The following is a 115,343-nucleotide window of genomic DNA, read 5'->3' on the forward strand; positions in this document are numbered from 1 at the left end:
CTCTAAACCTTTTGTTGCTGTCATTAAAATCGCTCCTTTAATCTGATTCAAGTTCCCAGTCCTGCCGCAAAACCGATTTATTGTAATAGTCAGTAAAGCGTTTACATTTTCAGAATTTTTGTAAGTCTTTAGCAGGTCAAGACCGTAACTCGGGGTATCTGTGACTATTCTGTGTTATTTATTTACTTTAACTTATTTGAATAAAAAAACTGTTTAAAATGTCTGTGATTGCAGAAATCATGCTTAAAGCAGAATATTCAATAGTTAAAGAAGAGAATATTCTAAAAAAGTAATATTGACCAACATATCACGTGTATAAAAACAACAAAAATATAGTTTTCTAGATTATTTCAAATTTTTTAAAAAATATTATTAGACATTTCTTCTTACAGCCGCAAGGATTCACGACATTTCAGCTGCAAATGGAAATAAATATTTTCAAAAATACCCTTGTATTATTTTGCAATAGCATATATTCTCTTTAGAATCGCTTCTAAAACGTTGAAGCAGATAAAAATGGTTTAAAGGAGGATTTTTAATGGGCAAAACAAAAAACAGATGGCTGATTGCTTTAGCAGCCATAGCGATTCAATTATCCATTGGAGCGGCTTATGCCTATAGCGTCTACACAACACCGATCAGCGCTGAAATGGGCTGGGCACCTAAAGAAATTACGTATGCTTTCACCATTATGATGGCACTTGGAGGAATCTCCGCTGCATTCTTCGGAGGATTTGTTGAGAAGAACGGTCCACGGAGATCAGCAATTTTAGCAGCTTTCCTATTCGGTATCGGACAAGCTGGAGCAGGCTTTGCTGTTCAAATTGATTCACTGGTTTTATTCCTTCTTACATACGGTTTGTTAAGTGGACTTGGATTAGGGGTAGGCTATATTGCACCTATTTCCACTCTTGTTAAATGGTTTCCGGACCGCAGAGGATTGGCTACAGGAATGGCTGTTATGGGCTTCGGCGCAGGAGCTTTGATTACAGCACCTGTTGCAGCCAACCTGATGGAGTCATTTGGCGTCAGCACTACCTTCTACATGTTAGGCATCAGCTATTTTATCTTGATCATCTTGGGTGCTTCATACATCGCACCGCCGCCTGTAAACTGGATGCCAGCTGGTATGCAGCAAGCAATTGATTCGGGCAAAAAAGTAATGAAAAAGGATTTGGCGCAATTGACTGCTAAAGAAGCAGTCAAGACTCGCCGCTTCTGGATGGTCTGGTCGATGATGCTGATCAATGTCAGTGCGGGCATCATGATCATCTCGGTGGCATCACCGATGTCACAGGAATTAATCGGACTTTCTGCAGCAGGCGCTGCTACGTTAGTCGGTATCATGGGAATCTTTAATGGCGGCGGCCGACTCGGGTGGGCGGCAATTTCCGATTACATCGGACGGCCAACAGTCTTCACCATTTTCTTCGCTCTTCAAATAGTGGCATTCACGATGCTTCCAAACATCACACATGTATTGGTATTCCAAGCGTTGATTTTGGTAGTTGTCAGCTGTTACGGCGGAGGATTCTCCAACTTGCCAGCATTTGTCGGAGATCTTTTTGGAACCAAACAATTGGGTGCAATCCACGGTTATTTATTGACAACTTGGTCGATGGGCGGCATTATCGGACCTGCTATCGTTTCGCAAGTCAGAGAACGTACAGGCAGCTATGAACCGGTTTTCTACATTTTCATCGTTTTGGTTTCCATTGCTTTCTTGATTTCGTTATTGATCCGTTGGGATATCAAACGAATTGAAGGACATCCGAAAGCGGAGAAAACACAAAAATCTGCTTCAAAAGGACTTAATCTTCAAGAGGGAAATAACTAAAAGAATTAGTTCTATTGTTGTTATTTCGATAGAAGAAAAATGATATAAAAGTCATGATTTAAAAATGCTGCAGTTTCGCTTATAAAGCACCAATAAGCAAAAGATCCGTTTTCGAAAACCTTTAAGGTCTTCTGAAAACGGATTTTTTGTCTATATCATAGTTTGTAAATCACCGATATGAAGAGGATTTGCACCCTGGCAACATAAAATGACATATATATATATATAAAGGGTTCAGGTTCTTATTTGATTGTTTGTCCAGAAATTTCTTGTGCGTAGCCTAATGTCATTTTTTCATTGCAAATATCAAATGTCTGCCGCTATTCCTATTTTCACGGTATGAGAAGCCATCAGGGCTTGAAAAGGTACATGTTCTATCGATATCAATCTGTTCGGAAGGTATACCGGCAAGCTCGCATTGTCTTTTTACAACGGCTTGATTGTCGATATGGTATTTGCTTGATGCATTATTATAAAACATGAATTCAGAAGCATAGCCGAGGGCATCGAATTTGAAATAGACGTCTTGATCCACTTCAAATTTTTGTTGGCTGATGGCGGACCCAATTTGAATTTCAAGGTCATCCGGGTCGGATTTCTCGACCTCGATCAGTTGCTGAAGCAACTTCAATGTGATCTCTTTGATGGTACCTTGCCAGCCGGAATGGATGACGCCGACCAAGCCGGTTTTCCGGTCGCGGATAATGACAGGTACACAATCAGCTGCAAAACTGCATAATACAAGGCCGGAATCATAGGTATATAGCGCATCGGTGTCCGCAAAGGCGTCTTTTGCATAAATTGCTCCGCGACCGCTGTCTGCTTTAGAGACGCGCCGAAAATTGGCGCTATGCGTTTGATTGGCGCATATGAAATGGGCGAGCGGAGTGTTCAGGTGGTGTGCCAGTTTTTCACGATTGGCCAAAACCATTTGTGGATTTTCACAGGCATGCAGCGCCATGTTATTGTTTTCAGGCTCGGCAGCGTCTTTTTGTGTCATGCCGGCTATAAAGCTTTCTTCATTTGCATAGAATTTCAGTTTCATTTTCATCACCTTTCTTACATATAGAGTAACAGAAAGTAAATGCAGAGGAAGACAGATGCAGCTCTTTAGTTTATTGCACAAAAAAGCCCTCCCTGAAAAATTACAGGGGAGGGCTGTTTGTGGTGTATGTCTTATACCAATGAAGCAGGTTTCGCTAAGGCTTCATCAACTGAAACAAAATCAAAGCCAAGGTCTTTAGCTACTGCTTCATAAGTGACGCTGCCGTTTGCTGTGTTGACGCCAAGCTTCAATGCCGGGTTTTCTGCGATCGCTTTCTGTACGCCTTTATTGGCCATTTGCAGTGCATAACCAACTGTGACATTCGTCAAAGCGATTGTCGACGTGCGTGGAACTGCGCCAGGCATATTAGCTACCGCGTAATGGACTACATCGTGTTTTACATACGTCGGATCATCATGTGTGCTGATGCGGTCTGTTGTTTCGAAGATTCCGCCTTGATCGATGGCGATATCTACGACAACAGAGCCAGGGTTCATGGATTGAACCATTTCTTCTGTCACCAATTTCGGTGCTTTCGATCCCGGAATGAGGACTGCTCCGATAACCAGATCAGATTCTTTCACCGCTTCTGCGATATTGAATGGATTGGAAATCAATGTCGTCACATCAGTTCCAAAAATATCATCCAATTGGCGAAGGCGTTCCGGGCTCAAGTCAATGACCGTTACTTGTGCGCCAAGGCCGATTGCCATTTTCGCAGCATTCGTCCCTGCAACTCCACCGCCGATGATTGTCACTTTGCCGCGTTGCACACCTGGTACACCGGACAATAAGATTCCTTTGCCGCCGTATACTTTTTCAAGGAATTGAGCGCCGACTTGGGCAGCCATCCGGCCAGCCACTTCACTCATAGGCGTCAATAATGGAAGAGTACGGTTAACCGAAACCGTTTCATAAGCGACCGCAGTTACTTTATTGTCTACCAATGCCTTTGTCAATTCAGGTTCAGCAGCAAGGTGAAGGTAAGTGAACAATAACAGGTCTTCACGGAAGTATTTGTATTCAGAAGCAACGGGTTCTTTTACTTTCATGACCATTTCAGCAGACCAGGCTTCCTGGGCTGAGCCAACCATTTTCGCTCCTGTCGCGATGTAATCTTCATCTGTAAAGCTGCTTCCCAATCCAGCACCCGTTTCGATGATGACTTGATGTCCAGCTCTTACAAAAGCGTCGACTCCAGCAGGAGTGATGGCCACTCGGTTCTCGTTGTTTTTGATTTCTTTCGGAATTCCAATAATCATTATTCTTCCCCCTATAAAACGAATGGTGTAGATATCCATAAGTATAGCGGTAACGCTGTTGTTGTTCATTGTATGAAATAAAGAAATAAGTCCGACTCTTTTGTGAAATCTCACAAAAGACTATTTTTCATCAAATTTCCGTGCTTTCAGATCAAGGTAAATGCCCAGTTTTTCATTGACATCGCTTAGACGGATACTGCCTATTTCCGAGATGCGTTTGATGCGGTAGTGAAGCGTATTAGTATGGACAAACAGTTTTTTGGCTGCATCGTTCATATTGCTGTCTTGTTGGATAAAAACTTCCAATGTCTTCAACAGGTTGGAATTATGAAGTCTGTCATAAGTCTCAAGTTTAGCGATGGCAGGATGCTCATATCGCTTAGCGCGTTGGTCTTTATGAAGCACATCCATATACCTGAAAACGCCAAGGCGCCGGAAATGGAAGACGTTTTCGAGCTCCTCAGGAAAGCGTTTCTTCATTTCCAAAACTTTCGATGCTTCCTGGTAACTCGTTTCTGCTTTATCAATATCGCCATAGCTTGTTCCGTAAGCGCCTTCAACATCCAAAATGGAAAAACGGTTGGCCATTTCAGAAATGAAGAAGGATATAAAATCATCAAAGGCTTCGTCTGCTGGCTGTGATGGATGCGGGGAAGCGATCAAAATCAATTCCTCATCCATGACCACTAAAAAGTGATTGATGATTTTCTGGCTGGTGGTGATCAAATAGGAAAGTTGTTCTTCCATTTTTCGGGTGATGTCCTGCTGGAATCGGAAAGTTAAAACTGTAAAACTGTCCGGCATCCGCAGATTCAGGTCATAGAATTTATCATGAATTTCTTTTAAGGATTTGTATTGGCCAGTAAGAAGCTGCCAAAAAAAGTCTTGGTAATTTTCTTCTTTTCGTTTTCGGTTCTGGTACAGCTTCGCCATCAAAGGAGTCGCAGCACTTGCTGCGTCTTTCAAGAGGTCCAATTGCTCATTCATGAGTTTTCGAGGTCCTTCGACGACCCAAATATAGCCTAAAATTTCATTGTTTTTCCGAATGGCAATCGCTACCCGGTCACGCAGCCCAATGTCTTCGATATGGGGGATGCGCAGCGCAGCGTCCGACTGCATCAATTTTGGAATAATTCCTTCTTTCCATAACCGATTAATCACCTTTTCAGGTACGCGCTGCGAAATGATGGTGCCGATCCGAGCAGCATCGGTGTCGTCTTCATGGGAACTGTAAGCATGGAGGCGATGATTCGTATCTTCAATAGTGACTGGACACAGCAGGTTTTCGTGGATGCTGTCGACCAGCTCCTTCAAATCGAAAAAAGATTTCTTGAATGGGTTCTTTGGTGTCATTTCGTTCATGGAGGCGCTCCTTTGACGGTCTTTAATCTTCAAAGCCGTAGTCATTAATCTCTATTATCAGTATAACGAAAAGAGGCGCCTTCCTCTACAGCCGTCAGCTAGAATCAACAGGGATAATATCGGAAAGAGAGGCTTTACATCTTTTGGGGCAAGGTTTATGGTAAAGAAAAGTGATCGGTTCGTTAAAGGGGAATGAAAGGCATCAGGTGAAGAAGTACTTATAATGGGCGTTCTTAGTCGGATTACCAAGGCAGAAGTGTTTCAATCCAAAATAGACAGGAAAGAAAGGGGATCATGAACATGCCATTAGAAATAGTCCAAAACGACATTACCAAAATGGAAACGGATGCTATTGTTAATGCGGCCAATTCAGCGCTTCAAATGGGAGGTGGTGTCTGTGGAGCGATTTTCCGGGCAGCAGGTGCGGAACAGTTACAACAGGCCTGTGATGAAATTGGGTATTGTCCGACAGGGAAAGCAGTTTTCACAGAAGGCTTCCGCTTGCAAGCAAAATACATTATTCATACTGTGGGACCAGTGTGGCAGGGCGGTGCGCATGAAGAAGAGAAATTATTGCGTTCTTGCTACCGGAATTCATTGGCGCTGGCAACATCTTTAGATTGCAAGTCGATCGCATTTCCGCTTATTTCTTCAGGAATCTATGGTTACCCGAAAGAACAGGCGCTGGAAACAGCTGTTTCGGAGATTGAGTCATTTTTAGAAACACAAGAACTGCTGGTATATATGGTGCTGTTCAGCGGATAAAGTCACAGCTGATTTCTGGATGATGGCAGAAAGAAACAAGCTGTCTTTCCGGTGATGGGAAGGCAGCTTGTTCCAAGGCTAAGCTTTTAACTATTGTTAAAGTGTTGTGATCGACCGGTTGGTCAATTGGCTGGTATGTTCCACTTCAGTGTCAGACTTTAACGGAGAAGAATTCACCAGGAATGGTCAATAGCACCTCATAGAACTTGGGCATAACGCCGAAGCCCCAAATCACCCCGGAAAATCATTTCGATTTGAGCACACCGCTTTCCACAAGATTATTTAAAGCACCGATGTTTTTAAAACGGAAATAACCGCTTAAGCGGTTCAAGTCTTTTTGCGTCCAGTTTACATATTCTGCATTGAGCTCAAAGTCCGGCTCTAATTTGAGTACCAGGTTTTTTGCGTATTCCACTTGTTTTTGAGTCAACGGCTTTTCATCTGTTTTGGCTTTATTGGCGGAAAGTTGTTTGATCACTTCTGCAGGAGAATTAATGGTTTTTTGGATTTTTTCAGTGTAAATGCCTCGTTTGATCCATCCCAGGTCTTCTCTAGTTAAATTGAACCACTCACCTTCCAGGCGTTTAGCGGAAAAGTGTTGGTGAAAGGCACTTTCGGTCTGATGGTGATCAGCCGTCTTAATAAGGAAAATCAATTTGTTTTCAAAAGGCAATTTGACGTTGAAGACATTCATCCGTCTGTCGATGTGTTTGGTTTTGCCGATTTTGAAGGAGCCGGTCATATATTCCTGAACAAAATAGACATAGCCAGGCGCTTTACCAGGCAATGCCGGTAGCTGAATAATCCGGTCAAGTTCCTGCTGGTTAGAGTCAAAGAGGTAGATTTTCTCTGTATCTATTGTTGGCCTTGAAGCTTCAGTAACAGCGACGGGTCTGGTTTTTGAAAAATTGCTGAAAAATTTCTTGAACATAATGGCACCTCCTCAAGCTGATTGAAAAATCAATGCTTTCCTTATAGTATAATATATATTAGATGGAATTAGAGGGTGTAAGTTCAAAAAATGTAAATTAATTTACTTACAAGGGGATGTCTGGAAAATGGGGGATGCTGATAAAAAACGGTGGGAATTCTTTAATGATACTGACAGGCATTGAATCGACAAGGTTCCAATATCTCCTGAAATTATACATAGAACAAACTGGACAAAAGAGTTTTACTGGATTAGGCAAAAGTCTGAAAAGCTGAAGGACTTTTTCTGCAATCAGAGTGTTTAAAGAAAACCCGCGAGATTATTTTGCTGATCTGTTAAGTGAAGGAAGCGAAGAAGAAGGGTGCCAGACTTTAGTTTGTAAAACTACTTTTTAGGCAGTCACTGCTAGTCTGGATGCAAAAAATACAGGTGACTAGCTGTACATCGCTCAGTTTTTTCAATTGGTTTTTTGGAAGGAGAAACAAACGGATTTTTGAGGTGCAGTGCTGAACAGCTTGCTATATCTGACTTTGGGAGTTTTTTTAAAAAAACAGATGGAGAGGGGAGGGGACTTTTTTTGAAGGAACAACCGAAAATCGATATTCCGGGTACAGGTTTCGGGAGCTTTTTAAATGCTGTTTCAGTGCTGGTATTTTTAACGATGTTGGTGTATTTATTTGTTCAGTATGGTGCATTGCCTGACCAAGTGCCCGGCCATTATGATGGGGCGGGACAAGTCGACCGTTGGGGAGGAAAAGAAGAATTATTTCTCCTTCCATTAATCGGAGCGGCATTATGGATCGGCATGTCAGTACTTGAAAAATATCCGCATACCTATAATTATTTGAACCTGACAGAAGAGAATGCCGAAGCCCAATATAAAAATGGGCGATTGATGATCAATGTACTGAAGAATGAAATTGTCATCTTGTTCAGCTGGATCAACTTTCAAAATATTCGTGTGGCTCTGGGAGAAGCGGATGGTCTGGGTTCATTCTTCATGCCCGTTTTTCTGGCAGTCATTTTTGGGAGCATCCTGTTCTTTATGATTCGTATGCTGCGGAAGTAGATTATCTTCATCCACAGTCAGCTGTGCACAGTTGCGCACAGCCAAAAAGGGTTATCCACAAATTCTGAAAGTTGTTACTATTTTGATGATACAGTTGTACTGTTTATATAGCGGTCCAAAAAATAGTGTAATACAGTTGTGTTAAAAAGATTGAAAATTATTATTATTCTGATAGTATTGAAATATGCCAAAACTAATTGATCCGATCGAGCGTAAGCAGTTGATTGCACAGGCCACGTGGAAAATCATGCTGGAGCAAGGAAGGGAAAGTGCATCTGTAAGAAAAATTGCAAAGGAGGCCGGTTTGTCGTTAGGTGCAATGCGGTACTACTTTTCTACGCAGGAGGAACTTATGCTTTATGCGGAAGCGCTGGTGTATGAACGCTTGACAGATGCTGCTGCCTCAATATTTCAGGAAGAACTGCCGCCTTTGGAAAAGATCATCAATGTGCTATTGACGTTCTTGCCAACGGATAGTGAACTGGAAACAGAAGCGAAAGTAAGGTTGATTTTTAAAGTTCATGCCCACCATAAACAAGCAGCTTATAATGAACAGCAGGACGGAGCATTGCAGGCCATTAAAAACATTATGTCCAACTTGATCTTATTGAACATGCTGAAGAAGGACCTGAATGTTCCGTACGAAACTGACAGATTGATCTATTTACTGGATGGCATGGTATTGGATGCGATGGTCAGGCCGGACCAAACCAGCCGGGAACGCCAGCAGGAAATGGTTATCTATCATTTGAATTCCATCTGCAAAGAAGACATAAATTTATAAAACAGAACGGCAGCCATGACAATCCGCTTGTCATGGCTGCCGTTCCGTTATTAGTGATAGGAAAGTCTTTGATAATTAATTAAATTGATTATTCAGAAAAAACTAACATCTAATCATGGTAATATGCTACCATCTAAGTAAAGTTCTATTGTTTTCAGCATTCTTTTCTTCCTTTCCCAGAAAGAGGTGAGAACCGATGTAACGATAGTCGAAATAAGCAGTTTGGAAAAAACGAAATTTCTTTTAACTTCTCTATGTATGGCTTCGTTTTTTTGGAATGATTAATTTCAGAAGAGAGGGATTTATATGGCTGAAGGTAAGAATCGTGCACGGATCCAACGCTTCGGGAGTCATTTAAGTGGAATGATCATGCCGAACATTGGCGCGTTCATCGCTTGGGGGCTCATAACGGCATTATTTATTCCTGATGGTTGGTTGCCTAACGAAGATTTAGCGACCTTGGTTGATCCCATGATTAAATACTTGCTGCCTTTGCTGATCGGTTTTACTGGTGGACGGTTGGTGTATGACTTCCGCGGGGGCGTAGTCGGAGCGACAGCCACCATGGGTGTCATCGTCGGATCTGATATTCCGATGTTTCTAGGTGCCATGATCATGGGGCCGTTAGCCGGATATCTCATGAAATTGGTTGACCGGTTGTTCTTGGATAAAATACGTGCAGGATTTGAGATGCTGTACAATAATTTCTCGGCCGGTATTTTAGCCGCAATTCTAGCGGGGATATCATTGAAAGGAGTCGGGCCAATTGTTAATTCATTGACAAACAGCCTCGCTGCCGGGGTGGAAGTCATTGTCAACAACGGCTTGTTGCCACTGGCGAGCATCATCATTGAACCAGCGAAAATACTATTCCTGAACAATGCCATCAATCACGGTTTATTGAGTCCATTGGGTGTAGAGCAGGCAGCAACGAACGGCAAATCCATTCTGTTTCTTTTGGAGACGAATCCTGGACCAGGTCTAGGCGTCCTGCTTGCCTTCATGATTTTCGGAAAAGGAATTTCCAAGAGTTCAGCACCAGGAGCAGCCATCATCCAATTTCTCGGTGGGATTCATGAAATCTACTTCCCTTATGTGTTGATGAAGCCTCTTTTGCTGCTGGCGGTCATCGGTGGGGGGATGAGCGGTGTGTTCACATTCGTTCTACTGGATGCAGGCTTGGTCGCTACTCCGTCACCCGGCAGCATCTTCGCGCTGCTAGCGCTGACGCCGCAAGGCAATTACGTGGCAGTGGTTCTCGGGGTAATAGTGGCAGCTGCTGTGTCGTTCACCATTGCTTCAGTCATATTGAAAACGACTAAAGACGTGGAAGAAGATCTATCGGCTGCTACAGGCAAAATGGAAGAGATGAAAGGCAAGAAAAGTGCAGCAGCCGGCTATTTGGCCCCTCAGGCTGCGCAAGGTCCGACAGCGGATGCCAACAGTGATGTCCTGCAGGAAGGTGCTGTGGTAACGTCGGATCCGGGCATGAAAAGAGCCGATCAGGTACGGCGAGTCGTTTTTGCCTGTGACGCTGGCATGGGGTCGAGCGCGATGGGTGCATCTTTATTGAAGAACAAATTCAAAAAAGAAAATATTGATATTCCAGTCACCAATACCGCCATCAGCCAATTGCCGGAAGATGCGGATATTGTCGTCACTCATAAAGATCTGACACCGCGCGCCAAAGAAAAATTGCCGCAGGCTGAGCATATTTCTGTCGAAAATTTCATGAATAGTCCAGAATACGACAAACTGGCACAGCGGTTGAAAAAATAACCAGTCATCTAAGTTAAAATTCTGACGGGAGTGATGGAAATGGCAAAAGCCGTATTAAAACGGGAAAACATCAAACTAAATGTCCCACTGTCTACTATGGAAGAAGGCATTCGTTACACAGGAGGAATTCTGGTGGACAATGGCTATGTGGATGCTGGTTATGTAGACAAAATGCTGGAGCGTGAAGGAATGGCTTCTACTTTTATGGGCAATAGCCTGGCGATACCGCATGGTACGGAAGACGCGAAAGCGAACGTGCTGGAAACGGGCATATCCGTAGTCACGGTTCCGGAAGGGATCGATTTTGGAAGTGGCAACATCGCGAAAATCCTGATCGGCATCGCCGGAAAAAACAACGAGCATTTGGAAATTTTATCGAACATTGCAATTGTCTGTTCAGAAGAAGAAAACATCGACAAGATTTTGAACGCCACTTCAGAAGACGAGATTATGGATCTGTTCAGTGAAGTAAGCTGAATTAGGCAGTTTCAGGTTTGGAAACGGCGATCCGCTCAGATGAAAAAAACGATTTTATGAAGTCGGAATAGGTAGGCACTAGCGGGAATCAGTGCCTATTTGTTGCTTAACTATAAGAAATTTATTGCTCAGGCAGCATTTTGGCGTTTATTTAAGAAGGAAATTTTGAACAAATTTCAATTTGGTAATAGTTTGTTCATATTTGTTCTGTATACTGAGACTATGAATAAGTCTTGGAGGTTGATGAAAATGAGCGGAACCTTATTTTATGCTAATCCCAAACCGAAAACAGCGCGTGAAATCGTTGAATTTCTAAAAATGCAGGGCATCAATGCAGAAGTGTGTAAAAAAGCAGATTGTCTATGAAGCGACTCCAAAAAACCCTCGCAGACCTTTGTGGTCTGCGAGGGGTTTTTGGGATTTCATATAATTGGTAGTCAATAGCTGAGCGCTTTTTCATACATCCATCTTTTTAGGTTGCCTATTGAATTAAAAGAGATGGCTTCTCCTGTGTCTTTATGTTCTGCTTTTACGATGACATCAAATTCATTGGGAGTAAATGACCAACCGTCCTCCACTAATGCACGCGCCATCTTAACGATCATGCTTGAGCCTTTTATCGAGTCCAAGTTCATTTTCACCATCTCCTTTTTTAAGTAGTTGAACGTAATTATAATCTATTTGTCAGAATTTTAAAACATTTATTACTCGACAATGACAATAATGTGTTTACTGTTTCAATTCTATTCCCAGCAGATTAAAAATCCAAACTTTATTGCTTGGCCGTTAATGAAAGAAAAAAGCTTTGTCACAAATCTGTGACAAAGCTTTTAAGCGGCATAATAAAGAGGAGCAAGTCCAATTTAACTATTTTTTTGAAGTTCTGCAGAATGGTCTTTTGTGAGCTGTCCGACGATAGTGGCCACCACTTTATCGATGTAGGGATCTTTAGTGGCTTTTAAGGATGCGGACGCAAAAGTACGATGTTTCATGATTTTGTAATAGCCGTACATACTGTCTTCCAATGGCATGTTTTCGTCTGACAAAAACGAAGAGTTCAGTATTTTACCTAACGCGGCATCGTCCTGTGCCACAATCAATGCCGGATTGAGTAAATTGAAATCCCCATCGATCATCCCATTTTCATAAAAAGCATGGAGGGCGGAAATCCGTTCATTTGATAATTCCAATTTTCTTTCATATAAAGAAGGGCAGGTTATCTTTAATTCATTCAAGTAAATTTCTGAAGCATAAACAGCAGAAAAAGCCGCTTGTTCAAATACACTTGGCAACCGCTGGCTATAGGGGTAGCGGGGATTGCTGATGAAATCGTTGCTTCTTTTCAAATACTCAATATAGATTTCGGTAACTTCCAGGATGATGTCTTCTTTTGATGCGAAAAAATTATACAGGGAAGCTCTGCTGATTCCCATTAAACGAGCCAGATCTTGAATCGTCAATGTAATGAATCCTTTTGTCCGAACAGTTTCCATTATTTTTTCAGCATAGGATCGGCGCATGACCCGCCTTTCCTCCGGTGAAATTTTACGCATAAAAACACCCCCATCTTTAGGGAAATTATAGCATATTCAAGCTTAAGGCAGATGGTTAATTTTTCGTCTGCTTGTTTAACAATATCCATGGTGTGGGTAAAGAGGATAAGACCCATTTATTGTAGACTGTTTTTTGGAAAAAAGTCTAAAGTAAAAGAACGGAGATGAACGGATATGACAACAGAAAAAACAGCAATTATTACAGGAGCAAGCAGTGGAATTGGGGAAGCAACAGCCAAAGAGTTAGCGGCTCGCGGCTATTCCGTCTTGCTCGCTGCAAGACGTGAAGAGCGGTTGAAAGAACTGAAAGAAGAAATCGAAGCCGCTGGCGGAAAAGCAGATTATCAGGTAACGGATGTAACTTCTGCAGATGAAATGAAAGCCTTGGCTGATCGGGCAATTGAGAAATATGGAAAAATTGATATATTGGTCAATAATGCCGGTTTGATGCCCTTGTCGTTCATGAACAAGTTGAAAGTCGATGAATGGGATCGGATGGTCGATGTCAACATCAAAGGCGTCCTTTACGGAATCGCTGCAGTCCTGCCAATTATGGAAAAACAGAAGTTCGGCCATATTTTAAATGTTTCTTCAGTAGCCGGCCATACAATTTCCAAAGGCAGTGCAGTTTATAGTGGAACCAAATTTGCAGTGCGCGCCATATCGGAAGGGTTGCGTATGGAAATTGACCCGTCACATGAAATCCGTGTGACTATTGTATCTCCGGGTGCAGTAGCCACAGAATTGACGAACACGATCACCGACGATGATGTGTTGAATGCCTTTAAAGAAGGCGGCCAAATGGAATTGCTCAATGCGCAGGACATCGCCAACGCTATTGCTTACGCTGTAGAGCAGCCGGCGCATGTTGATGTGAACGAGATTCTGATTCGCCCGAGACAACAACCTTAAAGAGAACCTTCAATCAAAGGGGTTCTTTATCTCCACTGGATGTTAGTTGTTCCATAATGACCGTTAAAGCGGGGTAAATCGAAACAAGGATGGAGACGATTCAAATGAAAACCGATTTCTCGAAGATCTATATAAATGGTGAATGGATAAAAGGTTCAAGCGACAGCCAAATGAAAAACACGAACCCTTTTACAGGGGAAGAGCTGGTAACTACTCAGGCAGCAGACAAAAACGATTTGGATGCTGCATACAAGGCGGCTGCTGAAGCACAGGTAGCATGGGCTAAAGAATTGCCGCAAACCAAACGCGAAGTCATTGAAAAGGCATTGGAAGTCATGCTGGAAAACAAAGAACTGATCATCGATTGGCTGGTCAAGGAAGCCGGCAGCACAGTCATCAAAGCGACTGTCGAGTTCGGGGCATCCATTAACATTTTAAAGGAAGCTGCAACATTTCCTTTCCGTATGGAAGGCAAGATTCTCCCTTCACAGCATGCTGGCAAGGAAAACAGGGTCTACCGAAATCCCCTGGGCGTCATCGGCATCATCAGCCCTTGGAATTTCCCATTGCACTTGGCGATTCGTTCAATCGCACCTGCCATCGCAATCGGCAACGCGGTGGTCATCAAACCGGCTACTGATACACCTGTAACCGGTGGGCTGTTGTTTGCCAGCATTTTTGAAGCGGCTGGATTGCCTAAAGGTTTGTTGAACGTGGTAGTCGGCCGGGGATCTGAAATCGGTGATGATATCGTTAAGCATCCGACCCCTCGCTTGATTTCCTTTACCGGATCGACGCCTGTCGGCAAACGTATCGGGGAACTTGCTGGCGGCGCTTTGAAAAAAACAGCACTTGAGCTTGGCGGAAATAATAACTTTATTGTATTGGAAGATGCCGATGTAGACCAAGCGGTCGATTCTGCTTTATTCGGCAAATTCTATCATCAGGGACAGATTTGCATGGCCATTAACCGTATTTTCGTTCATCAGGACATTTACGAACAATTTGCTGAAGAGTTTATTGCCCGTGCCGGCAAATTAAAATTCGGCAACCCAGCAGAGCAGGATACACAAGTTGGTCCATTGATCAACCGCGACCAAGTCGACCGCATTCTCAAAGACATTGACGCAAGTGTCGAACAAGGAGCAGAAGTGCGTCTCGGCGGAAACGCTAAAGACAATGTACTCGAACCGACTGTGTTGACTGGCGTAACTAACGACATGCCACTGGCTGAAAACGAAATCTTCGGTCCTGTTGCAATTTTAATTCCGTTCAGCAGTGATGAAGAAGTGATTGACATGGCAAATGCTTATCCATTTGGATTGAGTGGTGCTGTGCATTCAGCGAATATCGAGCACGGAACAAATATTGCACATCAGATTCACACGGGCATGATTCATGTCAATGATCAGCCGGTCAATGATGAAGCGCATATGCCGTTCGGAGGAGAAAAAGATTCAGGGCTCGGCCGCTTTAACGGCGAGTGGGTCTTGGAAGAATTCTCGACGCTCAAATGGCTATCAGTTCAACACAAGCGCCGCCAATATGGTCCTTTTGTCGACAATACAAAAAAATAATAGATGTTTATACATGCAGCCACCTGATTGTGGCTGTATTTTTTTATTAAGTCAAACAGCAGTTATGGATAAACAATCAATAAGCCAATACAAGGGAATAACAAAGAAAGAGTCGAATCCTATATACAATAGTGAATTTGGAAAGAGGAGTTGATGAACGGTGGCCGGATTGTTTCCACATTTGTACGATACAGCGATGCAGCCGCTGGAGAAGATGCGCTTTGAAAAGATCCGTAGCGGTTTAGTACGGAAAGCGGAAGGCCGGGTATTGGAAATCGGATTTGGGACAGGAGCGAACTTCCGTTATTATCGGAACGTTGAACGGGTTGATGCCATCGAGCCGAATCCTGCTATGAGCAGACAGGCCATCAAGCGGATCAAAAAAGCCCAAATCCCGATTGCTACATACCAGACAACCGCTGAAAATCTTCCCTTCGCGGATAATAGTTTCGATACGGTAATGGCCACTTTGGTGTTTTGCACCATTCCCAATCCTGAACAGGCGCTGCGAGAAATTCAGAGGGTCAGCAAGCCAGGGGCGAAAATTCTAATGTTTGAGCACGTTATAATGGATCAGAAAATCTTTGGGAAAACTCAGGTAGCCTTGACTCCATTATGGAAAAAGCTCTGTGACGGCTGCCATTTGGACCGTGATACGCTTTGGTTGGTGGCCAATTCGGGTTTGAAAGTCGACAAAGTGACTTCTTACTATAAAGGGCTGTTTTTAACGATTGAAAGCCGCTGTATTCAATAATGATGCTTTCTGCAGCAAGTTATCGCTACTAACAGAAAGAAGGCGATGGACGTGACGGATTATATTCATATTAAAGGGGCTTCTGAGAATAATTTGAAGAATGTCTCCTTAGCGATTCCTAAACAGCAGTTTGTGGTGATTACCGGGCCTTCGGGTTCAGGGAAATCGACATTGGTATTGGACATCATACAACGGGAAAGCCAACGGCAATACATGGAACTGAATGGCATGACCACCAATTTCATCAATAAACCCAAAATGGAATCAATCAGCGGCCTGTCTCCATCCATCGGCATCGGACAGCAGCAATCCACCAACCGAAATCCGCGGTCAACGGTCGGCACGGTGACAGATATGTATACGTACCTGCGGATCATCTATGAAAAATTGGGCGTTCGTGAATGCCCGAATTGCCATGAAAAAATTAGAAAACCCAAAGACTTGGACGAGGAAAGCGAGACGATGTTCTGCTCAGCGTGCGGCTACGAAATGGCAAACCTGAAAAAAGCCCATTTTTCTTTTAATACAATTGAAGGGGCTTGTGAAGCCTGTTCGGGACTTGGGAAAAAGTTAGGGATTCGAACGGAACAGGTGATTGATGACGAGAAAAGCCTGAACGAAGGTGCCGTAGTCATTTGGAATTCTGCAATCACTGATTATTACGGGAATTCAGCAATGGCAGCAGCTAAGCATTATGGATTCACGCTCGACAAAGACTTGCCGATAAAGGAATGGACGACCGTTCAGAAGGATCTGCTGTATTACGGAGTAGAGGATGAAAGGTTCACCAAGAATTATCCGAAAGTGCAGCCTCCTAAAACGGTCGCCAAAGGAAAGTTTGAAGGCGTCTTGACTGGGATGTGGCGAAGGTATCGGGAGAAAGGCGGTAACTCGGGAGAGGCGGACTTTTTCTTTCAGCAGCTTTGTCCGGAATGCCAAGGCACCAAACTGAAAAAGCAGAGCCGTGAAGTCACGGTAGGTGGAAAAACGATTTCTGACGTTTCTCACACTTCATTGGAATTGATACTCGAATGGGTCGAGGAAATTTCTGGAGATTTTAAGCGGAATGACGAATCTGTTGCAGTTTCACTTGTCTTTGAATTGTCAGAAAAAATTAAGCGCATTATTCACGTAGGGATTGGTTATCTGTCGATGGAAAGGCAGTCAGCCACCTTATCCGGCGGAGAAGCACAACGGCTGAGACTGGCTACTATTTTGGGTTCCAGTTTAACAGGCGTTTTGTATATATTGGACGAGCCGACTGCGGGGTTGCATCCTAAGGATACACAAGGGCTGGTCGACGTCTTAAAAAAATTGCGAGAATTGGGGAACTCGGTACTGGTCATAGAACACGACATCGATGTCATGAAACAGGCGGATTGGATCATCGATTTGGGTCCTGGCGCGGGAATAAACGGCGGTGAGATTGTTGGAGAAGGTACGCTGCCAGTTTTGATGAAACAAGAAAAATCGGTGACGGGTGCTTATCTGAAGGAAGAAAAGGCGCAGATAACTATGCGCAGAAAAGGAAATGGCCAGAGTATTACCATTCACAACGCTCACAAGAATAATTTGAAGAATATAACGGTGTCTATTCCGATGGGCTGTTTTAATGCGGTGACAGGAGTGTCGGGTTCCGGGAAATCATCTTTGCTTTTTGACATATTGGCAGCCAGTGGAGAAGAAGGCCATGTGAAAGATGGATATGACAAGATCACGGGCAAAGAAGGGATTAAACGGATGGTGACAGTTGATCAATCCAGTTTGACGCGTATGCAACGTTCCAATGTGGCGACCTATACAGAGGTCTATACACTGTTCCGAAACCTGTTCGCAAAACTGCCTCAAGCTAAGGAAAGCGGCTTGACCGCCAAACATTTTTCCTTCAACACAGAAGGAGGACGCTGCGAACATTGTCAGGGAATGGGTTTTGTATTCACGCCGATGTATTTCCTGCCGGATTTGGAAGTAGTCTGTCCGGTTTGTTCGGGCAAGCGTTTCAAGGAGAAAGTATTGGCTGTGACATACAAAGGGCAATCCATTTCAGACATTCTCAATGCCAGCATTGAGGAAAGCGTCGATTTTTTTATAGGCCAAAACAAAATTGTTTCTACTATAGAACTCCTTAGCGAAGTGGGTCTGGGTTATTTGAAGTGGGGGCAGACTTTGACGACTTTATCTGGTGGAGAAGGCCAGCGCCTGAAGCTCGCGAAAGAACTGAACAGACATGCAAAAGGGGAAACGCTTTATATTTTAGATGAACCTTCAACAGGACTTCACCCGAACGATGTCAAAAAACTGCTGGTTCTGCTCAATAAGCTGGTGGATGAAGGGCATACCGTAATCATTGTAGAGCACAATACGCAAATCATCCGACAAGCCGATTGGGTCATCGATCTCGGACCGGAAGGCGGAGCTGCGGGCGGCAGCGTTATTGCCCAAGGTACTCCTGAAGACATCAAAGCGTGCGAGGATTCCTATACGGGAATATATCTATGACAGACACACGCAGTAAAAAGTCTGAATCTACCCGTAATCTTGAAAGCTTTTAATTGACAATAAAACACCATTTTCTATAATTATTATTAGAAAGAGTAATAATTCACTCATCCATCGGTAAACTGAAACTAAAGGAGGGATAGGTGGTGTAACAGAAAGGCTCTGCTTGTATAGGAAAGGATATAACGGGTTTTAGAGAGTGTCGAAGTAAATTCGTTTAAATTTTTCCGAAGGGAGAGTTTAAAGATGAGACTTTTGCCAAGAAAACGGGAAGATTTTTTCCCGAGCCTTTTTGACAGTAATTTTGAAGTGGATGTATTCGACCGTTTCTTCAAAGAAGCCAATTATCCGCAAGTAGATATAAAAGACGCAGAAGACCATTATGAAGTGGAAGTGGACCTTCCAGGCTTCAAAAAAGAAGACATCTCGGTTGAATACAAAGACGGGTACCTTCAGCTTCAAGGCAAGAAAGAAGAAAACAAAGAAGTAACCGAAAATGAAGGCCATTATATCCGGAAAGAACGTTCCTATGGTTCTTTTAAACGCAGTTTCTACGTTGGTGAAGTGGAACAAGATGATATTTCCGGATCCTTCAAAGACGGCGTTTTGATGTTGCAGGTGCCAAAATCCAAAGAAGACAAAAAAACAGAAGAAGGGCATCAGATTCTGATCGAGTAATAACATAGAATGACAAAAGGCCAAACAGCTATATCCGGCTGTTTGGTCTTTTAAAATGGGAGCCCATCAATTTTCGATATTCCCGTCCTACATAAGAATCAAGGTTTTCCGCAGGTTTCCCTGTGATGCGTTCAAAATCATCCGTTACTTCACTCATCAGTCCTTTAGCAGCGGCCTGATACAAAGAAGCAAGTACAGAGCCAAAGCCTTTTGGTTCATCGTAAGTTGAGGCAAATTCATCGTTGGACAATGGAGCGTAAACAATCGGCGAACCACTGATTTGCGTGAACAATTGCGCCAGCTCCTCCATAGACCAGGCTTTGGTTCCAGTTAAGGTATGTTCTTGGTTATGCAAGTCTTCTCTCAAGGCAATCTGGACAATGGCAGTTGAAAGGTCTTTTCTTGAAATGAACGATATCCGCTCATCCGCCACTGGATAAAGGATCTTTCCCCGTCTTGCCAATTCAGGCAGGTAAGGCGGCAAGGGATCGGAATACATGCCATTGCGTATATATGTGTAAGGCACAGTTCCGGAAGCGAGACGGCGTTGGACATAGCCAAAAAATGGACTCATCTTGAATGGGTTATTGCCTTGATCCGCCATAAATCCGATAAACAGAAATTGCTTCACGTTCATCTTTTCAGCTGCTATCATGGCATTTTCAAATTCCATAATTCGGGAAACACTTGGAAAAGTCAGACTCGGAATATAGATAAGGACATCTGTATCTTTGAAAGCTGAAGCAAGTTCTTGCTCGGAACGGTAATTGGCTTGTCTGATCTGGATACCTTGCTGTTGGAACTGTGCCGCTTTGTGGGGATTCCGAACCGTCAGTATCAGCTTTTCAGGAGCAATATGCTTCAGTGCTTCTTCGACTATTTTGGAGCCCAGGTTTCCAGTTGCAGCAGTGATGTTATACCTCATGCAAATTCCTCCAGTCACTAATCTTTTGTTACCTAATGTATTCCCGGATTTTCAAAAAAGTGAACTAAATTTGCCTTTAATGCGTTTTATAAGTAATAGCAGCTTAAGGACAAAATAAGCGATATGGCGATATACAATTCAGTATCAACTGGCCGTATTGGAGCGTATTTAAATTTCGTAAGAAGAAATGATATTCCTGGAGCGCCAACTATAGTAAAGTAGACTTACGAAATATGTAAAAAGGGAGACCGGGAATGGAAAAAAGTACCGATACATATTTATATATGCGAATCAGCGAACAGGATAAAGCGGCATTGGAGCAATTATACGACCGCTATGAAAAAATCTTGTTTTCTTTTCTCTACAAGATGCTGGAAGATCGCGAACTGGCAGAAGAAGCCTTGCAGGAAGTGTTTATCAAGATTTGGCGGGGCAAAGGGATTTACGATGAAAGCAAAGGCAAGTTTACATCATGGCTCTTCAGAATGGCGCAGAATACGGCCATCGATTTAATCAGGAAACGCAAAAAGCCTTCTGTTCCGATTGAAGAGGCGATGCAAATGGCCAGCCACGATCTGCCTGTTGACGAGCAGGTGGAATGGAAGGAAAAGAAAGGCCAAATTGAAACAGCCGTCCAGCGTCTATCGAGTGAACAGCAAAAAATGATTGATTTGTTTTATTTCAAAGGCCATACACACGAAACAATCGCGGACATGTGTGACATTCCGCTAGGGACCGTTAAGAGCCGAATACGGCTGGCATTAAAGAAATTAAAAACATCACTGCACGGAATGCAGGGAAGGGGGGCATATGATGACTAATATGGATTGTGATCAACTAATTGACTATCTGAATGGAACCTTATCAAAAAATGATACGGACCAATTTGAACAACATTTAACATCCTGTACAGAATGCCAGGAAATCGTTGAAGCGACAGGCCAGCTCCCTTATCTTGCAGATCCGGTGGAACCGCCGGCAGGCATGAAATCACGTATCCTGTCCAATGTATTCGAAGGGACACCAGAAAAAAACGATTCCCCTGTAGCATTAAAACCAGAAATGGCTGCCATACCGATTCAAAAGCCTAAACAAAAGTTTCACATCGGGAAGCCACTGATTGCAGCGGTCCTGCTTGCTTCATTATTGGGTAATGCTTATGCATTCATGCAATTATCAGATCAGAATCAAGAACCGGAAACGGCGATACAGTCAATTGAATTAGAGCCGAGTGCTGCATTTTCCGGAACCGCAACGGCGGCAATGATAGAAGAACAAGGAGCATTGAACCTTGTGGTGAAAGCCGACCAATTGGCCGAATTGGATGCCAGCCAGGTTTACCAGGTATGGCTGATCAAAGACGACAAACCGATACCAGCCGGCGCATTCTCTCCTAATCCGAACGGTGAAGGGGCCAGCTATTATCAACTAGAAGAATCCTCAGCAGAATGGGATACCATCGCCATTACGCTCGAGCCCGAGGCAGGGAATGAATTGCCGAAAGGTGAAGTTGTACTGAGTTCAGAGATTTAAACTGGCCGCATTAGCGGCCAGTTTTTTTATTTAAATTCTTTTTTTAAAAAATGTGATCTAAATGAAAACACTCTCCGTTATGTCTATGAAACTATAAAAAAAGAGGAGAGATGAATATGAAATTAAATAAATGTCTTTTAGCACTTCCACTATCTTTGGCTTTATTGGTACCAACAGCAGCATTGGCGGATAGCCACGGTGGCCATTCGGCATCAAGTGAATCGGCGATGGAATCAAGCACTGCAACACCTGCAGCAGAATTGCGCATCACTCTTGATACAGCATTGACGGAACATGCTTTTTTAGCAATTGAAACGATGCGCAAAGGAGCGGATGGAGCAGAAGATTTCGACCAGGCTTCAGCAGCGCTTTTAGCCAACTCGGATGATATCGCAGCAGCAGTCTCTTCTGTTTATGGAGAAGAAGGCGGAGCAGCTTTCCTTGAAATCTGGAACTCCCACATCGGCTATTTCGTGGACTATGTAGTAGCAACAGGTGAGGACAACCAAGAAGCGAAAGACCAGGCATTGGCTTCACTGGAAGAATACAAACAGGAGCAAGCAGCTTTCTTCGATACGGCAACGGAAGGAAGATTGCCGGCTGATGCTGTACTGGAAGGTTTGAACATGCACGTGGATCAGTTGGTTATGGCTTTTGATGATTATGTAGCGGGTGACTTTGAAGCGGCTTACACGGGCGAACGCGAATCTATCCACCACATGAGCATGTTTGCTGAAAGTTTGTCCGTTGCGATTGCAGATCAATTCCCGGATGTATTTGAAGGAACAAATCCTGATACACCTGCAGTTGATCTTCGTGCACAGCTGAATATGACATTTACAGAACATGCAGGGCTTGCAGCGATGGCGATGCAGGACGGCGCGGATGGCGCTGAAAGTTTCGACCAGGCTTCAGCAGCACTTCTTGCCAATGCAGATGATCTTTCTGCAGCAGTAGGATCTGTTTACGGCGAAGAAGCTGGAGCCCAATTCTCTGAAATCTGGAATTCACACATCGGCTACTTTGTGGATTATGTGGTAGCGACCGGTGAAGGTGATGCAGAAGCGCAGGAACAAGCGAAAGCGGATCTTGACGCCTATATCGTAGAACAGGCTGCCTTATTGGATGCAGCGACCGAAGGCCGCATTCCGGCAGCGGATTTTGAAGCCGGTTTGACAGCACACGTCGATCAATTGCTTGTGGCTTTTGATTCGTATGTAGCGGGGGATTACGAGACAGCTTACAGCTCGATTCGTGAAGCATACGCGCATATGACTATGCCGGCAGCGGGACTGTCAGCGGCGATTGTTGACCAGTTCCCGGAAGAGTTCAGTTCCACAGAAATGCCTTCAGAAATGCCTGCAACGGGTATGGGCGGCACAGCTGATTCCGGCACGATTCCATACTTGTGGATTTTGGCTGGCCTGATGCTTGCTGGATTGACTACAACCCTGGCATTGCGTTTCCGCAAACAATAAAAACGACTTGAAAACTATGAAAGGCTGTTCCAAAGCTGCACAAGCGGGCTATTGGAACAGCCTTTTTTTAGTTTATGTCAGCTATTGAAATATTTTTTATGGCACATCAAAAAGGCTGTTTATAAAAAACCGGAAGTGAGGATTGCTGAACAAAAGCAGATGAATGCCTGATTTTAATTCGAAATGTAGTTCATAGCTGTGTAATTCTAAAAAAGATTAAAAATTAGATTGCAATAAAAGAAATAAAACGATATTATTTAAAACGTAATGTTTACGATTTAAGAAATACATAGTAAACAGAAGGTATAAGCAGAGCATGGGGGTTTTATAGCTCGAAGAATCAACGAATGTAAGTATGCAGCTGATGATAGGCGCAGCAAACACAAGGCTATTATTTTTTTATTCTGTAAATCGTAATGATTACTTTTATGTAAAAGGAGTGGAGAAGGTGAAAAAAGCAGTTGGTTTACTATTACTTATTATTTTATTCGTATTGGCAGGTTGTACGTCCGCTACAGAAGGACAGCAGAGTGAAAATCCGAAAGAACTTGAACTGTTGTTCAATTTTGCGGCGCGGTCACTTGATCCCAATGTGGACAGCAGTTATGTACCGCTTCGGGCGGGAATCACGGAGACGTTGGTACATCTCAATGACGATACGCTGAAGTTGGAGCCGTGGCTTGCTGAAAGCTGGGAAAGTGCAGATGGACGAATATGGACCATTCAATTAAGAGAAGGCGTTACATTTCAAAACGGCAACCCGATGGATGGCGAAACGGTAAAAGCATCATTAGAGCGCTCCATAAAGGATAACGTGGCCATCAAAAATGCACTCCGCATCGAATCGATCGAAGCGGATGGCTTACAGCTGATAGTTAAGACCATTTCACCGTTTCCAGAATTTCCATCTGAGCTGGTCCATCCAAACACTTCAATCATCGATGTTACCGAAACAGATTTCCTTAATAAACCGGTAGGGACAGGCCCTTTTGCCGTTTCGTCATTCATGCCCGGTACAGCAGTTGATTTGGTCCGGTACGACGGCTATTGGGATGGGGCTGCCAAGTTAGAGACTGCAAGATTTTCGTTTAACGAAGACGCAAATGCCAGGTCATTGGCACTTGAATCAGGAAATGCAGATATTGTTTTCCGTCCGGAAGTCCAAAGCCTGGAGATTCTGGAAGCTTTGCCTGGCATCAAAGTGGAATCCACTTCCACTTTCCGTGTCCATCAAATGACGATGAACTTAGAGCGGGAAACGATGAAAGATGTTCATGTCCGAAAAGCGGTTGATGTGCTGGTCAATCGACAATCGATTGCTGAAACGATCTTGAAGGGACATGCCGAAGTGGCAGAAGGCCCGTTTCCCTCTACGTTTTCATTCGCTCCGGATTATCCTGAAAAATTAACGGGATTGGAATATGCGAAAGATCTTTTAGCTAAAGGCGGCTATGAGATAAAAGAAGGTGTGATGCAAAAGCAAGGAAAACCATTGGTTCTTACCTTATTGACCTACAGTGCACGTGCGGATTTGCCGCTGATTGCCCAGGTCTTTCAATCGGATGCCAAGCAATTGGGAATTGCAGTGGATATCCAGCAAATTGAGGTTCCCGAAGAATACATGGCCGCCAACCGCGATTGGGATTTGGCGACTTACAGCAATTTAACAGCGCCTCGTGGAGATGCGGGCTATTATTTGAATGCCACTTATCATCCGCAGGGCGCATTGAATTTCAGCGGTGCGGATGATGATGCATTGACAGCGCTGATTGACGAGTTGAATAAGACAGTAGGCCAAGAAGCGCGTTCGGCCATCGCTGAAGAAATTGCACTATATGTAAATGAACAAGTTTACAATTCATTTATTCTTCATCCCAATACATTGGTCGCTTACAACGCAGATAAAGTAGAGAATTGGGTAACTTCAAGGAGCGAGTATTATATGTTGACCCATACGTTGGATGTGAAATAAATGGCGCGGATTTTAATGGGAAGAGCCATCGAAGTGATGGTTTTTCTGTTAGTGGTCACTTTTGTCAGCTTCTTTTTTGCGAGATTGGCTCCTGGAGATCCGGTAATGTCGATTCTTCGTGTTGATGATGTATCTGTGACAACGGCGCAAGTAGAGACATTGCGAGAGGAAATGGGATTTAATGAACCGCTTCTCGTGCAATATGGTAATTGGTTCATGGATTTTGTAAAACTGGACTTTGGGAAGTCCTATCTGACCAACCAACCCGTTTTGGAAATGCTCCTGAGCGGGCTTCCGGCAACATTGGAACTGACTGTGGGTGCACTAATGGTCATGCTATTCATTGCAGTTCCTTTAGGTTCTTTGGCGGCTATATACCGGAACAGTTGGATCGATCAAGTAAGCCGCTGGATTTCGTTGTTTGGAGCAGCGGTTCCAAGTTTTTGGCTCGGTCTGTTATTGATCGATCTCTTTGGAGTGCGCCTCAATATGCTTCCGACTATGGGGCGTGATGGATTTGTTTCCATATTGTTGCCGTCGGTTACACTGGGCCTTGCCATTACGAGTGTATATGTCAGATTGCTGCGTTCCAGTTTGATTGATGCTTTAAGCAATGATTACATAAAAGCGGCTCGTTCGAGAGGGATTTCCGAAGTGCAGATTTTTTTCTTCCATGCCTTGCGGGCTGCCTTGCCGCCGGTGATCACCGTTTTTGGCGTCAGTCTAGGCAGTTTAATCGGCGGTGTAGTCGTCATCGAAGTGATTTTTGCCTACCCAGGAATCGGCAAAATGGTGGTGGAAGCCATCAGAGCACGGGACTACCCGGTCATTCAAGGGTACCTGTTCCTGATGGCCGTCATTGTATTTATTGTCAACAGCCTGGTTGACATCTCATACCGCTACTTAAATCCTAGAATCAGAATGCAGGAAAGGAAGGAAAGCTAATGGCCGTTTTGAAAATGAAAATCAGAAAGCGGAATTGGAAAGCCGGAATGTTGGTTACCCTTTTTATCCTGGTGGGCTTCCTTGCAGCCTATACTTTTCTTTTCCTTAAACATGATGCGGATATGGTAGATCTGAATTCGCGGCTATCGCCGATGAGCCTGCTGCATCCGTTTGGGACTGACCATCTTGGCCGTGACGTAATGACACGGATTTTTTTGGGCGCACAGCAGACTGTAGGATATGCCTTCATGGCATTAGCGGCAGCAGTGATGATGGGTTTGCCGATCGGATTGGTGGCCGGTTATAAAGGCGGGATAATAGAACGGATCCTGATGCGCATTGCAGATGCATTTCTCGCTTTTCCGGATACGATTGTGGCGATTGTCTTAAGCGGACTAATGGGACCGGGTATAGAAAACCTTTTACTGGCCATCGTCTTTGTCAAATGGGTCAATTATGCCCGCCTCACCAGGAGCACAGTGGTCAATGAACGGGAAAAAGAATATATTGCCATGGCGAAAATCAATGGTTTAAGCGATGGACAGATTATCCGCAAACATATTTTTCCGCATATCATCGGCAATGTCTTAGTGCTCGCAAGTTTGGATGTAGGGAAAATCATCCTGCTGATTTCATCATTATCCTATATCGGACTAGGAGCTCAGCCTCCAGCTCCAGAATGGGGTGCTATGCTGAATGATGCCCGCCCTTATTTTCAATCCATGCCTTCATTAATGATTTATCCTGGACTGGCGATTGTGGCCGTGGTGCTCATTTCCAATATCGCGGGCGATTATTTGCGGGACAAATTTGATGTAAAAAAGGAAGTGCAACTGTGAATTTATTGGAAGTTAACGAGCTGAAGATACAGACGGCAACCCAACAAATTGTAAAACGAATTTCGTTTTCTGTAGAACCGGGAAACTGGCTGGCCGTCGTCGGCCAAAGCGGCAGTGGGAAAAGCATGACAACGTCAGCCATCGGCCAATTGCTGGCGCCGAATCTGAAAACAGGTGGAGAAATCCTGTTCAATGGCAGCAATCTCCTTGAAATGTCTAGTAAGAAATTGAACGCCATACGCGGCAAGCAAATCGCTTATATATTTCAGGACTACCAAAACTCATTTACGCCATTTATGACCATCGGCAAGCATTTTGACGAGTATCAGCGGAACCATCTCCAATTGTCAAAGACTCAACGACTCCAAAATAGACAGCAGGCACTCGCTTCTGTCGGACTTGGAGACGAATACGCTGACCGCTTTCCCTTTCAGCTGAGCGGGGGCCAATTGCAGCGTACAGCCATTGCTCTTGCACTGTTGCTGAAACCCGCTTTGGTGATCGCCGACGAGCCGACGACCGCTTTGGATAGCATCTCCTCTTACCAGATCCTGCAACTGTTGGCGCGTTTACAGAAAGAAACGGGATGTGCGATTCTTCATATTACCCATGATCTGCGTCATGCTGCCAACTATGCAGATCATGTTTTAGTCATGAAAGATGGAGACATACTTGAGCAGGGAAACAGCTCTCAGATTATGGAGTTCCCTCGGCATGCCTATACAAAAAAATTGCTCGAAGCAATACCAAGCCTAGGTCAGGCTGAAGAATAAACGGACGGAGGGGAACACATGGAGGTAATGAACATCAGCCGCGTCACGAAAACATTTTCATCTGGCAGGCAGGTAGTGGATGACGTTTCATTTTCTTTGGAAAAAGGCCATTGTCTCGGAATCATCGGGGAGAGCGGCTGTGGCAAAAGCACGTTAGCCCGTTGTATATTGCAGTTGGAGAAAATTGATTCAGGCGAAATTTCATTGAATGGACAGATGCTGCAAAATTTATCTGCAAAGAAACTGAAGCCCTTCAGAAAGCAGATCCAAGCCGTCTTCCAAAATCCTTCTGCTTCACTAAATCCAAAATTAAAGATACGTGATTCGTTGATGGATCCATATCTGCAATTCGTCAACCAAAAGGATTTACGGCATTTCAATTATGAGAGCAATGAGCAGTATGTTAAGCAGCTTCTGCACGCCGTCGAACTTCCAGCTAGCTTGGCTGACCGGTATCCACATGAATTAAGTGGAGGCCAGCAACAGCGTGCGGCAATCTGCCGTGCTATCAGCATTGAACCCGACGTGGTCATCCTGGATGAACCGACTTCAAGCCTGGACGTTCTATCACAAGCCTCACTACTGAAGCTGCTGGAGAAGCTTCGTCGGCAATTTTCGCTGTCCTATGTATTCATTTCACATGATTTGGCGGCTGTTGCTTCGTTAAGCCAACACTTGCTGGTCATGAAGGAAGGGCGCATAATTGACGCTTTTCCAACTGAAGAACTTTTTTCGCTTAAACGCCATTCCTATACGAAAGAATTGGTATCCATGTATTGAAAGATGGAGTCCGTTTTAAAAAAATTCTCAATTGGTATTCCCATCTATCTTAATTTAACGTGTTAGGAGCTTCGTCATGAATCACCGCAATTATTTAGCCCTAGCGATTCCGCTGACCTTGTCGACAGTCACTACTCCTTTACTGGGAGCCGTTGATACAGCAGTCGTCGGACAACTGCCGGATCCAGCCTATATCGGCGGTGTCGCCATCGGTACAGTAATTTTCAATACGCTTTATTGGCTGTTCGGTTTCCTGCGCATCGGAACATCGGGCTTTGCTGCACAGGCAAACGGGGCAGATGATAAGCTTCAGGGAACACTTGCATTCATCAGGCCATTGATTATTGCGCTTGTTGTGGGAATTAGCTTTATAGTGTTTCAAAAACCGATTGAATACATAGCCTTAAGTTTGCTTCACCCTGCTGAAGATGTGGCCGAGTTGGCATCCGGATATTTCGGCATCCGCATATGGGGCGTTCCATTTACGTTGGTCAACTATGTCATTATGGGCTGGCTGATCGGCATGTCCAGCATAAAAATATCGGTCCTTATCCAAATTTTTATGAATCTGCTGAATATCGTCTTGGATGTGGTTTTTGTCTTTGGATTTGGATGGGGGGTTTCCGGTGTAGCCGCTGCGACCCTATTGGCTGAAGCGATAGCCTGCATACTCGGCTTATGGATCATTTGGCGCGGCACCTCTTACCACTTCCAGGTTCCATCCATCAAAATGTTGGCAGACGGATCCTCTGTCAAAAAGATGATGGCGGTCAATCAGGATCTCTTTATCCGGACGATTTGTCTGCTGGCAGTTTTTAATTTATTTACATACAAAAGTGCAGATTTCGGAACGGAAACGTTGGCTGCGAATGCAGTTCTGCTGCAGATCCATTACTTGATGGCTTATTTTTTTGATGGGCTTTCCAACGCTTCCAGCATTTTCTCCGGTAAAGCAATCGGTTCGAAAGACAGAAAGCTTTTTCAAAGGAATTTGGAACTGTCGTTTCAATGGGCTTTCTATTCTTCGGTAATGCTGTTAATGCTTTATTGGATCTTCAAAGAATCGGTTTTCTCGTTTTTCACCTCGATTCCGAAAGTGATCCGGTTAGGATATATCTATGGCGATTGGCTGTTGTTGTTTCCTTTGGTTTCGAGTTTTGGTATTGTCCTATATGGTGCATTTACGGGGGCAACCGAAACCGTTCCAATCCGAAATTCCATGCTGCTTTCTTTAACTGTCTTTTTGATTGCAATGGCGGCAGGCGTACCGTATTTAGAAAACCATGGAGTATGGTTGGCCTTCATCTTGTTTAGTCTTGGCAGATCTGTTTTCCTGATTCTTTATGTGCCAAAATTGAACCTATTGATACGCAAGGAATAAAAAGTCGTCAACCACGTTCGGCATTAAATTTATTTTGCTCTTTGACATCTTGCCGGAAATAAAGTACATTATCTTATGGACGAACAATTATTTAGATATATAGATATATCATTCGTGTATAGGGGTGTTATTAATGGAAAATGTATTTGATTACGAAGATATTCAACTAGTTCCTGCAAAAGCGGTGGTTAACAGCCGTTCAGAATGTGATACGTCAATTGAATTTGGCGGGCGTACTTTTAAGCTGCCTGTTGTCCCTGCAAACATGCAGACAATCGTAGATGAAAAAATCGCGGGATTTTTAGCGGAAAATAATTATTTCTATATTATGCATAGATTTGAACCGGAAAAACGCTTGGCATTCACAAAAGACATGCAGCAACGCGGTCTGTTTGCATCCATCAGCGTGGGTGTAAAACCGGAAGAATATGATTTCGTCCAGCAGCTGGCGGACGAAAAAGTCACGCCGGAATACATTACGATCGATGTCGCTCACGGCCATTCAAACGCAGTCATTGACATGATTCAGCACATCAAGAAATTGGTGCCGGACAGCTTTTTGATTGCCGGAAACGTGGGGACGCCGGAAGCGGTCCGTGAATTGGAACATGCTGGAGCGGATGCAACGAAAGTGGGCATCGGACCCGGAAAAGTTTGCATCACTAAGATTAAAACGGGGTTCGGCACGGGCGGCTGGCAGCTGGCGGCACTTCGCTGGTGTGCAAAAGCGGCAAGCAAGCCGATTATTGCGGACGGCGGCATCCGGACACACGGCGATATTGCAAAATCGGTCCGTTTCGGGGCTTCAATGGTTATGATCGGTTCTCTTTTTGCTGGACATGAGGAATCACCTGGTGAAACCATCAACCAGGACGGCAAGCTGCTGAAAGAGTATTTTGGATCAGCTTCTGAATTCCAAAAAGGTGAAAAGAAAAACGTTGAGGGCAAGAAGATGTTTGTCGAATATAAAGGTTCACTAAAAGATACGTTAGTGGAAATGGAACAAGATCTTCAATCCTCGATTTCTTATGCCGGAGGAGACAAGCTCTTGGCCATCCGCAACGTGGATTATGTGATCGTTAAAAACTCCATTTTTAATGGAGACAAAGTATACTAAACAACATAAAAAGCCTTCAATCACTCGATTGAAGGCTTTTTTTCTGTTTGGCTGATTTTAGCCAGGCGATTGCTGAAACAGCAAGTATGGCTCCAAAGAGCATGGCTTGGATGTTCTTAGGTACGGTTTGGATAACTCCATAAACAACAGCGAGTTCCAGTATCACAGCCGGAATTTTGCCGATTGTACTGGCGATCCAAAAATGCTTTCCTCTGATGGCGGTAAGTGCCGCACCCGCTGTAACGAAGCCCGACGGCATAAATGGCAGCAAGCGCAGCAGGATCACCAAAATGAAAACACGGTTTGTTGACTGGCATGTGAATCGCTTCCAAAAAGGGTGTCGCAGCCATTCGGGATCTGCTTTTGCAAATCCATAACGGTACAGGTAAAAACCGATCCATGCACCGAATATTTCACCTGAAAACGTTAAAGCTGCACCGATATAAAGGCCGAACGAATCTATATTGACAGCGGTTATCAAGATACTGGGAATAAAACCGACCGCACCGACCACGAGATTGGCAAGTAACAAGACAAGAAATTCTAGTGCCAAGAGAAAAGAATCGATTACGGCACCTCCCATTCTATAGAAGAAGTTTTTCAGGATTCCCCAGTCGAAATCTTCAACAAAGTATCCATAGTCTTTCTTTCCACCATCATAGCAACAAACTGACCGGAACGGAAACAGGATTTTGTCTGTTTTCGACTTATTGCCATTGATTTTGGAATGGTTAAAAGCAGTATAAACCCTGTTTTTTTATCAGAAATTACGTTTTACTTTTATAAAAGTGGATATGGATTAGTAGAAGAACGGAAAGGGGAGGATTGGCGAAGTGTGGATGGACGGATCAGACTAGTTGCCAAATGGAAACAGATAGCTGGGCATAAGCAGTACAATCTATAGAGGAGGATCTATTCATGAAAATTACCGATATCATGACGACAGACGTTGAGACATGCGCTCCGGAAATGTCGATTCAGGAAATTGCTTCTAAAATGCTGGAGCTGGATGTTGGATCCATTCCCATCAGTGACGGCAAGCGATTATTGGGAATCGTCACAGACCGGGACATTGTAATTCGCGGAATCGCTTCCCAGATTTCATTGGATAGCCCGGTTTCACAGATTTTGACTTCAGAGATGGTTACTGGAACTAAAGATATGTCCATTGAAGACGCAGCTGATTTAATGGCAGAACACCAAATCCGACGGCTTCCGATTGTAGAAAATGACCAGTTAGTAGGAATCGTTTCTTTAGGAGACATCGCAGTAAGAGACCAGACAGATGACAACGCCAGTCTGATTTTGGAAGAAGTATCAGAATCGGATGACACAGAACTTCATTAACGAAACGTAAGGTGGAAAATAAGGCAAGTCCGATTATTTGTCGGACTTGCCTTGTATTGTTTTAACAGCCTGCGATATCCCGTTTAGTGAAAGCAACCCAAGAAGCCATTAAGAATAAAGTTAGGTATAAACACAAGATGGTGACGGAAAAGCTTAAGCTCATTCCTTCCATCATAGGTTCTGCGCCATTGAAGTACTGGCCGAGATTGGTATTGGCGAACAGGATGTATTTGGCCCAGGAATATTGGGATGCAAATAGAACGAGGGAATATCCGGCGAGCATCAATGTGACCGCTAAGCCGATTGCCATACTGCTGCTTCTGAAAATCGTGGAAATCATAAAGGCGAATGAAGCCATCATCACTAACGTAACTAAACTTAATCCGTAATCTTTCATAATTTCGTTAAACAGGCCATTATGTACATACCCCATCCCTTGCTCAAGAACAACGGTTTGAGCTGGATTATTCAAGCCGAAGAACAAAGCACCAGTCAGCAGGCTGCTGGCAATGAGGAAGAAGATGAGTGTGAATGCGAACAAGAGAACCGTTAGGTATTTGGACAACAAAATTTTCGAGCGCGATATTGGACGGATCAGCAGAAGTTTGATGGTTCCCCATTTAAATTCATTCGAGACGATTCCAGCAGCAATGATGATGGTGAACAGGCTGATGAAAGTCGTGAAAAATGAGTTGTCATATAAAAACTGCCAGCCGTCATAAGGCAAGGGCTTGATGTCGTTATCAATGTGGTACATATTCTTTTCCAATTGAAATGGATTGGAAAGGTTGCTGAGTTCATCGTTGTCCATCTCTGAAGTCAAGCGGATATTTTCTTCCTGTAGTTCGGCCTGCCAGCTCGTGCCGTATTCTGTAGTCTGGAACTCGCTGTCCCATAACCTGCTGATGATCCCTGAAGCCAGTACCAGGATGGCCAGTACGAGAAACATCACCCATGTGGATTTTCTGGCATACAATTTGATTTGTTCATTCCAGACCAAGTGGATTAAATTAGTCAATGCTGTTCTCTCCTATCAAATTAAAGAATTTGTCTTCTAAAGTCGACTGGAGAACATTGACCCCGTATACATCAAACCCCTGGCCAATCATTTTCTTCAAGATGGAAGGGATCTCTTCTTTTTGAAGCGATAGGATCAGTTCTTTTCCTTTCAAGCGGACACCTGTAGAAAGCTGCGTTTCCAGGTATTCTTTTGCTTGTGCCAGCGGTTCTGCTTCGATAAAAACATCCTGCAATGCCGTCGAGTTTTCGGTGGTTTTCACTTCTTCTAATGCAACCAACTGTCCATTTTTGATGACGCCAATCCGGTCGCACAGCAGCTCCATTTCAGAAAGCAGATGGCTGGATACGATGACGCTCACGTTTTCCTGCTCAGCAAGTGCACGGATGTACTTGCGGATTTCGCGGATTCCGGAAGGATCCAAACCGTTTGTCGGCTCATCCAGTATCAGAATGGAGGGCTTGTGGAGAAGCGCTTGGGCAATGCATAGCCGTTGCCGCATACCAAGTGAGTAGCGGCCGGCTTTTTCGTGAATCGCTTTTTCCAAGCCGACAAGGGAAATGATTTCATGAATGCGTTGGTCCGTTATGCCGGGAACCATGCGCGCATATTGCTTGAGGTTTTTCCAGCCGCTCAGAAAAGGATAAATTTCAGGATTTTCAACAATCGCCCCAACGTGCTGGATGGCATTGTTAAAGTCGGTTTTGATGCTTTTTCCTTTAATCAGCACATCTCCTTCCGTCATACTGATCAAGCACACCAGCATTCGGATGGTCGTCGTTTTTCCAGCTCCATTCGGTCCAAGAAATCCAAATACTTCACCTGAACGGATTTCAAAATCAAGTCCTTTAATGATTTCCTTGTTGCCGATTTTCTTTTTCAAGTTGATCAGCTGCAGCGTTACTTCTGGTTTGTCCATCCAACTACCTCCGTTTTGATTCAGATATTTAAAGGACTTACAAGTCTTATGATAACAATAGTGAAAATAAATTCAATATAAATTTAAATAATGTTTAAATAATGTTGAATAATATTTATTTTTGCTTTATAGTAGGCAATAACAGCTGAAGGGAGTGAAGACGTTGAATAACAAGGTGCCTGAATGGTTTTCCACATTGTCTGCTGAAGACATGGAATTTATCAAGAAGTTCATTCTGGGATCCGGTTCGTTAAAAGAGATCGCGAAATCATATGGAGTTTCTTATCCGACGGTCCGGTTGAGGCTGGATAAGATCATCCAGAACATCGAATTGCAGGAAAAAGAAGGTTCGCAGCCATTTTCGACTTTCGTCATGAAGTTGGTTATCGATGACAAAATCGATTTGGAAGTGGCAAAAAGCATCGTCGACAAATACAAAGAGAGTCTGGAGGAATAGACATGGGGACCGTAATCGATCTGGCATTGCCAATTATCATTTTAGTCGTTCAATATTTCTTATCTAAACAAGCGCGGGTGTGGTCAGGAGGTATTTTACCGGCAGCATTTGCAGTATTCTTCATTTGGCTGATGATCGATAAAGACTTGGCTTTCTTTTCAAGAGATGTTATACCGCTGATTTTGGGAATTACCATCTTATGTGGGGTTTGGATTAATGGACAAGAAGCCTACAAGAAAAAGCAGGGAAAAGAATTGATGAAAATGCGCGGACAGGATTTAATTTAAAAAACACGAACAGTTGGAGAAAACAAAAGGGGTGGGAAATTGCATAACCAAAAACGAATTCGGGATTACGGCGTGGAAATCGGCACGATGAAGACAGGGATGTTAAACGCTATAACAGATGTAGAGGGTGTCACTATTGGCCAGGTCACTTTGATGGATGGAGATATGCAGACCGGAGTGACGGCCATTCTGCCGCATCAGGGAGATCTCTTTCACGACAAGCTGATTGCTTCAAGCCATGTCATCAACGGCTTTGGCAAAACGATGGGAACCATCCAATTGGCGGAACTCGGTACCTTGGAAACACCAATTGTCCTGACGAACACATTGAATGTCGGAACTGCAGCCAATGCCGTCATCGATTATATGTTGGAGAAAAATCCGGATATCGGCAACACGACGGGGACAGTGAATCCGGTCATCGGTGAATGCAACGATATGTTTCTGAACGATGTGCGCGGACGTTTTGTCAAAGAACAAGATGTGAGACAAGCGCTGGACAATACCGCAATTGAGTTTGAAGAAGGAGCAGTTGGAGCGGGAAGAGGGATGCTTTGTTATTCATTGAAAGGCGGCATCGGTTCGGCTTCGCGCATTGTGGAGCTGGAACAGGGCACGTTTACGCTTGGCGCATTGGTGCTGTCGAATTTCGGAATGCTGAGTGATTTGACGATAAACGGCAAGGCAATCGGCAAAGAATTGAAGAAAAACATTCTTCAAACCCATAAAGAAGAAGACAAGGGCTCGGTGATGGTGGTTATCGCTACTGACCTTCCATTGTCCGAACGGCAACTGAACCGCATCCTGAAACGGGCAGTGACGGGACTATCACGGACGGGCTCGATTATCACCAATGGCAGTGGCGAAATCGTCCTCGGCTTCTCAACCGCCACTAAAATTCCGCACCAGAAGCCTAAGCAATTCCTGGCTATTGAAACGATTCATGAAGAAGATATAGATGAAGCGTTCAGAGCCGTAGGTGAAGCCGTTGAAGAAGCAGTATTGAATTCATTGATCACCGCGGAGGCTGTGGTTGGCCGAAATGGCAATGAACGGCCGGCTTTAAAAGACTTGCTGGAGAAATATGCTTTAACCTTAAAGAACCTTTGACAGGTTCTTTTTTACTTTAGGTAAGAGAAGACTAGAAAAAAAGATGAAATTCACTTCCTTTTTTAATAGTTTAGCCGTATAACACTGGAAATTAAATAAGCTGTCGATATACCTAAGAGATATAGGTTAGAGAGCATTAGGCATTGAAACAAAGATATATAAATATAGAAGAATAGATGTCATAAGCATTAAAATATGGATTTTTGGATAAAAATGGCTGATATAAATTTACTAAATTAACGTTAAATTGTTTACAATTTGTACAATCCATTGTAGTCTATGGGTATTACGAAAAGCGTTAAATTTCAATTTAAAAGTAAATTAATTAGGTTAAAAGGCTGTTTTTACGATAAATTTAGCGAAATTAATGAATTAATTTTTAATAGTATTTTGTTCGCCGATACGGGCGGACGACGAAAGGACGGAGTAAATGATTAGTGCACAACCGATAGAAACGGTGGCTGAAATTCTTAAAAAAACCTTGGAAGCTCCAGTGGAAGACTTAGGAAATCTTTACATCGTGACTAAACAACGGGATCTGGCCATCACATCAGGGGAATGCACAATGTTATTTAAAATTAACAACGAAATAACATTTCAAGACCTCCACCAGCAAGGAAAGATGCTGAATAAAGCTGAAATTCTGCTGTTGCCTGAAGAACTGCCTGTGTTTTCTTCAGCTTTGATTAACCAAGGGTCTTCATTGCCCAGTAATTATACACAACGCCTGGTCATGGAACTGGATGTCTACAGTCTTTATATGGAATCCCGGGAACTTCCCAAACAATTTGCTGAACGTCTGGCAGCCGCATTAAAAGCCATCGAATTGTAAATTCTCTTTAACTTGATTTCATTTGCCAATGCCGACAACCAGTAAAGGTGGTGTTCTTATGAATGGGAATTGTTTATCGTGCATCTCAGCAGCCCTTTTTCTTCTGACCATGATTCCGCTGACATTGGCTGCGATTCACTGGTTCCATGGGCCGCTTGAATTTTTATTGAGCCTTCATCTGCATCTGCCTTGTGCTTTGAGTGCTTTGGGAGTCGTCGCCGCATTGATTGGTGCAAAAGGAGATTTGCGTTTCAATCTTGTGCTGTTCAATGTGCTGTCACTTAGCTTGTATCTTATTTTTTCAACCAGTCTGCATTCACTATAAATAGCTGCCCCTTGTCTTTATTGCCTGACATACATCCCTTCAACGGATACCCCCCATTAAAAAGATGGTGTGCTGTACACAATTCTGTGTACAGCACACCATCTTTGTTATTCTTCACAAACTGGCCGCACCCATAACTTGGAAAAATCCACATAACCGAAATGGCTGATGGATATGTTCATCAAATCAATGGAAAACGGAATTTGCCGTTTTTCGTAATACAGCGGAACCATGATGGAGGCTTCCAATAAGTTCCGTTCGACTTCAAGATTTAATGCTGTCCATTCCTCGAACGGTGTCTCCGCATACAAGGGCAGATAACGGTCAAACTGAGGCTGCGATTTCATAATGGCAGTCATCGGGGAATAACCATTTGAAAGAAAATAAAAAAATGAGAATTCCTGGTTCATTTCGAAGACTTCCCCGTGAATAAACAAGTCTGCCGTTTGATCTTTCGTAATGTCCAACAGCTTATCCTGAAAAGACAGCCACTGGATTTCAACAGCAATGCCTTCGCTTTCCAGCGCTTCTTTAAGCCAGCGGGTAGCGCCGTTTGTGTAGTTTGCCGCTTTGATGACCAGTCGCTGATCAAGAAAAGGGCGAGCCATCTGCGGCACTGTATAGGATTGTTTTTGGCCGGCGAGGCAGCCGTGATGATTCGGCAAAGCCCGCGGATGAAACCGGCCGATTGTGTGGCGGTGCTTGGCAATGACGTAATGGACATAATCGCGCACTTCTTTTCGGCTGATCGGGGAGTCTCTGAAGGCATTCATGATGACGACACCAAAACCTGAATCGCTTTCCACTTGAAATGTCTCTTCGGATGTTTCATTTGCTGAGGAACGGTAGGTAAAATCGAAATCCTCTGGCACCTGAATGAATTCCACGATATCAAGCAAAGGCCGTTCCTTAAAATACTCGCTGAATGCCTTTAACGTGGTTTTCAATTCATCGTTGTGCGCAACATAAAAGCCGCCGGTACCAATGATTTGGCCATTCGTTTCTTTATAAATGCTGGCATTGATCATGCCCAGCATCTGCAGGCAATAGCTGCAGCCAGCTGGAAAAGAGAGTTCAAGCACATAAGGCGCCAGCGCTTTAATTTCAGTGATGGGTTTCCACAAATCTGCGTAGGGAGCATCCAAGCGTATGCGGTTCAGGCATTTAACCACGTTTTCTGAAGTTAAGAACGATCCATCATGAAACTGGACTTCTTTTCTTAAGTAAAGCCGAAGCCGATTGTTTGCAAGGTCCCAGCTATGGGCAAGTTCTGGAGAAACGTTTCCAGCAGAGTCGACCGAAACCAAACGATTATGGACATTTGCGGCCATATTCGCGCTTTGGATATCCGCGGCCTTCATCGGATGAAGCGTCAACAAAGCATATTTCCTAGGGATGATCAGCTTGTCCACTTCGCTTGCAGTGTTTTGGCTGTAACCGAACTGAGATCGGAACTGATGCATCAACCGCTGCCTTACTGCCGGGGACCATTCCAATAGAAGGTAGTTCCCGGCGGATTCGACCGATTGGTCTGCAATCAGCTGAATGATTTGCTGTTCGTACACCGCTTCTACATTCCGGTGCCATTGCAGGTGCGAAGTATTGCCGCGCCCGCGGCCCGATGTATAGGTAAACCAGCCTTCGGTCGACCATTTGCGCAATAGCCGTGTCGTCTGCTTGCTGCTCAACTTGAGCACAGCGGCAATCTGCGCTTGCTTAACGTCACCTGTTGGGACAGCCTGCCATAATGATAAAAGAGTCTTTTCCATGTTTCCTCCTGTTAAAAGTGGACATTATTTTTAAAATTGTCTATTTTTAGTATCTTTCGTCTAGTTTAATATACATAAGACAAAGGAGGCTGACAAGATGAAATGGAAAGACTATACACAAAATATCAAAGTACGTTTAATCACTTCATTTTTCAACCGGGCAGTTTCATCTGCAGTTATGCCTTTCATGGCTTTGTTTTTTGCGCAGGAAATGAATAAGGTGTGGGCGGGAACTTTTTTGATCGTTACCGTCTTTATCGGATTTTTCGTCAATATGGTCGGCGGCTATATTTCCGACCGATTTCCACGCAAACGGGTACTGGTGATAACGTCTTCACTGAGCGCTGCCATGTTTCTGCTGATGTCCATCAGCTTATTGCCAAACGGCAAATGGATTGGTTTATTCGCAATTGCATACGTTAGTTTCATCATAACCAACAGTTTGGGCAGACCGGCGATGCACGCCATCATCATCGACTCGACAACCCCGGAAAACCGGAAAGCAATCTATGCCATCGATTATTGGATGATCAACCTGTCGATGGCGATTGGGGCAGCACTAGGTGGCTTGTTGTATCTCAATCATCAAATTGAACTGTTTATATTATTGACACTCACGGCGGCGAGTCTGCCTATCGCTTACCAAATCTGGTTGAAAGATGAACGTGTCCAGACCTTGAAAAAGCAGCATTCGAATGTCGTAATCGATTTGCTGCAGAATTACAAAGTCGCATTTCGGGACAGGCCTTTTGTTAAGGTGGTGATTGGTTCCATGTTCATTTTCTCAGCAGAATTTTCATTGAACAGTTATATTGGCGTCCGTCTGGCGGAAAGCTTTGATGCTTTCACTATTGGGGATTTTGAAGTGGCAGGGGTTCGGATGTTGAGCTTATTGAATATACAAAATATGCTGCTGGTCGTCTGCCTGACATTCATCGTCAATAAATTCACTGATCGTTTTTCCAAACAGCATGTCCTATTGACGGGCCTATTGCTATACAGCGTCGGGTATGTGACGATTACATCAGCGAATAGCTGGTACTTGTTGCTGCTGTTCAATTTCATCGGCACTATAGGCGAACTGGTTTATTCGCCGGTCCGCAATGCAGAAATGGCCAATATGATACCGGAAGACAAACGGGGTTCGTATTCCGCTTTTTCCAACATTTCGTTCAGCGGAGCAGATTTGTTGGCGCGCTCGACCATCATCATCGGAGCTTTTCTTATTCCGACCATGATGTCCGTCTATATCGGCGTCTTGCTGATGATCGGCACACTTCTTGTTTACACCGGATTGTTTATCAGAAAGCCTAAAAAAGAACAAGTGCCCGAACCAAAAATTGTTTAAACACAAAACAGTAGGAGGAGAATAGCTATGATCGTCAGAAAAGCAGTTCCTGAGGATGCCTTTCAATTGGCGGAACTCATGAAGCATGTAGAGGATTCTGATCTTATGCTGTTTGAGCCAGGAGAACGCAAGACTACAGCTGAGCAGTTGGAGAAACGCCTTGACGCTATGGGAGAAGATTCAGTGGTGTTGATTACAGAAGAACAAGCTGAATTAACCGGCTATTTGTTTGCAATCGGCGACAGCGTTAAACGCAAGCGGCATTCAGTCTACATCGCAGTTGGTATTCGGCAAAGCGAACGTGGGAAAGGGAGAGGCACAGAGTTGTTTCAAGCTTTGGATCAATGGGCTGACGCGAAAGGAATTCGTCGCATTGAATTGACCGTGCTTGAGCATAACAAACCAGCTATTGGGTTATATAAAAAACTAGGCTTTGAAATTGAGGGGCTGAAGCGTGATTCCGTATGGCTGGAGGAACGCTATGCCAATGAATACTATATGGCAAAACTGCTGTAGCAGACAAAGGAAACTCTCTAATCGGCCGTTTTTTTAGACCAGGCAGAAAGTTTTATTTTGTTTTAGGCGCAATCTTTCCAATAACGAAAAGCAAACACTTTTAAATAGGTTTTTGTATATTTTTTCGTGGTTTTCCTATATTTTCAGATGTAATAATTGTAAACTGAGGATATGGTTTTGTAAGGAGTTGTATAAATGCAGTCATTACTTTTTTTCTTTCTTGAAAACATGGCGTTGATCATCGCATTGATGTATCTCGCTTTAAAAGCGAAGGAATTATTATTCCCCAACTTGACCGAATCAACGCTTTTATTGGCACTCAGTATTTTATTCATGGGATTTTTGACTTTTTCAGTGATGTATAATCCTTACATTCATGAAGGCATGCGGCTTGATTTAAGGGAAGTGCCCCTTTATTTCATTTCCTATATTGGCGGTTGGAAAGTAGGGATACTATCTGCAATCTTTCCATCTATATACCGCTATTCACTGGGCGGACCTACAGCGATAGCTGGAATTTTACAGACGGTGATTTTGCCGGTCATCATCGGCAGCCTGTTCCGCAATAAAAAAACAGTCAATAAATTTTTTGCCATTTTGGATATCAAAAAAATGCTTCTCGGTTTGTTGGTTTTCGAAGTCCTCAAATCAGTTTCGATGCTATTGACTACACCTTCAACTGTGCCGATCACCCTTTCAATGCTGTTTTTTGCCATGGTCGCTGTTTTGGCAATGGGCTTAATTGCGAACGGTGAAAATCACCATATACTTGTCCGCAAAGAACTGGAATTTTATTCTAATCAGGATCCCATGACACAACTGCCGAATATGCGCTTTTTTAAGAATAAAACGCAAACCTTGGTGTCCCAGTATGTACCCATCGCTATAGTTATGCTCGATGTCGATTATTTCAAAACTTATAATGATACGCATGGCCATCAAAAAGGCGATGCTGTGCTTCGGTCGATTGGCCAGCTGTTGAGGGACCATACACGAAAAAAAGATTATGTGGCACGGTATGGTGGGGAAGAATTCATTTTCTGCATCACGGATCCTTACGATGACAATGAAGTGATGAGGATCGCTGAAAAAGTCCGTGACCAAATTGAACAATATCACTTTGAAGGTGAAGAGCTCCAGCCTGAAGGCAAATTGACGGTATCCATGGGCGTATCTTTGAATTCCTATCATAAAACTTTGGACCAGCTGATTGATGAAGCTGATCAAGCTTTATATCAGTCCAAACGTGATGGCAGAAACCGAGTTACTGCTTTCGCAGAAAAAAAAGAAAAAGAAGTTGAAGAGGTATTTAATTAAAGACAGCTTCAGCAAGATGGCCGCATTGCATTTCAGCAACGGCTTTTTTTTATGAAATGAACTGTTGAAACGAAACATAGCAGGTTGCCAAACCGGGTAGAGGAGAGAAAGGCAAATCAATCAGTATGGAATGCGGGATGGGGGTGTATTGGTGGAACACGATATGCAACAAGGAATGGACAGTCTGGAAGCCATGGTCATTGTAGTGCTGTTTTTGGCATTTTTATTTTACCCATTAGCCGCTGCTTTAACGAGCCTGAAATTCAGGCCATGGCCGCTGTACCGCTGTTTTTTATGGGGCTTCGGTATTTTTTCTATTGCTCTGGTCATTACAGGTCCGCTGGCGGAATTTGCACAGGGAAATTTCGTTGGCCATATGTGGACCCATCTATTGCTTGGCATGCTGGCACCGCTCTTGTTGGTTCTTGCGATGCCGATGAAGCTGCTCTTGAGGTCGTTGCCTGTTCCATTAGCGAGAAAAGTATCCTGGCTACTGAAAAGCAAGCCATTTCAGCTGTTGAGCAATCCCATTACTGCGCTGATTCTAAATATTGGTGGGTTGTATGTATTATACCTGACCAGTTTGTTTGAATGGATGCACCAATCCTCAATTGTTTACCTGATCGTCCATCTACACGTATTTTTGGCGGGCTACCTGTTTACGGCATCCATCATTTACATCGATATTACAGCTCACCGACTCAGTTTTCTTTTCCGTTCAATTATTCTCATCGTCTCATTGGCCGCACACAAAATTTTGGCTAAAAGAATCTATGCAGATCCGCCGGCTGGTGTACCGGGAGATCAAGGGGAGGCAGGAGGGCAGGTGATGTACTATGGGGGCGATTTCGTCGAGTTGGTCCTCATCATCATTCTTTGCTACCAATGGTATAAAGCGACGGCACCTCGGAAAAGTGAGTCGGTGGAAGAAGGATAGCGGTAACGTTTCCCATGCTAATTAGGGCTTCACGGCCACTTCGGCTTTTCCTGGTGTCTAGCTCCAGCGGCCAGCTCCTCGGGTCATAAGCCACTCTGGCTGTGCGGCAAAGAGCGCCGCTTCGCCAGTGCGTCTTATGCCTGTCAGAGCTAAACGGCTGCCTTCGCTTTTCTTTTTTCCCCGGCAAAAGCTCTTGTTTTGGGTTAAACTAGAGGTAAGCGTTTGGATTCGAATAATCTGCACCATTACATAAAATCGAATGAATTTGAGCATCACCATTATTAGGAGGCAATTCATGAATAGTTATATTGTTATGCAAGGAGATACGTATCAGGAAGAATGTGCGGCGGGTATTCTTTGGACGCCGCAAGTCGACAAATCAGGCATGGTGCCCCATTCTTGGAACCGCATGCAGGAATTGAAAAAAGGCGATCTCGTCTTTCATTACGTCAAAGGATTTTTAGTGGCGATCAGCCGGGTACGGGAAGATTTCCATAAAGGCACAAAACCGAAGCAGGCAGATGAGCAGGGAGGCAGCGAACCTGCATTTATCGCACGCACAGCTTATCGCGAATTGGATGTTCCGTTATCGATCAAGGGGTCTTTTCAGGAAATCGAGCCGTTGCTGCCAACTAAATACTCGGCTTTTCAGGAAGATGCCAACGGCAATTCAGGCTATCTCTATCCCTGCAACGAAGAGCTGGCGATGAAATTTCTGGAATTGATCAGTTCTTTGAATGTTTTTACGTTGGAAATGGAGCAGTTGGAATTATCGATGGAAGTGATTAAAAAGACCGCGCATAATCCATTGCTTAGCCTGATCGCAGAAGCTGAACTGGAAATCAAAACGAAAATGCGCAGAGGCAAAGAGCAGTTCCGGGAAAGCCTGTTGCCGCTTTGGAACGGGGAATGTCCGATTTGCGGCATCGCCATTGAAGAGGTGCTGACAGCGACCCATGCGAAACCGTGGAAAGACAGTTCAGATTCAGAGCGTTTGGATCCGTTCAACGGCATTTTGCTTTGCGCCAACCATGCATCGCTTTATTCTGCAGGCTATATCGCATTCACCGGAGGCGGCCGCCTCCACATTTCAAGCCGTATTCCGGAGGAAGACTATCCAGTCTACAGATTGCGGAAAAACTTGAAGGTTCCCGTGTCAGCCGAGCATGCGCCTTATTTAAGATGGCATAAACGAATTGTTTTTGCAGAGCCAAGAAAAGTGAAATTGATGACAAACCAGGAATAATTGAATTTTGTTATGTCTTTGGTTGTCTGAACTGTGCTACACTGAAAACAAGTGAATAATCATGCAGAAAAAAGGTGCTGATTCGTCAGCATAACAGGGAACCCGGTTAGATTCCGGGGCTGTTTCCGCAACTGTAAGTGCGTATGAAATAAGAAAATGCCACTGTTCAAACGACCTATGTCAATTGAACGGGAAGGTTCTTAGAGTAAAACGATGCACAAGCCAGGAGACCTACCTTTTTTTGAACGTATTTTTACTCTTCGGAAGATAAGGGAATCATACGGCAACCTTTCTATTTTTGACTGCTGGAGTATGTCTCTGAATAGCTATGGCGCCGCCCTCTTTTTGAGGGCGGCTTTTTGTTGTTTTCGGGAGCGTTCAATGCAGTGATTTTCACCCACATAAAAAAAGAGGTGAAAAGATGAAGAAAGACATGCGTTACTTGTGTTATCCGTTTATGCGCGAATCAGCTGCGACCGTCGACTTTGAAATCAGAACGGATTCACTGACGACACGTATTGGCGAAGCGTTGTCGCTGGTAAAAGAAGTGGAGGCTGTTCAACGGGATCTGCAGATTCTCCAGCCAAAGGTTTATCATCTGAATGGTTCAGTCCGAGGGAAGCTAGCAGTTAATGAAGAAGATTTGAATGAGTTAAGTGCTATGTATGATTATTATGTAAACTTTATTGGTGAGAAAATCGGTAATTTTGTCTTGCCGCAAGGGACTCAAGCAGCTTGTGTGTTGCATGTATGCCGGAGCGAAGCGAAAAAATCTGTCCGTGCTTTGCATAAGGTCAGCCTGGAACGGGATGTACCGGAAATCCTCTTTGATTATGCAAATCTATTGGCGAACCTGCTGTTTACGATGGCTGTCTATGTCAATCAGCAGCAGGGAGTAGAAGAAATTCCGTTTATCAGCAAATCCTATCCAACTAGACCCAAAAAGAAAGAAGTGGCCAACAATTAATGAAAATTACTTATTTTAAATACCTATCCATTGGAGCATTAGCATTCACACTCACCGCATGCCAATCGGAAACATCCGACACAGAAACAGCAAGCGAATCTGAAAAGCAAACAAGTTATACGGTAACAGATGATTTGGATAACGAATTGAAATTTGAGGAAGTGCCTGCCACTGTCGTGTCATTAATACCGAGCAACACCGAAATCCTCTATGAAATCGGAGCAGGAGAAAAAATTATTGGCGCTACGGATTATGATAATTATCCAGCTGAAGCAGCTGAAGTTGAACGTGTGTCCGATTCTGTGGTTTTTAATGCAGAGCGCATCATTGAATTGGATCCAGATGTTGTCATCGGCTATTCAACAGGTGGGCCTACGGGCTACGAAGAATTAGAAGCTGCAGGCATCCAAGTTTTTGTTATCGAATCGGCTGAATCCTTTGAAGATGTCTACGGCGACATCGAACAGATTTCTACGGTCATGGGCCTTGAAGATAAAGGGGAAGCAGTAATTGGCTCCATCCAACAGCAAATTGAGGAAGTTCAGGAGAAAGTGTCCGACGTAGAAGAGAAAAGGCAACTGTATGTTGAAATCAGCCCATCTCCTGAAATCTACACCACCGGCCAAAAAACGTTCCAGCAGGAAATATTAGATCATGCCAATGTTGAAAACCTGTTCGGCGATCTGGAAGGATGGCCACAGATTTCTGAAGAAGAAGTCATTCAACGGAACCCGGAAATCATTGCGACAACAGTTTCTTACACGGAAAATCCCGTTGAAGAAATTAAAGCACGTGAAGGGTGGAACAGCATTGAAGCCGTTCAGAACGATCAGGTCTTTTTCCTGGATTCCGATATCACTTCACGTCCGGGACCAAGAATCGGCGATGCGGTTGAACTGGTAGCCAAAACCGTTTATCCGGAAGCATTTAAATAGAACAAAAAGATCCCCGCTCCTATTTTGCTGAGCGGGGACCTTTTTGTTCTATCGCTTAAACTAATACAACTGCTTTTCGAGTGCCTCTTGATTGATGCCGAATTCTTCTTTCAACACTTTCTTTTTTTCATCGGCCGACAGTTCCGTTTTATCTTTCTTGCCGTTTTCAGAGCGTGTCAGTTGGCTGCCGGACAATGTGATCCGGCCATCCGGCGTCGCACGTGTAACAAGATCGTCATGGGTGAAAGGGGAATCTTCTGAAACCTGGTTAAAGACACAGCCCTCATGAAAATCGGCCAATCGTTTTTCTTCTGTAGAAAACCGGTACAGCACTTTTTCTGTTTCATCATTTTCCCGGATCAAGTCATAATATACATCATCCACTTGTTCTACCCGGTAAGTGCCGCTGTGGTCGGTATGCCGTTCACCGCCAAGAGGGATGGGGCTGATGGTCGAATCTCCAAAACCTGCATCCACCAAGTAAAGCGTATCAAGCTCCACTAAGATGGCCGCGTGGGTGTCGGCTTTAGACCACGTGCCATCAGGTTTTTGAACAGTGGCGGAAATCAATTTCGCATCGAATCCCAACTCGTTCAACAGCCAGTGAAACAAGCCATTCAATTCATAGCAATAACCGCCGCGATGCTGAATAACTACTTTTTCATAAATGCTTTCAAGATTCAAGTAAATGGGCGTTCTACGGATGACATCCAAATTTTCGAATGGTATATTCTGCATATGCAAAGACTGAAGTTCTGCTAAATTTTGCAGGTAGTGCTCCTGTTCGGTTGATGCTTTAAAACGTTTGAGGTATTCATTTTTATTCATTATAGCTATTCATTCCTTTCCAGTGGGTTATTCCTATTGATTACAACTGCGTGAAGAATATTCAACCAAATCAATTCATTTGGTGTAAGAATTGCTGTGCCGTGGTATAGTGAATAAGAAGTTAAAATTTAAATGAATGCAAGTGAATTTATGGTATGGGAGTTACCTATTCACAAAAAAAGAAAGCAGGGTGATAGATTTGGTATCAACTACTGATGTTGCAAAACATGCAGGTGTTTCCCAGACGACTGTCTCACGTGTATTAAATAAACCGGATCAAGTAAAAAAAGAAACGTATGATAAAGTGATGGCTGCCGTTAATGAATTAAACTATTCAGTTGATGGAATCAAAGAAGCATTTCCCGCTGCGGCTAAAACCAATACAATTAGTGTGATAGCAGGAGCTGTGGATGATCCGATATTTATCGGCAGCGCTCCAGCGATCATCAGTTATGCAAAAAGACAAGGTTACCAAGTTGATATTCATTTCATAACCGATGAAAATGAAGGAGATGTCTATAAGACGGTCCTCTCCAGTAATGTGGCAGGGATGATTTTGGTATCGGTCTTGTTAGATAATGCGATTTATGAAGAAATGACCAATTCGAATGTGCCGTTTGTATTATTGAATTCCAGCTATTCAAATGCCAAACACTCGATTGGAGTGAATAATGTGGATGCCGGTTATCTGGCTGCAAGCCATCTTTTAAATGCCAATCATCAAGAAATTGCCTGGGTAGGCGGACCTTTGAAGAATCCTGCTTATAAAGAACGTTTTTTGGGGTTCATCCAGGCTCTTCAGGAAGCGAAAAGCAAAATCCGCAAAAAACGGTTGGTGATTTCCGCAACGGACAAAGCTTCCTTGCAAAAAGTGTATGAAGATCTTCAAGCTTTAAAGAAAAAACCGACCGCGATCGTTGCAGCAACAGATGAAATTGCCATACAGCTTTTGGATTTTTACCAGGAAGCGGGCTATCAAATTCCCACAGATATCAGTATTGTCGGCATCGGCAATTCGGAAATCGGCCGTCATTCAGCAATTGGGCTGACTTCTGTAGGAGCTGCGGACAGCATTGAGAATCTTGGACAGGAAACCGTCAAACGGTTGTTTGATATTCTGACGCTTAATCAGGACGACGCTTTTGATGTTAACAGGGAAGTCCAGTTATATGAACGGAGAACAGTTGCACAGCAGTAACGATTTTTATACCTCCAAAATGCAGCAAGGTGTTTCCGTAAGGCTACAATATAGTCTTACCCTAACAGGGAGATTGGTTAAACCGCAATGAGAAGAGCTGCACCGGTATAATACGCCGGCGCAGCTCTTTTTCAATTGTTCATCATTTATTTCATTTCTTTATGTGTAAATGGACATTTTCCTTGAATCGGTTCACTGTCGTCTCCGATGAAAAACTGTTTCCATTCGTTGTGCTCGGGATCACCGAAATGGCTGATGTCGGGATGCGTCGGCAAGTGGTCCCAGGCTTCAACGCGCTGACGTACTTTGTCGCGTGACATGACGCCGCCTTTTTCGGTTCCTTTCAGTCCTTCGAAGATGCGGCGTGGCTGGAATCCAAGAACCATGGCGTTTCCAAGGTCGCGTGTTTTTCGCTGCTTATATGCAGGGGTGTTTCCAAAGATGAAGATCGGCTCTCCTTGGAATGTGAAATCCCATAAATAATGGGACGGATCCCGCGGAGCATCTTTGGGCCATTCCATTTCATCTTCATCGTGCAAATACTGAAGAATATCCCAGAATTGCTGGCGGTAGGTTTCCAGTGAACCTTCTTCCTTGAAAGGTTCAACAAAAACGAATAAACCATGGCGCTTGTGTTTTGGATCGTTGAATAAAGTCAGGAATGATTCAACCGCAGCAGGCAAATTGCTCCAATCGCCTTGTGTGATATAAGCGTAGCGCAATTCGCCTTTCAATTCTCCGCTCATTCCAAAATAACAAGGAAAGGTTTTGTCCGTTACGGTTTCATGAAACGTCTTGTATTCGGCCAATAGCCATTCAGGCAAGTCCGTTCGTGCTGTAAAATCTTCTTTCGTCAATAAAGCTGAGCTTGTGCTTATCATCCATTGTTCCTCCATATGCATAAAATAACGTCTCTTTTCTACTTCCCTAAGAAGTGGGGGGCAAAACAAAAACGGCTGAGAAACTCTCAGCCGTTCGAATTGTTTATTCAGAAAGCGCCCGATCCGCCTCCGCCTCCACCAACACCTCCGCCGCCAGTTGCGGAGACGGTGCTGCTTGCTGAAGCTCCGGTATTAGATGTGGCAGCAAAGAAAACACCCGTCAACAACACCGGGTTATAGAACACCCCGAAATCTGCAAATGCCGTTTCGCTATAGGCATTGGTGAAGCTTTGCGTTTTCTGGTTTGCCGATTTTTCATCCGCACCTAGAATATAAGCATAAGCACGCATTTTTTCATCCTGAGTCAACTGTTCCCATTGCGATTGGTCCAGCTGTTCCATTGCTGTTCGAAGTTGTTTCCATTCAGCACGGATGACATGGCCATCATACGTGATCGGCGAATAGAAACAGAAAGCGACAAAACCGATGCCGATGAGGAGGGAAAAGAACATCAGCGGCAACAGGTCCAGTATTCCGAAAACGACTGCGACCGCAAAGAGGGCCAGGCCAATTATACCGACTGTCCAGCGCAGCCCTTTGTGTTTGCTGTACAAATCATGCTGTTTAACTTCCTCGGCAACTTCCTGCTGCCAGACGGTGACGGATTCGTTATAGGAAGAGTGGTTCAATTCATTCTTCGTGTATTCTTCCAAGTTCTTGATGCTGAAGTATTCGCTATCACCCACTTTGTCGAACAGCAAGTCAATCAATGTAGATTCATGGGCGAATTCTGTATTCCGGTCAATCAGTCGGAATTGTTCTTCTGAAAGCTGTTCCACATTCTGTTTGCGCACTAATTCCATCAAGGCGGCTGCCGTGACAGCGGGCGTCAGAATAGAGGACTTGGTAAAATACAATGTGGCCGGAATGCTCATTTTCTGTTTAGGCACAAAGAAAGTCTTGGCATCCGGTTTTGCCTGCTGTTTGGCTTTCCGTGCACGATTCCATCCCCAGGCAGTCAGCGCCAGCAATAATGCGCCTGCCGCCGGAATTAATCCATTGCCGATGGAAGCGCCGGTGTCCTGCCTTGCCGCAAAAACGGCAGCTTCTTCTTCCAGAAGCTCTTTTTCCTCAGCCAGCTTTTCTCGTATGGATCCATCTTGTTGAGGCAAGGCGGGGAACAGTGCTGCATCAAAGACGACACGGATATCCCCATTTGAGCCTTCCGGAACTTGCCCCATATCAAAGCGGACCGCACCATCCGTTTGCAGGCTGCCTGCCCCGTAAGCTTCGTCGTATCCTGTAAAATCCGTATTTTCCGAAGGGGCAGGAGGGAAGAGCGTAATCGTCATCTGTTCATAATCGCTTTCATTGCGTTCATCGAAAAACGGCCAGTAGAACTCAGCGCCGTCTTCGAACTTTTCCACAGCGTCCTGGATTTCGTAGCGCAATTCGATGGTAACGGTTTCGTCGTCGCCTTCACGGAAGACCTTATACAGATGTCCGTCGCGCTCGACGTTCAATTCCTTGCCGTTTTCAAAGCCGCTGAATTTCTGGATCGATGTCCCATCTTTTGGCACAATTTCCCGCGTAATGCCGTTAAAATCGCCCTCGAATTCATAAGTATGGCTTTCCGTCACATCTACCGTTCCGTCTGCGTTTACTTGCGCATTGATGTCCACATCAGAAATCGAGTAGTCGACAGCCAACGCCTGGACTGGAAACAAAGCGAAAACCAGTAACATGATGACTATCATCATCGGTTTTGTTCTGAACATTTCCATCACCTCTTTCTATATTTACGGGGCGCCCAACCAAAAGTTTCAGAAAGATCATTCAGCGGAGCACGCCATGAGGCAAAATAGCGTGAACGCCTTTGACGTCGTTGACGACTTGTGTGACATGCAAATCAACGGCTACACTTGATAAGGCTGTGGCTTCGGTGCGTGAAATGCCATAAAACTGTTCCATATACGACACCATTTCAGCCAAGGCAACGGCCGCTGCTTCGTTGAGGTCTTCATGGAATCCGAATGTGATCCATCCGGCAGGCGTATGGGCACGTGGCATAGACAACTGCATATCTTCATGCAGGATTAAGGTAATATCAACCATGTCCATCGGGCATTCGATTGCCGTTCCGGAACTTTCGCCGTCACCTTGAAGCGCATGGCCGTCCCCGAGTGAAAGGAGAGCACCTTCCACGGAGACCGGAAGAAACAGGCTGCTGCCGCGCACCAACTCTTTGCAATCGATATTGCCGCCGAAATAGGCAGGGGGTTTTGTCGGGAAAGTTCCTGCTTCTTTCGGGGCTAAGCCCATAAGCCCAAGGAAAGGAGACAAGCCGACATTGAATTCCTGGCCGCCAAGTCTGCAGCTTCCAGTCATCCTGGCTGCATCCAGTTTCCAATCCACCTGCAGCCGTTCGCTGTTGGTGATGGCCAGTTTATCGTTCTGCCAAGCCGGTATGCCGCCTGCCCAATTGCGCCCGTACCAGCCAGGCATCAACTGATTGATGCGGACTTCAAGCACCATTCCCGGTTTGGCACCGGCAACTGCGATGGGGCCGATGATCGGATGGGCCAGTTTTTTTTCGTTTTCGCGTGAAGTGAAAATCGTCCGTTCTTCAGTTTCAGCTGACGAATAACCCCATTCGATATCAAGGGTCTTCAACTGGATAGAATCTCCTGACTGGACTGTGAGGATAGGTTTATAGCTTTTATTAAATGAAGAATGAAAGTGATTGGAATCGAGCGGTATTTGATGGATCATCGGTTAGCCCCTTTCGATAGAACGAATTTTCTGTCTACTCAGTCATTATACCAATGTTTGCTTCCGTGCATCTAAACCGGCTATCGAATTTGCTGATATAGAGTCGACAAGGCTTCCAAACAAAAAAACGGCTAAAGCTTTTAAGCTTTAGCCGCAGATGATGTAATACCTTAAAATCGATTCCATTCATCCAAGACGTCCCCGATTTGCCGGTTGTTGATGACCAGGTCTGCATAGCCATCAAGCGGTGTGGCTTCCTGATTGACAATGACCAATTTTGCACCATGCTCTTTGGCGATGAGCGGGAACTGGTTGGCCGGGGTGACGGACAGCGAAGAACCGAGAACGATGAATAACTCTGCCCGGCTTGCTTCAGCAAATGCCATTTCAAATGGCGCTTCCGGCAGCATTTCCCCGAACAGCACAACGGACGGGCGCAAAATGCCGCCACAACTGCAATGATATGACCCGTCCAGAAAATCTTCGCTGCTGTATGACATACCGCATGCTTGGCAATGGACTTTCTGGAGTGTGCCATGAAGTTCTGCAACCTTGTGGCTGCCTGCTTGTTGGTGAAACCCATCGACATTTTGAGTGATGATTGAATGGATGCGGCTCCGTTTTTCCCATTCGGCTAAAATCTGGTGGCCCGCATGCGGCTCATATTCTTTTACGCCAAGCACGCGTTTTCGGTAAAAATCGATGAATTCCTCGACATTATCATTCAATGCCTGGACGCTGGCCACTCGGCTTGGGTCTTTTTGTTGCCATAAACCCTGATTCGCTGAACGGAAGTCAGGCAGTCCGCTTTCTGTCGACATGCCGGCTCCGGTAAAGACCACGGTATGGGTTGATGTTTGTATCCAGTCTGAAATCATTTGACTCACTCCTTTGATAAAACCTCTTTCACTGTTTTGGCCAGGGTCGTGCATCTGCCTCGATGACCCCCAGTAATTTTCTTCGGCGCTCTTCAAGTTTTTCATATGCTTTTTTATAGTCCTTTTCCGGCAAGATAGGGATTCCTGCTTCTTGAAGAAACGGCAAGTCCGGCAAAGGCGGTACCTGTTTTGAAGGCCTGTAAAAAGACTTATTGAGCGTTTCCAGGTAATGCTGGATACTGGAACGCGATTCTTTCATCAAGAGACTGTTAGGATGATGTTGATCAGGTACAGCGAATTTCATGACGCTGAGTGCTTCATCGAAAACGGCGACCGCTGTAGGCATTGAGGATTCGTTGCTGGCAGCATGATAATAATGCAGCACGGGATAAGCAATATGCTGTGAAGTCAACGAACTCAATTGTTCTGAATAGGTGTCCAACAACGAATCGATATTGTGGAAATCACTGCCATTCCATGCGTTTGCAACAAGCTCTTCGGGCGTCTCGCCGATGCCGTGGATGCTGGCAGCAAAAGACCGTTTCACAGTGACTGCACTCAAAATGGAAATCAAATATGTGACGCCGAATGTAATAAACAGCATACCCGTACCGGTGGCCAGTACAGAGACGATTTGCCACATGCCTTCATTCGGACTGAAATCACCATTGCCCAATGTGAAAATCAAATAACCGGCATAATAAATGCGATCAAACCAGGAAATCGGGTCATTGCCGTGTGAAGGGGAAATAGATCCGTCCAATCCGGCGAAAACCAATGTCCAGCCGACCCACAGCATGCCGATCCACATTGCCAAAGTGGCACTTAAAATGAAAGGGCCTGCCAAACTCAAGGATTTTGAATGCCCAGCGGCTAATTTCCTGAAGGATTTCCAAATGAGTGAAGAAAACCAATCGGTAACCGGTCCTGCACCGCCATCAATCCATAAAGTGGTCCAAATAAAATCAACAATGCATACGATAATCAGCAGAATTCCGATAACTAAATATAGGATATCCAAAAAAGCCCTCCTTCGAAAAATCAGTCATGAATAGGGAGAATACAAGTTTGTTTTTATGATAAAGCTTGCGGTTAAAAATGTAAAAAAATCCACTTTCACTGAAGGCTTGTATACGGCCTCACAAGCAAAAATATGTTAAAATAAGAGAGATAAACAGCAAGAAAGGACGTGCAGCAGATTGAGTAAATTTCGATCAGGTGCCTTGTCTAGAGCACCTTTTTTCGCTTCAAAAAAACAAAATACAGCTCTTGATATAGAAAATATCGTCATCTTAGGTGATTCTGTAGCCTATGGCTACGGCACAAAAGGCGGCATCACAAATCATTTGAAGGAAACCTTTCCCGCAAGCCGCATCACTAATTTGGGCATCAACGGGCTGACAAGCAGCGGGTTGGTCCAGAAAATGCAAACGGGTTCCTGGCAAAAACCGCTCCAACAAGCAGATCTCGTGTTGCTGAATATTGGAGGCAACGATTTGCTTCGCGGATTCCGGGACGGTGGGGCTAAAGGGTTGGTTCGCCAATTCGCCATATTGAAACGCACGTACCGCCAAAATTTGCTTGAAATCTATGCGATGCTTCGCAAAGCCAATGATGGAGTCATCATTGTCCAAAACAATCTGTACAACTCGATGAAAAAGGAAGTGCAGTATTTCGGCTTCACCAATTTGCTGTTCCGGATCTGGAACACGGCCATCGGTGAAAAAGGCGTCATCGTCTCCAAAACAAATGCAATGGGCAAAAATCCTGCCATTTGGCTGGATTCGATTCACCCGAACGAAGATGGCTATAAACTTATGCATGAATTGCTGCTGCAAACTTTGTCCACGACCGGATTTTCAATTCATCCTTCAAAAAAATAAAACACAGGGTTTTCCTGTGTTTTTTATTTTGCCTGAAAGCATTGATGGATTCTGTTGTCTTGAAGATAATAAAGGCAGCCATCAATTTAGAGAAAGGGAGGGGAAGAATGAATAACAACAGATTTTATGCATTACTGGCAGTCTTCATGCTTCTGCTATTCGGATGCAGTGAAGAAAATAAGAAAGTTGAGGAGGAAGGGCAGTTGAAAAAAATTGAAGGATACTGGGAAGGGACGATTCAAGTCCCCAATCAGCCATTGCCGATTTCGGTGACATTTGATTCACAAAACGGTGCCATTTCAATTCCTGTACAAGGAGTAAGTGATTTCCCGTTGACGGCGATTGATTTTACGGATCCAGATCTCCACTTCGAGATGAATATACAAAACCAGCAGTTAGTCTTTGAAGGAGCATTCAATGGGGACACCATTTCCGGCTTATTTACTCAGCAAGGGCAAACTTTCCCTTTTGAACTGTCAAAAGCTGCTGATGTTGCTGAACAAGAGCTTGGCACACCGGTTGAGATAGCAGTCGAAGGCGGCAGCATGACTGCGAGGGTTCTGACACCTGAGGGCAACGGGCCGTTTCCGGTCATGCTGATGCTGTCGGGTTCCGGACCGACTGATAAGAATGGCAATTCCATGGTTGTTCCAGGGAAAAACAATGGCTTGAAGATGATGGCGGAAGAATTGGCGCAGCAGGGAATTGCCACAATCCGTTATGACAAACGCGGAGTCGGCGACAATATCGGACTGCTTGTCGAAGAAGAAGATCTGCGGTTCGATGATTATATCGAAGATGCTTCTGCATGGATTGGCTACGCGCAATCTCAAGACGTGTTCTCTTCTGTTGGAGTCATCGGCCACAGCGAAGGTTCGTTGATCGGGATGATCGCCGCCGAACGGCACCAGGCTGCTTCGTTCATTTCTCTAGCGGGTGTTGGCCGTCCTGCCGATGAAATCCTGATGGAACAGTTAACAGCCCAGTTGCCGGAAAACCTCCTGGATGAGGCGAAAGCAATCGTCAGTAAATTGAAAGACGGACAGACCGTGGCACAAGTCAGTCCGGAACTGGCGAGTGTTTTCCGTCCATCTGTCCAGCCGTACCTGATCTCCTGGATGGCATATGACCCGCAGGCAGAAGTGGCAAAGCTTGAAACACCGGTGTTCGTTGTCGGGGGAACTACCGATTTGCAGGTGCCGGTCAGAGACGCAGAGCTGCTTTATGCGGCCAGTAAAGACGGTGACCTGCTCATTGTCGACGGCATGAACCACGTACTGAAAAATGCCTCTGCCGACCCCGAGGAAAACATGGCAAGCTATGGAAATCCTGATTTGCCCTTGGCGGATGGCTTGATGGCGGGAATAATTGAATTTATGAAGTGAGTTTGAAACGCCTTCCGTGATTTGGAAGGCGTTTTTTTCTTTACTCTTATAGAAGCGTAAAGATCTTTCAAAAATCTCCAATAAAGATTGACTATTTGGAATTAAAATACTAATATATATTATGTTCTAATTATAAAAAATAACCTTGATTTATTTTTTAATAAGAAACCATCAATAGCATCAGAAAGGGAGGGGCGACGGAGAAAGACATAAAATTTTTATACAGGTATTGTCTTTTTTTATTATACCAAGAAAGCGTTTTCAAAAAAGAATAGGGGTGCCCAATGTTTACATTTTTGATTTCCATCGTCATTCTGGTTGTGGCGTATTTTACATACGGTAAATTTATCGAAAAACTGTTCGATCCGATTGAAGCAAGAAAGACGCCTGCCCACGCTAATGCGGATGGTGTGGATTTTGTGCCGATGAACAAGCATAAAAACGCTCTTATCCAATTATTGAACATTGCCGGGACCGGCCCAATTTTCGGTCCGATCATGGGAGCGCTTTATGGCCCGGTAGCGTTCCTGTGGATCGTCATCGGTTCGATATTCGCGGGAGCTGTCCACGATTATTTGACGGGCATGATTTCCATCCGCAACAAAGGCGCGCATATCCCAGAACTTGCCGGCAAGTTTCTCGGCGCTGCTTCACGCCATATCGTCAACGTCTTCGCCTTATTGCTGTTGCTGTTGGTGGGAACAGTATTTGTCACGACACCGGCATCTCTGCTTTCGATTCTATTGGACGGCAAAATAGCGGTCGGCATCATCATCGTCCTCATTTTTATCTATTATTTCCTATCGACGATCCTGCCGATCGACAAGATAATCGGACGCTTCTATCCATACTTTGGTGCGGTGCTTCTGATAGGAACTCTGGGTGTCGGAATTGCGCTGTTGTTCTCTGATTACAAAATCCCGGAACTCAGCTTTACCAACATGCACCCAGGCGATTTGCCGATTTTCCCAATCTTGTTCTTCACAATTACGTGTGGAGCGTTATCCGGATTCCATGCTACGCAGTCGCCGATCATTTCCCGGACTGTGGAAAAAGAATCACAGGGCCGTTATATCTTCTACGGTATGATGATTGCAGAAGCGATCATTGCAATGATCTGGGCAGCTGCAGCGATGAGCATTTTCGATGGCCAGACACTCAGCGGGCTGATCAATTCAGGTACGCCTTCAGCGGTCGTCAATGAAGTATCGATGACTCTGCTCGGAGCAGTGGGTGGCACGATTGCCGTCCTTGGCGCGATCGTTTTGCCGATCACTTCAGGCGATACGGCTTTCCGTGCAGCACGATCCATTATCGCGGATTACATTAAAGTCGACCAGACCAAGCTGATGAAACGGCTGATCATTGCGATTCCGTTGTTCATCATTTCTGCAGTCTTGACGCAAATCGACTTTAATCTGCTATGGCGTTATTTCTCCTGGGCTAACCAGGCGACTGCTGCAATCGCATTGTGGATTGCTACCATGTATCTTTATATTCAAGCTAAAAATTACCTGGTATCCATGGCACCGGCCATCTTTATCACTTACATGGTCTTTGTCTATATACTCAATCAGAAAATTGGCTTTAATCTGGACTTGAACCTGTCGTTTGTAGTTGGACTGGTCTTTACAGCGATTATTATCGTGATGTTCTACAGCAAGGCCAGAAAGAACCGCAAAGAAGAAGTTCAGACCGTTGTAACAGTTGAATAATTAAAAGCAGGCTATGGCAGCCTGCTTTTTTCTTTAGAAATATAACCAATAATACAAGCCTCTGAAATATTTGTAATAAAAACTCTTCCTTTCTCTCGTTTTTTTGATAAAATAAGAACTTGAGGCGATTAGAAGCTTTCAAAGATAAAGCCGGTCGGTCTTAAAAGGGAGGAACAGTCAATTTCGAATAATTGGTTATGGTTGCCGGTATTGATTTTTTTGATGAACTGCATCCGTTACGTAGAAATAATGGCGTATCGGAGTTTGGCTCTTTATCAGGTCATTTTGTTCTCATTGAATATTATGGGCATACTTTATTTGTCGTGGGTCATTTACAAAGGAAAAATTGAACGAAACAAACCAACCGGCAGACGTCATTATAAAATCTGACAGCCGGTATAAAGAGATGCCTCAATCAGTGGGGATTTTCTTCAGCCCACTGATTGTCACTGCATCCAATCGAAGTCTTATTGCCCGTTAAAACGGGTTAACAAACAGCCAGTCCCTATGCAGAGTAGGGGCTGGCTGTTTTTCTGCTCCGTTATTTAGATAGGATAGTGCTCATCTTCCAACAAGTCTTTCAATGCTTCTTTTTCCAAATTGATTTCACTTATCGTCCGGACGCCTTGCCGGCGGATCATGGACAGTGGCGGACACCAGCCCTGAAGCGCATGCTGCAGCATGAAGACGCTGACGGCTCCAGTGAAATAAGCCCATTTCTTATTGACAGTGAGAGCGAGTAGGGAAGAAGAAAGTGCAAAAGACGCCATCGTGGCTTCCAGTACGCGTTCTGTGTCCCATTCCTGTTCCAGTTCAGAAATCCGCTGTTTGATTGCTTCAGGATCCTTGCGCTTGAATGTGTTGATGCGGGCTTCAGTTTCCCGCTCAATCTTTTCATTGATGTGGTCAGGTGTCGCTTTAGCGACTTTTGATTGAGTGGAAGGCAATGCTTCGATTTTTGCAGCCATTATGGATTCCTCGCTTTCGGTGTTTATACTAGTATTCCGCATTGGGGCAACCATAAACCCTTTTTGGTGATTAACAAAGTTTTCTTCCTTTCTGGTCAGCCGTCGAATGCTGCTGGAGGAGTGGGATGGATGATACAATAGCAGAACATGAATGGCTTTCACGAGAGCTATACGCAATTAGGAGGGGATTAGATGATTCGTGTATTGTTTGTGTGCTTGGGCAATATTTGCCGTTCGCCTATGGCTGAAGCCGTTTTTAAAAATCGGCTGGAGCGGTCGGGGCTGAGTGGGAAAGTGCAAGTGGATTCAGCGGGAACGGGCGATTGGCATATCGGCAGAAGACCACATCCGGGAACACTGAAAATCCTGGAAGCTAACGGCATTTCCGCTACAGGTTTGAAAGGGCGCCAATTGCAAACGGACGATTTTGACGGTTTTGACTATATCGTCGGGATGGACCAAACGAATATTGAAGACATCCGCTCAATGCTGGGCCAGCCCGACCATCCGAAAATTCTGCGCTTCCTGGATTTGACCGATCACTTAAAAGATGTACCAGACCCTTATTTTACGGGAGATTTTGAAGAGACATTTGGGCTCGTCAGTGACGGCTGTGATGCGCTATTGGAGAAAATCAAACAAGATCATTCGATTTCATAAAACAGTAAAAAGCGGCAGGAGATTGATTCCTCGCCGCTTTTGTATGGAATTTAAGATTCGAATGCGGCCCAGACTTCCGGCAGCAACTCTGCCAATTCGTGAGCGAGCAGCGTGTGCGGAGAGCGGGTTTTGGTCCATTCATCCGCACAGGCTCCGTGCATGTGGACGGCGTTCAATACGGCATGTTTCCAGTCATTGTGGCAGCATAACATGCCAAGCATTATGCCTGCCAATGTGTCGCCGGTACCCCCTTTGGCTAATGAACTGTTGCCGGTGGGATTTATCCAAACCTCGCCATCCGGAAAAGCCGTCACCGTGTGTTGGCCTTTCAAGACGATGGCGACCCCTAATCTTTCTGCCCATTCTGCAGCATAATCGGCCCGGTGTTTTTGAAGTTCTGCGACTGCCACTCCTGTGATGCGGGAAAATTCAGCTGGATGCGGCGTTAGGATGACCGGTGCCTGGCGCTCAGCGTAAGTGCGTCTGCTCAACGCGCCGGCATCGACAATCAGTGGCATCGAGCTCTCGAGCAACACACTCAATGCGTCTTCAGTCATGCGATCCGGTTCCGTGCCGGGACCGATTGCCGCTGCCCGGTAAGCATCAACTGAAGCCAGCTGTTCGGCAATTCGCTGCATGCCATTCTGCACATAGGTCGCTTCAGGCAGCCGAGGGACGATCATTGCCATTGCTTCCGCTTCTGTCGCAATGACCAGCTTGCCCACGCCGCTCCGCATTGCACCAAGTCCTGCAAGAAGTGCAGCGCCCGGCATTTCTTTTGTGCCGGCAATCAATAACGCGGTGCCGAAGCTGCCTTTGTGGCTGTTGGGGTCTCTTTCGGGAAGTGTTGCTTTTACTTGTTCTTTTGTCCATTGCGATGGAGTTTCTTTCTGTGGGGACATAGTTGTGCACCTCCAGTTTTAATAGATGAGGCTCTTGTTGATTACTTTACGCAACATATTTTTGAAATGCAAAATTGAGCTGTGAAACTTTACAGGAATTCCATTTAAATTGTTGTGCTAAATTATTGTTGCGGAGCGGCGTATTGCGAAATTCTCTAGCTAGGCGCATACTTAATAGCGCAATAAGCGAATAGGAGATTGAGGATATGACACAGAACTTACAGGCTCGACAGCCGATGAATCCATTGAATGACCCATGGGAGGCTTACCTCGATATTGCACAGCACGGTAAGCCCACACTATCAAGCATTGAATTCACCACTACCTATCTATGCAATATGCGCTGTGAACATTGCGCGGTTGGCTATATGTTGGAACATAAAGATCCCGAGGCTTTGCCAATTGAATTGCTGTTGAAGCGGCTGGATGAAATTCCGCATTTGCGGACCATCAGTTTGACTGGCGGGGAACCGATGTTTTCAAAAAAATCCGTGGAACGCTACGTGCTGCCTTTACTTAAGTACGCCAACGAACGCGGCGTTCGGACGCAGATGAACTCAAATCTGACGATGCCGCTTGACCGTTATATGCTGATCGCCCCTTATTTGGATGTGCTGCATATCTCACATAATTGGGGGACAGTAGATGATTTTGTCGATGGCGGATTTGCTCATATGGAACGCAAGCCGACTCGTGAGCGCCGCGCCGAGCAGTTTCAACGGATGATCGACAACAGCCGGGCATTGGCTGAAGCTGGAGTGATGGTATCGGCAGAAACCATGCTCAACAAACGGACTTTGCCTCATTTGGCATCTATCCACAAACAAATCGTTGAAGAAATGAAATGCGCAAGACATGAGATTCATCCAATGTACCCCAGTGATTTCGCTTCAAATTTGGAGGTGCTGTCACTAGAGGAAACCAGGACGGCCATTCATGAATTGCTGGATACCCGGGATGATAACACCTGGATGCTGTTCGGTACATTGCCCTTTTATCCGTGCAGCGACAATACGGAGCAATTGGCTTTATTAGAACGCATCCAAAGCAGCAAAAACGTCTCAGTGCGCAACGATCCGGACGGCCGCTCCCGCCTGAATGTCAACATCTTTACAGGGGAGGTAATCGTCACAGATTTCGGGGACACTCCGCCGATGGGCAACATTCAGACCGATTCACTCCCGGCGATGCTCGATAGCTGGCTTGATCGTCCTTTAGCCCGTTCGATCGCCTGCCATTGTCCAGCAGTCAAATGTCTCGGACCAAACCTGTTAGTGAAAAACGCTTACTACCCAGAGGTGGATTTTACCAAAAAAGCTTCCAAGCTTTAAAATGAATGGTAGAATATTCTTGTAATTCATAAAAGCAGAGACAATGAATTCAAAGGGGATGGATAAAGTGGCCGACAAACAACCGACTCGTTTAAATGAACGCATGTACTTGATCGATGGATTTGATTTAGGGTTGCCGGAACGCACCGGGACCTACGTTATTGATGAAGAGCACTTGACGCTTGTGGATACCGGGCCAAGCCCTTCAGTTAAACACGTCAAAAAAGGGCTGGCTGATTTAGGCTTCACATTGGAAGATGTCAAATACATAATTGTCACCCATGTCCACCTGGATCATTCTGGAGGAGCTGGGCTTTTGCTTCAGGATTGCCCGAACGCACAAGTGGTGGTGCATCCAAAAGGTGCACGGCACCTGTCAGACCCAAGCCGCCTGACTGCTGGCGCGCGGATGGTGTACGGAGAGCAGTTCGACCAATTGTTTGCTCCGATTGTCGCTATTCCAGAAGATCGTCTGCTCATCAAGACAGAAGGAGAGGGCCTTGAAATCGGTGCAGCGTGTACGCTTGAATTCTGGGATACCCCAGGACACGCCAATCACCATTTCAGTGTATACGATCCCGTCAGCAACGGAATTTTCGCAGGCGATACAGTGGGCATCCGCTACGATCAATTGGTAAGGGAAGGCATCGATCTTTATCTGCCGTCCACTTCGCCCAATCAATTTAATCCCGAAGCTATGCAAGATGCCATTGAACGCATGTCAAATGCCAAACTGGACGCCATCTACTATGGCCATTTTAGCCAAACCGATCAACCCGAAGCTGCACTTCGCCAATCCGAAAGATGGCTGAAGGTATTTGTTGAAGAAGGTCAAGCCGCCTACACTGCAGGACTGGCGCCTGAAGAACTCGCTGAACGGTTGTTTAACCGGGTTCAAGATTATTTAAGGACTCAAAACGTAGCGGACGACCACGAAGTTTATCCGTATATCCGCTTGGATATGCAAGTCAGTTCCATGGGGATTTTGGATACATTAGCAAAACAGCAACGATGAACCTGTGCTTATGCACAGGTTTTTTTATGCCTGGAATGTCTCGCCTTCACAAAAACAGCCGGTTAGAAATCGGTCCAGGGATTAAAGAAACCGAGAGCGGGTATCTTAAGAATAACAATGGCTAAAAGGAGTGGAGACAAATGGCACAAGACGATAGAAAAAAGAAAGATGAAAAAGAACAAGAAAAAGAACAATTCACCGGCACCCCTGAACAGCAGTTTCCAGATCTTGAAGCTGAAGACAAACAGGACCGCCAGAAAGAACAGTACCAAGACACAGCCGAAACCGGGAAAAAAGATTCGGCTTCCAATGAATAACTCTGTTATCTTTTTTTGAATAATTATTCATATCACAGAAAGGCGCAGGGGAAAGGCCTCTGCGCCTTTCTGCGTATTCGAAATCTATTTTTGAATAATTTATTCAATTGGTACGAAAGTTGAATGTTTAATTATTTATAAAAGAGGGGGTTGGGTTGAATGGGTTATTCAAATTGAAAAACCCCTTGAAGTGGAATATTTTTTCTTTTGGTTCTGTTTATTCATTTGCCTATTAAGGGTAAAGGGGAAATACGAACGGTTAACGGATTAGCTGTTTTGTTCGCCGTAAAGAATGTTATAAAAATCAACTGGAACATATTTTGAGAGGTGGAGTTTGGGTTATGCAATTATTGACGGAGAAAACGGCTTTTATAACAGGAGCGGGAAAAGGGATTGGACGCGCGACGGCACTGGCTTTGGCCAATGAAGGCGTCAACGTCGGTTTGATCGCCCGCACAGAAGCAGATTTAAAGAGATTGACAACAGAAATCAAGTCATTACGCGGCCGTGTGGCCTATGCAGTGGCCGATGTCTCTGATTTGAAACAGGTGGAGGCAGCCATTGAAAAGCTGACAGATGAACTTGGGACAGCCGATATATTGATCAATAATGCAGGCATCGGCAAATACGGCTCATTTTTGGAATTGGAACCGGAAGAATGGAAGCAAGTGATCGATGTGAATTTGATGGGCATGTATTATGTCACCCGGACCGTGCTGCCGCAATTGATAGAGAAGAACGGGGGAGACATCATCAACATTTCTTCCAGTTCAGGTTTGCGGGGGACAGCGGGTTCGAGCGCCTACAGTGCTTCAAAATTCGGTGTTCTCGGCATGACAGAGTCATTGTCTCAGGAAGTCCGCAAGCATAATATCCGTGTCTTTGCTTTGACGCCGAGCCGTGTAGTGACGGATTTGACGTATAAAGAAGGAGAGACCGATGAGGAAAAAGAGAAATTCATGCATCCAGAGGATTTGGCGGAATATATGGTTGCGCAATTGAAGCTGCATCCTCGGATCTTTATTCCGACATCGAGCCAATGGGCAACCAATCCATTTTAAATCAAAAAAACGAGCTGAGGGAATTTTCCCTCGGCTCGTTTTTAGTTATTGGAAAGTTTGGTGACGTAATCTTCAACTTCCTGGGAAGTGCTGAGCGCCAGGATGCGGTCTGTGTGCTGTGCCATTTCAGCTTTGGAAAGCTTGCTGATCTGGGAACGTGCTTTTAGAATCGATGAAGCGCTCATTGAGAATTCATCCAAGCCTAAGCCGAGAAGAATCGGGATAGCGATCTCGTCTCCCGCCATTTCTCCGCACATGCCGGTCCATTTGCCTTCGCGGTGAGAAGCGTCGATGACCATTTTCACCAGGCGCAGGATAGCCGGGTTGAATGGCTGGTACAAATACGACACGCTTTCATTCATACGGTCTGCAGCCATCGTGTACTGGATCAAGTCATTGGTGCCGATCGAGAAGAAATCGACTTCTTTAGCGAAAGTATCCGCCATGACAGCGGTCGATGGGATCTCGACCATAATGCCGACTTCAATTGATTCGCTGACTTCAATGCCTTCAGCCTGCAACTTCGCTTTTTCTTCCAGCAACAAAGCCTTCGCTTCGCGGAATTCATCCAATGTTGCGATCATCGGAAACATGATTTTCAAGTTGCCATGGACGCTGGCACGCAGCAACGCACGCAGCTGCGTACGGAACATGTCCGGCATTTCCAGACATAGTCGAATGGCGCGCAAGCCCAGGAACGGGTTGAGTTCTTTTGGCAGCTCCAAGTAAGACAGCTCTTTGTCGCCGCCGATATCCAAGGTGCGGACAACGGTCGGTTTACCTTCCATGCCTTTTAAAACGCTGGCATAAGCTTCGACTTGCTCGTCTTCCGTCGGAAACTGGTCGCGGCCCATATACAGGAATTCCGTGCGGTACAAGCCAATAGCTTCGCCGCCATTATCGAGGACGCCGGCAATGTCTTTTGGTGTTCCGATATTGGCGCCGATTTCAACGGCTTGGCCATCAGCGGAAACTGTCGCTTCGTTCTTCATTTTGGCCCATTCGGTTTTTTGTTCGTCATAAGCCGCCTGCTTGTTTTGGTATTCTTCGATGACGCTGTCTTCCGGATCGATTAAAATCGTTCCGCCTAACCCATCCACAATGACGGTCATGCCGTTCTGGATGTCCGCCATGGCGGTTTTCGCACCGACCACTGCTGGAATTTCCAATGTCCGTGCCAAAATGGCCGAGTGGGAAGTGCGCCCGCCGATGTCCGTGATAAAGCCCTTCACGAACTGGGCATTCAATTGCACCGTATCGGAAGGCGTTAAATCTTCTGCAATGATGATGACTTCATCGGAAATCATGCTTGGGCTTTGGATGGTGACGCCTAAGAGGTGAGCCAGCACCCGTTTTCTGACGTCGCGGATGTCCGCAGCGCGTTCTTTCATGTAGTCATTATCCATTGCTTCAAACATGGAAATGAACATATCCGTTGTTTCCTGCAATGCAAACTCTGCATTGACCTGGTCTGTCGTAATCCGTTCAGTGATCGGCCCGACCAATTCAGGGTCGCTTAGGACCAGCAGGTGAGCACCGAAAATCGCTGCTTCTTTGTCGCTGATCGTTTCAGCCGTTTTCTTCTGGATCACTTCCAGTTCCGCAATGGATTTTTCCAATGCAGAAGTCATTCGTTCCAATTCGCTGTCGATATCCGAAACTGTCCGCTTATCAACATTCAATACCGGATTTTCCAAGCGAAAAGCTTTAGCGATGGCTATCCCATTCGATGCTGCAATTCCGGACATTGTTTTTGTCATTGGGTTGAGATCCCTTCTGACTGCATGACGTCTGCTGCTTTCTCAATGGCTTCGTTTTCGTCTTCGCCATCAGCTGCGATGGTGACTACTGATCCACTCGGAACGCCCAGCGACATAACACCCAGGATGGATTTAAGGTTTACTTTTTTTCCTTTGTGTTCAATTGTGATGTCTGATTTGAATTTTGATACGGCTCCAACCAACGCGGATGCCGGACGTGCGTGCATACCTGCTTCATCTGTAATTGTAAATTGTTTTTCGACCATGATTGATTTCCTCCTTTTGTAAGTGCAATCATTTTAGCACTCCGTTGACCGTTTTCGACGGTTTTTGAACGAGTGTACATAAGAAAAGTACATTTTTTTGATTGCTTATGAACGATTATGATTGATTGTGGAAGCGATTTCAAGTAGTATCTATTTAACAGAACTTTTACTCTATTAAAAAGAAGGTGATAACTTGCTGACCAACGAACGGCATACTTACATTTTGCGGCTGTTAGCCGAAAAACAGGCCATCAAAATCCAGGAACTGGTGGAATCGACAGGTGCGTCAGAATCGACGATCCGCAGGGATTTGACGGAGCTTGAACAGTCACGAAAACTGGAACGTGTTTTCGGCGGAGCGATTCTGCCGGGCCAAAATTTGCTGGAACCCAGCATCAAAGACAAATCAACGCAGTTCCTGGATGAAAAAATCAGGATTGCGGAACTCGCTTCCTCTTTTGTCCAGCGGGGAGACAGCGTTTTCCTGGATGCGGGTACCACAACCTTTCAACTGATTCCGTTTCTGAAAGACAAGGATCTGGTGGTTGTCACCAACGGGCTGACGCTCGTCGAAGCCTTGAACGACCATGGCATCACCACTTATTTGACCGGAGGATTGATGAAGCCGAGGACCGGTGCCTTTGTCGGTTCCCATACCATCCAAGCTTTGCAGAACTATCGCTTCGACATCTGTTTTCTCGGAATTAATGGATTCCATGCGGATTACGGTTATACAACACCGGACCCCGAGGAGGCAGCCGTCAAGCAATTGGCCAGTTCTTTGGCAAAAACAACCTATGCGCTCGCTGATCATTCCAAAACCAATAAAATCAGTTTCGCTAAGATTATGGATTTGGACCGCGCCACTTTAATTGTAGATGAAATTTCCAAAGAAGCCAATGCTGGACTCGAAAAAAAGACAACAGTAAAGGTTGTGAACCGATGATCTATACCTGTACCATCACACCATCCATTGATTACACAGTATATGTACCCGAATTCGGGAGCGGAAAACTGAACCGCTCCGAAGAAGTCTATTATTACCCCGGAGGAAAAGGCATCAATGTTTCACGCGTGTTAAAGCGCCTCGGCATCTCCAATCGGGCACTCGGCTATGCCGGCGGCTTTACAGGGCATTATATAGAGGAGTTTCTGAAAAACGAAGGCGTCGATGCTGATTTTATCCATACTTCGGAAATCACCCGCATCAACGTCAAAATCAAATCGGACGAGGAAACCGAACTGAACGGCCCTGGCCCTGAATTGAACGGCGATCAGCTGGATGCGTTAACTGAAAAAGTTCGTTTGATGGCAGAAGGCGACTGGTTCATTTTAGCCGGCAGCCTGCCCGGTTCCATTGATTCGGCTTATTTCCTGGAGCTCGCGAAAATCTGTGCAGCCAATCAAGTGCATTTTGTACTCGACACTTCAGGACCGGCATTGAAAAGCCTTCTGGCCGCTCCGGTCTTTCTGGTCAAACCCAATCAACAGGAACTGGGCGAATTGTTCGATGTCAAAATCAATACAGTAGCTGAGGCTTTCCAGTATGCCAGAAAACTGGTGGAGCGGAATACGGAACATGTCGTCGTGTCTATGGGAGGCGAGGGTGCGCTTTTGGTGACTAAAGAGGGCGCTTGGCTGGCTAAAGCCCCTCAAGGACACGTCATCAACACGGTCGGCTCGGGTGATTCGCTGGTGTCTGGATTTATTGCTTCATACACCATACAAAGCGACCCATTGGAGGCTTTCCGTTACGGAGTGGCAAGCGGCTCCGCCACCGCTTTCCGGTCGGATCTTTGCCGATTTGAAGATGTTGAAAAACTGTTGGACCAAGTTGAGATTTATCCATTCGAAGAAAAGGGTGTGACTCCATGAAAATCACGCAGCTGTTAACTGAAGAAACCATTATCCTAAACCTATCCGCTACAACTAAACAACAAGTGCTTGAAGAACTGGCCTCCCAACTGGAAAGTGCCGGCAAACTATCGGACAGATCCGCATTCATTTCTGCCATCCTTGAGCGTGAGAGCCAAAGCACGACGGGGATCGGCGACGGCATCGCCATTCCGCATGCCAAATCAGCTGCGGTCAAATCGCCGGCCATCGCGTTTGGCCGTTCACCTGAAGGGCTGGACTTTGAATCGCTCGACGGACAGCCAGCAAACCTGTTCTTCATGATTGCGGCCAGTGAAGGCGCCAATGACGACCATTTGGAAGCGCTGTCCCGTCTTGCGACTTTCCTGATGGATGACAAGTTCCGCACCAATATCCTGGCAGCGCAGTCCAAACAGGAAGTGCTGCAAGTGATTTCCGACAAAGAAGCTTCCTTGGAAGAACCGGAAGAAGCAGCAGAAAACATTCCCGCTGACAGCACCCAGAAAAAAATTCTGGCCGTTACGGCCTGTCCGACAGGGATTGCCCACACCTATATGGCTGCAGAAAAACTCAATGAACGCGCCAAAGAGCTGGGCATCGCTTTGAAAGTGGAAACCAACGGATCAAGCGGCGTCAAAAACCGGTTGACTGATGAAGATATTGCAGGAGCGGACGCCATCATCGTTGCAGCTGACACCAAGGTGGAAATGAGCCGTTTCAACGGCAAGCCGGTGATTCAGACGGGGGTCGGCAAAGCCATCTATGAAACAGACACGTTGTTGAACCGCGCGGTGACAGGTGATGCACCTACTTATAAACACGACAAATCTAAAGACGAAGCGGATGCAGGCGAAACCAAAGGCGGCTTCTATAAGCATTTGATGAACGGGGTATCGAATATGCTGCCGTTCGTTGTCGGCGGCGGGATCTTGATTGCCATCTCGTTTTTCTGGGGCATCAACGCCTCGAATCCCGATAGTCCTGAATACAATGAATTCGCGGCCATGTTGAACACCATAGGCGGCGGCAATGCTTTCTTCCTGATGGTTCCGGTACTTGCCGGCTTTATCGCGATGAGCATCGCAGACCGACCAGGATTTGCACCGGGTATGATCGGCGGCTTGATTGCCATCACAGTTACGGGCGTTGAAGAAGCGAGCGGCGGTTCCGGATTCCTTGGCGGCTTGATCGCCGGGTTCCTCGCCGGTTACGTAACACTGTTGGTCAAAAAAGTATTTGCCGGTCTGCCGAACTCTTTAGAAGGCTTGAAACCGGTCCTGTTTTACCCGGTCTTTGCGATTGCCATCACCGGCATCATCATGATGCTGGTCAATCCGCAGCTGACCAAAGTCTACACGGCGATTTCTTCGTTTCTGGAAAGCCTCGGCGGTACGAACCTGGTATTGGTCGGATTGCTGTTAGGCGGTATGATGGCCATTGATATGGGCGGTCCCATCAACAAAGCAGCTTATACATTCGGCATCGCGATGCTGGATGCACAAAACTTCAATTTCATGGCGACGGTCATGGCGGCTGGAATGGTTCCGCCGCTGGGCATGGCCATTGCTACAACTTTGTTCAAGAATAAATTCACCAAACCCGAACGTGAAGCCGGCAAAACGGCTTACGTGCTAGGTGCCTGCTTTATCACAGAAGGCGTCATTCCATTTGCCGCGGCCGATCCGGCACGTGTCATCCCGGCTTCAGTGGCCGGAGCGGCTGTCACGGGCGCTTTGGTCATGCTGTTTGACATCGGCCTACGCGCTCCGCATGGCGGGGTTTTCGTCATCGGCCTTGTCGACGGCGGCGTGGCCAGCATCTTGATGTATGTCCTTGCAATTCTTATAGGTGCTGTTGTCACCGCGATTGTTGCCGGGGCATTGAAAAAACGTGTGGCAGTTGCCGCATAATGATTAACCGCTTCAGGATTTCTGTCCTGAAGCGGTTTTTTTATTTGGTTGCCGTTCCGCAAAATAAATGCTTTAACGCTGTGATTTTGCGTATGATTCTCCTGCAAAATGGGTATTGAATAATACAATAACACCTACAGGGCGGAGCCGGTTGGCAAAATGGATTAGAAAGAGGTGAAAGGACACTGACAGGACACTGACAGGAGTCACCATATGCAGTGGATCATTTTCAGGGGGAATGACTGTTTTGGCGCATGATCATCCAGGAAAGATTTCATCGGCAGGCATGCTGCTTGCCGACAAGACACAAGAAACTATACGAAAGGAACGTTAAGTGGAAGGAGCGGCTAAGAATGAAAACCGCAAGAGATACGGATTTTTTTCGCCAATTCAATGAGGCATTCTTTCAAGGTGACCGGGAATTCATTGAATCAAGTATTACGGAAGACGTAGTATGGACCATCGTCGGGTCCGAACCGATCAGAGGCAAGCAGGCGTTTCTTGATGTGGCTTTCGGCGTAGAAGAGGGTTATACCAATATGGACTGTACGACGGAACTTTCTTTGACCAACGGCAGGGAAGCGGCGCTAAAAGGGAAAATGATCAAGAAAGGCGACGGAGATAAACCGAAAATCTACGCTTTTTGTGACTTTTACGTATTGGGTGACGAAGAAGATGGAAAAATAAAGGATATGACCACTTTCGTCATCGAATTGAAGGAATAAAGAAACGGAAAACCCTCTCTGGTGTGAGACAGAGGGGGTTTCTTTGGGGAAAAGACAACAGCGAAATGGCGTTCATAGCTATAAATGTAATTACTTACATAAGGCTAAACAAAAAAAGTTCAAAATATGTAAACAATGAAAAAGAAAGCGAATTAGAAAGTTCATTACTGCAATAAATGTAAATGAATAAAGATAGGACGACTGAACCTTTGGCATTTCCAGCAGTATCTCTCGAAACAACTATGGGGCAATACTTGGGTACCATCTGAAGAAGGGGGAAAAGGGGCGATACAGTTTGCCGGCTCGTCTTTTCTGATGAACATGGGCTGAGTTTATGGTAAAATGGAGAAATATCAACTGTGACTAGAGGGGTGACTAAATATGACCACCGTATGTTTGGTTCGGCACGGGGAAACGGACTGGAATGCACAAGGGAAGATTCAAGGGACGGCCGATATTCCATTGAATAAAGCAGGTGCACGCCAAGCGGCGCAATGCGGGGCGTATTTAACTGGTGCTGATTGGGATTTGATCGTCACGAGTCCGCTGCAGCGCGCCCGGCGTACTGCTGAAATCATCAACGAAACCTTGGGGTTGCCGCTGATTGAAATGGAACAGTTTGCGGAAAAACATTTTGGGGACGCTGAAGGAATGACCTATGAAGAACGTGCGCTGACATTTCCAAACCGGTTTTATCCCAACCAGGAAGACAATGAGCTTTTCGCAGAACGGCTCGCTGCAGGATTGAAGATCATCAACGATCGCTTTCCTGAACAGCGTGTGCTGCTGGTGTCCCATGGAGGCGTCATCAATGCCATACTCGGTGAATTGTCGAACGGTGAAATCGGCTCGGGTAAAACCCGGTTGTTGAATGCTTGCCTTAGCCATATCCATTTCGACAAACACAATTGGATCATCCAAAATTACAATCAGGTAAGCCATCTTCAACACTCGCTGAGCAGCAGTTAAGCCGGCAGCTTTTAAAAAAGCAGCAAGACGATTTTTCGTCCTGCTGCTTTTTATTTTTTCGCTGTATTTTTTTCTTTGTCCATGCGGTAGACGTAAACAGCCATCGCTCCCATGAATAATGCTGAATTGAACCAGAAGACGATATCGCCCAGCATGCCGTCAAAAATCAAAGCATTTGCTGAAGTGATCAATTGCATGGCGATGATGAATAAAATCAAAATGGTTGGTGTCTTCATTTCTTCACTCCGTTCCTTTCCTTATTATAAAGCTGCTGGTGATTATTTCAAGCAGGCACATTAAACCCGAAAAGTGAAAGTTGCCAGAAGGAATGGCATAATGGCAAAGAGAGAACGTCAGTTGAGGAGGAACCGGTATGGTGAAATGGAAAGAAGAAATGGTTATTGAGGCCGATATTGAAAAAGTATGGAGTTTGTTCCGGGATGACAACGTGAAAAAATTGATGCCCAAAGTGGAAGAGCATATTCTGTTGGAAAACGACAATGACCAGTTGGGTGCCAAACATGCCCAAAGCTACCATGAAGGGAACCAGCTCCAAACCTATATTGTCGAGACGGTCGGCTATGAAGATACGCCCGATAAAAAACTCAAGCAAACCCAGTTTGAGATGGGCCAGAGTTTTGATGTGTTTTATTCGTTTACGCTATTGAAAGACGGTGAAAACCGGACAAAGTTCATTTACGAAGGGACGAACAAAGGCAAAGGGTTAATGGGCAAGGCGATGCTGCTGACGGGCAGCAAGAAAAGACGCCAGCAGACCGTCCAGACGTTCATGGAACGCGTACGGGAGGAAGCTTTGAAACTTTAGGAGGACGAAAAGATGGTGCACTGGAATGAGCAACGGGTGATTCATGCTCCTATTGATAAGGTATGGGCACTGTTTTCGGATGACCGGCTGCAAACCATTATGCCGCAGCTGAAAAAACACCAATTGATCGAAGGCCCGCCTAACCAAGTGGGTTCCAAGTATGCGCAGCAAAACCAGATGGGCAACCGCGTGATCAGTTATGTCATGGAAATCACTGCTTATGAAGATTTGCCGAATGGCAAGCGCAAAGACCTCAGCTTTGTAGCAGGAGGGCTTTTCAAGATTTGCTTAAGCTTTAACTTAAGTAAAATCAGCGATGAAGAGACCTTATTCGTCTACAGCGGTTCCAATACGGGGGCCAATTTGGCGGGGAGGGCTTTGCTGAAGCTTGACCCGAACGACAGCAGCAGAGAGCAGGCGAAAGAATTGATGGACCGGGTCCTTATTGAAGCAGAATCTTAAAGGTGAATGACAGCAGTCATATAAGAGCGGTTCCTTATTTAGCAGAAAACCATGAAAATAGATGAACAAACAACTATAAACAAAATAGAAAAAAAGAGCTTTCATCTGTCAATATGTCAAAAACAGAGAAAAGGCTCTTTTTTAATAAATATGTAACATACTACTTAAGGATTTAACATATAAATTCAAAAACGTCTACAAGAAAAACTAAAAATCAATAAATAGCTCAAACTGAAACAAGATGTAATATGTATTAAAAGAACCGTGCAAAGTAATAGCAGAAAAACAAAGCTTTTCGTGACAGCCGATGGTTGTATTTGTATGATATAGAAAATGAACATGGCTACATGTCATCCATAGGGGGATTGGAACATGATCAAGGTCTATGAAAAAGAACAGGTTTTGTGTGTAGAAGGAATTTTGGAACAGACCCGCAGCAAAGTATTTGTGTATCTGGTTGACGGCATGCTGATTGATACGGGCGCCGAGAAACTTCAAAAAGAATTAGAGGTGTTTTTCACTGATCATTCGTTTGACCAAGTCGTCTTGACGCATCACCATGAAGATCATACCGGAAACACCGCATGGCTCCAGCAACATGTTGAAGTTCCATTTTTTCTTCATCCACTGGGCATGCCAATAATTTAAGATGATGGAGAGTACCCGGAATACCGAAAAATCACCTGGGGCAATCGGCGCGCCTTTAACGCTTTGCCGCTTGGGGAGCGCGTCCGCTCCCGGACACTAGAATGGCAAGTGATCCATACACCTGGACACGCCGACGACCATGTTGCCTTGTTTCATGAAGAATCGGGCCGACTGTTTACGGGAGATCTTTTTGTGTCCCCTAAAACGCGCGTCATGATGAAAACAGAGTCGGTCCCGCTCATCATGGCATCGCTGCGTAAATTACTGGCGCTGCCATTCACATCGGTCTTCTGCAGCCATGCGGGTTTTTTGAAAAACGGACGCGCCTTGCTTGAGCAGAAGCTGAACCACTTGGAAAGCCTGCAGCAAACAATCATTGATCTTCATAAAAAAGGACAGACCCCAAGCGAAATCAATCAACAGCTTTTTCAAAAAACCTATCCGATCATCAAGTTTTCGAACAGGGAATGGGACACCATCCATATTGTCACTTCTGTCGTCTTTGATTTTGAAAGCAGGAAGAACCAGTGTATACAGCCTCGTGCAAATACATTAGGAATCCTCAGAAAAGGAAATGCCTTTCTCCTGGAACAGCAATTCGTCCGCCATTCAAAAGGAGACGGCCCTTTTTACCGGCCGCTGGGCGGCACGATTGAGCTGGGAGAGACTTCAGTAGCTGCGTTGAAAAGAGAGTTTAAAGAAGAAATTGATGCAGAAATCCGCGTTGGGCGGTATATGGACGTCCTCGAAAACATCTATGCCTTAAACAAACGGGTTTTCCATGAAATCTCCCTTGTCTACGAAGTGGAATTTGTGGATTCTGAACAGTTACAAAGAGAATCCTTTGAGGTGACAGAAGGAAGCAAAAAAACGCTGGCGAAATGGGTCAGTTTGGGTGAATTGGCACTGGAAGAAACCACGCTTTATCCGGACGGGCTGCTCGCCTTGCTCCAACAATTGCCGGAACCAGCCCAAACCAAAACCTGATTGCATATATCGCTAGAACTGCATTAGTGGGCTAGCAGAACTCTGATAGAAGTTTTGGTATACTGAAGGCAGAAATTCAGTCTGTTGCAGTCTGAGGATGAGAGGAGCAAGCCCTTCATGACTTATTTGATTATGTTAGTGGAATTATTGGCAATTGCACTGTTCATCTATTACGTCAGTGGCCGATTGATGGGTTCAAAAGTCAATTTTACGAAAAGGATCCTTTCTGTACTGCTAGGGGTCAGTTTGACGACATTCGTCTATTGGTATTCGTATCTGCGCTATACGGACTTTTCAACTGAAAGCATCGCCTTTGCGGTTACAGACGCCAGCGCCATTATTTGGATCGGCAGTATGCTGCTGATTTCGATGTTGTTCTACTTGTTTTTCGAACTGTTCGATCCAATTGAACTCGGTGAACGGGGAGAGCGCATCACTGGGCGGAAATTTATCGTTCAACGGCTAAGGCATCGGTGGCGCCGCCAGAAACGCCTGAGCCAAGTACTTGAAATTGCTGTCCGGAACGGATTTTCCCGCACAATCCGTTATGCCCGCCACCGGGAAAGCAACCGTGATTTCGCCATTGCTTTCCGCGATACGCTGGAACAAAGCGGGGGCATCTTCATCAAATTCGGCCAGGTTCTGTCCACTCGCACCGAATTGTTTTCACCCGTTTTCATCGAAGAACTGGAAACCCTGCAGCAGGATGTCAAACCCCTGACCAGCGACCAAGTCACGAGCATTCTGAAGAATTCCTTATCGGCAAGCATTGAAGATGTCTTCTCGGAATTTCATATGGAGCCGCTCGCTGCAGGTTCCATCGGCCAAGTGCACCGGGCTGTGCTGCGGAAAACGCAGGAAGATGTAGTGGTGAAATTGCTGCGTCCTGAAGTGAAAGGCATCATGCGCAATGATTTAGACATTCTCGTCGAATTCGCCGATTGGGTCACCAGCAAGTCGAAATGGGCAGAAAATATCGGTTTCCGTGAACTCGCCATTGGTTTTGCGAACGGGCTGCGCGAAGAAATCAATTTCGGGATTGAGACACGCAATACCATTCAAGTGGCCAATGCACTCAAAAAAAGCGATTACCTGGTGAAAATTCCCCATGTTTACCGGGAATACAGCAATGACAACTTAATCGTCATGCAGTATTTTAAAGGGAAGAGCATTTCCAGAGGACAAGACGTCTTTGACCAGTTTGATGTCGACCAGAAAGAGTTTGGGCGGACGGTGCTGTTCTCCTTTTTTGAACAGATGCTGTTTTCCGGGATCTTTCATGCCGATCCGCATCCGGGCAATATCTTCATCGATGAACAAGATGGACAGCCGGTTCTTCTGGATTTTGGTGCTGTTGGACGTTTGGCCGCTCCGCAGCAGGACGGTTTGAATCTGTTCATCATCGGTGTCCAGCAAAATGACGCAGAAGTCATTTGCGACGCCATCAATGCACTTGTAGAAGACAATAGCCAGATTGACCGCCAAAAGCTTGAACAAGCGGTCGGGCAATTGCTGCTGAAGATATCGTACGTCGACAAGATCCAGACGGAAGAACTGATCCATGCCATGTTTGATATCGTCCGTGAGTTTGGTTTAGCCTTCTATCCTTCTGTCGGCATGGCGCTGCGTTCACTGATCAGCCTCGACAGCACGCTCCATACCATCGATCCGAAGTTCGATATGTTCACCGAAGCCAAGGTCTTCGCGAAGAAATACAAAACCGCTGTGCTGAAGAAGCCGTTTACAGAACCACGCGAAACCAAACAAAAAATCGAAGAAGAATTGGCCTTGCTGATTCCGGAAATGATGAAATTGCCGAAACGCGCCGATCAATTGATCCAGCGCATAGAAGGCGGTAAAATCATCCTGCACCATGACGTGTTTTCCGACAAACACAACGCCAATTTCATCCTTCAATTGTTTTCCCGTTTCGTGCTGCTGTTGTCAGGCATCACGTTCGGTTTGATATCCGCCGCCTTGCTCGCAATTGCACAGTTCATCAATACCCAATACGCCATCTACTTGAACACCGCTGCTTATACCGGATTGTTCCTGTGCGTCATCCTATTGGTGCGATTGTCCATCCAGGCCATCCGTGATATGAAGCGAAGCACTTCCTGAAAAATCGCACTCTTAAACAGAGTGTGGTTTTTTATATCAGCTGGAGGGATGGCACCATAAAAAACGGCAGCCATTTATACAAAAGAGGCGAATTTGTATTCTATATCCGACGAACCTGTACACCGGAATAGCCGTCGCCACCATCTATTGTTTTGTCTTCTGAAAACTCAGCAAACCAGGCTGATTTCGAGTGCCCTTTATTTTTTATTCAGTTATCATTCAATTGGTTTTTCTGGGATTATTCGCATGGATGAACAACCATATTAGAGCCGATGAATATTTAACACACGACTGTGTAGACCTGTATGGAGACGTCATCATCTTGTTTTATTTCTTGATGGTGATGCCGCTCCTTTGAGAGTTGCAAAAAAAAGACAAGGAGGTGCTTGGATGTTTGATCAGGGCTTTCCTGAACAGTTGAAAGAGGACGTTCTTGCCGTAACCAGATTGATTGCCAATAAATCGGCGAATGCTGCTATGGAGATGCCTGAGCAATTTATTCATTATGTACATAAAGACAAGGCTATTCAATTTCCTTATCGCATCTATTACGCGGACATTCCAGATAAAGCGGCCGCCAAGTTAAGCCCTCAGCAAAAAATGATTCTGCATTGCATCTATTCAAGAAGCCACGATGGCTTGATACGCCAAAAGCATCTGCGCTGCTTGCTGCAAATGGATTATGAAGAGTGGGCTATCCCTTATATTGTGAAAATCTGTGATGAATACGTTGTAGAGATACTGGAGATGGTTTATGGCTTATTGAAGAATCAGGATACCACCGAGATTCAGCGCTTTTGTTTAGAAAACAAAGAGTCGTTCTGCAGAAGCTACAGCAGAATGATCAGCTATTGGAACGAATATCACCGGTTAAACTCTCCTGATTTTCAGCAATATGTGGGCCGGAAGTTGTTTAGAGAGTGTCTAGGATACAAAAAGTCAATGGAACTGAAGACCAAACCATCATTACACTAAGTAAAAGCCTATTAAAAACACTAATCCGACCTAACCCACCAATTCGCAGCCGAATTGGTGGGTTTTTCAGGATAAAATCATGACTCATCACTTTGGATTAAATTTAAGTTAGAAGCTCTGGAAATAAATTGAAAGAAAATTGAAACGATTCGTCTTCTCATTCGTATTATTACCAAGAACGGACTTTTGAAATACAGAAATTAACCAATGGGGAGGGATTTTATGTATTTTATTAAAAAGAACGAAGAAGCATCTCGGAAGAATCATGTTGGTTTTTCGGTTTTACTGATTGTCACTTTTCTGCTTATGGGATGTTCCACCGGCGATACTGAAGAAGGTAACGGGGCGGAAGCCAAAGAAGCTGTAGATAAAAACGAACAGGCCATCCGAGCCGTTATTGAAGAGGAATTCAATGGTCCAGACGAGGAATATAAAGAATTGCTGAATGCAGCGATGGAAGCACAGGTTTCAGAAGAGTATATGGATGATTACGAAGCCTACTTGGAATCACCTGAATACCAAGCGTTAATGAGCTATATGGAAGAAACGTACGCTTCTTATTTTACAGAGAACGGCTATGATCACTTTATCAATTCCACGCCGGCTTTTATGTATTCAGGCTTTGAACAAGACTATGAGTTGACTCCTTCTAATATTGAGATAGTTCAAAACGAAGCCGAAGAAACGCTATACGATATTAGTTTCCAAGTAGCGTACACAGATGGAAACGGTGAATCGAGTGACTACCATTTCGAAGGGAGTGCCACTGTCCCTGAAGAAGGAAAAATCGGGAAGATTGAGTATTTGGACGGCTATGAAGATGGACTCCATCAAGCACTCACCAATAATGAATAGATATAGAATGACTCAACGCTGCCTTTTAGGCGGCGTTTTTCTTTTTAGGTGGTTAAATTCCTGTTTGTACCGCTTCAACAATAAACTTTTCTTTTTAGGCTATTTTTGGATTTAATTAGGTAAAATTTATTATTTTTAACTAATATCTTCTATATAGATGTATGATACTTCTAATCATACAATTGCATCTAATCGAGAAACAACCGGGAGGAAATATAAATGAGTAAAGTTTTAGCTTTTATCCGCAAATACATCGGTATTATCATTGTAGCTATCATCATGCTGTTGGTCGGCTCGTCATTTGGTCCGTCTCAAGCGCAAGTAGAAGTGAAAGATACAGAGATTTCTTCTTTACAGAAAGAAATTAAAGCCTATAAGAATACAGAAAGTGAACAGTTGGCAGCTATTGAGAAGCTGGAAAAAGAAAATACCCTCTATAAAGAAGCCGAAGTTGCATTAAAGAAAAAAGAAGATGATCTTAAGAAGCTAGAAGAAGAAAAAGCAGCTCAAGTTAAAAAGGAAAAAGAAGAAGCCGCGGCTAAAGAAGCGGAAGAACTAGCTGCGAAGAAAAAAGCCGAACAAGAGGAAAAAGCACGCGTTGCTGCAGAGAAGGCTGAAGCTGAACAAGCGGAAGCTGCTTCAGCAAGTTCATCCCAGTCGGAGGAAACGAATACTGATTCAGCAGCAAGCTCATCTACAGAAACCCAATTTGCGAACTGCACAGAGCTTCGTTCGGTTCACCCAGCGGGAGTTCCAAAAGGACATGCAGCCTACCAAAGCAAGATGGATCGTGATAACGATGATTATGCATGTGAAAATTAATCAAACGTTAAAAACAGCCACTCAATAAATTGTGGCTGTTTTTTTATATCTATTAAAGAATTTCTAGAACTATTCCTATATAGGATAGATTTAACAGGAAGTACGCGCATTTACCAGGTGCCCATGTTTGACATATCGAATAAAATCGATATACAATGCGTCTATGGATAATTTAAATGAATTAGATGTATTTAAAGCGTTGTCGAACAAGACCCGTCTGGATATACTTAAGTGGCTGAAAGAACCCGAAAAGAATTTCCCGAAACAACAGGCCCATTTGCCGAAGGAGGTCAGCATTGAAGGTGGGGTTTGTGTGGGGGATATTCAAGATAAAGTGAACTTGTCCCAATCTACGGTTTCGCATTACTTGTCACTTATGCAAAAAGCCGGGCTTTTGGAAGCAGTCCGCTATGGGCAATGGACGTATTACAGACGCAATGAAGAGACCTTGGCTAAAATTGCAGAGTTCGTGAAACAGGAGATTTGATTCTTTTGGAAGCGGATCTCTGTCTGATTTATATATCGATTATTCTAGATATATCTATATTTTAAACTCCAGACTTTTTAAAATAAGAGTAGGGAAGGCACCATACGAAAAGTATTGGAGTGAATTATTTTATGGCCATACAGGCGCGAGAAGATCTATTGAATACAAAACAGAAGGTATTGGCATTTACTTTAACGTTATTGACTTTTGTGATGGGGACCAGCGAGTTTGTCATTGTCGGGCTTTTGACAGAAGTCTCGACCGATTTGAATATCACATTGGCTACGGCAGGCACGTTGATTTCAGGATTTGCGATTGCTTATGCCATCGGCACACCGCTGCTTACGGCTTACGTCAGCCGGTTTCCCAAATATCCATTGATGCTTTTATTTATAACGATTTTCATCATCGGCAACATCATCAGTGCTTTATCAGGTTCTTATGAACTCTTAGTGTTGTCGCGTATCTTAACAGCCGTTGTCAGCGGTGTATTGATCGCCTTGTCGATGAGCATCGCAAGTGACACCATGCCCGAAGCCAAGAAAGGGTCAATCATTGCCCTCATTTTTGCCGGATTCACGATTGCCAACGTTCTGGGGGTTCCTTTAGGGACGTTTATCGGACAGCTTGGCAATTGGCAGCTGACTTTCTGGTTTACAGCGCTCTTGGGCGTCATCAGCCTGGGGATCAGCATTTTCATTATCCCGAAACACTTGCCGGTTGAAAAAGCATCCGCTAAAGAACAGTTGAAATTACTGACGAATCCGCGGATGGTGTTGGCGTTCTTTATCCCGACGTTCGCTATTGCGGGTACTTATACTGTCTATACCTATATCACACCGATTCTGGAAGACGGATTGGGAATTCCGACAGCGTATATCAGCATAATACTTTTGGCGTACGGCGCGTTTTCCATCCTCAGCAATGTATTGGCAGGGAAAATTGCCAGCCATAACGGCATCAGCAAACTGCGCTTTGTCTTTATCGTTCAAGCGATCATCTTAGGGTCGCTGTTCTTTACCATGCAATCGACGGTTGCCGGACTCGTCAGCATCTTATTGATGGCCGTCATGATCTACGTCATGAACGCGACGATTCAGCTGTATTTGATGAATTTAGCGGCGGTTTATTTTCCGGCTGCCAAAGACTTTGCTTCATCGTTGACGCCTGTAGCCGTCAATATCGGCATTGCACTGGGAGCGACACTCGGCGGATATGTCGTGGCCCATGGCAGTTTGATTCATCTATCCTGGGTGGGCGGACTGTGTGCACTGATTGCATCCGGTTTGTCGTTCATCAGTTACCGGTTGGATCAAAAAGAAGTAAACGTCAATGCTCCTGCGTATCAGGGGATAAAATAATAATTCAAATGAACATCCAGCAGTTGGCTGGGTGTTTTTTTATGCTGTTTCTAAGAGATTCGTTGAAACGGATGACTCAATCGCTCGTATACTTATAAAGTGCTTTTTTAATCGCCTTTAAATAACCCTTTATAATTAGGAGAGTGGCCAATATGTCATCCATCGCATTTCTGGCTTCATTACGGCCATTTGCCATTCCGCAAGAAATGCAGGACAAGCAAGACCAAACTGACTTTAAAAAAGAAGAGGAGTTTCTGTCTTTTTCTATTCAACCCCTAGATGATTATTGGCTTGAAGAAACCGGAGGATTGTTTACGCTTCATTATTTGTATGAAGCTTACGGGTTGGAACATGAGGATTTTTTGCTGTATCTTGAAAAATACATGGAAACAGGTGACGTGTTGGAAATATACAGCGTCCCTAATCAGCATGGATTCAGCAAATACAAGCAAAAACTATTGGAGCGGCCGGAACCGATCCATATAAATGTAGGGAGCCATACATACCGGGACTCATTCGGCTTGTATCAATTGACTCATGATAACTGGGTGACCGAATTAAGCCATCGACTTTATCTTTCAGAGCACAGCATTACGACATTCGTAAAATATTGAGCCATAAGGTCTGGAGGCGCCGTATATGAAGAGAATTTTTTCTATCGTCATGCTGAGTTTGATGCTAGCTGCTTGCAGCGAAGAAACCGGAAGCTACGCGATGATTGTCGTAATGAATGACAGTGAGTATGGAGGCACGGAAGAAACGCTCGATGGCTATGAGATGGATAAAATAATAGGGACAATCACAAAGAAAGTTCCTGCTGACGTTTTCCCAGCAAATAATCAATCCAATGTTTTTGAAGCAGGAACGACTGTTTATTCTGTGAAGGGCGAAAACGCGTTTGTTATTGCTGAAGAACCAGACGGCCAAAAGCATTTGATGCAGCGTGCGCCAAGTGCCAATAACAAATAGATTGAAACGGAACAGATACAACTGGACTAGATGAGCGGTTAGTATGCCTGTAGATGTTTGGGAGCAATTGAGCAGCATGTGCTGAAAGTTGCCGGGTTTAAACAAGCGATACCAACATTGAGTACCGCTAACTGATTTACAACGGATGATTGCATAGGGGATATTTGGAGTAATGGATGCGTGGGATCCGTTAAGTTTGAAAGACTATGTAATATGTACAAGGATGGCAAAGACAGAAGAAGAGCCGGTAGCGAAAAAGCCTCTTTTCTTGAATTTCAATTTAAGTAGACATAATATAAATTATCGGAAGTAACGTTTCACTAATTAAGTATACTCATGACAGTGAGACGAAATGGATTTTTTCATAGAAACGAGCCGTTTTTGGCTTTTTTCAAGGATTTCAGCTTTTGTGTGTTTTCTGCGCATGTTTGAACATCTTTTTAATTTTACGTGTTGAATTTGTATGCTGAAGAATTTTTTTATTTCCATAGAAAATTCTTCAGCAAATTTTGTTTCTACAGATCCAGTTACAACGATTGAAATGAAAATTATCATCTCACGAACTTTATGAAACTTTGATTACACGTCAATCGTCACATCACTAGCAAATTCCATCGGTGTCCGTCCATATCTGCAAATGCTGCTCCGTAAAATCCATTCTGTTCCGCCGGTTCACTAAATACGAATCCGCCTGCTTGTTTCACTTTGCCGATCGTCTCATCAAGTTCTTCTTTCGAATCAACTGAAATCGAAAATAATGCTTCTGTCGACTGGTCGGTATCCGTTAATGCATTGAGCGAATAGTTTTTAAACCGCTCCTCCAAAACCAGCATGACATGTACTTGATGAACCCCGACGACCATCCCAACCATTTCATTGCCGGCTTGTCCTGGCTCCATGACATTAAACCCAACCGCACTGAAAAACTCCCGGGATCTCTCCAAATCTTTGACTGGCAGATTGATCCACAATTCCTTCACGATTTCTCACCTGCTTTCTTCAATTAATGAATCTCATATTAAGTTGGTAGCCGCATTTATTACCTTGATTTTATTCTATTTATCTGAATATTCATACCGTAAACACCTCTTTTAAGAATCGTAAGTAAAACTATCTATAAAACTGCGATGATTTGCTGCGGCATGTAACAACATGTGCGATTCAGTTCAGCCTTATAAGGTTCTCCGGCTTTTACTGCCCTTCCCCCTCTGTTACGTATTTAGAGTCCAGAAACGTTCGTAAAAGCATGGATCAAAGGTTAAAATAGGTGACGTGCACTCAACTAGGCTGCAAAGTTGAATATCCACTTACCCATTAAAGGAGCAATCATTATGAAAAAAGGCACTCTGGTCTACTTAAGGGCCATCAAAGACGAAGACATGGAAAGCATGTACCGCTCATGCCAAGATGAAGAACTCTTATACATGACAGGCACCCGCACTTCTTTCACATTTGATCAAATCCGTGAAAGCTATAAACGGTTCAGCCAAGATCCGAGCCGCCGCGACTTTGCGATCTGCTCCCTGGAGTCAGGTGAAACGATCGGAGATCTGGCCATACTGGACATAGACTTGCACAACAAAAAAGCTGGATTCCGGATCGCCTTGCACAGCAAGGATACGTGGAACAAAGGCTATGGCACGGAAGCCACCCAGCTGGCACTGGCTTTTACGTTTGAAGAACTCCAGCTTAACCGCCTGGAATTAGAAGTGTATTCCCATAATGTACGGGGAATAAAAGCATACGAAAAAGCAGGTTTTAAAAAGGAAGGCACATTGCGGCAATCCCTTTTCTGGAATCACCGCTATTCCGATGAAATCCTGATGGGCATGCTTCGGGCAGATTATGACAACCGCAAACAGTTCTAGCACTCTTCGCCAGCAAATATTTTCTTTTAGTATTCTTCGCCACAAGAATTTCCTATCAATTCTTGTGGCGTTTTTTAATTTCTTTTAAATTTTACCGGTATTATACAGAAATACTTATTAATTCTTGTTATACTAAAAGAAAATGGAAATGAGCGATTCTTTTGTCGAAAGCCACGGAAATAAATACAGATCCTCTCTTCTTTTATACAGTTGAACCTTTTGAAAGTACTCATGGACAATCTCTGAACCAGCCGCTCCACCGGCATTCCGAAACCGTGGAATTGCTGTTGGTGCTTGAAGGCACTGTGCACTGTCGTCTAGAAGGAAAAAGCTGCAAAGCTCCTGCTGGCGGCGTACTAGTCATTCCGCCTGGAACCTGGCATGAGCTGAGGTATCCAGCCTCTAAACAGCAAAGCGGATACCGACTGGCTTTTAGTGGGTACACTCTCCTTGCCCCTTCCTTTTCTGACTGGCCCCCTGTTATTCCAATCAGCGACCTGCACACGCTTAAAGCCCTGTTTGTCCGTCTGCAAAAAGAAAAAACGCAGCCGCATGCAGAACAAGCGGTGCGTCACTTGATCGGCCTGATACTGGCACTGATCAGCCGATCCATGGAAAACCGCAAGGCGACTGCACTCCATAACCGGGAACATACCATCCAGGAAATCAAACTCTATATGGAAGAAAACCATAGCCGCTCCTTGACGCTCAAGGACATCGCCGGCCGTTTCAACTTGAACAAATATCAGCTGGCTCGCACTTTCCAGCAAGTAACGGGCATCAGCCCCCTTCAATACCTCATCTCTTGCCGTATGGACGCAGCGAGGCAACTTCTCGTCGCCACCGATATGCCGGTTGCTGAAGTGGCCCAGGCGACCGGCTACAAAAGCGCCACTCAATTCCAAGCAGCGTTTAAAAAAGCAGTCGGTAAGACTCCTCGACAATATCGCATCGCCTGTAAAACCGCTGACCGAATCGAGGAAATTAAATAAAAAATGGAATTTCTTTGAAAACTGCTTTATCATAAATAACAAGAAATTATATTTTGGAATTGTACACCAGCGAATTTGCAGATATTATTGGTCATCAGTTTAAATTTTGGAGGAACAAATCAATGAAAAATGATGGCAAAAACAGCGACAACGAAGCGGTCCCAGACCTTTCTTCTTTAAATGGCTTACTCTATAAAGACTTGTTTGATGGCATGATTCAGCAAGCGCCCGTCGGCATGTATATATTAACTGGCCGGTCTTACAGCTATGTCAATCAGCACTTTTGTGAACTCATCGGCTACAGTGAAAAAGAGTTGTTGAACGGGGACGTCACGTTACCGGACCTTGTACATTCGGAAGACCTGCCCATTATCCGGACACGGGTAGTGGCGGATACCGGTTCGCTGGATGCCTATGCGCGTTACCGGCTCCGCGTATACAAACGCAGCGGAGAAATGATGCATGTGGAAGTCCATTCAACCAAGAAAAGGCTCCATGGACAAGACGTCCTGTTTGGAACCGTCATAGACGTCACCGCAGAAATCACAGCTGCCCTGCGTTTAACGGAAAATGAAGAAAGGCTAAATTCCCTGTTCGCTTATAATCCGGATGCGGTCTTCACTTTCGATTTGGAAGGGAATTTTATTACAGCCAATCCAGGATGTGAAACCCTGTCCGGCTATTCAATCCCGGAACTGCTTCAATTGTCTTTTATTCCATTGATTGTTTCAGAAGATTTGCCAGTGGCCCTTCTTCATTTTGGCAACGCCTTGCGCGGAGTTGCCGAAACTTATGAACTCACCATCACCCGTAAAGATGGCGAAAAACGGAACCTCTTGGTGACCAACTTCCCCATGAAGTCGGGTGGACAGATTGTCGGCGCCTATGGCATTGCGAAAGACGTCACCGATGCGGCCAACCATAAGAACCTGTTGGAAGAATTGGTGTTTTTCGATCCATTGACGCGCTTGCCCAACCGCAAATTATTTGAAGACCGGCTGAAACAGGCAATTGAAGCGTCACTTCCCCATGAACCTCAACCGACGGTGCTGTTCTTGAACCTGGATCGCTTCAAATTCATCAACGATTCGTTCGGCCACCGCTTCGGCGATGCGTTTTTGAAAGAAATTGCCCAGCGTCTGTTGGCAACTGTAGACAGCCCGAATACGGTGGGACGATTTGTCGGAGATGAATTCGCGGTGCTGTTGCCGAATCACGCAAAAGAGCGGGTTTTCCATCTGGCGGAACGCTTGAACGAGTCGTTGGCGGAACCTTTTGAAGTGTTGGGCCATTCCGTGTCCATCTCCGCAAGCGTGGGCATCGCTTTCAGTTGTGGCTCGAAAGAAAGTGTGGAGGGCCTGATCAAGAAAGCGGACACGGCCATGTACTATACCAAAAAACACAAAACCCATAACTACGCGGTTTATTCCGAAGAACTGGATCAACGGTCCGCTTACAAATTGAGCATCGAGCGGGAACTGAAAACGGCCATCGCCAAACAGCAATTGGTTCTCTATTATCAGCCGATCGTCGCGTTGCCCAACACCAAACTGAGCGCAATGGAAGCGTTGATCCGCTGGAACCACCCGGATCTCGGCATGGTGCCTCCTGATCACTTTATTCCCGTATCCGAGGAAAGCGGCCAGATTGTCGCCATCGGCCGTTGGGTCCTCTATACCGCCTGCCTGCAGAACAAAGCCTGGCAAGATCAGGGACACCCTCCCATCAAAATTTGCGTCAACATTTCCACCATCCAACTGCATCAGCCGAATTTTGTCCAAACGGTCAAATCCGTTTTGGAAGAAACCGGACTGGATGCCAAGTGGCTGGAACTGGAAGTGACGGAAAGCATTTTACTGGAAGAGACGGACTCCTTGAAACAAAGCCTCTGCGCTTTGAAAGAACTGGGCATTTCCTTGTCCATAGATGATTTTGGGACGGGGTACACGTCCCTCAGTTATTTGCGCCAGTTTTCATTTGACCGCATCAAAATCGACCGCAGCTTTATCGAAGACATCAGCAATGAACTAAAAGGCAAAGCGATCACGTCCACTATCATTTCACTGGCGCATCGATTGGGCATGGCAGTGGTGGCTGAAGGCATTGAAGACGAAGCCCAGTTGGCATTCCTGCAAAGCGAACGGTGCAATGAGGGCCAAGGGTATTACTTTAGCCGCCCGCTTCCGGCAGAGCTGCATGATTTGCCTCGTCTGTTCAACCCATCCCGTATTTGAGTGACATTGACGAATCGATCGAACCTCTACATTGCCAGTGATAGAAGAACATGAAAAGATGTCGCACAATTCAAAAGGCAGCCTGCTATTTTTCAGCGGGCTGCCTTTTTTTATGGATTCATTCTTGTTCAGGAAGGCGGGTCACTGTCTTCAACATACGCGTCGATGACTACCGGGATGCGGCTGTTTTTGGCTTTGGCCAATGCGTCTTTCAGTTCAAGCCGTGTCTTTGCCATGTAGCCTTCCCCTCCGCAGGCGCGTGCGAATGCCGCAAAGTCGATGTTCGCCAACTCAACTTGTGTCGCTTCATTGCCCATTTCTTCCTGTTCGTGTTCGATCAGCTGGATTTTCTGGTTGTTGAAGATGACGAGAATCATCGGCAGCCGGTATTTGACCGCCGTGACAAAATCCTGCATCCCCATCGAAAAACCGCCATCCCCAAGTAAAGATACGACTTGCTTGTCCGGATAGGCGAGTTTGCCGGCAATGGCGCCCGGCAGTCCGCAGCCCATGGTCGCAAGCCACGCCGACACGACAAGCTGCTGGTCCGTCAGCTGCAGGTAACGCGCGCTCCACAACGTGACACTGCCGACGTCCAAAGACACCACCGCGTCCCGCTCCAGGATCTCCTGGACTTCTGCGATGACATGCTGCGGCTGCAGCTGTTCGGTGACTGACGCCATGTCGTCTTGCAGGGTCTTGTGCCACTCGGCCCGTTTCTTCTGGTACTTCAAGAGGAACCCGTCATCTTTGTCTTTCAGATTGGCGGTCAGCCAGGCGGCAGCCGGAGCCAATTCACCGACCAGCCCGACCAACACCGGATAATACTTGCCGATCACTTTTGGGTCAATATCGATTTGGATGGCCGGCACGTCATCCGGCAAATACTCCCGGTACGGAAACGCGGTGCCTGCCAGTATCAACAGGTCCGCTTCTTTCATGGCCTGTTCCGCCGGTTCTGTGCCGAGCTGCCCCAATTGGCCGAGGTTATGCGGATGGTCGTCCGGAATGATGCCTTTTGCCGGAAACGAAGCGATGAGCGGCGCTTTCAGCTTTTCAGCGAATGCCAGCACTTCGGCTCTGGCATGGGCTGCGCCTTTTCCTGCCAGGATAACCGGTTTCTTGGATGCCCTCAATAAGCGCAGCGCATCCTGCAGGTCTTCTTCATGGGCTCGTATGGTCGGCGTGGCATATGCGGAAGACGTCAGCACTTTGTCGCGTTTGATTTTGGTGCCGAACAAGTCATCAGAGACGATCAGCACCGCCGGCCCTTTTTCAGCGTAAGCGGTCCGGATCGCTTGATTCAGCATGTCCGGCAGCTGTTCCGCGTTTTGGACGCGGCGGTTGTAGACGGCGACTTCTTCAAACAGCGACTCCATTTTCAGTTCCTGGAAACTGTCGGTGCCGACGAGGTCGCTGCTGACTTGCCCGACAATCGCCAGCACCGGTGTTTTGTCTTTTTGGGCGTCGTACAGGCCGTTTTGCAGATGCACCGCTCCGGGACCTGCAATAGACAGGCAAACACCGATTTTGCCGGTTAATTTCGAATACGCGGACGCCGCAAGCGCTCCGGTTTCTTCGTGCCGGATCTGGATAAAGCGGATGGCTTCTTCTTTTCGCAGCTCTTCCATAAATTCATTGATGGAGTCTCCCGGCATCCCGTAGATGTGGTCGACATCCCAGTCCTTCAGCAACTCAACGACGTAGCTTCCTGCTGTCCTGTCAAACATGGACATCCCTCGCTTTCAACAATTGGGGCGCAACCCCTTTTCTCTTGCACATACCTCTAGCCGGGGAGAGTTAAACGTCAGGCATGAAAAAAGCGCACCCTTTGCCACTTGCCAGCAATGGAGCGCTTGGACTTATTTCGAGTTGCCGGAATCATTGCGGTAAAAACGTTCTTCGCTTTTTTTCTCCACCCAGCTCCAGAATATGAAAAGGGCTGCCGCAATCGCCACGACCAGTAATGAAGCGTAAAAGACGAAGTCGAAATCCATTTCCCGGACGATGACTTCGTCGACTCCGGCAAGATTGAATTGGCTGTAAGTGATGCTGTCATAACCGATCCACCAATAAGCCAAAGGCAAACCGAGGACCAAACCGCCAAACAAGGAACCAAAAAACTTCTTCATGTGCAGCCTCCCTCTCTTTTCCGTTCATTCCACCGGTTCGGGCGGATAGGCCGGATAACGGTAGATGTGTTTGAATTTCCCGCTTTTCGGATGAGCCTGAGGCATTTCCTTGGCGAGAGTCACACGGACGTGAATTCCCTGTTGTTGAAAAAACGCCTGCAGTTTCTCGTCAGCTTCGTGAAATGCCTGTTCCGGGTCCTGTGCCTGCAGGCGGAGTTCAAGGGTGTCTTCATTCCGCTGGATCAATTGGAAGCGCTCGATGGCCTTAACCTTCGATAGCACGGACTGCAAGGCGAGCGGTGCGATACGCTGGCCACCGGAAAATGGCAAAATGTCATCGGTGCGCCCTTCTAGTTTAATCCACCGCGTTTTTTTGCCGCACGGGCATGGGTCGCTATGAATAATGGCACGGTCCGTCAGCACGTAGCGAATGAATGGCTGCGTCAAATTGAATAAATTGGTGACCAGCAGCTGTTCCGCTTGCTGGCCGCCAGCGACCGGACGGAATTCCGCGTCCACCGCTTCGACGATCAGCCAGTCTTCGTTGAGGTGGTAGCGCCCTTCCCGGCATTCACAGGCGATGGTGCCGGCTTCTGTAGAGGCGTAAGTCGATTGGACGGTGCAGCCGAACGCTTCGCTGAGCTCTCTGCGCAATTCGTCGCTCAAGTGTTCACCGCCCGCCATAATGAGTACCGGAGAGATGGCCAGCTTGCCGCTCCTTTGTTCCGGCAGCAGCAACTCAAGTGCCGTCGGGTAGCCGCCGAGGAGAACGGGCTGGAAATCATTCAGCTGGCGGACGATGCTGTCGGTGTCTTGCCGCACATCAATGATGATTTGGTCTTTTTTCCAAGGCATGCGCCGCTGGTTCATGCGCACGGTGCCGTTGCCGAGGTAAAAGCCGCCATCAACAAACAATCCGGCTGTGCGCTTGCCGTTCTTCAGGAACGCCTTCAAATCTTCCCGCTTGGCGACCGCGCGCAGCACCGCAAGCGCCGAGACGACATTCATCGTGGTCTTGTCATACAAGACAATCGCCGGATGCCCCGTAGAACCAGACGTCGTATTGACCAAGTAGCGGCCGTTCAGTTTCCGGCCGATGTTGTCCGGGTTTTCCATAAAGCGCTCCACATCCTGCTTGGAGACGGTGCGGTCGGTGAGCCAATCGTCGAAATTCGCCATCAGATCTTTCTTGTGGGTAACAGGCAAGTCAGACAACTGAATCGGTCCGCTGATTGACACGAGCCGTTTTGCAAAATACGGACTGTGCTGTCTGGCGTGCTGCACCAGATGCATCAGGCGCTCTTGCTGCAGGTGATGGAGCTGTTCTTGAGTGAACGCCCGTGCGCTGTGCGTCAGACGGAGTGCTTTGAGTAATCCCATGCTTTTCATGCCGCTTCACCTCTTAGAACACTGAATTTTCTTACTTCCAGTTTACCACGCAGAACCAGTCCAGCGGCAAACGGTTTCAGCTACTTCGCCGCATCCCGGTCGTTCTGTTTTTTCCCATCCAAGCACCCACTGCCACAATGCCGAGCATGACCGACCAGAAGATTATTGTCCACGGCAAGGAATGCGGGAAATCGTGCGGCAGTATCCCGATCTTTTCATGGGACAAGGTCAATACACCCAATTTCACGCCGACCCAGCCGACGACAACGAAGGCTGCGGTTTCAAGCTGCGGATAGCGTTCCAATAGTTGGACAAACTTATGGGCCGCAAAGCGCATGATGATGACCCCGATCAAGCCTCCCGCGATCATGACGGTAAATTGACCGCCATTGATGCCGCCGATGGTGAAATCCCCCCAAGGAGGGAGCGTCAGAGCCAACGCCACAGCCGCCAGCATCGAATCCACCGCGAACGCGATGTCTGCAACCTCAATCTTCAAGACTGTGGTCCAGAACCCTGATCGGCTGCGGGGTTTTTCAACCACCGGCCCAAGCCCCGGCTGTTGCCGCTGATCGTAAATGTGCTTGGCCGCGATGAACAACAGGTACAGCGCGCCGAGTGCCTGGATCTGCCAGACATTGACGAGCAGCGTAATCGCAAAAAGCGCCAGGAACCGAAACAGGAACGCCACCGACAACCCATAAAACAAGGCTTTTTTCTGTTGTGCTTTCGGCAAATGTTTGACCATGACTGCCATGACCACTGCATTGTCTGCCGCAAGCAATCCTTCCAGACCCACCAGCACCAACAGAATCCACGCATATTGCAGGACCATCACTTCCATTGCAGTTTCCTCCTTCTTTTCAAACAAAAAAGACCCATGCCTAAATAATTAGGCAAAGGTCTCGCTGAGCATTCGTATCTGCCATCACAACCGATGATGACGCATCATCATGTCCTGACGATTGTGAAAGAGGTTTTCCTCCAGCTACTCCCCCTTGGCTGCGGGGCAAGCATATAGGTGGTGCTTGTACAAATCTGTTGCATCTTTTGGTACCCGTCACTGTTTGTTGGCATTCAGCTCTTTAATAAGTTTATACCACCATTGTGGAGCTTATTAAACAGAAAAACGGTTGCTTGCGAAAGAAATTTGAAAAAAAGTGAATACAGAAAGAAGGTAAATCCTGCGCAAACTGCACATTTCAGCAACACCGATCCAATTATTAGAATATGTCTGCCTTTTCCTTTACCATCAATGATAAACATACTTTAAGAGGAGGGTTATGGAATGGGTAAAGAAATGAAAAACGAAACGTCAGCAGTAAAACAGGCTGTATCAAAACATACACGACAGGACATTGATGGATTTCAGCTAATTGATTTTGGGGAGTCCACTGGATTTGCCTGTGATGTCCAAACAGGAATCTGCGGACCGATTGACCAAAATAAGGAGGATGAAAAATGAAGATAACGATCTGGTCAGACTTTGTATGCCCGTTCTGCTTTATTGGCGAAGCCCATCTGAACGGAGCATTGGAGAAATTTGAACATGCGGATGACGTCAGCATTGAATACAAAAGCTTTCAGCTGATGCCGGATGGAGAGTATGTGTCCGGAAAGGATTATGTCGAGACTTTAGCGAATATGAAAGGCATGCCTTTAGCACAGGCTGAAGCTATGCTTAAACAAGTGGCAAATTCGGCAACCCGCTCAGGAGTCGATATAAATTACGACATAGCGAAATTGGCTAACACTTTTGACGCACATCGGGTTTTCCAATATGCAAAAGAACAGGGAAAAGGAAATGAATTCTTCCAGCGTTCCTATGTTGCGCATTTCACAGAAGGCGAAATTTTGAGCGATACCGAAACCATCGTCCGCCTGGCAGAAGAAGTCGGTCTTGACGGCGCTGAAGTTTATAAAATCGTGGAAAATCAAACGAACGCTGAAAAAGTGGAGCAGGATATTTCTGAGGCGCGTGCAGTCGGTGTGCAAGGTGTCCCTTTCTTCGTAATCGACAATAAATACGCGGTTTCCGGTGCGCAACCGGTTGAAGCATTCAGCCAAGTTTTAAATCAGGTATGGGAAGAAGAATATGCGAAAAAGTAAGCAAGTAAATAGAACGGCCAAAAAAATGCCCTTTCAGCTCATTCCGGCTGAAAGGGCATCATTTGTTTAAAATACGTAATCTGTTCCTATTAACAACCGTACTCCTCGCTCCGTTTTCATTTTATTTAGAATGGCAAAACTATTACCAAATCGATTCGGCCCATTCTGGATGATCAATAAACGGATTGCGGTTACCTTGGATGTTTTCGACTTTTTCGTTGCGCTGCTGTTCCCAAGTGCTGACAGGATCCTGCGCGTGCCATTCCTGCAATACGGAAATTTTTCCGTGGTAAGGCGTTGAACCATTATTCACAGAGTCGTTCAATTCCAAGTCCACCGCATCGCCTGGCTCATAGCGGACTGCCATGTAAAACAGCATACGGGCCACGTCGCCTTTTACGTCATCCGGTGGCTCCCAAGAAGTAGCTGTGCGCAAGCAACCATCGCAGCCGCTTACTGCTGTGCCCCCGTAATCAAAGTCCAGGTTGCCGCGCAATCCGTTCACTTGTACATCAGTCGGGCGTAAATGATGGATATCGGTACCTGCCCCCATCGCCGTTCCAAAACTGCCATGAGATTTTGCCCATGTGTGCTCACGGTTCCAGTCGCCGACATTGCCGCCGTTCAAAGATTTTGAACGCGACTCCCCGCTATACAACAAGAGGACGTTGTTCGGGTTGTTCGGGTCTTCATCCGTCATTTTCAATGCGTCCCACACTTGTGAATAGCTGAGTTGACGGTGGTTATCGATGATTTCATTAAGTTCCGCTTTTAACGCCGTCCCCTGCAAACCATTCGCTGCTTCATAATAATCATCTGTGGCAGTAGCTTCTGCGGACACGGACACTGAAAATGACTGGGTGACGCTTTGATTGCCATCGCTTGCTGTCACGCCGACGATATGAGATCCTTCCGGCAAGCTAAGTGTCAACGTCGATTCGGTTATCGTCCCTTTAGTCGATGAGAATGAAAGACTTTGTCCTTCAGGATCGGAGAAATATTCAGTCAGGTCATACTGTAAGCTATCACCTGTAATCAATTGTTCGCCAGCAAAAACCTTCGTTGTTGCGGGAGCCTTATTTTCGTTTGGCGGAACCGGTGTTTCACCATACTTATTCATCGTATGGTTCCCTAGGTGCTCAAATGTATTAATGGGATAGGCAATCCATTCAGTCGAAGGATCGAATGCATCATCCATTACACTGTCGCCAGCCTGAATATCCGGATTGCGGACCAGCGTGACATCTTCCGCATATTCAATGCGCGCGCCCACTTGGCCAATCGAATCGATAGGCGCCCCGTCTTTTTCCAGTACCAATGCATCATCTCCGTTAAAATTGATAACACTGGTATTTGGTAGATTTCCTTTGCCCTGGATTACCAAGTCTGCATCGCTATGATAAAGGACTAGCGTTTCACCGCTTGGAACAGTACCGGATAGCGCCATTTCACTTTTCACTGATGTGCTGCCATTTGCATACAACGCTACTGAATAAGGGCTCAACTCTATTGAAGCGCCTGTCCCGTTGTAAATTTCGATTGCTTTGTTCAAGCTGCTGCCCTCAATGTATTCCGAAATAAAAAGATCACTTGCTGGTGTAGCTGCTTGAACCATCATTTGTGAACCAGGCAACCACAGGCTCGCAACTAAACCTACCGATAATAGTGCCTTTGCTGATTTGTTCCATATTCTTTTGTCCATCGTATTGTCGTCCTCCTCTTTTCTGTATAATTGTTTCTGTTTGCCCGTTAGTTTTGTTTATCTGACTTTCTCCAATGAGTTTTGTAAATTATTAGTATTTCGTTAATTTAATTTACATTTTTTTCTATTCTCTTCTTAAACTTTACCGAACGCTTTCCTCCTCGTCAACGTTATTTACGAAAAATTACATAAAATTAATAAAACGTAAAAAACCCGGAAAAATTGTTTGGGTGTCAGGCACAAAATAATTTCAAATGGAATTAAATTGAATGGAAAAACCACGAGAACTTCTATAGGATAATGAATAAGCAAACAATTCAAACTAATAAGTGCTAATTTATTTTATAAAGTGAATTTTTGAAAGCCAAGGATGGTGGTTATTATAAAGAGGGAGATGCTCTTTATGAGTCTTAAATGGTTGGAATGGGCCAAGCGCATCCAGTCGCTTTCCCAATCGGGGCTGACTTTTTCGAAAGATGTCTTCGATTTAGAGCGATTTGAAGAATTGAGGCAAATCAGCGTGGAGATCATGGAGGAACATACAGGCGTAGAAATGCAAAAAATCAAAGATCTGTTTGCTGCTGAAAAAGGCTACCAGACGCCCAAAATGGACGTGCGGGGAGCAGTCTTCCACCAAGGGAAAATTCTCATGGTGAGGGAAAACATCGACAATAAGTGGTCTTTGCCCGGGGTTTTTGTGACGTCGGCTTGTCGCCTGCTGAAAATATTGCCAAAGAAATCCAAGAGGAATCGGGCTTCGTTGTGGTTCCGACAAAAATGCTGGCCCTATTGGATATGAACAAGCATCCCCACCCCCCTCAGCCCTTTCACTATTACAAGCTCTTTATTCAATGTGAAATCGTGGGTGGCGAAGCGACGAATGGGGTAGAAACAAAGGGCGTGGAATTCTTTCCTGAAGACGGTTTGCCCGAATTGTCAGTGAACCGAAATGTGGAATCACAGCTTCAACTGCTCTTCGAATTTGAACGAAACCCGACAAAGCCAACTGTATTTGATTAAAGAAATAATGCATAATAAATAAACATTTACCCGTTAGAATCTCGAACATGACCGCCAAGTAAACTGTACAAGCTTCGAAAAAAACCGAAAGAAAAGTTCCAAGAATTAGCAAAGACTGAGATTCTTGATTAAACAAGGATTTCAGTCTTTTATATATAGATTATGTAAAGTTAGTCATTTTTATGCTAATATGCGGACAGTAAAAACGGAACTATTTGGAATCAACTATTGAAATCCGTTGTTTGATCTCTTTAATGGACAGGTACAAAGTGTAATTCCCATAATCGAGAATGGCATTCAAGAGAAGATTTAATTGTTCTTGAGAAGCCACTTTTATTTTTAAGTGGTAGCAGCCTTCCCCCGATACCCGGTGCGCTTCAACCACTTCTTGTCGTTCGTTGATGAAGTCGTTGAACTTCTCATGGTTGGTTGTTTTCATGTAAATGATTATGAATGCCGTATAAGAAAATCCCAGCTTCATTTCATCAATTATCAGCGAATAAGCTTTGATGACTCCGTTGTCTTCCAGTTTTTTGATGCGGTTGCCTACTGCCTGTCCTGTCATATGGATTTTCTCGCCCAAGTCTTTCCATTGAATTCGTGAGTTCTCTGATAGTAAGCGAAGGATTTGAAAATCAATATTGTTGAGTTCCATAGTCGATTCCTTTCATGGTGAAATGATATAAGGCAAAAGTAATTCATCAGCCTATCGATAATAATATAGATTCTGTATATGATGAACATGTAGGAAAAACGATGAACGGGGTGGAAAAATGAGCACAGCATTAATACTTGTCGATATTCAAAAAGACTATTTTCCAAATGGAAAGATGGAGTTGAGCAATCCTGAAAGCGCCGCTGCCAATGCGGCAAAAATTCTGGAATGGTTCAGACAAAACCAAAAAGAAAACATTATTCATGTTCAGCATATAGCAAGTTCCCCTGCGATGGGCTTCTTTCTTCCAGAGACAGAAGGCATAGACATCCATGAAGCGGTTCAGCCGTTGGAACACGAAAGGGTTATTGTTAAACATTTCGCGAACAGCTTTCTGCAAAAAGAATTGGAAAGCCAATTAAAAGAAAAAGGCATAACCAAAATCGTCGTAGCCGGAATGATGACGCATATGTGCATCGACGCAACGGTCCGGGCGGCTGTCGATTTGGGCTATGAAACAACGTTGGTTGAAGATGCTTGCGCAACAAAAGAGTTAGCATATCAAGGCAAAGTCGTTTCAGCTGAAGAGGTTCATTATGCGTTTGTCGGTGCACTTCAAGGGATGTATGCAGAAGTTCTCTCGACTGAAGCATTTCTGCAACAGGAAGCCACAACTTGATTAATCGGCTGCTTTTAATATAGATGGAAACTCATTTTTCTACAAGTTTCCATCTTTTCATTACTGAGCGGCCGCATTACACGATTCATGCAAAAAGAGAGAAGATGAGCTCCAATAGCTTCTTCTCTCTTTTTGTTGTTAAACAGCATCGATCATGTGCAATAATCCTCGTGCTAAATTGAACCCAGTTTAGTTAAGAAACAAAAACACTCGTTTATTGTCATCCTTATTAGAGGATTGACTAAAAGCATTGGAATAATCGATCCATTTCACTTTTTTGCATCGAATGCTTATTTTTTCATTCAGTTCTGTTTCTATGTCATTCATTGATTGAAGCAGTTGGTCATAAGACAAATTGAAGCGTTTTGCTGCCAAATCGTAAGGGGAATGCTGCACCAAAAGCTGTCGGAATTCATCGGCTGTATTGGCCTTTTGAGCCAAAATGTCTTCTGAATCAATCACGAATTGATAGAGGCGCCTCTTTTTTTCTGAGAGTTTCGCTACTTCACTTCTCAACAAAAATTCCATTAACCGTTCGTTCACTTCCCACACCTCCTTGATCCGCTTCCCTATAGATTCAATCACAACTCCACAATTATCCAGGATTACCAGCTGGATTTTTTTACCCCTGGAATCTGCCCTTTATGCGCAAGTTCCCGAAAAGCTATGCGGGACAAGCCAAACTTCCGCATGTAGCCCCTGGGTCTCCCCGTTAAAGCACAGCGGTTGTTCAGACGGGTTGCTGCAGAGTCTTTCGGCAATTTGTTTAAACCTTCGTAATCCCCTTGTTCCTTCAATTGTTTCCGCAGTTCTGCATAGTGCATGACGAGTTTGCGTTGTTTATTATTTTTCGCTACCTTAGATTTTTTAGCCATTTGGTTTCCTCCTTCATATTACCAAAAATACAGATGATGTGTAGCCGGCTAGCGAACTTATTTGGTTTCCCGGTGCAACGTCACTTTCTTGAGGCGCGGGCTGTATTTCTTCATTTCAAGGCGTTCGGGGTTGGTGCGCTTGTTTTTAGTCGTTATGTAATTGCGGTCACCGGTTTCAGTGCAGGCTAATGTAATATTGACTCTCATTTTTCATTCCTCCAATCCATAATCTTCAAGTTAAAAAGCGGGCAACGGATCAAAAAAACTTATCCAATCCTGTCTTATTTCTTCTTCCGTAAGCAGACAAGCCGCCAAGGAGTCCGTAATTGCCTGTTGGTCCATCCTGATGCCGATCAAGACTAATTCCGTCATCTTCACTCCGTACTCTTCATCCCAGGCCCCAGCGCTTTCAATGCTTAAGGAAGGACCTGACTGTGAAAGTAAAACAGCAGCCTCGCTGCGTGTAGAAATCCATAAAAATCCTTTGGCGCGAATGACTTCAATCGGCCATTCCCTGATCCAGTTCATCAATCGTTCTGGATGGAAAGGTTGTTGGCTTCTGAAGACAAACGATGCAATTCCATATTCCTCCGTCTCTGGGACATGTTCTTCATTCAATTCCTTAATCCACCCTGCCCCTTGGCTGGCCGATTCAAAATCAAATAACTTGGTATTCAGCACTTCGGCCAATTCGAGTTCCGCATGTACGGTTTGCACAATTTTTGCTGCGGGATTGAGGGTTTTCAGGACTGCGTTCAGTTCTTCCGCTTTCTGTTCGGGAACCAAGTCCGTCTTATTTAAAATCAGCACATTGGCGAATTTGATTTGGTCAATCAGCAGATCGGCAATTTCCCGTTCATCGTCTTCCGTTGCGGCTTCTTTTCGGTCAAGCAGAGTTTCACCTGAAGCGAAATCCTGCCAGAACCTGTTTACATCAACCACTGTCACCAACGTGTCCAACCTGCAGATCTCCGACAAATCGATGCCAATGGTCGCGTCCGCATACGTAAAGGTTTGGGCAACCGGCACCGGTTCACTGATTCCAGAAGATTCGATGACAATGTACTCAATGTCTCCCAGCTTCACCAGTTTCTCGACTTCCATGATCAGATCTTCCCGAAGCGTGCAGCAAATACAGCCATTCTGCATTTCCACTAATTTTTCATCTGTACGGGAAAACCCTCCCTGTTTCACTAATGAAGCATCAATATTTACTTCGCTCATATCATTCACGATCACAGCCACCTTCAACCCATCACGATTGTGCAGGATATGATTCAGCAAGGTAGTTTTTCCTGAGCCTAAAAAACCACTCAATACAGTTATCGGTATTTTGTTCTCCATTTATCCATCCCTTTCATCATGAAATGCTAAAAGTTCAACCTTTAAATAGTAATGGTTACGATTTAAATCATATCTCTTTGATATAAATAATTCAAGTACTTTTTCAAAAAAAGAAAAAAGAGGAAAAGCTACGGTGCTGTCCGCTGCTTTTCCTCTTGAAATTATAAGCAAGGCAATTCGAGATTGCCGGTACTCATTCCTGTTGATCAGTATGCTTATATGGCAGGTTCAGCCGAATCGTTCATCCAGGAACATCGGAAATCGTAATTCGGTTTCTTCCTTTGGATTTTGAATTATACAAAGCTTGATCCGCCATCTGAAAAAGTTCAGCCATTGATCGGGACTGTGTCGGAAACTCCGAGATTCCGATTGAAACCGTGACAGTTTTGTCGGGAATCAGCGAAGTCTTTTCAATCTTTCTCCGAATCTTTTCCGCTGTTTGATAGGCTGCTAAACGATTGGTTTCCGGTAGAAGGAGGACAAACTCTTCCCCTCCATAGCGGAAACAATAATCATCTGGCCGGATGATTTTTTGAACCACGGCTGCCAGCTCTTTTAAGGTTTCATCCCCTTTTTGATGGCCATACGAGTCATTGATCGACTTAAAGTGGTCAATGTCCAAGACAAGCAAAGAGAAAAGTCGTTCTTCGCTGGACCATTCAGTCAGCACATTATCCAATTTTCTTCGATTGGGTAACCCGGTCAGCGTGTCGGTCAGGGCAGACTCCGTGAGCCGCTGATTATTCCTTTCCAGGGTTTCAAAAGCAACGGCGACACTTTTCGTCAGCAGATCGGCCTCCCGGTTCCAATGAGGCTTTATCAGCGTTTCTTTAAGCGGCTGGGACACGGTCTTCCCTTCTGCTAATTGGTCCACCAAATTGCCTAAATGAGTAAAAGGGGCAGCCAATTTTCGCGCAATGAATACCGAAAGCAAAAGTAGGAATAAAGACGGCAATAACATATTTTTTAGCATTTGCAGCAACTGTTCAATTAACGAATCTTGCAAAAACGAATAAGGGGTTTGCTGCACGATGCCCCATCCTGGTTCGGAAACATGGCTATAGGCAGCCAGCATAGGAACTCCTTTTGTATTGGTCACGTGCTCCATGCCGCTCTTTCCTTGTGTTAATTTGCGGACGACCGGATTTTCATAGACGCTTTCTCCGATTAAGTTGCGCTCAGGGTGAAACAACAAGGTTCCTTTTGGTCCCACTACAAAGTAGTAAGAGCCATTTTGCTCCACGGCATCATTTCCAAGCAATTGATTCAACACATTTTCTTCCTGAAGAAAGATTGAACCGCCAATCATCCCTTTGTATGTTCCATCTTTCGAGTAAATAGGCTGACTCATCAACAGGATCAACCGATCGGATAACCCTGTATAAGGGGTAGTCAGACCGGGCTCTCTTGCATCTAAGGCATCTTTTGCCAGCCCAGGTGCAATGGATTCTCCTTTTATTCCAATACTGACGGGACTAATCGCTCGAATTACACCCGTTTCATCTATCCAGGAAAGGGAATTGAAATAACCGCTGCTCACCCGCAGAAGTTCTAAGCTTTCGTGAATTTCTTCATCGCTCATATTTTCATTCGCTTCTAAATAATTGACGGTGGTTTCCAAATTGATTCTCATGGAACCAAACAAGGATTCCACGGATTGACTCATTTTTTCAGCTTTAGAATAGTTTAGAGAAAGATAGGTATCAGTTAAAGACTTCTTGTCAGACTGATAAGACGAAATTGTAAGAATCAGTAAGGTTAAAACAACTGAAGCAGCAACAAGAGAGGTAAATAGTGTAGCCAAGTTCACTTTTCGTGAATTTAATAGATTCTTCATTCAGGTATTCCCTCCAAGAGCTTTGTTAAAAATCACTCCTACCATTATATCGGTTCCAGCAGTCCAATCATACTATTAAAAGTAAAATAAATGGAAATAGTTAAAGTTAATGGCAATATGAAATACAATCGGTCTGACTCGTCAATAAAATAAAAAACAGGAGCGTAAGAAAATTCATCCGCTCCTGTTTTAATTCTGCTTATTTTCTTGTCTGAAAAACTCTATTTTTATTCGCAGCAATTCTTTGCTTGTCTTAAGTTGAAATTCGGAAAGTTTGGCTAAAAAAGTCTCCTGCTTAAAATTTCACCGGAAGAGAGGACAGGCTTTGAGCGGCTAGCTTAAATTTCCAGCTCACGTCCTCCCGCGGAATGCTAAGCTGCAGGTTTGGCATGCGCTTAAACAGTGTCGCAAATGCAATAGTTCCTTCCACGCGGGCGAGAGGTGCACCTAAACACATATGGACGCCTTGGCCAAAAGCAAGATGGCGCTTAATGGTGCGCGTAACATCCAGTTCTTCTGCACGTTCAAACTGTTGCTCATCGCGGTTTGCTGCTTTCAGTAAAGGAAAAATCATGTCTCCTTTTTTAATCTGCTGCCCTTTAAGCTCGAGATCTTTAAGAGCATACCGGGGTCCTGCAGTTGTTGAAGGGCCATGGTAACGCAATAATTCCTCCACCGCCCCTGGTATCAGGTTTGGATCTGCCTTCAGCATCTCCAATTGCTCGGGATGGTCCAGCAACAGTAAGGTGCCGGTAGAAATTAAGGTCGAAGTGGTCTCATGGCCCGCAAAAATCATCAGTTGAACCAGCGAGATCAACTCTTCTTCATCGAGGCGGTCTCCCTGCTCTTCAATTGAGATTAATTGGCTGATCAAATCATCGGAAGGTTGCTTCCGTTTGTCTGCCGTAAGCTGTTTGATGTAATCGCCGAAGTCTTTTAAGTTTTCAGCAGTTTTTGGATCAACCGTCCCTACACCAAGACCGTTTGCAATTCCCTCCGACCATTTATGGATTAATGAATGATCTGATTTAGGGACGCCGATCATATCCGAAATAACATTAATCGGCAAAAGATTGGCATAATTCTTTACCAAGTCCATTTCTCCCTGATCTTGTACCTGATCCAGTAATTCATCTGCCAATTCTTGAATACGCGGACGCAGCCCCTCCATGTACCTCGGTGTGAACGCTTTGGAGACGAGTGTGCGCAACCGTCTATGGTCCGGCTGGTCAATAGCGTTTAAGGAATTCGTTAAGAACATATCAGAACCGGTCGAATCGGAACTTCCGGTTAACGATTGCTTAATCGTACTGTTCTTATCAATGGACGTGGGATCCACGCAGAAGTGTTCTTGATCTTTGAGCACTTTCAGTGCTTCTTCCATGTGCGTAACAACCCAAGCTTTGTTGTTCGTTTCTCCCATTGGAAACGGCAACTGTACAACGGATCCAGTTTGTCTGATCTGTTCAAATACCACAAATGGATTCTCTCTGCTCTTTCCGCTGAGCAAGCCGACTATCGCTTGCTCAGGTGTAACGTGATTTGAATCGTTCATAAATATTCCGCTCCTTCTCAAAATAGTATAGTGAAGAATTAGCTGTATGAATCACTCAAAGGAATTGGTGTATGTAGGATAATGTAATCGACTCAGTGCATTGCTCATCGTGTTCTTCTAAAAGTGGACACGACATACTGCTGCACGATCGATGTATCTCTTTTCTCCATCAAACTCATATTGTATCGATGGCTATGTGAACTTACTCACTGCACTCGCAGCTTTTTTAAAACCTGGCGTAATCATTTTTTTCATATGTATAGACTTCATCAGCGTAACTGCTGTCGTTATTGGTTTCCATTGATGAGTTCATAACAAGCGAATTCTTCTCATATAAGATTTTCCCAATTAATCAATCGATTGACGGAAAATTGGTATACTCCAATAATAACGAAATAAATGATTAAAAGTTTCCAAAGATCAGCATAAATACGGGCAAACGCTTGAAAAGTACGCTTACTCAGGCATAAATAGACAATAAAAAACCAAAAGTGGAAGAAATCTTTTCCGCTCCTGGTTTTTTCAGCAAATCACATATTGACCTGAATAACGCTTATTTTTTATTCAATGCTATTTTCTGCTTATGTCCCGTCAGTCCGAAAAAGGCAAGCATGCCAAGGACGGACGTGCCGAACAGGATCGCACCCATCGGAACAGCCGATGTTTCGTTGATGCCGACTAGAGGCGATACGATGGAACCGATAACCAACGGCAGCATGCCCACGACCGCACTGGCGCTCCCTGCCCGATGGCCCTGGCCTTTCATAGCCAAAGTGAACGAACTGGTGAAGATCATGCCGATTGCGATCATGTAAATGAAAATCGACGTAACCAGTGAAGCAAGCGGTCCTTCAATGATTGTCATAACCAGAAGCACCAAAGTTGCAGTAAATGCGACAACGACTGCTCCCTGCAAAAGCCGATGCTCGGAAACGATGCCGCCGAACTTGCCGATGATAAAGCTCCCGATGATCATCGCGATTCCGTTGATCCCAAACAGTACGCTGAAAGTTTGGGGCGAAACGCCGTAAATCTCCTGATAGACAAAAGGTGTTCCAGCAACGTAAGCGAAACTGCCGCCGTGGACTAAGCCGACCACGAGGGCATAGCCGATAAACGGGCGCTCCTTAAACAGGCTGCCCATCGTCCGGATGGAATGCCCGATGGAGCTTGGCATCCGGTCTTCCGGAGGCAATGTTTCCGGCAGCCGGAAGATGACCACAACCACCATAATGACACCGAGCAAGCCGAGAAAATAAAAGATGGTTTCCCAACCGGCAAACGGCAAAGCCAGAATGCCGCCGCCCGCAATTGGTGCGGCCATGGGAGCGACTGCGTTAATAACCATCAGCAGCGCAAAGAATTTCGTCAGTTCACGGCCGGTAAAGACATCACTGACTACCGCTCTTGAAAGGACCACCCCGCCTGACGCGGTAAACCCTTGAATAAATCGTGCAGCAATCAGCATTTCGATGTTCGGGGCCACTGCGCAGAGTACTGACGACAGCGCAAACAAGATCACCGAGATGATCAATGGTTTGCGCCGGCCGACCGCATCACTGAATGGTCCGACAACGATTTGTCCGGCGGCGAGTCCGATCAGACAAGCCGTCAAGCTGAGCTGGACAAGCGAAACATGTGCGTCCAGTTCATTTGCGATGGCCGGAAAAGCGGGGAGGTACATATCGATATTCAGCGGCGCTAGAATGCCCAGCATACTGAGGATCAAGGCAAGTCCGAGCCGCTTTTTTCCTGTGGGGTTTTGCAACATATTCAGATAACACCTTTCGCTTCTAGTTAAATCCTTATTAACTATACAATATTCAGCCCGCAGGTGTAACAGGTGCTGCAAAACAATAGCTTTAATTGCTCATTTTTTTCCGCCATTTTAAGATAAAGATTCGTCATAAACTGAAAAGACCTATTGTTTTTTAAAAGTAGGCATTTCCACTGCCAATAGTGCATCTTCTTCAATACTGGCGAAATACAGCATGCCACGCGACTCCGCCACTCCGGTCACGGCTTGATAATCCACTGACGAACTCTGCAGGTCGAGCAGGCAGTTTCCCTGTTCATCAAAAAGCATGGCCCAAGCTGTTTTTGCGGCTTTTGGCTGCAGGCTTTCAGGGACTCGCCACAGAAGCTTGCGCAACAACGCAGGCGCAGTGCCCAAACGGTCCAAAACAGCATTGCGGTTCGTCATCATAGCCACCCAGAACATGCCGTTCCCGATACGGGAGACATTATCCGGAAAGCCCGGCAAATTAGCGGCCAGGATTTCCCGTTTTCCGGTAAGCGCTCCACGTATCCATAGCCGGTTGAGCCGGTAGCCGTCCGTTTCCGCAAAGATCACTGCTTGTTCGTCAGTAGTCAGCGTGATGCCATTGGCGAAATGCAAGCCTTCGAGAACGATTTCCACGCATCCATCAGGATCCCGCCTGAATAGCCGCCCGGACGGACGGTGTTCCATCAAGGCGCCCCTATACTGCTCGAAGTCATAGCGGCTGCTGGATTCCGTGAACCAAATCGTGCCATTCTTTTCGGCTGTGGCATTGGAACAAAAACGGAGAGGAAACCCGTTGACATAGTGGACCAGTGTTTCAATCTCGCCCGTCTCTATATTTAATCGAAGCAATCCCTTGTGTGCGTCGCATATGAGCAAACCCCCATCCGCCAACAGTTCCAGACCTAAGGGACGGCCGCCGGTATCGCCAATGGTTTCTTCAAGATGCCGTTCCGGATCGATACGCAAAATGCGCCCATCTTTTACACCGCAAAGGATACGGCCTTGTTCGTCAATGACGACATCTTCCGGACCAAAGCCGCTGAGCGGAATGCGCCAGGCATGCGGAAAAGGTGTCCGACTGGATTTTTGTGCAGCACGCGGTGGAGCCGGAGGCAGTTTCCGGCGCACAGGCTCAAGAGCTGGTTTTGGTTCGGGTTTGATTTGCGGAAGCGTCGCCCTGCCGGCTTTGGCAAATACATAGGATCCGGCAACCGGGTAAGCATGCATCGCTGCACAGTATATTACTTGTTCTTCGTGTGTCGCCAAAAAAGCGGTTGAACAGAGCGCTTTTTGAAATGCGGTGGCATCAGCCGCACCAAGAACCAGCACTGCTTCATACTCCTGGCGTTCCTTTTGGGCAGGTTCAAAAAGTTGATAACGGACTTCTGAAAATCCGGATACTGCATTGAGTGAAGGTGCCAGACTCTTGGTAAGATATGACCGGAAATCCTTCAGCCGGACGGAAGGTTTTCGGCGGATCAGCACAATTTGCCGATACCCTGTCGGTGACTGGCGAGTGGGATGCCGCAGCGTTCGGCTGTTTTTCAAAGTGGCTTGAAAATAAATCGTTTCAGCAAATACCTTTTCTTCATACAGTTCGGTCAGTTTCCGGTGCTGTTTAGCCGCTGTGGCTTTTAATACATACTCTTCTATCCCGTCAATTCGGTGTAGAGAGCTGATTGCTGTATCGACTCCAGCCAGCTTTGGCCAAAGACCGGTTTGATTTGGATCAAAATGGTGCTGCCGGTATTCAAGCACTCCGCTAATTCGTGAAGCTTTTTGCGCATACACACCACGCCAGTCATCAATCTCTTGTTTAAGGGGAACATCTTCGCGTAAATAAACCAATGCCGACCCCGCTTCAATTTTTCGAATGATCCTCACTTCCGTTCTATTGTATGCGGATGTCCGCATGAATGAATAGCGATTGATGTTAGTTTGTTTGCTGACTGATTTTGTACCAAATTTCCACTTGCTCGTCATCAACGTATGTGCGAATCTTTTTCAACTGAATGTCGAGGTCTTCCAAATGTTCAAAAAACCGTGTCCCTTCCCCCAGCAGTACAGGGGCGAAGCAAATCTGCAGCTCATCAGCCAAATTGGCCGAAAGGAGTTGCTGGCAGACATTCGCTCCAAACACCAGCACATCTTTGCCATCTGCAGCTTTCTTCGCTTGGCTGATGGCCGATTCGATGCCATCAGTCACAAAAGTGAAAGTCAGTTGGTTGTTTTCTTTCGGATGCTTTTCCGGTGGCTGGTGGGTCAATACATACAATGGAACTTGAAACTCATAATGGTCAGCGTAGCCATCCGGATTGCTGGCCATGTCGAAACTGTTGCGTCCCATAACGACAGCACCTGGAAATTCGTAATGCGGCTGGTAGGTTTCGTAAAGCTTGTCTATCTTGCCATGGCGGTCGTTAATAAACCCATCAAGCGAAACAATCATACCGAAATATACTTTTCCCATGTTCCTTCCTCCTCTTTTTCTTGTCGGCAATAACTTAAGTCCTCTATTCGCCGTTAGATGTTCTACTCCTTCTTTATTTTTCAAGGAGAAGCAATCATTTTCGCGTTTTCTTGTTATTGTTTTCGTTTTAGTTCTTGGTGGCGGTTTTGAATTTTAAAGTAAATCCTTAAGTAGTTAATTACATTTATAATAAAAAAACACCTTATTGTTATTTTTTCTAAACTGGCTCGTTTTTGGATATGCATAAAATAGAAAAACACCTGAATAAATGGAGCTCCAAAATAGCGGAATGCTTCAAACTCTCAGGTGCATTTTTCTGTACTGCCTGCTTATTTAATTGATATCTCCCAAATCATCGGCTGCTTATGATCCATCGGTCAAAGCTTTTATCAGTTCATCCATACGCAATGCAATATAGATCAACGCCATTGCAGCAATAGCTTGCCAGATTCCACCAAAAAAGAAACCCACAATAGCGCCAAAACCTATATATATTGCTAATTTTTTGTCCATTTCTATCCCTCCTTTTTGATATAAATAATGATGACTTTCTATTTATAAACAACTTCAAATCGTTCGCAAACAAGCAAAAGATTTTCTGCATAACTTAAACCGTGTACTTCCAACTCTTGGCTGAAAAACTGCTTATGAGCGGTCCACCAATAATCGTAATCTCCTTCGCCTTCTGCCAGCGCAAATTCTTCCGGCACTTCGTTCATCGGAACCAAAGAGACGTCCGTGATACGGATAACAGCAACAGGCATTTCTTTTGAATTGAGAACGATATTGTACTGGCCAACGTGAGGTATTGCCTCGCCTTCCAATTCATACAACACATGAGCTGAACAAGTAGCCGTTTTCTTGCCATCCATAACCAATTCCGCTAACCAATCTGCATCCGCTCCAAATTGAAAAGCTTCCACTTCCACTGGCAATGTTGGATCTTGACTTTTTCGAAATTCATCCCAATAATTAATGATTTCTTTATTCAATTCGAAAACCTCTCTTTGTACATAATATTTTTATTCATTATTATTCATTTTAGTAATGGACAAATAGCCTTTAAGGGCGACCTTACTCCATGAGCACATATTAAATCAAGAGCGCCCATTAATAGGAACTGATTCCTCAGTCATTTAGGATATGTCTCTAGTCATGAGCCGCTTCTTTATGATTTGATTAACTATCTAACAAGCTGTTATCAGAGCTTCGATGTTAGCTTTTTATGTGACATAACCATCGCTTTCCTAATATTACTTATTTTTTATCTGATTGAGCCGTTCGGTGATCCGGACCAATTGATTAAGAATCAAGATTAGAAGCGTGATAATGACAATCGCGAATGCATATAGAATAACTTCATCGCTATCACTGACCGTAAAAATCAAGAGCGCCAAAACCAGATAAAAACCGATAGTGGAAAGTGAAACCGTAATTAATATGCGAATGATCGATTTCATGTAACAGATCTCCTTATTGGACAAGTTACTCAAAGAGTATAATCTTCTTCCTACCACTATATCCATTTTTTTCTTAACAAGCCATTTAATTTCCAACTTAATAACGTATAATGGGAATAATCAAACAGTTAAGAGTACTCTCCTCCCCTCCCCCAAAGTGCTGCTTGCCCAGAAAGGAAAATTCAAGATGACTAATTGTCCAATTTGATAAATCTCCTCTTGTAGACAGTATTTACAAAATGAGCTCTTGGGGGAGATCCATCATGAAACTGAATAGAAATTTCAACTACCTATTGGCCGGGCAGTCATTAGCCAATATTGGTGATGTGCTGTACATCGTCAGTATCATTTACCTGATTTTCGAATTGACCGGCTCAGCCACCGCTGCCGCTGTCGTGCCTTTTGCCATTACAGGTTCGATGTTCATTTCGAATGTCTTGACGCCGATGTTGATGCAGCGCTTCAATTTAAAGTGGCTGCTTGCCGGGTCTCAAATTGGTAAAACAGGCCTGTTGATTGCACTGGCGTTGGGTTTGCCGTTTCTTTCACTGAGCAATTACCCGTGGCTGTTTTTACTGATCAGTCTGGTGGCCATACTGGACGGCTGTGCAAATCCTGTCACACGTTCCCTTATTCCGATCTATGTCGAAAGAGAACAGCTTTTAAAAGCCAACGGGCTCACCGAAACGCTTACTCAGCTGATCCAGACGGCCATGTGGTTTGTCGGCAGCTCGCTATTGATTTGGCTGACGGCAACTGAATTGGTTTGGATAACAGCCGGATTGTTCTTCTTGTCCAGCCTGCTGCTAATCAGTCTGCAGGCCGTTGAATTCACACCGGCGGTACAGCATGGAAAGTGGCAGCAAATCAGCAATGGCTGGAAGACGGTATCGGCCTCTCCAGTGCTGAAACGCATTGCCTTGATGGATATACTGGAAACCATTGCCGGCGCTGTCTGGATTGCAGCGATCCTCTATGTATTTGTCAGCGAGGCACTTGGCGCAGAAGAACAATGGTGGGGCTTCATCAACGGCTCTTTCTTCCTTGGTTTGATTGCTGGCAGCCTTTTCTGCATGCGTTTTTCTGATTGCATTGCGAAGAATCTCAGCCGATTCATCTTTGGCGGTGCCATCTTCAGCAGCCTGGCGACCTTTTTATTTGGATGGAACGATATCGCGTTGCTGGCGTTGCTCTTTTCTTTTGTGGTCGGTATTTTCAGCCAGCTCAAGAACATCCCGCAACAGACCGTCATCCAGACAAGTGTTCAACCAGAACGGCTGCCGACAGTATTTACAACGCTCGGAGCCATCGGTACCGGTACATTCGGAGTTGCCTCACTGTTGATGGGGATACTTGCTGATTTATTCGGCATCCGTGCCGTCTTTATGTTGTCTGGACTGTTGCTGGCTGCAGTTGCCTGGATTGCTTTCGAAGGCAGAAACTATTTATCGAATCTGGCGCAGGAATAAGTAGAAAAAAGGAGGATATCGGAAATTTCCGTTACCCTCCTTCTTTTTAAATTCAAATAACTAAATTGAGTTACTTAATTATTCTACATATCATGTAGACACCAAGTAAGTTAGCGTTTTGATTCTTTCTCAAGAAGGAACACTAATTTTTTCTGCGCTTTTTCGCTGCGAATGATGTTCTGTGCACGTCTGGAGCTTTGCAAATGGTATCTGATCCGTTTATTCGCGAAAAACAAATGGCGGTATCTTTTGTTCGTGTAGAGTTCACTGAACCACTCGGATTCAAGCAATTTTTCTATATTCCGATTGATTTTTTTCGTATTCAAGGTTTCACTTGAGCCAACGATGCCGAAGACCCCTGCAACCAATTCACCTAATAAAGTAAACATTTAATGCCCCCATTCGAATCTGTTTTAGATTTAACTTTACTCAATTTTCTTTTATCAAAGGACGGTGAAAATCAATGTTCTATCAACTTTTAACCATGGCTGTTGTTTTCTCAGCTATTCTATTCATCCACTTTGTTGTCAGTATGCTTCTTGGAATCAACGGGAAGTTCAGCTGGATAAAGTCTTCAGTCCTCAGCCTGGTGTTTACACTGTTTTTTGTCGCGATTCTAGGATTTTGAGTTTCATGTTATCCTTTTCTGATGGTCACAGATTCCCCTTCTGCCAATAATAAAGATTGAGGATGATTAAATTCCGCCACTGTCAATAATGTTTCTTTGTGAATTCGCATGTCCACTTTATTCGAATTCAGCAATTGGGCCACCTGAACTGTGCATTTCTCATAGCGATTCAGGTGATTCATGATGTATTGATGCATTTCTCTTAATTGCCATGGCTTTGTTATGCCGTTATAAACTTCTCTTTGCACAGGAAAACGAAAACCTTGAATCATCTCTGGTGGTGCCTCCGTAATTTCCAGTGAACCGTTTCCTGGAGATAAAACTTGATCGGACGCTAAATAAAAATACTGAGTCATCTTGTCCCTCCTTTTTCCCTTACTCTTAATCTACTTGTTTATTCTATTTAACCATAGCTATGTTAAAGATGTTCTGAGAACGAAAAAACGTCCACAAATTGCTTTTCAGCAGTTGCGGACGTTTTGGTTTATTCATTCAACCCGATCAATTCACTTTTTTCGGGCCGTTCCAGTACATTTCACGCAAGCGGAACTTCTGCAGCTTGCCTGTTGCAGTCTTCGGCAGCGCCTCGACGAACTCGATGGATTTCGGTGCTTTGAAATGCGCCATATTGTCGCGCGTATAAGCGATGATTTCCTGTTCAGTGACGTTTGCCCCTGCCTGCAGGACAATGATGGCTTTCGGCACTTCTCCCCACTTCTCGTCTGGAACTGCGATGACAGCCACTTCCAAGACATCCGGATGCTTATAAAGCACGCCTTCGATTTCTGTCGAAGAGATATTTTCTCCTCCAGAAATGATCATGTCCTTGATGCGGTCCTGGATTTCAATATAACCGTCGGGATAGGTTACAGCCAAGTCTCCTGTATAGAACCAGCCGTCTTTGATCGCTTCCGCGGTTTTTTCCGGATCTTTGTAATAACCGCTCATGACAACGTTGCCGCGGGTGATGATTTCTCCCAGTTCCTTGCCGCTCCATTCGACTTCTTTGCCGTCTTCCTGGTTGACGACTTTGGTTTCGCCGTTAAATGCCAGTTCGATTCCTTGACGTGCTTTGATGGTCGCTTGTTCTTCCGACGTTTTGTCATCAAATGCCTTTTTCCATTCGTTGTAAAGGATAAATGGCGACGTTTCCGTCAACCCGTACACATGCATCATATTCAAGCCCAATAGTTCCTGCGCTTTGCCGATCAATGCAGCAGCAGGCGGTGCACCGGCTGTTGCCATCCGTGGATTGGTGGTGATATTGATGGTTTTCGCTTTCGGTTCGTTGACCAGCATGTTAACGACGGTCGGCGCTCCGCACAACACAGAAATCTTATGCGTTTCAAACAGTTCCAAAATCAGCGGCGGATCGACTTTCCGCAGACAGACATGGGTACCGCCAGCTGCGGTAATCGCCCAGACGCCGCCCCAGCCATTGGCGTGGAACATCGGCAAGGTATGCAGGTAGACGTCATCGTGCTCCACCTTCAAGTGATACAGGAAGTTCGCAGCGTTCAGGTAATTGCTGCGATGCGTCAGCATGACCCCCTTCGGATTGGATGTCGTCCCGCTCGTGTAATTCAACGTCAGCATCTGGTTTTCGTCGATCCTCACTTCCGGAAGCAAGAAATCACGATCCACTTCAATAAAGTCTTCATACGTTACGCCATTGATCTTCGACTCGTGGCCATCCACTTCCACCACGACGTATTTCTCAATCGGCAGCTTGTCCTGAATCTCCTCAATCAATTTGCCGAATTCAGCATCAACGATCAAAGTCTTCGCATCGCTATGATTGATGATGTATTCCAGGTCTTTGGCGGTCAGCCGGTAATTGAGCGGCACCATGACCGCTCCCATTTGGCAGATGCCGTAAAAGCATTCCAGCATATAATGGGTATTCGGCAGCATAACAGCGACGTGGTCGCCTTGCTGGACGCCTGATTGATGCAACGCAAAAGCCAGCCGGTCAGTCCGGTCCCCGAATTCCTTGTATGTAAACGTTTTCTCTTCATCGATAACGGCCACTTTCTCCGGATAATACTTGATGGCTCTGCGCTTCCAATCGAGCGGTGTTAATGGTGCAATCATATCTCCCAATCCCCTTCCGTTCCATCTATGGTAAAGCTTGTCTATTTTAGTATAGGAATGCAGCTCCTGCCTGTCAAACGAACTTTCCGAATCTTTAAACAACCAATAAAAACAGACGAAGATTTCTCTTCGCCTGTCTACTTTCAATCAATTTACTTTTTTGCCGCCGCCCCAGTACATTTCACGCAATTGGAATTTCTGCAGTTTGCCCGTCGCCGTTTTCGGCAAAGCTTCTACAAAATCTACGGATTTCGGTACTTTGAAACGGGACATATTTTCACGGGTATAGTCCAGAATTTCTTTTTCGGTCACTTCCGCTCCTTTATGCAGGACGATGATGGCTTTCGGGACTTCTCCCCATTTTTCGTCCGGAACCGCGATGACAGCAACTTCGGCAATCGCCGGATGCTTGTACAGTACACCTTCGATTTCAGTAGAAGAAATGTTTTCGCCTCCAGAAATGATCATATCCTTAATCCGGTCCTGGATTTCGATAAAGCCATCCGGATGAGTAACCGCCAAGTCGCCTGTATAGAACCAGCCGTCACGGATCGCTTCTGCCGTTTTCTCCGGATCTTTGTAATAACCGGCCATTACGACGTTGCCGCGAGTGACGATTTCTCCCAGTTCCTTGCCGTTCCATGCAACTTCTTCGCCGTCTTCCTGGTTGACGACTTTGGTTTCCCCGTTGAATGCCAGCTCGATGCCTTGACGTGCTTTGATGGAAGCCTGTTGTTCAGGATCGAGGTCATTGAATTCATTTTTCCATTCACAGTATAGAATGAACGGCGACGTTTCCGTCAATCCATACACATGCATCATGTTCAAGCTGAGGATGCTTTGTGCTTTGGCGATCAATGCCGCCGCAGGAGGCGCTCCCGCTGTTCCCATACGGATTTTTTGCTTGAGTTCGATTTCTTTCGCTTTCGGGTCATTGACCAGCATATTGACGACTGTCGGTGCTCCACAAAGTGAAGTGATGCCGTGATTCTCGAAAAGATCAAGAATCAATGGCGGATCGACTTTGCGCAAGCAGACATGAGTACCGCCCGCAGCCGTAATTGCCCAGACGCCGCCCCAGCCGTTTGTATGGAACATCGGCAAGGTATGCAAATAAACATCATCGTATTTGATTTCCAAGTGATGCAGGAAGTTTGCCGCATTCATGTAATTCGTGCGGTGGGTCTGCATAACCCCTTTCGGATTGGATGTCGTGCCGCTTGTGTAGTTAAGGGACAGCATCTGATTTTCATCCAATTCTACCGTCGGAACTTTGGCATCTTCCGGCACTTCACCGATAAATTCTTCGTAATCGACGCCTTTGATCGCTGATTCACAGCCTTCTACCGGAACGATGATGTACTTTTCGATCGGCAGTTCGTCTTGGATTTCTTCGATCAATTTGCCGAATTCCGCATCGACAATCAACATTTTGGCATCGCTATGCTTTAAAATGTACGCCAAATCTTTTGTCGACAGGCGGTAATTGAGCGGGACGATGACTGCTCCCAGCGGCGGGATGCCATAAAAGCATTCCAGCATCGCATGGTTATTCGGCAGCATGACCGCCACATGTTCTTTTTCTTTGATGCCGGCATTATGTAAGGCGATGGAAAGCCGGTCCACCCGGTTTCCGAATTCTTTGTATGTAAATTTCTTGTCTCCATCGATGACCGCAATTTTCTCCGGGTAGTATTTGACTGCACGGCGTTTCCAATCGAGTGGTGTTAAAGTTGCCAGCATAAGTAAATCCCCTTTCGTCTGTAAATTGCTTCACTGTTATATATCAAGTATAGGTAGTGCCCTTAACTGTGTCAATACAGTTTTCGGAATCGCTCGACAATTCGGACGACCAAAGAAAAAACCAGAAGCTCCGTTTATCGGGCTTCCGGTTTGGAAATTCATTATGGCCATTTTAACAATTGTTTTCAGGAAGACCTTCAAGCACCAGTCCGCCGTCTTTGAAATCAAGCGACACTTCTTCCACCATCAGGCTGACGCGTTCGTCAAGCGCAACTTGGATGCCGTTGATTTGCTTGATGACGTCGCCTTGTTCCGGCGCGTCCATCGACAAGCCGAATTGCGGCCCGCAACAGCCTTGCCCCGCGAAATAAAAACGGATGCCTTGTGCTGCATTTTCTTTCATGGATTCCAACAGCATGTCTTTTGCCGGTTGTGTGATGTTCATTAAAAAATCCCCTTTTCTGTTGTGATGAGTCTCTTCATTTTATCATAGCCGATGCTGTCCTGTGCCTGCCATGGGATCAGCGCCGTGCGCGCAGCAAGCTCACGGCTGACTTTTTGAATCCACGGCCATTCACTTTGGGCTTTGGCTTGCAGAAGAGCTTCCATTGTTCCTGTCCCTCCCAGGCTTTGGTTGATGACCCAGTTTTTCGCAACGATTCCTGCACGCTCTAAGTCTTTCTGCAGGCGAGCTGCTTCAAAAACCGGAGTCGCTTCCGGCAAGGTAACGAGCAGAACATCGGTTTCTTCTGGATTGCGCAGGCGCGGCAACAGGTTTTGGACGCTTTGCGGAACTTCTCCAGTCGAGCGTGCCAATTCCTTGTGGTAGGTCTGTGCCGCATCCAGCAGCAATAAAGTATGCCCTGTTGGCGCCGTATCGATGATGACGATTTCGTTGTCCGCTTTAGCGACCACTTCCGCGAACGCACGGAACACTGCAATTTCTTCGGTGCACGGTGAACGCAGATCTTCTTCCAAATAAGCGCGTGCTTCCTCGTCAAGCGGACCTGCCGCTGCCAAAACTTGTGCTTTGTAGGCTTCGATTTCAAGCTCCGGATCGATGCGGGAAACCGTCAACCGATCACCGCCGGTTCCTTCAAAGCGGTCCGCCAAATGCGCCGCAGGATCGGTTG

The 115,343-nt window shown here is 45.3% G+C and carries 113 protein-coding genes, 3 pseudogenes and 1 riboswitch (1 of these 117 running past the window's edge); of the genes and pseudogenes, 68 read left to right on the forward strand and 48 right to left on the reverse strand.

Annotation, left to right across the window (positions count from 1 at the left end; translation table 11 throughout):
- The first annotated feature begins 538 nt into the window (after window positions 1–538).
- The gene (locus tag QMA04_RS06825) at window positions 539–1,837 is read left to right on the forward strand and encodes an L-lactate MFS transporter (protein ID WP_191715612.1); all 1,299 of its coding nucleotides are present in this window, start codon (window positions 539–541) and stop codon (window positions 1,835–1,837) included.
- A 286-nt stretch (window positions 1,838–2,123) separates the two neighbouring features.
- Here the strand turns inward: QMA04_RS06825 and pgeF are convergent, their stop codons facing one another.
- The 3 genes from pgeF to QMA04_RS06840 all read right to left on the reverse strand — a co-directional run bounded on the left by pgeF (window position 2,124) and on the right by QMA04_RS06840 (window position 5,506).
- Window positions 2,124–2,882 (reverse strand): peptidoglycan editing factor PgeF, encoded by a 759-nt coding sequence (gene pgeF, locus QMA04_RS06830; protein WP_290184712.1) that lies wholly within the window; start codon window positions 2,880–2,882, stop codon window positions 2,124–2,126.
- 131 nt (window positions 2,883–3,013) lie between these two features.
- Window positions 3,014–4,144: an alanine dehydrogenase gene (ald, locus tag QMA04_RS06835; protein WP_191715614.1), complete on the reverse strand. Its 1,131-nt coding sequence runs from the start codon at window positions 4,142–4,144 to the stop codon at window positions 3,014–3,016.
- Between the two features lie 120 nt (window positions 4,145–4,264).
- A complete protein-coding gene (locus QMA04_RS06840; protein WP_191715615.1) occupies window positions 4,265–5,506 on the reverse strand; it encodes a PucR family transcriptional regulator in 1,242 nt (413 codons plus the stop codon).
- Between the two features lie 300 nt (window positions 5,507–5,806).
- Here QMA04_RS06840 and QMA04_RS06845 point away from each other — a divergent pair, with 300 nt between their 5' ends.
- Entirely contained in the window at window positions 5,807–6,271 is a 465-nt protein-coding gene (locus tag QMA04_RS06845; protein WP_301611057.1) for a macro domain-containing protein, read from the forward strand.
- A 244-nt stretch (window positions 6,272–6,515) separates the two neighbouring features.
- Here the strand turns inward: QMA04_RS06845 and QMA04_RS06850 are convergent, their stop codons facing one another.
- Window positions 6,516–7,202 carry a GIY-YIG nuclease family protein gene (locus QMA04_RS06850; RefSeq protein ID WP_290184715.1) on the reverse strand — a complete coding sequence of 229 codons (687 nt, stop codon included), beginning with the start codon at window positions 7,200–7,202 and terminating at the stop codon, window positions 6,516–6,518.
- Between the two features lie 577 nt (window positions 7,203–7,779).
- Between QMA04_RS06850 and QMA04_RS06855 the strand changes: the two genes are divergently transcribed.
- From QMA04_RS06855 to QMA04_RS06870, 4 genes are all read left to right on the forward strand, one after another.
- Window positions 7,780–8,271, forward strand: coding sequence for a DUF1648 domain-containing protein (locus tag QMA04_RS06855; protein ID WP_191715618.1), 492 nt, complete (start codon window positions 7,780–7,782; stop codon window positions 8,269–8,271).
- A gap of 184 nt (window positions 8,272–8,455) precedes the next feature.
- Window positions 8,456–9,055, forward strand: a complete 600-nt coding sequence (locus tag QMA04_RS06860; RefSeq protein ID WP_290184718.1) for a TetR/AcrR family transcriptional regulator — start codon at window positions 8,456–8,458, stop codon at window positions 9,053–9,055.
- A 306-nt stretch (window positions 9,056–9,361) separates the two neighbouring features.
- Window positions 9,362–10,834 (forward strand): PTS mannitol transporter subunit IIBC, encoded by a 1,473-nt coding sequence (locus tag QMA04_RS06865; RefSeq protein WP_191715620.1) that lies wholly within the window; start codon window positions 9,362–9,364, stop codon window positions 10,832–10,834.
- Between the two features lie 39 nt (window positions 10,835–10,873).
- Complete coding sequence (locus QMA04_RS06870; RefSeq protein WP_191715621.1) at window positions 10,874–11,311, forward strand: PTS mannitol transporter subunit IIA; 438 nt, start codon at window positions 10,874–10,876, stop codon at window positions 11,309–11,311.
- A 437-nt stretch (window positions 11,312–11,748) separates the two neighbouring features.
- Here QMA04_RS06870 and QMA04_RS06875 read toward each other — a convergent pair whose 3' ends face one another.
- The gene (locus QMA04_RS06875) at window positions 11,749–11,946 is read right to left on the reverse strand and encodes a hypothetical protein (protein WP_191716078.1); all 198 of its coding nucleotides are present in this window, start codon (window positions 11,944–11,946) and stop codon (window positions 11,749–11,751) included.
- 228 nt (window positions 11,947–12,174) lie between these two features.
- Window positions 12,175–12,864, reverse strand: coding sequence for a TetR/AcrR family transcriptional regulator (locus QMA04_RS06880; RefSeq protein ID WP_290184721.1), 690 nt, complete (start codon window positions 12,862–12,864; stop codon window positions 12,175–12,177).
- A gap of 174 nt (window positions 12,865–13,038) precedes the next feature.
- Between QMA04_RS06880 and QMA04_RS06885 the strand changes: the two genes are divergently transcribed.
- The 5 genes from QMA04_RS06885 (at window position 13,039) to QMA04_RS06905 (ending at window position 19,284) form a co-directional block, all read left to right on the forward strand.
- Entirely contained in the window at window positions 13,039–13,776 is a 738-nt protein-coding gene (locus tag QMA04_RS06885) for an SDR family oxidoreductase (protein WP_203340022.1), read from the forward strand.
- Window positions 13,777–13,880: 104 nt separating this feature from the next.
- On the forward strand, window positions 13,881–15,353 hold the full coding sequence (locus tag QMA04_RS06890; RefSeq protein ID WP_290184723.1) for an aldehyde dehydrogenase family protein: 1,473 nt from the start codon (window positions 13,881–13,883) through the stop codon (window positions 15,351–15,353).
- A 160-nt stretch (window positions 15,354–15,513) separates the two neighbouring features.
- Window positions 15,514–16,107: a class I SAM-dependent methyltransferase gene (locus QMA04_RS06895; RefSeq protein WP_203340020.1), complete on the forward strand. Its 594-nt coding sequence runs from the start codon at window positions 15,514–15,516 to the stop codon at window positions 16,105–16,107.
- A gap of 51 nt (window positions 16,108–16,158) precedes the next feature.
- Window positions 16,159–18,606, forward strand: coding sequence for an excinuclease ABC subunit UvrA (uvrA, locus tag QMA04_RS06900; protein ID WP_290184725.1), 2,448 nt, complete (start codon window positions 16,159–16,161; stop codon window positions 18,604–18,606).
- A 246-nt stretch (window positions 18,607–18,852) separates the two neighbouring features.
- Window positions 18,853–19,284 carry an Hsp20/alpha crystallin family protein gene (locus QMA04_RS06905; protein WP_191715627.1) on the forward strand — a complete coding sequence of 144 codons (432 nt, stop codon included), beginning with the start codon at window positions 18,853–18,855 and terminating at the stop codon, window positions 19,282–19,284.
- A 28-nt stretch (window positions 19,285–19,312) separates the two neighbouring features.
- On the opposite strand, the gene QMA04_RS06910 is transcribed toward QMA04_RS06905, so the two are convergent.
- Window positions 19,313–20,209, reverse strand: a complete 897-nt coding sequence (locus QMA04_RS06910; RefSeq protein WP_290184727.1) for an SDR family oxidoreductase — start codon at window positions 20,207–20,209, stop codon at window positions 19,313–19,315.
- 254 nt (window positions 20,210–20,463) lie between these two features.
- Here QMA04_RS06910 and QMA04_RS06915 point away from each other — a divergent pair, with 254 nt between their 5' ends.
- The 10 genes from QMA04_RS06915 (at window position 20,464) to guaC (ending at window position 31,027) form a co-directional block, all read left to right on the forward strand.
- Window positions 20,464–21,030, forward strand: a complete 567-nt coding sequence (locus QMA04_RS06915) for an RNA polymerase sigma factor (RefSeq protein WP_191715629.1) — start codon at window positions 20,464–20,466, stop codon at window positions 21,028–21,030.
- Entirely contained in the window at window positions 21,023–21,742 is a 720-nt protein-coding gene (locus QMA04_RS06920) for an anti-sigma factor (RefSeq protein ID WP_290184730.1), read from the forward strand. Before QMA04_RS06915 ends, QMA04_RS06920 begins: the two co-directional genes overlap by 8 nt.
- Window positions 21,743–21,858: 116 nt before the next feature.
- The gene (locus QMA04_RS06925; protein WP_191715631.1) at window positions 21,859–23,220 is read left to right on the forward strand and encodes a copper amine oxidase; all 1,362 of its coding nucleotides are present in this window, start codon (window positions 21,859–21,861) and stop codon (window positions 23,218–23,220) included.
- Between the two features lie 448 nt (window positions 23,221–23,668).
- Window positions 23,669–25,192, forward strand: coding sequence for a nickel ABC transporter substrate-binding protein (gene nikA / locus QMA04_RS06930; RefSeq protein ID WP_483313714.1), 1,524 nt, complete (start codon window positions 23,669–23,671; stop codon window positions 25,190–25,192).
- Window positions 25,193–26,137: a nickel ABC transporter permease gene (nikB, locus tag QMA04_RS06935; RefSeq protein ID WP_290184734.1), complete on the forward strand. Its 945-nt coding sequence runs from the start codon at window positions 25,193–25,195 to the stop codon at window positions 26,135–26,137.
- Window positions 26,137–26,976 carry a nickel transporter permease gene (gene nikC, locus QMA04_RS06940; protein WP_290184735.1) on the forward strand — a complete coding sequence of 280 codons (840 nt, stop codon included), beginning with the start codon at window positions 26,137–26,139 and terminating at the stop codon, window positions 26,974–26,976. Before nikB ends, nikC begins: the two co-directional genes overlap by 1 nt.
- Window positions 26,973–27,749, forward strand: coding sequence for an ATP-binding cassette domain-containing protein (locus tag QMA04_RS06945; protein WP_290184737.1), 777 nt, complete (start codon window positions 26,973–26,975; stop codon window positions 27,747–27,749). The genes nikC and QMA04_RS06945 overlap by 4 nt, the downstream gene beginning before the upstream one ends.
- 18 nt (window positions 27,750–27,767) lie before the next feature.
- Window positions 27,768–28,529 (forward strand): ABC transporter ATP-binding protein, encoded by a 762-nt coding sequence (locus QMA04_RS06950; RefSeq protein WP_290184739.1) that lies wholly within the window; start codon window positions 27,768–27,770, stop codon window positions 28,527–28,529.
- A gap of 76 nt (window positions 28,530–28,605) precedes the next feature.
- A complete protein-coding gene (locus QMA04_RS06955) occupies window positions 28,606–29,910 on the forward strand; it encodes an MATE family efflux transporter (protein ID WP_290184741.1) in 1,305 nt (434 codons plus the stop codon).
- Window positions 29,911–30,043: 133 nt separating this feature from the next.
- Window positions 30,044–31,027 (forward strand): GMP reductase, encoded by a 984-nt coding sequence (gene guaC, locus QMA04_RS06960; RefSeq protein ID WP_191715636.1) that lies wholly within the window; start codon window positions 30,044–30,046, stop codon window positions 31,025–31,027.
- A gap of 16 nt (window positions 31,028–31,043) precedes the next feature.
- Here the strand turns inward: guaC and QMA04_RS06965 are convergent, their stop codons facing one another.
- Complete coding sequence (locus tag QMA04_RS06965) at window positions 31,044–31,559, reverse strand: TVP38/TMEM64 family protein (RefSeq protein ID WP_290184744.1); 516 nt, start codon at window positions 31,557–31,559, stop codon at window positions 31,044–31,046.
- A gap of 386 nt (window positions 31,560–31,945) precedes the next feature.
- Here QMA04_RS06965 and QMA04_RS06970 point away from each other — a divergent pair, with 386 nt between their 5' ends.
- The gene (locus QMA04_RS06970) at window positions 31,946–32,374 is read left to right on the forward strand and encodes a CBS domain-containing protein (RefSeq protein WP_290184745.1); all 429 of its coding nucleotides are present in this window, start codon (window positions 31,946–31,948) and stop codon (window positions 32,372–32,374) included.
- A 61-nt stretch (window positions 32,375–32,435) separates the two neighbouring features.
- On the opposite strand, the gene QMA04_RS06975 is transcribed toward QMA04_RS06970, so the two are convergent.
- A complete protein-coding gene (locus QMA04_RS06975; RefSeq protein ID WP_290184747.1) occupies window positions 32,436–33,392 on the reverse strand; it encodes an ABC transporter permease in 957 nt (318 codons plus the stop codon).
- Window positions 33,385–34,311, reverse strand: coding sequence for an ABC transporter ATP-binding protein (locus QMA04_RS06980; protein WP_290184749.1), 927 nt, complete (start codon window positions 34,309–34,311; stop codon window positions 33,385–33,387). The genes QMA04_RS06975 and QMA04_RS06980 overlap by 8 nt, the downstream gene beginning before the upstream one ends.
- Window positions 34,312–34,474: 163 nt before the next feature.
- Here QMA04_RS06980 and QMA04_RS06985 point away from each other — a divergent pair, with 163 nt between their 5' ends.
- From QMA04_RS06985 to QMA04_RS07005, 5 genes are all read left to right on the forward strand, one after another.
- On the forward strand, window positions 34,475–34,768 hold the full coding sequence (locus QMA04_RS06985; protein WP_290184751.1) for a DUF2089 family protein: 294 nt from the start codon (window positions 34,475–34,477) through the stop codon (window positions 34,766–34,768).
- Between the two features lie 2 nt (window positions 34,769–34,770).
- Window positions 34,771–35,055 (forward strand): hypothetical protein, encoded by a 285-nt coding sequence (locus tag QMA04_RS06990; RefSeq protein ID WP_290184753.1) that lies wholly within the window; start codon window positions 34,771–34,773, stop codon window positions 35,053–35,055.
- A 39-nt stretch (window positions 35,056–35,094) separates the two neighbouring features.
- A complete protein-coding gene (locus QMA04_RS06995; protein ID WP_290184754.1) occupies window positions 35,095–36,165 on the forward strand; it encodes a DmpA family aminopeptidase in 1,071 nt (356 codons plus the stop codon).
- 430 nt (window positions 36,166–36,595) lie between these two features.
- Window positions 36,596–36,997, forward strand: a complete 402-nt coding sequence (locus QMA04_RS07000) for a DUF1259 domain-containing protein (protein ID WP_290184755.1) — start codon at window positions 36,596–36,598, stop codon at window positions 36,995–36,997.
- 58 nt (window positions 36,998–37,055) lie between these two features.
- Complete coding sequence (locus tag QMA04_RS07005; RefSeq protein ID WP_191715644.1) at window positions 37,056–37,322, forward strand: hypothetical protein; 267 nt, start codon at window positions 37,056–37,058, stop codon at window positions 37,320–37,322.
- Window positions 37,323–37,429: 107 nt separating this feature from the next.
- On the opposite strand, the gene QMA04_RS07010 is transcribed toward QMA04_RS07005, so the two are convergent.
- Window positions 37,430–39,091 carry an ABC transporter substrate-binding protein gene (locus QMA04_RS07010; RefSeq protein ID WP_290184756.1) on the reverse strand — a complete coding sequence of 554 codons (1,662 nt, stop codon included), beginning with the start codon at window positions 39,089–39,091 and terminating at the stop codon, window positions 37,430–37,432.
- Window positions 39,092–39,188: 97 nt separating this feature from the next.
- Between QMA04_RS07010 and QMA04_RS07015 the strand changes: the two genes are divergently transcribed.
- From QMA04_RS07015 to QMA04_RS07045, 7 genes are all read left to right on the forward strand, one after another.
- Window positions 39,189–40,439, forward strand: a complete 1,251-nt coding sequence (locus QMA04_RS07015; protein ID WP_290184758.1) for an MDR family MFS transporter — start codon at window positions 39,189–39,191, stop codon at window positions 40,437–40,439.
- A 27-nt stretch (window positions 40,440–40,466) separates the two neighbouring features.
- The gene (locus QMA04_RS07020) at window positions 40,467–40,955 is read left to right on the forward strand and encodes a GNAT family N-acetyltransferase (protein WP_290184760.1); all 489 of its coding nucleotides are present in this window, start codon (window positions 40,467–40,469) and stop codon (window positions 40,953–40,955) included.
- A 195-nt stretch (window positions 40,956–41,150) separates the two neighbouring features.
- On the forward strand, window positions 41,151–42,272 hold the full coding sequence (locus QMA04_RS07025) for a GGDEF domain-containing protein (RefSeq protein ID WP_191715647.1): 1,122 nt from the start codon (window positions 41,151–41,153) through the stop codon (window positions 42,270–42,272).
- 151 nt (window positions 42,273–42,423) lie between these two features.
- Window positions 42,424–43,209, forward strand: a complete 786-nt coding sequence (locus tag QMA04_RS07030) for a cytochrome c oxidase assembly protein (RefSeq protein WP_290184763.1) — start codon at window positions 42,424–42,426, stop codon at window positions 43,207–43,209.
- Between the two features lie 295 nt (window positions 43,210–43,504).
- Window positions 43,505–44,455 (forward strand): HNH endonuclease, encoded by a 951-nt coding sequence (locus tag QMA04_RS07035; protein ID WP_290184765.1) that lies wholly within the window; start codon window positions 43,505–43,507, stop codon window positions 44,453–44,455.
- 54 nt (window positions 44,456–44,509) lie between these two features.
- A riboswitch (cobalamin riboswitch) is annotated at window positions 44,510–44,708 on the forward strand.
- A gap of 168 nt (window positions 44,709–44,876) precedes the next feature.
- Window positions 44,877–45,422 (forward strand): hypothetical protein, encoded by a 546-nt coding sequence (locus tag QMA04_RS07040; protein ID WP_290184767.1) that lies wholly within the window; start codon window positions 44,877–44,879, stop codon window positions 45,420–45,422.
- Window positions 45,422–46,357, forward strand: coding sequence for an ABC transporter substrate-binding protein (locus QMA04_RS07045; RefSeq protein ID WP_290184769.1), 936 nt, complete (start codon window positions 45,422–45,424; stop codon window positions 46,355–46,357). The genes QMA04_RS07040 and QMA04_RS07045 overlap by 1 nt, the downstream gene beginning before the upstream one ends.
- A 60-nt stretch (window positions 46,358–46,417) precedes the next feature.
- Here the strand turns inward: QMA04_RS07045 and QMA04_RS07050 are convergent, their stop codons facing one another.
- The gene (locus QMA04_RS07050; RefSeq protein WP_290184771.1) at window positions 46,418–47,185 is read right to left on the reverse strand and encodes an arylamine N-acetyltransferase family protein; all 768 of its coding nucleotides are present in this window, start codon (window positions 47,183–47,185) and stop codon (window positions 46,418–46,420) included.
- A 190-nt stretch (window positions 47,186–47,375) separates the two neighbouring features.
- Here QMA04_RS07050 and QMA04_RS07055 point away from each other — a divergent pair, with 190 nt between their 5' ends.
- On the forward strand, window positions 47,376–48,383 hold the full coding sequence (locus QMA04_RS07055; protein WP_290184773.1) for a LacI family DNA-binding transcriptional regulator: 1,008 nt from the start codon (window positions 47,376–47,378) through the stop codon (window positions 48,381–48,383).
- Between the two features lie 146 nt (window positions 48,384–48,529).
- On the opposite strand, the gene QMA04_RS07060 is transcribed toward QMA04_RS07055, so the two are convergent.
- The 5 genes from QMA04_RS07060 to QMA04_RS07080 all read right to left on the reverse strand — a co-directional run bounded on the left by QMA04_RS07060 (window position 48,530) and on the right by QMA04_RS07080 (window position 53,935).
- A complete protein-coding gene (locus QMA04_RS07060) occupies window positions 48,530–49,264 on the reverse strand; it encodes a YqcI/YcgG family protein (protein ID WP_290184775.1) in 735 nt (244 codons plus the stop codon).
- A 107-nt stretch (window positions 49,265–49,371) separates the two neighbouring features.
- Window positions 49,372–51,042, reverse strand: coding sequence for a DUF2207 domain-containing protein (locus tag QMA04_RS07065; protein ID WP_290184776.1), 1,671 nt, complete (start codon window positions 51,040–51,042; stop codon window positions 49,372–49,374).
- 58 nt (window positions 51,043–51,100) lie between these two features.
- Window positions 51,101–52,036 (reverse strand): acetamidase/formamidase family protein, encoded by a 936-nt coding sequence (locus QMA04_RS07070; protein WP_290184777.1) that lies wholly within the window; start codon window positions 52,034–52,036, stop codon window positions 51,101–51,103.
- 170 nt (window positions 52,037–52,206) lie between these two features.
- Window positions 52,207–52,914, reverse strand: coding sequence for an NAD-dependent deacylase (locus QMA04_RS07075; RefSeq protein ID WP_191715657.1), 708 nt, complete (start codon window positions 52,912–52,914; stop codon window positions 52,207–52,209).
- Window positions 52,915–52,942: 28 nt separating this feature from the next.
- A complete protein-coding gene (locus QMA04_RS07080) occupies window positions 52,943–53,935 on the reverse strand; it encodes a potassium channel family protein (protein WP_191715658.1) in 993 nt (330 codons plus the stop codon).
- Between the two features lie 178 nt (window positions 53,936–54,113).
- Between QMA04_RS07080 and QMA04_RS07085 the strand changes: the two genes are divergently transcribed.
- The 3 genes from QMA04_RS07085 to QMA04_RS07095 all read left to right on the forward strand — a co-directional run bounded on the left by QMA04_RS07085 (window position 54,114) and on the right by QMA04_RS07095 (window position 57,897).
- Window positions 54,114–54,797, forward strand: coding sequence for an SGNH/GDSL hydrolase family protein (locus tag QMA04_RS07085; protein ID WP_191715659.1), 684 nt, complete (start codon window positions 54,114–54,116; stop codon window positions 54,795–54,797).
- Window positions 54,798–54,904: 107 nt separating this feature from the next.
- Window positions 54,905–56,182 (forward strand): alpha/beta hydrolase, encoded by a 1,278-nt coding sequence (locus QMA04_RS07090; RefSeq protein WP_290184780.1) that lies wholly within the window; start codon window positions 54,905–54,907, stop codon window positions 56,180–56,182.
- Between the two features lie 284 nt (window positions 56,183–56,466).
- A complete protein-coding gene (locus QMA04_RS07095; RefSeq protein WP_290184782.1) occupies window positions 56,467–57,897 on the forward strand; it encodes a carbon starvation CstA family protein in 1,431 nt (476 codons plus the stop codon).
- A 545-nt stretch (window positions 57,898–58,442) separates the two neighbouring features.
- Here QMA04_RS07095 and QMA04_RS07100 read toward each other — a convergent pair.
- A complete protein-coding gene (locus QMA04_RS07100) occupies window positions 58,443–58,865 on the reverse strand; it encodes a YgaP-like transmembrane domain (protein ID WP_191715661.1) in 423 nt (140 codons plus the stop codon).
- Window positions 58,866–59,057: 192 nt separating this feature from the next.
- Here QMA04_RS07100 and QMA04_RS07105 point away from each other — a divergent pair, with 192 nt between their 5' ends.
- Entirely contained in the window at window positions 59,058–59,525 is a 468-nt protein-coding gene (locus QMA04_RS07105; protein ID WP_191715662.1) for a low molecular weight protein-tyrosine-phosphatase, read from the forward strand.
- Window positions 59,526–59,575: 50 nt separating this feature from the next.
- Here QMA04_RS07105 and QMA04_RS07110 read toward each other — a convergent pair whose 3' ends face one another.
- Entirely contained in the window at window positions 59,576–60,427 is an 852-nt protein-coding gene (locus QMA04_RS07110) for an NAD(P)H-hydrate dehydratase (RefSeq protein WP_290184785.1), read from the reverse strand.
- Window positions 60,428–60,633: 206 nt separating this feature from the next.
- Here QMA04_RS07110 and yfkAB point away from each other — a divergent pair, with 206 nt between their 5' ends.
- The 4 genes from yfkAB (at window position 60,634) to QMA04_RS07130 (ending at window position 64,151) form a co-directional block, all read left to right on the forward strand.
- The gene (gene yfkAB, locus QMA04_RS07115; protein ID WP_290184787.1) at window positions 60,634–61,758 is read left to right on the forward strand and encodes a radical SAM/CxCxxxxC motif protein YfkAB; all 1,125 of its coding nucleotides are present in this window, start codon (window positions 60,634–60,636) and stop codon (window positions 61,756–61,758) included.
- A gap of 67 nt (window positions 61,759–61,825) precedes the next feature.
- Entirely contained in the window at window positions 61,826–62,773 is a 948-nt protein-coding gene (locus QMA04_RS07120; RefSeq protein ID WP_290184789.1) for an MBL fold metallo-hydrolase, read from the forward strand.
- Between the two features lie 140 nt (window positions 62,774–62,913).
- On the forward strand, window positions 62,914–63,090 hold the full coding sequence (locus QMA04_RS07125; protein ID WP_290184790.1) for a hypothetical protein: 177 nt from the start codon (window positions 62,914–62,916) through the stop codon (window positions 63,088–63,090).
- A 341-nt stretch (window positions 63,091–63,431) separates the two neighbouring features.
- Complete coding sequence (locus QMA04_RS07130) at window positions 63,432–64,151, forward strand: 3-ketoacyl-ACP reductase (protein WP_290184792.1); 720 nt, start codon at window positions 63,432–63,434, stop codon at window positions 64,149–64,151.
- A 41-nt stretch (window positions 64,152–64,192) separates the two neighbouring features.
- Here the strand turns inward: QMA04_RS07130 and ptsP are convergent, their stop codons facing one another.
- Both ptsP and QMA04_RS07140 read right to left on the reverse strand, forming a co-directional pair.
- Window positions 64,193–65,911: a phosphoenolpyruvate--protein phosphotransferase gene (ptsP, locus tag QMA04_RS07135; protein ID WP_290184793.1), complete on the reverse strand. Its 1,719-nt coding sequence runs from the start codon at window positions 65,909–65,911 to the stop codon at window positions 64,193–64,195.
- Window positions 65,908–66,177 (reverse strand): phosphocarrier protein HPr, encoded by a 270-nt coding sequence (locus tag QMA04_RS07140; RefSeq protein WP_290184794.1) that lies wholly within the window; start codon window positions 66,175–66,177, stop codon window positions 65,908–65,910. Before QMA04_RS07140 ends, ptsP begins: the two co-directional genes overlap by 4 nt.
- A 193-nt stretch (window positions 66,178–66,370) precedes the next feature.
- Between QMA04_RS07140 and QMA04_RS07145 the strand changes: the two genes are divergently transcribed.
- The 5 genes from QMA04_RS07145 to QMA04_RS07165 all read left to right on the forward strand — a co-directional run bounded on the left by QMA04_RS07145 (window position 66,371) and on the right by QMA04_RS07165 (window position 71,656).
- The gene (locus QMA04_RS07145) at window positions 66,371–67,123 is read left to right on the forward strand and encodes a DeoR/GlpR family DNA-binding transcription regulator (protein WP_290184796.1); all 753 of its coding nucleotides are present in this window, start codon (window positions 66,371–66,373) and stop codon (window positions 67,121–67,123) included.
- The gene (gene pfkB, locus QMA04_RS07150; RefSeq protein ID WP_290184797.1) at window positions 67,120–68,052 is read left to right on the forward strand and encodes a 1-phosphofructokinase; all 933 of its coding nucleotides are present in this window, start codon (window positions 67,120–67,122) and stop codon (window positions 68,050–68,052) included. Before QMA04_RS07145 ends, pfkB begins: the two co-directional genes overlap by 4 nt.
- Entirely contained in the window at window positions 68,049–69,962 is a 1,914-nt protein-coding gene (locus tag QMA04_RS07155; protein ID WP_290184799.1) for a PTS fructose transporter subunit IIABC, read from the forward strand. Before pfkB ends, QMA04_RS07155 begins: the two co-directional genes overlap by 4 nt.
- Before the next feature lie 353 nt (window positions 69,963–70,315).
- The gene (locus QMA04_RS07160; RefSeq protein WP_290184801.1) at window positions 70,316–70,687 is read left to right on the forward strand and encodes a nuclear transport factor 2 family protein; all 372 of its coding nucleotides are present in this window, start codon (window positions 70,316–70,318) and stop codon (window positions 70,685–70,687) included.
- A 381-nt stretch (window positions 70,688–71,068) separates the two neighbouring features.
- Window positions 71,069–71,656, forward strand: a complete 588-nt coding sequence (locus QMA04_RS07165) for a histidine phosphatase family protein (RefSeq protein ID WP_290184804.1) — start codon at window positions 71,069–71,071, stop codon at window positions 71,654–71,656.
- 50 nt (window positions 71,657–71,706) lie between these two features.
- Here the strand turns inward: QMA04_RS07165 and QMA04_RS07170 are convergent, their stop codons facing one another.
- On the reverse strand, window positions 71,707–71,892 hold the full coding sequence (locus QMA04_RS07170; RefSeq protein WP_191715675.1) for a hypothetical protein: 186 nt from the start codon (window positions 71,890–71,892) through the stop codon (window positions 71,707–71,709).
- A 137-nt stretch (window positions 71,893–72,029) separates the two neighbouring features.
- Between QMA04_RS07170 and QMA04_RS07175 the strand changes: the two genes are divergently transcribed.
- The 12 genes and pseudogenes from QMA04_RS07175 (at window position 72,030) to QMA04_RS07230 (ending at window position 82,169) form a co-directional block, all read left to right on the forward strand.
- Window positions 72,030–72,482, forward strand: a complete 453-nt coding sequence (locus QMA04_RS07175; RefSeq protein WP_290184806.1) for an SRPBCC family protein — start codon at window positions 72,030–72,032, stop codon at window positions 72,480–72,482.
- Window positions 72,483–72,494: 12 nt separating this feature from the next.
- A complete protein-coding gene (locus QMA04_RS07180) occupies window positions 72,495–72,944 on the forward strand; it encodes an SRPBCC family protein (protein WP_290184808.1) in 450 nt (149 codons plus the stop codon).
- Between the two features lie 372 nt (window positions 72,945–73,316).
- Window positions 73,317–73,880: pseudogene (locus QMA04_RS18215) on the forward strand (MBL fold metallo-hydrolase); the annotation flags it as partial.
- A gap of 63 nt (window positions 73,881–73,943) precedes the next feature.
- Entirely contained in the window at window positions 73,944–74,579 is a 636-nt protein-coding gene (locus QMA04_RS07190) for an NUDIX hydrolase (RefSeq protein ID WP_356781237.1), read from the forward strand.
- A gap of 117 nt (window positions 74,580–74,696) precedes the next feature.
- Window positions 74,697–76,700, forward strand: coding sequence for an ABC1 kinase family protein (locus tag QMA04_RS07195; RefSeq protein WP_290184813.1), 2,004 nt, complete (start codon window positions 74,697–74,699; stop codon window positions 76,698–76,700).
- A gap of 390 nt (window positions 76,701–77,090) precedes the next feature.
- Window positions 77,091–77,675, forward strand: a complete 585-nt coding sequence (locus QMA04_RS07200) for a hypothetical protein (protein ID WP_290184815.1) — start codon at window positions 77,091–77,093, stop codon at window positions 77,673–77,675.
- A gap of 222 nt (window positions 77,676–77,897) precedes the next feature.
- Window positions 77,898–78,530, forward strand: a complete 633-nt coding sequence (locus tag QMA04_RS07205) for a hypothetical protein (RefSeq protein WP_290184817.1) — start codon at window positions 77,898–77,900, stop codon at window positions 78,528–78,530.
- Between the two features lie 219 nt (window positions 78,531–78,749).
- Window positions 78,750–79,352, forward strand: a complete 603-nt coding sequence (locus QMA04_RS07210; protein WP_290184819.1) for an excalibur calcium-binding domain-containing protein — start codon at window positions 78,750–78,752, stop codon at window positions 79,350–79,352.
- A 163-nt stretch (window positions 79,353–79,515) separates the two neighbouring features.
- Window positions 79,516–79,839 (forward strand): ArsR/SmtB family transcription factor, encoded by a 324-nt coding sequence (locus tag QMA04_RS07215; protein WP_203339970.1) that lies wholly within the window; start codon window positions 79,516–79,518, stop codon window positions 79,837–79,839.
- A gap of 131 nt (window positions 79,840–79,970) precedes the next feature.
- Window positions 79,971–81,200: an MFS transporter gene (locus QMA04_RS07220; RefSeq protein WP_290184821.1), complete on the forward strand. Its 1,230-nt coding sequence runs from the start codon at window positions 79,971–79,973 to the stop codon at window positions 81,198–81,200.
- Window positions 81,201–81,352: 152 nt separating this feature from the next.
- Complete coding sequence (locus tag QMA04_RS07225) at window positions 81,353–81,814, forward strand: hypothetical protein (protein WP_290184823.1); 462 nt, start codon at window positions 81,353–81,355, stop codon at window positions 81,812–81,814.
- Window positions 81,815–81,839: 25 nt separating this feature from the next.
- Window positions 81,840–82,169 carry a hypothetical protein gene (locus QMA04_RS07230; RefSeq protein ID WP_191715684.1) on the forward strand — a complete coding sequence of 110 codons (330 nt, stop codon included), beginning with the start codon at window positions 81,840–81,842 and terminating at the stop codon, window positions 82,167–82,169.
- A gap of 593 nt (window positions 82,170–82,762) precedes the next feature.
- Here QMA04_RS07230 and QMA04_RS07235 read toward each other — a convergent pair.
- The gene (locus tag QMA04_RS07235; RefSeq protein WP_290184826.1) at window positions 82,763–83,149 is read right to left on the reverse strand and encodes a VOC family protein; all 387 of its coding nucleotides are present in this window, start codon (window positions 83,147–83,149) and stop codon (window positions 82,763–82,765) included.
- Window positions 83,150–83,500: 351 nt separating this feature from the next.
- Between QMA04_RS07235 and QMA04_RS07240 the strand changes: the two genes are divergently transcribed.
- From QMA04_RS07240 to QMA04_RS07250, 3 genes are all read left to right on the forward strand, one after another.
- The gene (locus QMA04_RS07240) at window positions 83,501–84,037 is read left to right on the forward strand and encodes a GNAT family N-acetyltransferase (RefSeq protein ID WP_290184827.1); all 537 of its coding nucleotides are present in this window, start codon (window positions 83,501–83,503) and stop codon (window positions 84,035–84,037) included.
- 161 nt (window positions 84,038–84,198) lie between these two features.
- A complete protein-coding gene (locus tag QMA04_RS07245; RefSeq protein WP_290184828.1) occupies window positions 84,199–85,029 on the forward strand; it encodes an AraC family transcriptional regulator in 831 nt (276 codons plus the stop codon).
- A 122-nt stretch (window positions 85,030–85,151) separates the two neighbouring features.
- Complete coding sequence (locus QMA04_RS07250; RefSeq protein WP_290184830.1) at window positions 85,152–87,263, forward strand: sensor domain-containing protein; 2,112 nt, start codon at window positions 85,152–85,154, stop codon at window positions 87,261–87,263.
- Window positions 87,264–87,391: 128 nt separating this feature from the next.
- Here the strand turns inward: QMA04_RS07250 and QMA04_RS07255 are convergent, their stop codons facing one another.
- The 4 genes from QMA04_RS07255 to QMA04_RS07270 form a co-directional block, all read right to left on the reverse strand.
- The gene (locus tag QMA04_RS07255) at window positions 87,392–88,993 is read right to left on the reverse strand and encodes a pyruvate oxidase (RefSeq protein WP_290184832.1); all 1,602 of its coding nucleotides are present in this window, start codon (window positions 88,991–88,993) and stop codon (window positions 87,392–87,394) included.
- A gap of 132 nt (window positions 88,994–89,125) precedes the next feature.
- Window positions 89,126–89,395, reverse strand: a complete 270-nt coding sequence (locus QMA04_RS07260) for a hypothetical protein (RefSeq protein ID WP_191715689.1) — start codon at window positions 89,393–89,395, stop codon at window positions 89,126–89,128.
- Window positions 89,396–89,419: 24 nt separating this feature from the next.
- Window positions 89,420–90,784, reverse strand: a complete 1,365-nt coding sequence (locus tag QMA04_RS07265; RefSeq protein ID WP_290184835.1) for a phenylacetate--CoA ligase family protein — start codon at window positions 90,782–90,784, stop codon at window positions 89,420–89,422.
- Between the two features lie 76 nt (window positions 90,785–90,860).
- On the reverse strand, window positions 90,861–91,628 hold the full coding sequence (locus tag QMA04_RS07270; RefSeq protein WP_290185237.1) for a TerC family protein: 768 nt from the start codon (window positions 91,626–91,628) through the stop codon (window positions 90,861–90,863).
- A 444-nt stretch (window positions 91,629–92,072) separates the two neighbouring features.
- Between QMA04_RS07270 and QMA04_RS07275 the strand changes: the two genes are divergently transcribed.
- Complete coding sequence (locus QMA04_RS07275) at window positions 92,073–92,249, forward strand: hypothetical protein (RefSeq protein WP_290184836.1); 177 nt, start codon at window positions 92,073–92,075, stop codon at window positions 92,247–92,249.
- On the forward strand, window positions 92,246–92,893 hold the full coding sequence (locus tag QMA04_RS07280) for a DsbA family oxidoreductase (RefSeq protein ID WP_290184838.1): 648 nt from the start codon (window positions 92,246–92,248) through the stop codon (window positions 92,891–92,893). Before QMA04_RS07275 ends, QMA04_RS07280 begins: the two co-directional genes overlap by 4 nt.
- Before the next feature lie 142 nt (window positions 92,894–93,035).
- Here the strand turns inward: QMA04_RS07280 and QMA04_RS07285 are convergent, their stop codons facing one another.
- Window positions 93,036–93,839 (reverse strand): endonuclease I family protein, encoded by an 804-nt coding sequence (locus QMA04_RS07285; RefSeq protein ID WP_290185239.1) that lies wholly within the window; start codon window positions 93,837–93,839, stop codon window positions 93,036–93,038.
- A 336-nt stretch (window positions 93,840–94,175) separates the two neighbouring features.
- Window positions 94,176–94,595, reverse strand: a pseudogene (locus QMA04_RS07290) (lamin tail domain-containing protein); the annotation flags it as partial.
- A gap of 403 nt (window positions 94,596–94,998) precedes the next feature.
- On the opposite strand from QMA04_RS07290, the pseudogene QMA04_RS07295 reads away from it, so the two are divergent.
- Window positions 94,999–95,615 (forward strand): annotated as a pseudogene (locus tag QMA04_RS07295) (NUDIX hydrolase).
- Between the two features lie 211 nt (window positions 95,616–95,826).
- Here the strand turns inward: QMA04_RS07295 and QMA04_RS07300 are convergent.
- Entirely contained in the window at window positions 95,827–96,270 is a 444-nt protein-coding gene (locus QMA04_RS07300; RefSeq protein WP_290184840.1) for an Lrp/AsnC family transcriptional regulator, read from the reverse strand.
- A 118-nt stretch (window positions 96,271–96,388) separates the two neighbouring features.
- Here QMA04_RS07300 and QMA04_RS07305 point away from each other — a divergent pair, with 118 nt between their 5' ends.
- Window positions 96,389–96,949 (forward strand): cysteine hydrolase family protein, encoded by a 561-nt coding sequence (locus QMA04_RS07305; protein WP_290184841.1) that lies wholly within the window; start codon window positions 96,389–96,391, stop codon window positions 96,947–96,949.
- 189 nt (window positions 96,950–97,138) lie between these two features.
- On the opposite strand, the gene QMA04_RS07310 is transcribed toward QMA04_RS07305, so the two are convergent.
- The 12 genes from QMA04_RS07310 to QMA04_RS07365 form a co-directional block, all read right to left on the reverse strand.
- Complete coding sequence (locus QMA04_RS07310; protein ID WP_290184843.1) at window positions 97,139–97,492, reverse strand: hypothetical protein; 354 nt, start codon at window positions 97,490–97,492, stop codon at window positions 97,139–97,141.
- Window positions 97,493–97,554: 62 nt separating this feature from the next.
- Window positions 97,555–97,824, reverse strand: coding sequence for a 30S ribosomal protein S14 (rpsN, locus tag QMA04_RS07315; protein ID WP_191715705.1), 270 nt, complete (start codon window positions 97,822–97,824; stop codon window positions 97,555–97,557).
- Window positions 97,825–97,881: 57 nt separating this feature from the next.
- On the reverse strand, window positions 97,882–98,031 hold the full coding sequence (gene rpmG / locus QMA04_RS07320; protein WP_191715706.1) for a 50S ribosomal protein L33: 150 nt from the start codon (window positions 98,029–98,031) through the stop codon (window positions 97,882–97,884).
- A 30-nt stretch (window positions 98,032–98,061) separates the two neighbouring features.
- Complete coding sequence (locus tag QMA04_RS07325) at window positions 98,062–99,168, reverse strand: GTP-binding protein (protein ID WP_290184846.1); 1,107 nt, start codon at window positions 99,166–99,168, stop codon at window positions 98,062–98,064.
- Between the two features lie 241 nt (window positions 99,169–99,409).
- Window positions 99,410–101,005 (reverse strand): sensor domain-containing diguanylate cyclase, encoded by a 1,596-nt coding sequence (locus tag QMA04_RS07330; protein ID WP_290184848.1) that lies wholly within the window; start codon window positions 101,003–101,005, stop codon window positions 99,410–99,412.
- Between the two features lie 295 nt (window positions 101,006–101,300).
- A complete protein-coding gene (locus tag QMA04_RS07335) occupies window positions 101,301–102,560 on the reverse strand; it encodes a cytochrome P450 family protein (protein ID WP_290184850.1) in 1,260 nt (419 codons plus the stop codon).
- 553 nt (window positions 102,561–103,113) lie between these two features.
- Window positions 103,114–104,331, reverse strand: coding sequence for a Bcr/CflA family efflux MFS transporter (locus tag QMA04_RS07340; protein WP_290184852.1), 1,218 nt, complete (start codon window positions 104,329–104,331; stop codon window positions 103,114–103,116).
- Between the two features lie 150 nt (window positions 104,332–104,481).
- Window positions 104,482–106,329 carry an SMP-30/gluconolactonase/LRE family protein gene (locus tag QMA04_RS07345; protein WP_290184854.1) on the reverse strand — a complete coding sequence of 616 codons (1,848 nt, stop codon included), beginning with the start codon at window positions 106,327–106,329 and terminating at the stop codon, window positions 104,482–104,484.
- A complete protein-coding gene (locus QMA04_RS07350; protein WP_290184856.1) occupies window positions 106,280–106,816 on the reverse strand; it encodes a dihydrofolate reductase family protein in 537 nt (178 codons plus the stop codon). The genes QMA04_RS07345 and QMA04_RS07350 overlap by 50 nt, the downstream gene beginning before the upstream one ends.
- Window positions 106,817–107,179: 363 nt before the next feature.
- Window positions 107,180–107,329 carry a hypothetical protein gene (locus tag QMA04_RS07355; protein WP_290184858.1) on the reverse strand — a complete coding sequence of 50 codons (150 nt, stop codon included), beginning with the start codon at window positions 107,327–107,329 and terminating at the stop codon, window positions 107,180–107,182.
- Between the two features lie 38 nt (window positions 107,330–107,367).
- Window positions 107,368–107,808 carry an ASCH domain-containing protein gene (locus QMA04_RS07360; protein WP_290184860.1) on the reverse strand — a complete coding sequence of 147 codons (441 nt, stop codon included), beginning with the start codon at window positions 107,806–107,808 and terminating at the stop codon, window positions 107,368–107,370.
- A 261-nt stretch (window positions 107,809–108,069) separates the two neighbouring features.
- Window positions 108,070–108,276: a hypothetical protein gene (locus QMA04_RS07365; protein WP_290184862.1), complete on the reverse strand. Its 207-nt coding sequence runs from the start codon at window positions 108,274–108,276 to the stop codon at window positions 108,070–108,072.
- Between the two features lie 263 nt (window positions 108,277–108,539).
- On the opposite strand from QMA04_RS07365, the gene QMA04_RS07370 reads away from it, so the two are divergent.
- Entirely contained in the window at window positions 108,540–109,745 is a 1,206-nt protein-coding gene (locus QMA04_RS07370) for an MFS transporter (RefSeq protein ID WP_290184864.1), read from the forward strand.
- A 110-nt stretch (window positions 109,746–109,855) separates the two neighbouring features.
- Here QMA04_RS07370 and QMA04_RS07375 read toward each other — a convergent pair whose 3' ends face one another.
- From QMA04_RS07375 to arsA, 6 genes are all read right to left on the reverse strand, one after another.
- Complete coding sequence (locus QMA04_RS07375; protein ID WP_290184865.1) at window positions 109,856–110,134, reverse strand: hypothetical protein; 279 nt, start codon at window positions 110,132–110,134, stop codon at window positions 109,856–109,858.
- A 247-nt stretch (window positions 110,135–110,381) separates the two neighbouring features.
- Window positions 110,382–110,729 carry a hypothetical protein gene (locus QMA04_RS07380; RefSeq protein ID WP_290184866.1) on the reverse strand — a complete coding sequence of 116 codons (348 nt, stop codon included), beginning with the start codon at window positions 110,727–110,729 and terminating at the stop codon, window positions 110,382–110,384.
- A gap of 145 nt (window positions 110,730–110,874) precedes the next feature.
- Window positions 110,875–112,467: a long-chain-fatty-acid--CoA ligase gene (locus tag QMA04_RS07385; RefSeq protein WP_290184868.1), complete on the reverse strand. Its 1,593-nt coding sequence runs from the start codon at window positions 112,465–112,467 to the stop codon at window positions 110,875–110,877.
- 147 nt (window positions 112,468–112,614) lie between these two features.
- Complete coding sequence (locus tag QMA04_RS07390; RefSeq protein WP_290184870.1) at window positions 112,615–114,210, reverse strand: long-chain-fatty-acid--CoA ligase; 1,596 nt, start codon at window positions 114,208–114,210, stop codon at window positions 112,615–112,617.
- Between the two features lie 172 nt (window positions 114,211–114,382).
- The gene (locus tag QMA04_RS07395; RefSeq protein ID WP_203339941.1) at window positions 114,383–114,655 is read right to left on the reverse strand and encodes an iron-sulfur cluster assembly accessory protein; all 273 of its coding nucleotides are present in this window, start codon (window positions 114,653–114,655) and stop codon (window positions 114,383–114,385) included.
- Window positions 114,655–115,343 carry the final stretch of an arsenical pump-driving ATPase gene (gene arsA, locus QMA04_RS07400; protein ID WP_191715720.1) on the reverse strand. The gene runs 1,099 nt beyond the window's last position, so 689 of the gene's 1,788 nt are visible here — the last part of the coding sequence; the start codon falls outside the window, past its right edge — the gene reads right to left on this strand; it ends in the stop codon at window positions 114,655–114,657. The genes QMA04_RS07395 and arsA overlap by 1 nt, the downstream gene beginning before the upstream one ends.

The sequence above is a fragment of the Planococcus sp. APC 3900 genome, assembly GCF_030407735.1.
Lineage (GTDB): Bacteria > Bacillota > Bacilli > Bacillales_A > Planococcaceae > Planococcus > Planococcus notacanthi.

Bases quoted from the DNA above. Each gene is read 5' to 3' on its own strand.
- QMA04_RS07160 (WP_290184801.1), top strand. From the start codon at position 70,316: ATGAAAACCGCAAGAGATACGGATTTTTTTCGCCAATTCAATGAGGCA.
- QMA04_RS07105 (WP_191715662.1), top strand. From the start codon at position 59,058: ATGATTCGTGTATTGTTTGTGTGCTTGGGCAATATTTGCCGTTCGCCT.
- QMA04_RS07345 (WP_290184854.1), bottom strand. From the start codon at position 106,329: ATGACGAGCAAGTGGAAATTTGGTACAAAATCAGTCAGCAAACAAACT.
- QMA04_RS07035 (WP_290184765.1), top strand. From the start codon at position 43,505: ATGAATAGTTATATTGTTATGCAAGGAGATACGTATCAGGAAGAATGT.
- QMA04_RS06925 (WP_191715631.1), top strand. From the start codon at position 21,859: ATGAAATTAAATAAATGTCTTTTAGCACTTCCACTATCTTTGGCTTTA.
- QMA04_RS06880 (WP_290184721.1), bottom strand. From the start codon at position 12,864: ATGCGTAAAATTTCACCGGAGGAAAGGCGGGTCATGCGCCGATCCTAT.
- pgeF (WP_290184712.1), bottom strand. From the start codon at position 2,882: ATGAAACTGAAATTCTATGCAAATGAAGAAAGCTTTATAGCCGGCATG.
- QMA04_RS07270 (WP_290185237.1), bottom strand. From the start codon at position 91,628: ATGGAAGTGATGGTCCTGCAATATGCGTGGATTCTGTTGGTGCTGGTG.
- QMA04_RS06890 (WP_290184723.1), top strand. From the start codon at position 13,881: ATGAAAACCGATTTCTCGAAGATCTATATAAATGGTGAATGGATAAAA.
- nikC (WP_290184735.1), top strand. From the start codon at position 26,137: ATGGCCGTTTTGAAAATGAAAATCAGAAAGCGGAATTGGAAAGCCGGA.
- QMA04_RS06865 (WP_191715620.1), top strand. From the start codon at position 9,362: ATGGCTGAAGGTAAGAATCGTGCACGGATCCAACGCTTCGGGAGTCAT.
- QMA04_RS06840 (WP_191715615.1), bottom strand. From the start codon at position 5,506: ATGAACGAAATGACACCAAAGAACCCATTCAAGAAATCTTTTTTCGAT.
- QMA04_RS07365 (WP_290184862.1), bottom strand. From the start codon at position 108,276: ATGAAATCGATCATTCGCATATTAATTACGGTTTCACTTTCCACTATC.
- QMA04_RS07075 (WP_191715657.1), bottom strand. From the start codon at position 52,914: ATGATTTCAGACTGGATACAAACATCAACCCATACCGTGGTCTTTACC.
- QMA04_RS07215 (WP_203339970.1), top strand. From the start codon at position 79,516: ATGGATAATTTAAATGAATTAGATGTATTTAAAGCGTTGTCGAACAAG.
- QMA04_RS07355 (WP_290184858.1), bottom strand. From the start codon at position 107,329: ATGGACAAAAAATTAGCAATATATATAGGTTTTGGCGCTATTGTGGGT.
- QMA04_RS07375 (WP_290184865.1), bottom strand. From the start codon at position 110,134: ATGTTTACTTTATTAGGTGAATTGGTTGCAGGGGTCTTCGGCATCGTT.
- guaC (WP_191715636.1), top strand. From the start codon at position 30,044: ATGGAAAATGTATTTGATTACGAAGATATTCAACTAGTTCCTGCAAAA.
- QMA04_RS06990 (WP_290184753.1), top strand. From the start codon at position 34,771: ATGGGGACCGTAATCGATCTGGCATTGCCAATTATCATTTTAGTCGTT.
- QMA04_RS07170 (WP_191715675.1), bottom strand. From the start codon at position 71,892: ATGAAGACACCAACCATTTTGATTTTATTCATCATCGCCATGCAATTG.
- QMA04_RS07070 (WP_290184777.1), bottom strand. From the start codon at position 52,036: ATGATCCATCAAATACCGCTCGATTCCAATCACTTTCATTCTTCATTT.
- QMA04_RS07095 (WP_290184782.1), top strand. From the start codon at position 56,467: ATGTTTACATTTTTGATTTCCATCGTCATTCTGGTTGTGGCGTATTTT.
- QMA04_RS07005 (WP_191715644.1), top strand. From the start codon at position 37,056: ATGAATGGGAATTGTTTATCGTGCATCTCAGCAGCCCTTTTTCTTCTG.
- QMA04_RS07335 (WP_290184850.1), bottom strand. From the start codon at position 102,560: ATGAACGATTCAAATCACGTTACACCTGAGCAAGCGATAGTCGGCTTG.
- QMA04_RS07090 (WP_290184780.1), top strand. From the start codon at position 54,905: ATGAATAACAACAGATTTTATGCATTACTGGCAGTCTTCATGCTTCTG.
- QMA04_RS07280 (WP_290184838.1), top strand. From the start codon at position 92,246: ATGAAGATAACGATCTGGTCAGACTTTGTATGCCCGTTCTGCTTTATT.
- QMA04_RS07210 (WP_290184819.1), top strand. From the start codon at position 78,750: ATGAGTAAAGTTTTAGCTTTTATCCGCAAATACATCGGTATTATCATT.
- QMA04_RS07370 (WP_290184864.1), top strand. From the start codon at position 108,540: ATGAAACTGAATAGAAATTTCAACTACCTATTGGCCGGGCAGTCATTA.
- QMA04_RS07205 (WP_290184817.1), top strand. From the start codon at position 77,898: ATGTATTTTATTAAAAAGAACGAAGAAGCATCTCGGAAGAATCATGTT.
- QMA04_RS07045 (WP_290184769.1), top strand. From the start codon at position 45,422: ATGAAAATTACTTATTTTAAATACCTATCCATTGGAGCATTAGCATTC.
- QMA04_RS07350 (WP_290184856.1), bottom strand. From the start codon at position 106,816: ATGGGAAAAGTATATTTCGGTATGATTGTTTCGCTTGATGGGTTTATT.
- QMA04_RS07385 (WP_290184868.1), bottom strand. From the start codon at position 112,467: ATGATTGCACCATTAACACCGCTCGATTGGAAGCGCAGAGCCATCAAG.
- QMA04_RS07305 (WP_290184841.1), top strand. From the start codon at position 96,389: ATGAGCACAGCATTAATACTTGTCGATATTCAAAAAGACTATTTTCCA.
- QMA04_RS07265 (WP_290184835.1), bottom strand. From the start codon at position 90,784: ATGAAAAGCATGGGATTACTCAAAGCACTCCGTCTGACGCACAGCGCA.
- QMA04_RS07180 (WP_290184808.1), top strand. From the start codon at position 72,495: ATGGTGCACTGGAATGAGCAACGGGTGATTCATGCTCCTATTGATAAG.
- QMA04_RS07175 (WP_290184806.1), top strand. From the start codon at position 72,030: ATGGTGAAATGGAAAGAAGAAATGGTTATTGAGGCCGATATTGAAAAA.
- QMA04_RS06905 (WP_191715627.1), top strand. From the start codon at position 18,853: ATGAGACTTTTGCCAAGAAAACGGGAAGATTTTTTCCCGAGCCTTTTT.
- QMA04_RS07255 (WP_290184832.1), bottom strand. From the start codon at position 88,993: ATGTTTGACAGGACAGCAGGAAGCTACGTCGTTGAGTTGCTGAAGGAC.
- QMA04_RS07020 (WP_290184760.1), top strand. From the start codon at position 40,467: ATGATCGTCAGAAAAGCAGTTCCTGAGGATGCCTTTCAATTGGCGGAA.
- QMA04_RS06970 (WP_290184745.1), top strand. From the start codon at position 31,946: ATGAAAATTACCGATATCATGACGACAGACGTTGAGACATGCGCTCCG.
- QMA04_RS06915 (WP_191715629.1), top strand. From the start codon at position 20,464: ATGGAAAAAAGTACCGATACATATTTATATATGCGAATCAGCGAACAG.
- pfkB (WP_290184797.1), top strand. From the start codon at position 67,120: ATGATCTATACCTGTACCATCACACCATCCATTGATTACACAGTATAT.
- QMA04_RS06910 (WP_290184727.1), bottom strand. From the start codon at position 20,209: ATGAGGTATAACATCACTGCTGCAACTGGAAACCTGGGCTCCAAAATA.
- QMA04_RS07380 (WP_290184866.1), bottom strand. From the start codon at position 110,729: ATGACTCAGTATTTTTATTTAGCGTCCGATCAAGTTTTATCTCCAGGA.
- rpmG (WP_191715706.1), bottom strand. From the start codon at position 98,031: ATGAGAGTCAATATTACATTAGCCTGCACTGAAACCGGTGACCGCAAT.
- QMA04_RS07015 (WP_290184758.1), top strand. From the start codon at position 39,189: ATGAAATGGAAAGACTATACACAAAATATCAAAGTACGTTTAATCACT.
- QMA04_RS07240 (WP_290184827.1), top strand. From the start codon at position 83,501: ATGAAAAAAGGCACTCTGGTCTACTTAAGGGCCATCAAAGACGAAGAC.
- QMA04_RS07250 (WP_290184830.1), top strand. From the start codon at position 85,152: ATGAAAAATGATGGCAAAAACAGCGACAACGAAGCGGTCCCAGACCTT.
- QMA04_RS06845 (WP_301611057.1), top strand. From the start codon at position 5,807: ATGCCATTAGAAATAGTCCAAAACGACATTACCAAAATGGAAACGGAT.
- QMA04_RS07130 (WP_290184792.1), top strand. From the start codon at position 63,432: ATGCAATTATTGACGGAGAAAACGGCTTTTATAACAGGAGCGGGAAAA.
- QMA04_RS07060 (WP_290184775.1), bottom strand. From the start codon at position 49,264: ATGATAAGCACAAGCTCAGCTTTATTGACGAAAGAAGATTTTACAGCA.
- QMA04_RS06920 (WP_290184730.1), top strand. From the start codon at position 21,023: ATGACTAATATGGATTGTGATCAACTAATTGACTATCTGAATGGAACC.
- QMA04_RS07330 (WP_290184848.1), bottom strand. From the start codon at position 101,005: ATGAAGAATCTATTAAATTCACGAAAAGTGAACTTGGCTACACTATTT.
- QMA04_RS07395 (WP_203339941.1), bottom strand. From the start codon at position 114,655: ATGAACATCACACAACCGGCAAAAGACATGCTGTTGGAATCCATGAAA.
- QMA04_RS06950 (WP_290184739.1), top strand. From the start codon at position 27,768: ATGGAGGTAATGAACATCAGCCGCGTCACGAAAACATTTTCATCTGGC.
- QMA04_RS07220 (WP_290184821.1), top strand. From the start codon at position 79,971: ATGGCCATACAGGCGCGAGAAGATCTATTGAATACAAAACAGAAGGTA.
- QMA04_RS07390 (WP_290184870.1), bottom strand. From the start codon at position 114,210: ATGCTGGCAACTTTAACACCACTCGATTGGAAACGCCGTGCAGTCAAA.
- QMA04_RS07325 (WP_290184846.1), bottom strand. From the start codon at position 99,168: ATGGAGAACAAAATACCGATAACTGTATTGAGTGGTTTTTTAGGCTCA.
- QMA04_RS07230 (WP_191715684.1), top strand. From the start codon at position 81,840: ATGAAGAGAATTTTTTCTATCGTCATGCTGAGTTTGATGCTAGCTGCT.
- QMA04_RS07025 (WP_191715647.1), top strand. From the start codon at position 41,151: ATGCAGTCATTACTTTTTTTCTTTCTTGAAAACATGGCGTTGATCATC.
- QMA04_RS07275 (WP_290184836.1), top strand. From the start codon at position 92,073: ATGGGTAAAGAAATGAAAAACGAAACGTCAGCAGTAAAACAGGCTGTA.
- QMA04_RS07110 (WP_290184785.1), bottom strand. From the start codon at position 60,427: ATGTCCCCACAGAAAGAAACTCCATCGCAATGGACAAAAGAACAAGTA.
- QMA04_RS07300 (WP_290184840.1), bottom strand. From the start codon at position 96,270: ATGGAACTCAACAATATTGATTTTCAAATCCTTCGCTTACTATCAGAG.
- nikB (WP_290184734.1), top strand. From the start codon at position 25,193: ATGGCGCGGATTTTAATGGGAAGAGCCATCGAAGTGATGGTTTTTCTG.
- QMA04_RS07100 (WP_191715661.1), bottom strand. From the start codon at position 58,865: ATGGCTGCAAAAATCGAAGCATTGCCTTCCACTCAATCAAAAGTCGCT.
- QMA04_RS06860 (WP_290184718.1), top strand. From the start codon at position 8,456: ATGCCAAAACTAATTGATCCGATCGAGCGTAAGCAGTTGATTGCACAG.
- QMA04_RS06825 (WP_191715612.1), top strand. From the start codon at position 539: ATGGGCAAAACAAAAAACAGATGGCTGATTGCTTTAGCAGCCATAGCG.
- yfkAB (WP_290184787.1), top strand. From the start codon at position 60,634: ATGACACAGAACTTACAGGCTCGACAGCCGATGAATCCATTGAATGAC.
- QMA04_RS06980 (WP_290184749.1), bottom strand. From the start codon at position 34,311: ATGGACAAACCAGAAGTAACGCTGCAGCTGATCAACTTGAAAAAGAAA.
- QMA04_RS06955 (WP_290184741.1), top strand. From the start codon at position 28,606: ATGAATCACCGCAATTATTTAGCCCTAGCGATTCCGCTGACCTTGTCG.
- QMA04_RS07340 (WP_290184852.1), bottom strand. From the start codon at position 104,331: ATGTTGCAAAACCCCACAGGAAAAAAGCGGCTCGGACTTGCCTTGATC.
- QMA04_RS07010 (WP_290184756.1), bottom strand. From the start codon at position 39,091: ATGGAAAAGACTCTTTTATCATTATGGCAGGCTGTCCCAACAGGTGAC.
- QMA04_RS07165 (WP_290184804.1), top strand. From the start codon at position 71,069: ATGACCACCGTATGTTTGGTTCGGCACGGGGAAACGGACTGGAATGCA.
- QMA04_RS07195 (WP_290184813.1), top strand. From the start codon at position 74,697: ATGACTTATTTGATTATGTTAGTGGAATTATTGGCAATTGCACTGTTC.
- QMA04_RS07050 (WP_290184771.1), bottom strand. From the start codon at position 47,185: ATGAATAAAAATGAATACCTCAAACGTTTTAAAGCATCAACCGAACAG.
- QMA04_RS07155 (WP_290184799.1), top strand. From the start codon at position 68,049: ATGAAAATCACGCAGCTGTTAACTGAAGAAACCATTATCCTAAACCTA.
- ptsP (WP_290184793.1), bottom strand. From the start codon at position 65,911: ATGACAAAAACAATGTCCGGAATTGCAGCATCGAATGGGATAGCCATC.
- QMA04_RS07125 (WP_290184790.1), top strand. From the start codon at position 62,914: ATGGCACAAGACGATAGAAAAAAGAAAGATGAAAAAGAACAAGAAAAA.
- QMA04_RS06850 (WP_290184715.1), bottom strand. From the start codon at position 7,202: ATGTTCAAGAAATTTTTCAGCAATTTTTCAAAAACCAGACCCGTCGCT.
- QMA04_RS06875 (WP_191716078.1), bottom strand. From the start codon at position 11,946: ATGAACTTGGACTCGATAAAAGGCTCAAGCATGATCGTTAAGATGGCG.
- rpsN (WP_191715705.1), bottom strand. From the start codon at position 97,824: ATGGCTAAAAAATCTAAGGTAGCGAAAAATAATAAACAACGCAAACTC.
- QMA04_RS07200 (WP_290184815.1), top strand. From the start codon at position 77,091: ATGTTTGATCAGGGCTTTCCTGAACAGTTGAAAGAGGACGTTCTTGCC.
- QMA04_RS07000 (WP_290184755.1), top strand. From the start codon at position 36,596: ATGATTAGTGCACAACCGATAGAAACGGTGGCTGAAATTCTTAAAAAA.
- QMA04_RS06870 (WP_191715621.1), top strand. From the start codon at position 10,874: ATGGCAAAAGCCGTATTAAAACGGGAAAACATCAAACTAAATGTCCCA.
- QMA04_RS07065 (WP_290184776.1), bottom strand. From the start codon at position 51,042: ATGTTCAGAACAAAACCGATGATGATAGTCATCATGTTACTGGTTTTC.
- QMA04_RS07140 (WP_290184794.1), bottom strand. From the start codon at position 66,177: ATGGTCGAAAAACAATTTACAATTACAGATGAAGCAGGTATGCACGCA.
- QMA04_RS07260 (WP_191715689.1), bottom strand. From the start codon at position 89,395: ATGAAGAAGTTTTTTGGTTCCTTGTTTGGCGGTTTGGTCCTCGGTTTG.
- QMA04_RS06885 (WP_203340022.1), top strand. From the start codon at position 13,039: ATGACAACAGAAAAAACAGCAATTATTACAGGAGCAAGCAGTGGAATT.
- QMA04_RS07040 (WP_290184767.1), top strand. From the start codon at position 44,877: ATGAAGAAAGACATGCGTTACTTGTGTTATCCGTTTATGCGCGAATCA.
- QMA04_RS07225 (WP_290184823.1), top strand. From the start codon at position 81,353: ATGTCATCCATCGCATTTCTGGCTTCATTACGGCCATTTGCCATTCCG.
- ald (WP_191715614.1), bottom strand. From the start codon at position 4,144: ATGATTATTGGAATTCCGAAAGAAATCAAAAACAACGAGAACCGAGTG.